Annotated in this window: 70 protein-coding genes, 1 tRNA gene and 2 CRISPR repeat arrays (2 of these 73 cut by a window edge); of the genes, 39 read left to right on the plus strand and 32 right to left on the minus strand. The window is 45.9% G+C overall.

Translation table 11 applies throughout. The features are described 5' to 3' along the window. From SGRA_RS16485 to SGRA_RS16515, 7 genes are all read right to left on the minus strand, one after another. Positions 1-323 carry the beginning of a CdaR family protein gene (locus tag SGRA_RS16485; RefSeq protein ID WP_245538571.1) on the minus strand. The gene continues 658 nt to the left of window position 1, outside the view, so 323 of the gene's 981 nt are visible here — the first part of the coding sequence; the start codon lies at positions 321-323; its stop codon lies beyond the left edge, outside the window. After that, a complete protein-coding gene (yajC, locus tag SGRA_RS16490) occupies positions 313-657 on the minus strand; it encodes a preprotein translocase subunit YajC (RefSeq protein WP_015693930.1) in 345 nt (114 codons plus the stop codon). Before yajC ends, SGRA_RS16485 begins: the two co-directional genes overlap by 11 nt. A gap of 20 nt (positions 658-677) precedes the next feature. Next, a complete protein-coding gene (locus SGRA_RS16495) occupies positions 678-1,151 on the minus strand; it encodes a DUF1573 domain-containing protein (protein ID WP_015693931.1) in 474 nt (157 codons plus the stop codon). Between the two features lie 60 nt (positions 1,152-1,211). Then, positions 1,212-2,468, minus strand: coding sequence for an OmpA family protein (locus SGRA_RS16500; protein WP_015693932.1), 1,257 nt, complete (start codon positions 2,466-2,468; stop codon positions 1,212-1,214). A gap of 17 nt (positions 2,469-2,485) precedes the next feature. Continuing rightward, positions 2,486-3,421: a transcription antitermination factor NusB gene (nusB, locus tag SGRA_RS16505; RefSeq protein ID WP_015693933.1), complete on the minus strand. Its 936-nt coding sequence runs from the start codon at positions 3,419-3,421 to the stop codon at positions 2,486-2,488. A gap of 372 nt (positions 3,422-3,793) precedes the next feature. Then, a complete protein-coding gene (locus SGRA_RS16510) occupies positions 3,794-4,444 on the minus strand; it encodes a YceI family protein (protein ID WP_015693934.1) in 651 nt (216 codons plus the stop codon). Between the two features lie 349 nt (positions 4,445-4,793). Next, complete coding sequence (locus SGRA_RS16515) at positions 4,794-5,489, minus strand: hypothetical protein (protein WP_015693936.1); 696 nt, start codon at positions 5,487-5,489, stop codon at positions 4,794-4,796. 375 nt (positions 5,490-5,864) lie between these two features. On the opposite strand from SGRA_RS16515, the gene SGRA_RS16520 reads away from it, so the two are divergent. The 5 genes from SGRA_RS16520 (at position 5,865) to SGRA_RS16540 (ending at position 12,192) form a co-directional block, all read left to right on the plus strand. Next, positions 5,865-6,854 (plus strand): hypothetical protein, encoded by a 990-nt coding sequence (locus tag SGRA_RS16520; protein WP_015693937.1) that lies wholly within the window; start codon positions 5,865-5,867, stop codon positions 6,852-6,854. Between the two features lie 146 nt (positions 6,855-7,000). Continuing rightward, complete coding sequence (locus SGRA_RS16525; protein ID WP_015693938.1) at positions 7,001-8,500, plus strand: carboxypeptidase M32; 1,500 nt, start codon at positions 7,001-7,003, stop codon at positions 8,498-8,500. Between the two features lie 3 nt (positions 8,501-8,503). Continuing rightward, a complete protein-coding gene (locus SGRA_RS16530) occupies positions 8,504-9,571 on the plus strand; it encodes an NAD(P)/FAD-dependent oxidoreductase (protein ID WP_015693939.1) in 1,068 nt (355 codons plus the stop codon). 212 nt (positions 9,572-9,783) lie between these two features. Continuing rightward, positions 9,784-10,935 carry a restriction endonuclease subunit S gene (locus SGRA_RS16535; RefSeq protein ID WP_015693941.1) on the plus strand — a complete coding sequence of 384 codons (1,152 nt, stop codon included), beginning with the start codon at positions 9,784-9,786 and terminating at the stop codon, positions 10,933-10,935. A 744-nt stretch (positions 10,936-11,679) separates the two neighbouring features. Further along, positions 11,680-12,192: a hypothetical protein gene (locus SGRA_RS16540; protein WP_015693942.1), complete on the plus strand. Its 513-nt coding sequence runs from the start codon at positions 11,680-11,682 to the stop codon at positions 12,190-12,192. A 592-nt stretch (positions 12,193-12,784) separates the two neighbouring features. Here SGRA_RS16540 and SGRA_RS16550 read toward each other — a convergent pair. Then, entirely contained in the window at positions 12,785-13,246 is a 462-nt protein-coding gene (locus SGRA_RS16550; RefSeq protein WP_015693944.1) for a CBS domain-containing protein, read from the minus strand. Positions 13,247-13,363: 117 nt separating this feature from the next. Beyond that, entirely contained in the window at positions 13,364-14,440 is a 1,077-nt protein-coding gene (locus tag SGRA_RS16555; protein WP_041329746.1) for a YncE family protein, read from the minus strand. Between the two features lie 74 nt (positions 14,441-14,514). Between SGRA_RS16555 and SGRA_RS16560 the strand changes: the two genes are divergently transcribed. Next, entirely contained in the window at positions 14,515-16,425 is a 1,911-nt protein-coding gene (locus SGRA_RS16560) for a RecQ family ATP-dependent DNA helicase (RefSeq protein ID WP_041329971.1), read from the plus strand. Between the two features lie 26 nt (positions 16,426-16,451). Here SGRA_RS16560 and SGRA_RS16565 read toward each other — a convergent pair whose 3' ends face one another. The 5 genes from SGRA_RS16565 to SGRA_RS16585 all read right to left on the minus strand — a co-directional run bounded on the left by SGRA_RS16565 (position 16,452) and on the right by SGRA_RS16585 (position 18,475). After that, positions 16,452-16,832, minus strand: coding sequence for a DUF7793 family protein (locus tag SGRA_RS16565; RefSeq protein ID WP_015693947.1), 381 nt, complete (start codon positions 16,830-16,832; stop codon positions 16,452-16,454). Between the two features lie 65 nt (positions 16,833-16,897). Next, positions 16,898-17,281: a DUF7793 family protein gene (locus tag SGRA_RS16570; protein ID WP_015693948.1), complete on the minus strand. Its 384-nt coding sequence runs from the start codon at positions 17,279-17,281 to the stop codon at positions 16,898-16,900. Between the two features lie 15 nt (positions 17,282-17,296). Continuing rightward, entirely contained in the window at positions 17,297-17,668 is a 372-nt protein-coding gene (locus SGRA_RS16575) for a DUF7793 family protein (RefSeq protein ID WP_015693949.1), read from the minus strand. 1 nt (position 17,669) lies between these two features. Next, on the minus strand, positions 17,670-18,086 hold the full coding sequence (locus SGRA_RS16580; RefSeq protein ID WP_015693950.1) for a DUF7793 family protein: 417 nt from the start codon (positions 18,084-18,086) through the stop codon (positions 17,670-17,672). Between the two features lie 8 nt (positions 18,087-18,094). Further along, positions 18,095-18,475 carry a DUF7793 family protein gene (locus SGRA_RS16585; protein WP_015693951.1) on the minus strand — a complete coding sequence of 127 codons (381 nt, stop codon included), beginning with the start codon at positions 18,473-18,475 and terminating at the stop codon, positions 18,095-18,097. 308 nt (positions 18,476-18,783) lie between these two features. Here SGRA_RS16585 and SGRA_RS16590 point away from each other — a divergent pair, with 308 nt between their 5' ends. After that, positions 18,784-20,961 carry a S9 family peptidase gene (locus tag SGRA_RS16590; protein ID WP_245538572.1) on the plus strand — a complete coding sequence of 726 codons (2,178 nt, stop codon included), beginning with the start codon at positions 18,784-18,786 and terminating at the stop codon, positions 20,959-20,961. Positions 20,962-21,024: 63 nt separating this feature from the next. Here SGRA_RS16590 and SGRA_RS16595 read toward each other — a convergent pair whose 3' ends face one another. Next, a complete protein-coding gene (locus tag SGRA_RS16595; RefSeq protein WP_015693953.1) occupies positions 21,025-22,581 on the minus strand; it encodes a YifB family Mg chelatase-like AAA ATPase in 1,557 nt (518 codons plus the stop codon). 1,281 nt (positions 22,582-23,862) lie between these two features. On the opposite strand from SGRA_RS16595, the gene SGRA_RS16600 reads away from it, so the two are divergent. The 6 genes from SGRA_RS16600 to SGRA_RS16635 all read left to right on the plus strand — a co-directional run bounded on the left by SGRA_RS16600 (position 23,863) and on the right by SGRA_RS16635 (position 43,280). Then, complete coding sequence (locus SGRA_RS16600; protein ID WP_015693954.1) at positions 23,863-24,951, plus strand: endonuclease; 1,089 nt, start codon at positions 23,863-23,865, stop codon at positions 24,949-24,951. Between the two features lie 435 nt (positions 24,952-25,386). Beyond that, a CRISPR array of direct repeats spans positions 25,387-35,932; the repeat unit is 36 nt; unit sequence ATACTAAACCCATTGCAGGCAAAGCAGCATTGAAAC. 1,206 nt (positions 35,933-37,138) lie between these two features. Next, on the plus strand, positions 37,139-38,104 hold the full coding sequence (locus tag SGRA_RS16605) for a tetratricopeptide repeat protein (protein ID WP_245538573.1): 966 nt from the start codon (positions 37,139-37,141) through the stop codon (positions 38,102-38,104). 1,119 nt (positions 38,105-39,223) lie between these two features. Further along, a complete protein-coding gene (locus tag SGRA_RS16620) occupies positions 39,224-40,039 on the plus strand; it encodes a UbiA family prenyltransferase (RefSeq protein WP_015693959.1) in 816 nt (271 codons plus the stop codon). Then, complete coding sequence (locus SGRA_RS16625; RefSeq protein WP_015693960.1) at positions 40,039-41,328, plus strand: anthranilate synthase component I family protein; 1,290 nt, start codon at positions 40,039-40,041, stop codon at positions 41,326-41,328. Before SGRA_RS16620 ends, SGRA_RS16625 begins: the two co-directional genes overlap by 1 nt. 141 nt (positions 41,329-41,469) lie before the next feature. Further along, entirely contained in the window at positions 41,470-42,330 is an 861-nt protein-coding gene (locus SGRA_RS16630) for an STAS domain-containing protein (protein ID WP_015693961.1), read from the plus strand. An 80-nt stretch (positions 42,331-42,410) separates the two neighbouring features. Beyond that, positions 42,411-43,280, plus strand: a complete 870-nt coding sequence (locus SGRA_RS16635) for an STAS domain-containing protein (RefSeq protein WP_015693962.1) — start codon at positions 42,411-42,413, stop codon at positions 43,278-43,280. 41 nt (positions 43,281-43,321) lie between these two features. On the opposite strand, the gene SGRA_RS16640 is transcribed toward SGRA_RS16635, so the two are convergent. From SGRA_RS16640 to SGRA_RS16680, 7 genes are all read right to left on the minus strand, one after another. Further along, positions 43,322-43,906 carry a nuclear transport factor 2 family protein gene (locus SGRA_RS16640; protein ID WP_015693963.1) on the minus strand — a complete coding sequence of 195 codons (585 nt, stop codon included), beginning with the start codon at positions 43,904-43,906 and terminating at the stop codon, positions 43,322-43,324. A gap of 184 nt (positions 43,907-44,090) precedes the next feature. Further along, positions 44,091-44,615, minus strand: a complete 525-nt coding sequence (gene purE, locus SGRA_RS16650; RefSeq protein ID WP_015693964.1) for a 5-(carboxyamino)imidazole ribonucleotide mutase — start codon at positions 44,613-44,615, stop codon at positions 44,091-44,093. 12 nt (positions 44,616-44,627) lie between these two features. Then, on the minus strand, positions 44,628-45,764 hold the full coding sequence (locus SGRA_RS16655; protein WP_015693965.1) for a 5-(carboxyamino)imidazole ribonucleotide synthase: 1,137 nt from the start codon (positions 45,762-45,764) through the stop codon (positions 44,628-44,630). 230 nt (positions 45,765-45,994) lie between these two features. After that, positions 45,995-46,789 carry a hypothetical protein gene (locus SGRA_RS16660; protein ID WP_015693967.1) on the minus strand — a complete coding sequence of 265 codons (795 nt, stop codon included), beginning with the start codon at positions 46,787-46,789 and terminating at the stop codon, positions 45,995-45,997. An 80-nt stretch (positions 46,790-46,869) separates the two neighbouring features. Further along, the gene (locus SGRA_RS16665; protein ID WP_015693968.1) at positions 46,870-48,087 is read right to left on the minus strand and encodes a glycosyltransferase family 4 protein; all 1,218 of its coding nucleotides are present in this window, start codon (positions 48,085-48,087) and stop codon (positions 46,870-46,872) included. Between the two features lie 39 nt (positions 48,088-48,126). Next, positions 48,127-48,879 (minus strand): peroxide stress protein YaaA, encoded by a 753-nt coding sequence (yaaA, locus tag SGRA_RS16670; RefSeq protein WP_015693969.1) that lies wholly within the window; start codon positions 48,877-48,879, stop codon positions 48,127-48,129. Positions 48,880-49,110: 231 nt separating this feature from the next. After that, positions 49,111-50,097, minus strand: coding sequence for a LemA family protein (locus tag SGRA_RS16680; RefSeq protein ID WP_015693971.1), 987 nt, complete (start codon positions 50,095-50,097; stop codon positions 49,111-49,113). 343 nt (positions 50,098-50,440) lie between these two features. Here SGRA_RS16680 and SGRA_RS16685 point away from each other — a divergent pair, with 343 nt between their 5' ends. From SGRA_RS16685 to SGRA_RS16725, 7 genes are all read left to right on the plus strand, one after another. Further along, complete coding sequence (locus SGRA_RS16685; RefSeq protein ID WP_015693972.1) at positions 50,441-51,259, plus strand: YARHG domain-containing protein; 819 nt, start codon at positions 50,441-50,443, stop codon at positions 51,257-51,259. A 20-nt stretch (positions 51,260-51,279) separates the two neighbouring features. Further along, positions 51,280-52,116: a YARHG domain-containing protein gene (locus tag SGRA_RS16690; RefSeq protein WP_015693973.1), complete on the plus strand. Its 837-nt coding sequence runs from the start codon at positions 51,280-51,282 to the stop codon at positions 52,114-52,116. Positions 52,117-52,120: 4 nt separating this feature from the next. Next, the gene (locus SGRA_RS16695) at positions 52,121-52,933 is read left to right on the plus strand and encodes a YARHG domain-containing protein (RefSeq protein WP_015693974.1); all 813 of its coding nucleotides are present in this window, start codon (positions 52,121-52,123) and stop codon (positions 52,931-52,933) included. A 108-nt stretch (positions 52,934-53,041) separates the two neighbouring features. Then, complete coding sequence (locus SGRA_RS16700; protein ID WP_015693975.1) at positions 53,042-55,294, plus strand: patatin-like phospholipase family protein; 2,253 nt, start codon at positions 53,042-53,044, stop codon at positions 55,292-55,294. Positions 55,295-57,380: 2,086 nt separating this feature from the next. Beyond that, complete coding sequence (locus SGRA_RS16710; protein ID WP_015693977.1) at positions 57,381-59,660, plus strand: aconitate hydratase; 2,280 nt, start codon at positions 57,381-57,383, stop codon at positions 59,658-59,660. A gap of 329 nt (positions 59,661-59,989) precedes the next feature. Next, on the plus strand, positions 59,990-60,961 hold the full coding sequence (locus tag SGRA_RS16720; protein WP_015693979.1) for a DUF3137 domain-containing protein: 972 nt from the start codon (positions 59,990-59,992) through the stop codon (positions 60,959-60,961). A gap of 236 nt (positions 60,962-61,197) precedes the next feature. Continuing rightward, positions 61,198-64,011, plus strand: a complete 2,814-nt coding sequence (locus tag SGRA_RS16725) for a T9SS C-terminal target domain-containing protein (RefSeq protein WP_015693980.1) — start codon at positions 61,198-61,200, stop codon at positions 64,009-64,011. A 521-nt stretch (positions 64,012-64,532) separates the two neighbouring features. On the opposite strand, the gene SGRA_RS16730 is transcribed toward SGRA_RS16725, so the two are convergent. The 3 genes from SGRA_RS16730 to SGRA_RS16740 all read right to left on the minus strand — a co-directional run bounded on the left by SGRA_RS16730 (position 64,533) and on the right by SGRA_RS16740 (position 70,500). Next, a complete protein-coding gene (locus tag SGRA_RS16730; protein ID WP_041329975.1) occupies positions 64,533-67,760 on the minus strand; it encodes an efflux RND transporter permease subunit in 3,228 nt (1,075 codons plus the stop codon). A 189-nt stretch (positions 67,761-67,949) separates the two neighbouring features. Next, the gene (locus SGRA_RS16735) at positions 67,950-69,071 is read right to left on the minus strand and encodes an efflux RND transporter periplasmic adaptor subunit (protein ID WP_015693983.1); all 1,122 of its coding nucleotides are present in this window, start codon (positions 69,069-69,071) and stop codon (positions 67,950-67,952) included. 334 nt (positions 69,072-69,405) lie between these two features. Further along, a complete protein-coding gene (locus SGRA_RS16740; RefSeq protein WP_015693984.1) occupies positions 69,406-70,500 on the minus strand; it encodes a tetratricopeptide repeat protein in 1,095 nt (364 codons plus the stop codon). Positions 70,501-72,048: 1,548 nt separating this feature from the next. Between SGRA_RS16740 and SGRA_RS16760 the strand changes: the two genes are divergently transcribed. From SGRA_RS16760 to SGRA_RS16790, 7 genes are all read left to right on the plus strand, one after another. Then, the gene (locus tag SGRA_RS16760; protein WP_015693989.1) at positions 72,049-73,905 is read left to right on the plus strand and encodes a coiled-coil domain-containing protein; all 1,857 of its coding nucleotides are present in this window, start codon (positions 72,049-72,051) and stop codon (positions 73,903-73,905) included. A gap of 45 nt (positions 73,906-73,950) precedes the next feature. Then, entirely contained in the window at positions 73,951-75,792 is a 1,842-nt protein-coding gene (locus SGRA_RS16765) for a CHAT domain-containing protein (protein ID WP_015693990.1), read from the plus strand. Between the two features lie 57 nt (positions 75,793-75,849). Further along, on the plus strand, positions 75,850-76,917 hold the full coding sequence (locus tag SGRA_RS16770) for an ATP-binding protein (RefSeq protein WP_015693991.1): 1,068 nt from the start codon (positions 75,850-75,852) through the stop codon (positions 76,915-76,917). Positions 76,918-76,929: 12 nt separating this feature from the next. Then, entirely contained in the window at positions 76,930-77,688 is a 759-nt protein-coding gene (locus tag SGRA_RS16775) for a carboxypeptidase-like regulatory domain-containing protein (RefSeq protein ID WP_015693992.1), read from the plus strand. A gap of 242 nt (positions 77,689-77,930) precedes the next feature. Beyond that, positions 77,931-78,569, plus strand: coding sequence for a hypothetical protein (locus SGRA_RS16780; RefSeq protein WP_015693993.1), 639 nt, complete (start codon positions 77,931-77,933; stop codon positions 78,567-78,569). A 32-nt stretch (positions 78,570-78,601) separates the two neighbouring features. Then, positions 78,602-79,555, plus strand: coding sequence for a hypothetical protein (locus tag SGRA_RS16785; RefSeq protein ID WP_015693994.1), 954 nt, complete (start codon positions 78,602-78,604; stop codon positions 79,553-79,555). 179 nt (positions 79,556-79,734) lie between these two features. Further along, on the plus strand, positions 79,735-82,668 hold the full coding sequence (locus tag SGRA_RS16790) for a caspase family protein (protein WP_015693995.1): 2,934 nt from the start codon (positions 79,735-79,737) through the stop codon (positions 82,666-82,668). A 208-nt stretch (positions 82,669-82,876) separates the two neighbouring features. Here the strand turns inward: SGRA_RS16790 and SGRA_RS16795 are convergent, their stop codons facing one another. Further along, positions 82,877-83,443, minus strand: a complete 567-nt coding sequence (locus SGRA_RS16795) for a hypothetical protein (protein ID WP_015693997.1) — start codon at positions 83,441-83,443, stop codon at positions 82,877-82,879. A 215-nt stretch (positions 83,444-83,658) separates the two neighbouring features. Here SGRA_RS16795 and sucC point away from each other — a divergent pair, with 215 nt between their 5' ends. Both sucC and SGRA_RS16805 read left to right on the plus strand, forming a co-directional pair. Then, on the plus strand, positions 83,659-84,876 hold the full coding sequence (sucC, locus tag SGRA_RS16800; protein WP_015693998.1) for an ADP-forming succinate--CoA ligase subunit beta: 1,218 nt from the start codon (positions 83,659-83,661) through the stop codon (positions 84,874-84,876). 163 nt (positions 84,877-85,039) lie between these two features. After that, on the plus strand, positions 85,040-85,600 hold the full coding sequence (locus SGRA_RS16805; protein WP_015693999.1) for a hypothetical protein: 561 nt from the start codon (positions 85,040-85,042) through the stop codon (positions 85,598-85,600). Positions 85,601-85,681: 81 nt separating this feature from the next. Here the strand turns inward: SGRA_RS16805 and SGRA_RS23865 are convergent, their stop codons facing one another. Further along, positions 85,682-85,909 (minus strand): hypothetical protein, encoded by a 228-nt coding sequence (locus tag SGRA_RS23865; protein ID WP_015694000.1) that lies wholly within the window; start codon positions 85,907-85,909, stop codon positions 85,682-85,684. Here SGRA_RS23865 and SGRA_RS16815 point away from each other — a divergent pair. The 9 genes from SGRA_RS16815 to SGRA_RS16860 all read left to right on the plus strand — a co-directional run bounded on the left by SGRA_RS16815 (position 85,890) and on the right by SGRA_RS16860 (position 97,457). Further along, complete coding sequence (locus SGRA_RS16815; protein WP_015694001.1) at positions 85,890-88,988, plus strand: CHAT domain-containing protein; 3,099 nt, start codon at positions 85,890-85,892, stop codon at positions 88,986-88,988. The two genes, SGRA_RS23865 and SGRA_RS16815, sit on opposite strands and share 20 nt — an antisense overlap. Before the next feature lies 1 nt (position 88,989). Then, positions 88,990-89,352: a hypothetical protein gene (locus tag SGRA_RS16820; RefSeq protein WP_015694002.1), complete on the plus strand. Its 363-nt coding sequence runs from the start codon at positions 88,990-88,992 to the stop codon at positions 89,350-89,352. A gap of 210 nt (positions 89,353-89,562) precedes the next feature. Continuing rightward, positions 89,563-90,759 (plus strand): DUF819 family protein, encoded by a 1,197-nt coding sequence (locus SGRA_RS16825; RefSeq protein WP_245538574.1) that lies wholly within the window; start codon positions 89,563-89,565, stop codon positions 90,757-90,759. A 262-nt stretch (positions 90,760-91,021) separates the two neighbouring features. Next, entirely contained in the window at positions 91,022-91,579 is a 558-nt protein-coding gene (locus SGRA_RS16830; protein WP_015694004.1) for a DUF4178 domain-containing protein, read from the plus strand. A 20-nt stretch (positions 91,580-91,599) separates the two neighbouring features. After that, complete coding sequence (locus SGRA_RS16835) at positions 91,600-92,475, plus strand: hypothetical protein (RefSeq protein WP_015694005.1); 876 nt, start codon at positions 91,600-91,602, stop codon at positions 92,473-92,475. A gap of 87 nt (positions 92,476-92,562) precedes the next feature. Then, positions 92,563-92,820, plus strand: a complete 258-nt coding sequence (locus SGRA_RS16840; RefSeq protein WP_015694006.1) for a hypothetical protein — start codon at positions 92,563-92,565, stop codon at positions 92,818-92,820. Positions 92,821-93,006: 186 nt separating this feature from the next. Then, complete coding sequence (locus SGRA_RS16845) at positions 93,007-94,938, plus strand: OmpA family protein (RefSeq protein WP_015694007.1); 1,932 nt, start codon at positions 93,007-93,009, stop codon at positions 94,936-94,938. Positions 94,939-95,042: 104 nt separating this feature from the next. Further along, entirely contained in the window at positions 95,043-95,864 is an 822-nt protein-coding gene (cas6, locus tag SGRA_RS16850) for a CRISPR-associated endoribonuclease Cas6 (RefSeq protein WP_015694008.1), read from the plus strand. A 267-nt stretch (positions 95,865-96,131) separates the two neighbouring features. Next, positions 96,132-97,457: a dihydrolipoamide acetyltransferase family protein gene (locus SGRA_RS16860; protein ID WP_015694010.1), complete on the plus strand. Its 1,326-nt coding sequence runs from the start codon at positions 96,132-96,134 to the stop codon at positions 97,455-97,457. Between the two features lie 225 nt (positions 97,458-97,682). On the opposite strand, the gene SGRA_RS16865 is transcribed toward SGRA_RS16860, so the two are convergent. From SGRA_RS16865 to SGRA_RS16875, 3 genes are all read right to left on the minus strand, one after another. Next, positions 97,683-98,399 carry a DUF2306 domain-containing protein gene (locus SGRA_RS16865; protein ID WP_015694013.1) on the minus strand — a complete coding sequence of 239 codons (717 nt, stop codon included), beginning with the start codon at positions 98,397-98,399 and terminating at the stop codon, positions 97,683-97,685. Between the two features lie 5 nt (positions 98,400-98,404). Beyond that, the gene (recD2, locus tag SGRA_RS16870; RefSeq protein ID WP_015694014.1) at positions 98,405-100,693 is read right to left on the minus strand and encodes an SF1B family DNA helicase RecD2; all 2,289 of its coding nucleotides are present in this window, start codon (positions 100,691-100,693) and stop codon (positions 98,405-98,407) included. A gap of 276 nt (positions 100,694-100,969) precedes the next feature. Further along, a complete protein-coding gene (locus SGRA_RS16875) occupies positions 100,970-102,415 on the minus strand; it encodes an IS4 family transposase (protein ID WP_015693772.1) in 1,446 nt (481 codons plus the stop codon). A gap of 317 nt (positions 102,416-102,732) precedes the next feature. Between SGRA_RS16875 and SGRA_RS16880 the strand changes: the two genes are divergently transcribed. Beyond that, positions 102,733-102,806 (plus strand) — tRNA-Asp (locus SGRA_RS16880). A 92-nt stretch (positions 102,807-102,898) separates the two neighbouring features. Next, positions 102,899-111,154: a CRISPR direct-repeat array (repeat unit 36 nt; unit sequence GTTTCAATGCTGCTTCGCCTGCAAAGGGTTTAGTAT). Positions 111,155-111,423: 269 nt separating this feature from the next. Here SGRA_RS16880 and SGRA_RS16885 read toward each other — a convergent pair. Together SGRA_RS16885 and SGRA_RS16895 are read right to left on the minus strand one after the other, a co-directional pair. Continuing rightward, entirely contained in the window at positions 111,424-111,822 is a 399-nt protein-coding gene (locus SGRA_RS16885; RefSeq protein WP_015694015.1) for a DUF7793 family protein, read from the minus strand. 529 nt (positions 111,823-112,351) lie between these two features. Beyond that, positions 112,352-115,343, minus strand: partial view of a T9SS type A sorting domain-containing protein gene (locus SGRA_RS16895; RefSeq protein WP_148268380.1) — the 3' portion only. The gene runs 311 nt beyond the window's last position; only the last 2,992 of its 3,303 coding nucleotides appear in the window; its start codon lies off the right edge, out of view; its stop codon occupies positions 112,352-112,354.

Below are 115,343 nucleotides of genomic sequence, written 5' to 3' on the forward strand. Positions count from 1 at the left end.
ATTCGACTTTTGATATTCATCGCATTGAGCGTCTGGGGATTATCATCATGGATGTTGAGGTCGAGCACAAACTCTCCTCTAGAGAACCAGCGTCCGAGCAGATCCCAGCCGCTAGCCTCCACATCAATATCGATATTATCGGGTGGGGGCAAACTGAGGACCTTATCTTCGGGCAGTTTGTATTCTAGGGCAAAGTTGAGGGTGCTTCGATAATTGTAGGAAAGTTTGGTAAAGAGCCAAAAGATGAAGGCAATACCAATGCAAATCATCAGTATTGCCCGATCGGTCTTCAAGAAGGCCTTAATCTCTTGCCTATTTGGCATCTTTGGCATCTTCATCGCCATAAACAGCTTGTGTCATATCTTTAGAAACGGCTTCTCTTTGGATGGTAATCATTGTTTTGGGAGCAATGATCAGCTCAATAGTATTTTCGGTAATATTGGCAATGCTACCATGTACACCACCCATAGTGACCACTTTTTGGCCTTTTTTAAGTGAGCCGAAGAAGCTTTTTTGTTTTTTGCGCTCTTGCTGTTGAGGGCGGATCATCAAGAAATAGATGATGATAATGGCCCCAAAAATGAAGAGAAAATTGCTTATCCAGCCTACATTGCCAGAATCGGCAGCCTGCCAAAGGAATAAAGAGAACTTTTGCATAATATTAGCTTAATAAAAAATTAGTTAGCCACATTGGCTCGTATTTTCAAAACAGTTTTGTTGGGGATGGTATTGGCGGTAATATACACATCTTTTTCTTGGATGCCTTTTTTCCCTGTAGAATTAAATACTACCCGAATTTCGCCGGCTTCGCCGGGGGCCAAAGGCTCTTTGGGCCATTGCGGGACGGTACAGCCGCAGTTGCCTCTAGCATTGGTAATATTGAGTGGCGATTTGCCCGTATTCTTAAACTTGAAGACATGTTCTACAGATTCGCCCTCTTTGATTTCGCCAAAATCAAAGGCCATTTCTTCAAAGACCATTTTGGCCGCCTCATTGGGGTCCAAGGGCTTATCGGCTGAAATAGGGTTGTGGTAGAGTTGTGTTTTGCCCAAAGGTTTGCTGTCCTGCACATCCTGTGCAGAGGGCATATCTGCCGAGGGAGTTTGGCAGGCGCCCAAAAGCAGCAGTAAGGGAAATAGCAGTTTTTTCATAGTCTATAGATCTTTGGTCCAGTGATTTGAGGACGAGGCCGGAGCCTCGCCCCCAAGATTCTATTTAAAGAGAATAAATTCTACACGTCGGTTTTGAGCACGGCCTTCTTTAGTATCATTAGAGACCAAAGGCTGGGTCTCGCCAAACCCTTTGTGAGAAAGTCGACTAGCCGAAATTCCTTCTTGGATCAGGAAGTCATAGCAAGCCTTGGCGCGTTCTCTAGACAAAAGCAGGTTATTGCTCGTTCCGCCCAAGTTGTCGGTATGTCCCTGAATCTTGAGCTGATGCTCGGGATAGCGCTTGAGCAAGTCGGCCATCTCTTTGAGTATTTCTTTAGAGCTAGGCAACAAAACGGCATTGCCCGTCTCAAAGTGTACCTCTTTCATGGCCCGATCCAAGATGTCTTGATCGGCTTTTTTGATTTCGGGACAACCTTGGTTTTCTTTGGGACCAGCTTCTTCGGGGCAGTTATCTTCCTTATCTGGAATCCCATCGCCATCGCTATCTGGGCAGCCCTTGAATTCGGCTAAGCCAGCTTGTTCTGGACAATCATCTTCCTTGTCTGGAATCCCGTCGCCATCGGTATCGGGACAGCCATTAAACTCGGCCAAGCCCGCTGTTTGGGGACAATCATCCTGCTCATCCGTAATGCCATCTCCATCGCTGTCTTTGGGGGGAGGGGGAGGCGGAATCGCCTTCTCTTCCTTTTTGCCCAATTGGAATACAGCACCCAGCCCTAGGGCAAAGTTTGACTTTTGCGTAATCAAGGAAGCTCGGTATTCGGCTTGCAGCTCTAGGCTGATCTTATCGTTTAGAGGAACTTTTGCTCCCAAGCCCAAAGGAATTTGCAGGTCCAGGGGATTATCTTCTCGCTCTGTCATATAAACAGGGGCAAGTCCCGCCAAAATATAAGGTTGTACAGCCGCCTTTTCAGAAAGGATATAGCCATTGGCAAACTTATAATGGCCCTGCAAATCTAAGCCAATCCCTAACTCATTGGGATGGCTGCGCTCTTCGCAAGGGGTCGTGACACATAAAATTCGACTATCCTCATGGTAGGCATCAATAGCGCCCAAACGCAAGCCCGCCGATAAATTAAAGGAGGGATTCAAGTAATAGCGATAAGCCAACTCCCCCCCAAAGGTCCAATCTTGAGGGGCCAAAAACCGATCTGTACGCATTTTATGCGACTCATCTAAAGAGACATAGTCATGGGCCAATACTTTGGCCGAAATAGCATGCCGCTGCTCGGCAGATTGGGCAAAAAGCCCAGCATTAGCCAAGAGCGCAAAAAATAAAACAGCGATTTTTTTCATAAGGGGAAGTGCTTTGATTATTTATCTAAAAGACCTCGACCTTCCTTATTGATGCGGCCCTCTTTCTGTAGTTCCTGCATCAGGCGGTCAAGAATGCCATTAATAAAGCGTTTACTTTTGTCAGTACTATAAGTTTTGGCCAAATTAACATATTCGTTAATAGTCACCTTGGTCGGAATAGAAGGGAAATAAAGGAACTCGCAAAGGCCCATCTTCATCAAGGTCATATCAATAACGGCAACCCGATCTTCCTGCCAGTTGTTCAAACGGCTGGCAATCAATTCTGTCAATTGCTCTTCTTTGCGCAATACCAAATAAAGTAGTTCCTTGCCCAAATCCTCCACAAACTCAGGGTTGGGCTTTTGGCTCAAGAAAAACTCCTTATTATCGGGCAAAGCACGCAAAGAACGCTTAATGGCCCCATAAATAAGCGATTCATCATCGGGCCAAGTCGGAAAATAATCCGTCATCTGCTCCATAAAGACCTCATCCTCTCGCATGCACATATACAAACGAACCAAGGCATACTGATGCTCCCGAATTGGCGTATTCTCCATTTCGCGGTAGCTCTCGTAATATTCTTCTGCAGTAAATTTCTTAAACAAACGACGAACAGTGTCCTGGTCTACCATCTGCAAAATGCCTTCTTTCTTAATGAGCTTCTGAAAAGCCTCATTTTCTCTGATCGCAGCAATGACCGGATTCTCATATAGTTTTCTAGACGCTTTTTTGTCTAGCTCTGTAGGGACAAATTTGTTGCTCTTGATTTCATAGTCCTTGCGGCTAAAAAATGCAATCTGCGTAATATAATGTACGCTGAGCAAATACAGCCGATAACTCTCCTGTACGGCTTTCAAAAAATTGCGCTCGGCAACTGCGGTGTTGTCTTCTTTTACAGACTGCGCATAAAGGGTCTGCAATACCTTAATCCGGATGTTGTTTCTACTTAGCATTATTGTGTTTTGCCAAAGATGATGGTAAGAACTTTAAGACGAAAGCCCCGCTTGATGTCAGGACCTCCTAATTTTTCCGCTAAGGTACAAAATCTATCTAAAAGAAGAGGAGATTTTAAGGCCGAGCTAACTATAGGCCCCAAAAAAAAGGTGCTAAGCAATCTTTGCTTAACACCTTAGACCTAACTTAACTAACTTTGTAAGAACTTTTTCAGGAGGTATAAAAAGAAGCTTTTTGTGCTTCTTGTACCTTTATGACTCTATTCCCGTTTTTGTTACCCTCCAAAGGCAAGTTTTTTTAAAAAAAATAAAAAAAAAGCCGCTAAGCGGTTGGGCTTAGCGGCTTAAGTAGTTGGAAATTAGCAAATTGGCTTATTTTGCAGCCAAGCTAATTTTTAGCCCCATTTCGTCAGCAATGAGGTCGTCTTTCTTTCCTTCAAAGTCAATACCCCATACAGAACGCTTGATTGTGAACTGAGGAGTGCTCGCTTTCAAACCAGCATCGTCTAGGCTAACATTGGCCGGAATAGTTACGCTCTTCTCAATGTCGCGCATTTTTAGGTTGCCCTCAATGCGGTGAGTTACGCCCTCTTCCCCTTCTACGGCTTCTACCGAAGTAATGGTGAATGTAGCAGTAGGAAATTTCTCTACCTCAAAGAAATCATTGTTCTTCAAGTGGCCTTCTAGGTCCTCTTTACCAGAACCAGCCTCCAAATCCAATACATTGATGCTGGCCATATCCAACACAAAGCTACCGCCAATAAGCTGACCCTCTTTTAGCTGCAATTCTCCAGACTGCAATTTCATGTCGCCATTGTGGCTGCCCGATACTTTGTTTCCTACCCACTCTACTTTAGAGCTGGCCAGATCTACAGCCAATGTCTTGGCCTCGGCAGCTTTTTCGGTATCTACAGCTTTGGCCTCATTAGCCTCTACTTTCTCCCCTTCAGGAGCCTCTACGCAAGAGGTTACTACAAATCCAAGGGCCATCATCAAAAATAAGCTGCGAAATAGTGTTTTCATAAGTCTTCTAAATTTGAATTGTTTTGCTAGAATTAACGAACTTGACAAACAGCAGGCCGAGCAAATAGTTTTATATCCCTCGACTTTATTTGTTGCCTATTGCAAATATAAGCATTGTTTTGACAATTGATGTATAGACATCTAATTTTCTCAAAAAAATTATTTTCCTCAGCCAAAAGGGGAGGACTTGCTGTAGTGGATTGATTTTTTGGGGCTGCCCCGGCCTTTGGCCGGGTCGGGCTGTGCGGGGGCTCGCTGCTCGCTCGGCCCATCGCTTTTTTTCGCTTTGCTCAAAAAAGCTCGGTCTGGCCTGCGGCCACCCCCTACCATCCCTCAGCCAAGGCCCGCGCTAATCTTCTTTTTGGCTCTTGCGCTTCTCTTCCCGTATAAAGGAGCTTTCATAGGTGCAGTAGCGCTCATATTTGGCGGTATTGACGCCCTGCCAAATATCTTTGCCTACCTGGCCCATTTTGAGCATCTGCTCATAGAGGCGGTTGCCCAAAATTACCCGATTTTCTACAGAAATATCCCGCTCCGATACCCGATCGGCTTTTATATGTAGGGCCAGCTCAAAGGCTTGGTTGGCCCGATGCAGCTCATCGAGCTGCGGCTGATTGAGGCCCACATCTTCCAAATGGGCCAGACTCTGTTGCCCCACCCGAATGACTCTTTTGGCACATAAGTATAGCTTGGGGTCACTCATATCACTGAGCTTGCTGGTCCCAAACTTACGGTAACGGCCCGATTTGCTATGGTACTTTTGGCCCACTCGATTCATAATCCCCCGAATCAAACGGCGCACTTCTGCCGCAGCATCTTGCTTCTTTTCTGTGGCCACCATTTGCTCGCCCATCAATTCCTCATCAGTGGGAATATCAGAGAAGTCTTTGACCAATTGCTCAAAGGCCGCTATATGCCCCGATAAAATGCCATATTGGGCAAACTCTTTTTGGTCCTCCTTGAGCTGAATGAGGAGCTCCATGGCCTGCTCAAATAATTGAGCATCCGAATAATTATAGGCTCTAAAAACAGATTGTTTTTTCATCGCTTTTTTTGTTTAGACGCCTAAATATAAACGTTTTAAATAAATTGTAGAAATTGGTCCGTTGGAAATATCTTGTTTGATGGTTTTTTGCCCCAAAACTTCCTGCTAAAGGCCACAGCCAATATGGCCGAAGGCCAAACGGCCTAGCGATGCGAAAGGGGGCGGCGCAGCCGCAGACCAAGGCCGTTAGGCCGCAGGGCCGAGCAGACCTGCGAGCCCTGACAACAAGGACTTTAGTCCGCAGTTCGACGACCAAAGGGAGTAACCGTAGCGCCGCAAGGCGAAGCCGCAGCGGAGGCCCCAAATTATTCTGATTTACTTCCTAATGATTAGACAATTTGCTTAATTGAGCCCTAAACCTTTAGAAACATACCCATGAATAAATTACTTTTGCCCCTGCTGCTCTGTTTTTCTTTCCTTGCTGCAGCCCAAGAAACTGACCATTTAGCAAGCACTGTTTTATTGAAGAATAGTCTGCGGCTAAATGCATATTGTTCGACTATTTTGGCGCAGGATACAGCCGCTCATCAGGCTTTGAAACTAGAACTGCTAGACTACTTGGGGGATACGACTAAACAGTATGTTTTGTATCGGAATAGGGAGGGGCAGAGCAAATATTTTGTGCAAACAGAAAGGCAGCTTGTGGCCATTTATCTCCTTTCGGTACTTCATCGTGGAAATGATACCTTTGCTGATGAATTAAGTATTTATGACTATAGAAACAAGCAGGAGTTGAGGAGCAATACTCCTGCTTTTGAGCTTCTTGTAGAGGAGATGAAAGCCTGGGCCAAGGGTGAGCAGAAGCAGTTTCCCTTAGCGGAAGGAGAGTTGTATTGGGGGCTTGATAGCTGTCCCTGCAGGAATCTTCGAGATATACAAGCAAAAGAAGACTACCATTTAGATAGCTTGATCTTATTGAAGGAGTATAATTGGCTATATACGCTTGCTGCCTGTGATACAGCCGCCCATCAGGCTTTGAAACTGCAGCTACTTCAGCACTTAGGCGATACCGCAAGGCAAATCTCTTTTTTGCATTATGAAAATAGCAAGGATGAATCCTTTGTAGAGCTCAATACAGTGACTGTTCGCAAGAAAATAGAAAGGCGGTTAGCCGCTATGTATATTCTTTCGGCCCTTCATTATCGAACGAATAGATTTAGTCGGCAATTTTGTATTTATGATGATAAAAATAAGCGAGAACTGAAGCCTAGCGATCCCGCTTTTGAGCTTCTTGTAGAGGAGATGAAAGCCTGGGCCAAGGGGGAGCAGAAGCAGTTTCCCCTAGAAAAAGGAGGGTTTTCTTGGGGGCTGCCAGAGATGAGTTCTGAAAAGGTATTGAAGGCACTTAGAGGAGGAGCAAAATAACAGGTTTTATCTTAGCTCCATGTAAAGCCCATGCTTGCAGCTCTATGCAAAGAGCGGGCTGAAGCCCCCAATTTCCCCCCAAAGTTCATCTCCTCTTTTAAAGCCGCTCATAAAACTGTACTTTTGTTGCAAAATTTACAAGAACTATGAGCTACCAAAAATATAAGGCCGCCTTGCAAGAAATCAAGGACCTACAAGCTGCCCAAGCCGTTTTGCATTGGGATATGGAAACCTTTATGCCCGCTAAGGGCCTGCAACAACGCAGCCGACAATTAGCCAGCCTTGGCCGCTTGGCCCAAGAAAAAGCCCAAGCCCCCGAATTAGGCGAACTCCTACAAAATTTATTGGCCCAAAAAGAACAGTTTAGCCCCGCAGAACAGCGGAATCTAGAGCTCTCTTGGGAGGATTATCAAGAGGCGCAGAAATTAAGCCCCCAATTTGTCGAGCAACTCTCTTTGCTGACCTCTAAGGCCCAAGCCGCCTGGCAAAAGGCCCGCCAAGCCAAGGATTTTTCTCTCTTTGCCCAACCCCTGAGCGAACTGCTGGCCGCCAAAAGAGAAGAGGCCAAAATCCGCGCAAAAGCAGGCCAAGGCCATCTCTATGATAGCCTTTTGCGCAGCTATGAAAAGGAAGCGACCGTAGCCCGCTTAGATCCCATTTTTGAGCAGCTAAGCAGCGGTATCCGACAGCTTTTGGCCAAGATTGCCGCCCAGGGAACCCCTCCCAAAAAAGAGTTTCTCAACCACCGCTTTCCCGCCGACCAACAATGGGCCTTTAGCCTCGAATTGCTCGAGCAGATGGGCTACGATTTTGAAGCAGGCCGACAAGATGCCTCTACCCACCCTTTTACCACTTCTTTCGGGGCCGAGGATGTCCGCATTACTAGCCGCATTGATGAGGAGGACCTGATGTCTTGCCTCGGCAGCTCGATCCATGAAGGCGGCCACGCCCTCTATGAACAAGGCCTACTGAGCTCGGAATATGGCCTGCCCCTAGGCGAAGCCGTTTCCCTCTCTATTCACGAGTCGCAATCTCGCCTTTGGGAGCAAAATGTGGCAGGCTCCGAGGCCTATTGGCAACATAATTTTGATCGCCTGCAAAGCTTATTTCCCTCCCAATTGTCTGGGGTAAAGGCCCAAGATTTTTATCGAGCAATCAATTATCTGGCCCCCAATTTTATCCGCACCGAGGCCGATGAGGTCCACTATCATTTGCATGTGGGCATCCGCTACCAACTGGAAAAACAACTGATTGGCGGAGAACTAGAGGTGGACCAATTAGAGGCCGCCTGGAATGAGGCCTACGAACGAGAGCTGGGCATCCGTCCCGATAATCCTCAATTGGGCGTTTTGCAAGATATTCATTGGTCGGCTGGACTCTGGGGCTATTTTCCCACCTATAGCCTCGGCAGCCTTTATGCCAGCCAGTTTTTTGCCGCCGCTAAAAAGGCCCTGCCCGAGCTGCAAAGCCAGATTGCCCAAGGCGAATTGCTGCCCCTACGCAATTGGTTGCGCAAAGAAATTCATGAAAAGGGCCGCCACTATAGCTCCGAAACCCTTTGCCAGCAGCTCACGGGCCAAGGCCTTTCGGTCGAGTTTTTCTTGGCTTATCTAGAAGAGAAGTACCGCAAAATTTACAATTTTTAAGCTATGCCTCAGCTAGATTATTTGATTCTGGGCCAAGGCTTGGCGGGTAGCCTTTTGGCGGACCGCCTTTGGCAGGCTGGCCAAAAAGTGGCCCTAATTGATGCGGGACATCAACAGGCTTCTTCGCAGTTGGCGGCGGGCATTATTAACCCTATTACGGGCCGTTGGTTTACCAAAAGCTGGCAGATGGAGAGGCTTTTGCCCATCGCTTTTGCCTATTATCGGCAGCTGGAGCAGCGGCTGGGCTGCCCCTTGCTAGACGAAAAAGAGGTGGCTATGTTGTTCCGATTTCCAGAGGTGGCCAATAATTGGATGGCCCGCTCTACCGACCCGAATTTGCAGCCTTTTGTCTCGCCCAATTTTGATCAAAACGCCTATGAACACAGCTTTGGGGCCTTGGCTGGGGGCGTGGAGTTTTCGCCTGCGGGCCGCCTCAATCTGCCTTTGCTCATTGCCCGATACAGGGCGTATTGGCAGGAGCAGGGCCAGCTTTTGCTAGAAGAAGCCTTTGATTTTGAGGCTTTAGAGTTGCTCGAAAATGGGGTTGCTTATAAGTCCCTACAGGCCAAGGCCATCATTTTCTGCGAGGGGGCCAAGGCGCAGCAAAATCCCTATTTCAAGGCCCTGCCGTTTTATCCCGCCAAGGGGGAGGTCCTCTTTGTCGAAATTCCCGATTATCCCTTTGATAATAAGATGGTTAAGGATGGAATTTTCATTATTCCCTTGGGGCAGCAGCGCTATTGGGTGGGCAGTTCTTACCAGCATCATTATGATTCTTTGGCCCCTACGCAGGCCGAGCGCTACCGCCTTTTGGGGCAGTTGGAGCAGTTGCTGGAGGGGCATTCTTTTAAGGTCTTGGACCATCAGGCGGCGGCCCGCCCAATTCAGCGTAAGCGCCGCCCTATTTTGGGGGCACATCCGCAGCATCCGCAGTTGTATATCTTTAATGGTTTGGGCGCCAAGGGCAGCTATTTGGCCCCTTATTGCTCGGCGCAGTTGTCGGCCCATTTGCTGCAGCAAAAAGCTTTGGATGAAGAACTAGATATTGCCAATTATCTAGATTATTTTTAGGGTTTGGGGCCCGCGGCCGCCCTTCAATTTGGGGCGGCCGCCGCTATGCTGCGGGGCTCACAGGTCTGTTCGGCCCTGCGGCGGCTTCGCCGCCTGGGTCTGGCCTAACGGCCACCCGCTCCGCAGCGCTGGGCCAATGGCCCTGACGGGCCCAAGGGGGCTGCGCCCCCTTGCCGCTGAGGCCCAATTGTTTAGCCAAATAAATCAAAGAAATGAAGAATAAAGATTGGAAAAAGGTAAAGCTGGGGGAGGTTGTTATGACGCTAGAGTCTGGTAAAAGAGAAAAAGGAGGAAGTATAGATTCTGGAGTATTTAGCTTAGGAGCAGAGCATTTAGATAGTCTAGGAGGTTTTAAGCTAGATAAAGGTAAGTTTGTCTCAGAAAGCTTTTATAATCAGATGCAGAAAGGCAAAATATCTATAGATGATATTCTTATTGTAAAAGATGGTGCAACTACTGGAAAGGTCTCATATGTAAATGCTAGTTTCCCACTAAAGAAATCTGCTATAAATGAACATGTTTTTAAACTTGTAGTTAACGAGGCTGAAGCACTACCTAAGTACGTATTTTATTTTCTTTATTCGCCAATTGGGCAACTTGAAATGATGAGAGATTTTAGGGGTGCAACTGTTGGAGGAATAACAAAACAGTTTGTAGATAATGTTCAAATCCCCCTTCCCCCCATATCAGAGCAAAAGGCCATAGCGGTCCAGCTCGATCGGGCGGATAAGCTACGGCAAGCCTTGGCCCAAAGCCTAGCAGATTATGATCGTTTGCTGGCGGCCAGCTTTCTGGATATGTTTGGGGATCCCGTGCTCAATCCTAAGGGCTGGGAGCTCGTGAAGCTGGGGGAGGTAGCTATCAGTGAAAATAATAAAAGGGTTCCAATAAAGTCAGGAGATCGGAATAATCGTCAAGGAAAATATCCTTACTATGGAGCCTCTGGTATAATCGACTCAATAGATGATTATACTCACGAAGGTACTCGATTATTAGTGGGAGAAGATGGCGCTAATCTATTATCGAGAAATACACCTATTGGTTTTTTGGCGAGCGGACAATATTGGGTTAATAATCATGCTCATGTATTAAAGAATACAGATAAGACAGAGTTAGCGTATTTACTTTATTTTATCAATTGTATTGATTTAGAAGTCTATGTTACAGGGTCTGCACAACCGAAGTTAAATAAGAAAAATTTAGATAGAATACCCATTCCCCTCCCTCCACTTCCTTTACAGCAGCAATTTGCGCAATTGGTGGAGCGGATAGAGCGGCAAAAGGCGCTGATTCAGTCGGCCCAGCAATCGGCGGAGGATTTATTTGGGGCCTTATTGCAGGCCTACTTTTATGAGGGAAAATAGGATAGACATGCAGGAGGTCCAAACCGAGGGGTTTGGGCCTTTTTTGTTGCCTGCGGCCCTGCTCTTCCTGCGCCTAGGGACAAGCCCCTAGGCTAGCTTTTTCAGACAGCCCTCTAAAGAGGGCCTTTGGATAAGGTTCTTCTCTGCTATAATCATTTAGCAAGGCCTTTTATATCAATAGTTGAGGCCCTCACAGAGGGCTGACTCCATTGGATTAGCCTAGGGGCTTGTCCCTAGGCTACTATTGGCGGGCTTGCTCTTCCTGCAGCCCCCTTCCTGCGCCTAGGGACAAGCCCCTAGGCTAGCTTTTTCAGACAGCCCTCTAAAGAGGGCCTTTGGATGAGGTTTTTCTTTGCTATAATCATTTATCAAGAGCTTGTATATCAATAGTTGAGGCCCTTTAGGGCTGACTCCATTAGATTAGCCTAGGGGCTTGTCCCTAGGCTACTATTGGCGGGCTTGCTCTTCCTGCAGCCCCCTTCCTGCGCCTAGGGACAAGCCCCTAGGCTAGCTTTTTCAGACAGCCCTCTAAAGAGGGCCTTTGGATGAGGTTTTTCTTTGCTATAATCATTTATCAAGAGCTTGTATATCAATAGTTGAGGCCCTTTAGGGCTGACTCCATTAGATTAGCCTAGGGGCTTGTCCCTAGGCGATGAATAGCTGAGTCCTAAGCAGCTAAAGGCCAAAATTTTATTCTAATACACAAAATCCTGAACAGTCTCCCTGAAGCAGTTCGGTCTGGAGGTGAAGCAGTTCGGTCTGGAGGTGAAGCAGTTCGGTCTGGAGGTGAAGCAGTTCGGTCTGGAGGTGAAGCAGTTCGGTCTGGAGGTGAAGCAGTTCGGTCTGGAGGTGAACCAGTTTGGTCTGGAGGTGAAGCAGTTCGGTCTGGAGGTGAAGCAGTTCGGTCTGGAGGTGAAGCAGTTCGGTCTGGAGGTGAAGCAGTTCGGTCTGGAGGTGAAGCAGTTCGGTCTGGAGGTGAAGCAGTTTGGTCTGGAGGTGAACCAGTTCGGTCTGGGGGTGAACCAGTTTGGTCTGGAGGTGAAGCAGTTCGGTCTGGAGGTGAACCATTTCGGTCTGGGGGTGAACCAGTTCGGTCTGGAGGTGAACCAGTTTGGTCTGGAGGTGAACCAGTTCGGTCTGGGGGTGAACCAGTTTGGTCTGGAGGTGAAGCAGTTCGGTCTGGAGGTGAACCATTTCGGTCTGGGGGTGAACCAGTTCGGTCTGGAGGTGAACCAGTTTGGTCTGGAGGTGAACTAGTTCGGTATTTTACCGAACTTTTGCCCTTTTTGATTTTGTTACATTATTTCCGTTTTTAACAATTTCCTAACAATTGGGGGCTAAAATCCCTGTTTCTGCAGCCTAAAGGCCGCAGATTCTAGAGCTGTAGGTTGAAACCTACAGCCAATTAACGAATGCATTTTAATATAGTATGGAGGGTTAAAACCCTCCATAAATAAACATCTTTTGGGCTGTTAAAAGCTGTGAAGATGATCAGGGCGTATAGACCAGAATGGGAATCAGTTAACTGTATGAGGGTTTCAACCCTCATACATATATCATTGCGGAGCAATACCAAAGGTTGTCTGGCTGTAGGTTTCAACCTACAGGCCCATATAGCAGGCGGCGAAGCCGCCGCAAAGGAGCGAAGCGACTGGCCTAGCGATGCGGCGGGGTGGCCGTCAGGCCAGACCAAGGAGCCGAAGGCGACGCAGGGCCGAGCAGACCTGCGAGCCCCAAAGCGTAGCGCCGCAAGGCGAAGCCGCAGCGGAGGCCCCTAAAAAACAAAAAAAGAACCTTCCCCAAAGCTAAGGGAAAGGTTCTTATGTATAGGCGGAAAAGGGTGTTCGGCCTAAATATCTTCAGAGGGGTAAGCTTTTTTGTAGACGGCCTTGAGGACATCATGAGAGCTAACGATTCCTACTAGATCGCCCTCTTCAGAGACGATGGGAAGGGCGTGAAAATAGTTGATGAGGAGGAGTTCGGCGGCTACGCCAATTTTGGCATCGGGGGCGATATGCACCACCTTAGTGGTCATGAGATCGGCAACAGTATACTTGGCCAAAAGTGCTTTGTTATCGGCTTCGGCTTGGGCTTCGCCATGAAGGCGGGCGCCATGGATGGCCTTTTCAAAATCGCTATGGCTGATGATACCGACCAACTCCTTGTAGCGGACCACGGGAATGTGGTGGATATTACTATTTTCGAAAAGCTCCTTTACTTTTTCGAGGCTATCAGTAGGGATAAGCGCTTTGATTTTGGTCGTCATGATGTCGCTGACCGGGCGGTTCATAAAGTCAGATAGGTTGCTCATAATACTTTACTTTTGATAAGGTAGGGTTTAAATCTTTCTACTATAAAAAGGCAGAACGGAGGGGAAAAGTTCTACTTTCTAAGGTAGTTTAAAGAACACGATTTTTTTATAAAAAACCTACTGAAAATGAAAATCATTGGCAAAAATTCCAGCTCTAAAGGAATCTTGCAGGATAAAATTGGGGGAACTTAGGCGATCGACCCAAGCGGATTCTGTGCCCATATAGCGAGCGGCATAAAGTATATTGTTTTCATTATCAAAGCCAAGGCCGTAATAATGGCCAGATTTAATTTCACGGATCGTTTGCAGATTGGGGTCGAGTTGGTAGATGGCATTTTTGTGGATAAAAAAGAGCTGGCTACCGTCGGCATTGCGGATAAGCTGTTTGGCGCCCTGGCCTTTGGCTAAATTTAGGCGATGCACAACTTGCTTTGTATTGGGATTGATAGCGATCAGGCTGCCCATTGTGCTGTTGGCGGTATCGATTTGGGGGTAATTGCTATAGACGGCTTTGCCCGAGCAGGCGACCCAAAGCAGGCCGTTTTGGTCTAGTTGCAAGCTATTGGGGGCATCATCGACTGTAATATACTGATCGATTTGATGAGTTTGGCTATTGATGACGGCTAGGCGTTGGTCGCTATCGAGTCCGCCGACCAGACAGACAAAGACCATATTATTGTAGGGCAGCAGGCGTTCGGGCCCCTTGCCGAGGCCATCAATTTGGCCAACTTGCTCGCCTTTTTGGTAATTAAAAATGGCGATACTGCCCGAGAGCAGATCGTTGCCCCATTGGCTAATATAGGCGAGGCTATCATTGATGGGGCTGATATATCGGGGTTGTTGGAGGTTGAGGAGTTGGCCTTCTTCGGCAAAGGTTTGTGGATTGACCCATTCGATTTTATTGGAATTATTGACCACAATATAAGTATGCTCGCCAAAGCGGTTGAGAGATTGGACCACATTGCCTAGGTCTCTTTGGTTGGCCGTTTTAAAAATGCGATTTTGGACCAACTGCTGTTCGGGATCATAATGGCTGATTGTTCCGGAGGTTTGGTTGTATAAGCCCTCATTAGTGATCAGAATACCTTGGGCAAAACCCTTGTTGGTTTGGCTGGGCTCTTCTTTTTTGCAGGCGGTGAATAGAAGGCCGAAAAAAAATATATACAAGAGTGATGTCTGCCTAGTCAACTTCATAGAAAAAATGATTAGATTTGTTGAAAGGGGCCAAGCTGGCCCTTAGAAAACTCAAAAATAAGGAAGAAAAAAGGATGTCAGTAGCGGCAAGAGAAATATTGAAGAAGTATTGGGGCTATCCGAGCTTTCGGCCCTTGCAGGAAGATATTGTAGATGCGGTTTTGGCGGGGCAAGATTGTTTGGCCCTTTTGCCGACGGGTGGGGGCAAATCGGTTTGTTTTCAGGTGCCGGCCCTTTGTTTGGGGGGGCTTTGTCTGGTGGTTTCTCCCTTGATTGCCTTGATGAAGGATCAGGTGGAGCAGCTCAAGCGGCGGGGCATTTCGGCCGAGGCCATTTATACGGGCATGCGTCGCTCGGATATTGATCGGATATTGGAATTGGCCGTACATGGGCATATTTCCTTTTTGTATGTTTCTCCAGAGCGTTTAGGGACCGAGATGTTGCAAATGCGTTTGGACCGTTTGCCCATTCGTTTGTTGGCGGTAGATGAGGCGCATTGTATTTCTCAGTGGGGCTATGATTTTCGGCCGGCCTACCTCAAAATTGCGGAGATTCGGCCTGCTTTGCCCAAGGTGCCCGTCATTGCCCTAACGGCCACGGCCACCGAGCAGGTAGTGGCCGATATACAAGAGAAATTGGCCTTTAGAGAAGAGGCCAAGGCGGTATTTAGAAAGAGCTTTGGGCGAGACAATTTGGCCTATGTAGTTTTGGAAGAAGAGAACAAACTGGCCAAGCTGCTCGATATGCTACAAAAAGTGCCGGGAACGGCTGTGGTTTATGTGCTCAACCGCCGTGCTTGTCGAGAAATCGCCAGCTACTTACAAAAGAATAATATTTCGGCAGACTACTATCATGCGGGCCGCTCGGTAGAGCAGCGTTCGCAGATTCAGCAGGCTTGGATTGCCAATGAGATTCGGGTCATTGTGGCCACCAATGCTTTTGGGATGGGGATCGACAAGCCCGATGTGCGTTTGGTGGTGCATTTGACTTTGCCCGATAATCTGGAGGCTTATTTTCAGGAAGCGGGCCGAGCGGGCCGGGATGGAAAAAAGGCCTATGCGGTATTGTTGTACAACAGCACCGACAAAGCCCGTTTATTGCAGCAATATGAGCAGAGCTATCCGACCTTAGACCTTGTTCGGCAGGTATATCAGGCCTTGGGGAGTTTTTTCCAGTTGGCCATTGGTGGGGGAGAGGGGCAGAGCTTTGATTTTCCTTTGGGCGGCTTTTGCCAGCACTATAAAATGAACCCCATCTTGGTCCTTTCGGCCTTGCGGATTTTGATGCAAAATGAGTATTTGATCTTATCGGAGTCCCTATTTTTTCCCGCCAGCATTCAGTTTCGGCTCAACAATCGGCAGGTCTATGACTTTGCTTTGCGCTACAAGCCCTACGAGCGTTTGGTCCAGTTTATCTTGCGGACCTATCAGGGGGCCTTTCAGCAATCGGTTAATATTCGAGAAGAGAAAATTGCCAAGGGGACCAAGTCCACTATTTCCGAAGTGAAAAAGCAATTGGGCCAATTGCAGCAGGCGGGTTTGCTCTATTATCATCCACAAAAAGAGAATCCTTATATCTATTACCTCAAGCCGCGTTTGGCCAAGGGCGATCTGCTCTTTGATGGGGCCAGTTATCGCTTTTTGAAAGAGCGTCAAGAAAAGCGGATGCAGGCGGCCTTGGCTTATGCAGAGGAAAAGCGCTGTCGCTCGCAAATGCTCTTGGCCTATTTTAATGAATTGGATGCGCCCGCCTGCGGGCAATGCGATGTCTGTCTGGGCCGACATGATAGTCGCCCCAGCCCAGAGGAGTATAAAAAAATGCGGAGCTATATGCTGGCGCAAGTGGGCAAAGAATCGCTGTCGGTCAGGGTCTTAATTGGGCGCTTTCCCTCCAATTTAGAAAATAAAGCCCTGGCGGTTTTGCAGCAACTTCTAGACAATGAAGAGCTGGTTGAACAGGCCAACGGCCAACTGAAGTTAAACTAAAAAAGCGCCCATTAGGGCGCTTTTTGTTATTGATCCAAAGCCTGTTGTTCCTTAATCCAAGCCAGGGCTTTTTCTTCGCTAGTAAATAGCTTGCTGGCAAAGTTAGGCTGGTTGAATTTGAGGAAAATATTGCCAACAATGGTAGAAAAACCACTGCTCACAATGACCGCGCTGGCCTTGGCCACCGAATGATGGGCCAGATGCTTTCTAGATTGCTGACAAACGGATTTCAGTTGCCGAATATCGGAAATATAGTAGCCTGCAGGGCCAAAAGCTTGGCGAGAGGCCTCGATATGAGCTTCTAAATCTTTTAAATTGACCTTGACGGCATGATAAACTTCATGAATGATCCCATCTTCTCGCTGCCTTGTGGTGGCTAGCGGGCTGCTAATTTTTACTTCGCGCATGAACTGTAGAGCTAATTTGTTCTGCCGCAAAGATAATTAAATAGCTGTTCAATCAATAAAGGAAATTATACTTTTTTAGCTAGCTCTATTTGTTCTCTGATCCAGAGCAGGGCTTTTTCTCTATCGGTAAATAGCTTAGTGGGAAAGTCGGGTTTATTGAACTTGAGAAATAGGTTACCCACCATTTTAGAAATGGGGCTATTGGTCAGAATAGCCGCCCCTGCGGCAATAGAGTTTTGGGCCAGATAGTCTCTGGCCTCTCGTTTTGTAGATTTGAGCAGGCTAATATCTGAAAGGTACCAGCAGCCTCGGCCATAGGCTTGCAAAGAGTCTTCAATATGGCTTTTAATCATGGCTAAGTCGATGGTTACGGGCTTATATACTTCTTCTACAATTTGCTCTTCCAGCAAAAAGGTGCGGGCTACTTCATTGTCGGTTTGGGGGGGCATCTTAATTATGGGGGATTAGTTTTGTTTATTCAGCCAATTTAGGGCTTTTTCTTCTTGGGTAAACAATTTAGCGGGGAAAGGAGGGCCATCAAAGCGCAAAAAAAAGTTGCCAATAATTGCGGAGGGGCCATTGTTTACAATAATGGCCGCGGCGGCGGTCACATCATTATTTTTGGCAATATGTCGCCGTGCCTTGGCATTGGCCGAGCGCACCTGCCGAATATCTACGAGCATATAGAGTTCTTTGCCAAAATGCTCGGTCAAAAGCGCAAAATGAGCATCAATTTTTTCGATTTCGGTCACTACGGGCAGGTATTCTACCCTTAATAATTTAGGGCCCAACTGCCAAAGTTTGGCAATAGGGGTAATCATCAGTTCTTTTTCCATTCTAAGGAGTTTTTCGCTGCCATTCGGCCAACCACTGCAGGGCTTTTTCTTTATTGCTAAACAAACGAGTGGGAATGGGCGGTTTATTAAAGCCCACCAAAAAGTTGCCCAATATACGGCTAATTCCACTACCTACCAAAAGCGCACAGGCTCTAGATCTAGGATTAACAGCCTTGGCAAAGTATTTCCGGGCATCCGCCGAAATACCGCCAATAGTTGATACATCGATATAAATGAAGATGTTTTTTCCCTGAGCTTCCGCCATTTTACACAGACTCTCATAGTAGTCTTGGGCTTGCTCCAAACTCATCTTTAATTTTTGCTCAAAATACAGCTCTAATACGCCTTCTGCTTCTGCAGACCACTGCAATTTTGCTTGGGGAAATTCAATTTTTGGGGCAGAATAATCTCTTTTCAAACCTTATTTTATTTAACTACTTGCTCCTTCAGCCACTCAATCGCCTTCTCCTCATCGGTAAAGATACGAGTTGTAATCTTAGGTTTGCTAAATTTTAGAAAAAGGTTCCCAATAATTTTAGATAGGCCATTGCCCATAATCACCGCGGCACCTACGGCCACAATTTTTCCCGAACTCAGGGCCGAGCGCACTTCCTGATTCGTTTTTTTCATCTGCCGCAAATCAGAAAGCAACCAAAGCCCCTCCCCAAATGTCTGCCGCAACTGATCAATATGCGCATGCACATCATCCGGATTAGTAATTACCTCATCATAAACGACCCGAATAATTCCAGGCGCAATAGGCCAAGCTTTAGCAATGGGAGTCTTAATGTAATTTTGCTTTTCCATAGTGCTCCTATTTCTTTAGTGTAATATCAAAGCTAAAAAAATTCAACTCTTTTTTTAATCTGAAAGGGCTTTATTTTCCTGTTTTTTTGGGGCCTGCCGCCTGCGGCGGCCGGGCTGTGTCGTGGCTCGCTATTCGCTCGGCCCTGCGGCGCAAAGCGCCTTGGTCTGCGGCTGCGCCGCCCCACTTTCCATCCCTAGGCCAGATGTAATCGCGCTGCTTGGGGCATTGTTTGCTATGAATTTTTGGCTAGGCCAGCTATTTTTTGAGGACATAGCCTGCGGCGGCTTTGCCGCCTGTACCCTCCAAAATGCCCAAACGCAATTTGCAAGATGCCAAAAGAAAAGCTATTTTGAGCCTCCCTAAACAGCACACAATTTTAAAGGAGTTTTCTAAAAATATAGACGATATGCTAAATGCACCCAAGGCCAATAAACGGCCATATAAAATAAGCCAACATGGCGAGGAACGCATCGATAATTATCACTGGATGCGCCTTAGCGATGCCCAAAAAATGGCCGAAACCCCAGATGCCCAAACCCAAGAGGTTTTAGCTTATCTCCAAGCCGAAAATGAATATACGGCCCAAAAAATGGCCCCTTTTAAAGACCTCCAAGAGGAGATTTATCAAGAAATGATTGGCCGCCTGCCCCAAAGAGAAGAATCGGTTCCCTACCAAATGGGCGGCTATACTTATGGCCAACGCTATGAAGAGGGCCAAGAATATCCTATTTATTACCGCATTAAGGCGGGCCAAACAGAAGAGGAAATCCTTTTGGACCTCAATGCCCTAGCGGCCGATAAAGCCTTTTTCCAACTCGCTAGCTTTAAGGTAAGCCCCAATGGCCAAAAACTAGCCTACACTTTTGATGATAGCGGCCGCCGTATCTATAAAATGGCCTTTGTCGATCTGCAAAGCAAAACGACTAGCCCCATTGTCCTCCAAGGCTGTAGCGGCGATATTGCCTGGGCCAGCGATAATGAACATCTCTTTTTTACGGCCCGCAATCCCGAAACCCTACTCTCCGAGAAGGTGTATCGCTACCGCCTCGGCCAAAAGCAAGAGGAAGCCGTTTTGGTCTATGAAGAAGAAGATAAAAGTTTTTATACAGGCGTCTACCGAAGCCGCTGCCAAGAATACATTATTATCTGGAATAGCAGCACCCTCAGTAGCGATTACCAACTACTAGAGGCCGATCAGCCGCTGGGCCAGTTTTGGAACTTCATGCCCCGCCAAGCCAATCATGAGTATAGTATTGGCCCAGATGGCCAAGGTGGCTTTTATATCCTTTCCAATCAAGAGGCCCCCAACTTTAAGCTCTTGCACAGCAGCAAGGAAAATACGGCCCAACAAGCCAGTTGGAGCCTCATTTTACCCCATCGTCCCACCGTCTTTTTAGAGGACCTAACGGTCTTTAAAGATTTTTATGTACTGCAGGAACGCAAGGAAGGTCAAACGCATCTGCGCCTAATCACTGCCGATAAAGACGAATACCTCCCCTTTGAGGAAGAGGTGTATATGGTTGCTATGGGCCAAAACCATCATTTTGAAGAGCGAAATTTCCGCTATATCTATGGCTCAATGACCACGCCCAATAGCGTCTATGCCTATCATTTGGAGGATGGGCGCAAAGAATTGCTCAAGCAGCAAGAGGTGGTCGGTGGCCATACTCCCGCCGATTACCAAACGGAGCGCCTTTGGGTAGAAGCTAGAGATGGGGCCAAGGTACCCGTTTCACTGGTCTACAAAAAAGGCTTTAAAAAAGATGGCAAGAACGCCCTTTTGCTCTATGCTTATGGCGCTTATGGGCATACCGTCGACCCTTATTTTAGTGCTGCTCGCCTCAGCCTTTTGGACCGAGGATTTGCCTTTGCCATTGCGCATGTTCGGGGTGGGCAGGCTTTGGGCCGAGATTGGTTTGAGCAGGGCCGTGTATTTAATAAAAAGAATAGCTTCTACGACTTTATTGATGTGGCCCAAAGCCTTTGTCTACAACAATATAGCTCTGCCGAAAAGCTCTTTGGTATGGGCGGTAGCGCCGGTGGCCTGCTGATGGGCGCCGTGGCCAATATGGCCCCTACGGCTTTTCGGGGTCTAGTAGCGGCTGTCCCTTTTGTGGATGTCCTCAACACGATGTCAGATGCTAGCATTCCCCTAACCACCAATGAATATGACCAATGGGGCAATCCCGAAGAAGAGGAGGCCTACCGCTATATTTTGTCCTACTCGCCCTACGAAAATGTACAAGCGCAATATTATTGCGCCATCTTGGTCACTACGGGCTATCACGATTCTCAGGTGCAATATTGGGAGCCCGCCAAATGGGTAGCCGAATTAAGAGACAAAAAGTTGGACCAAAATACGCTTTTGCTACATACCAATTTAGAAGCTGGTCATGGAGGTGCTTCTGGCCGCTTCCAAGCCTATAAGGAGCTCGCTTTAGAGTATGCCTTTTTGTTTGCTTGCCTTGCAGAGGATGAGGCTTAACTCCCCCCCCAAAACACCAAAGGCCCGCAAGGAATTTTCCTTGCGGGCCTTTGGCTTTGGTCCTTATTGGACCCAGTTTTCTTTGTCTAAGTTGCGGTAGTCTACGGCCTCGGCTATGTGTTCTAGCTGAATGCGAGCCGAGCCGGCCAAATCGGCTACGCTGCGGGCGACTTTGAGGATGCGGTCATAGGCGCGGGCAGAAAGCTGCCGGACCTGCATGGCCTGCTTGAGCAATTTACTGCCCGCTTGGTCCAATTGGCAATACTCTCGGATGAGGCGGCTGTTCATTTGGGCATTGCAATGAATGCCGGGATAACTGGCAAAACGCTCTTCCTGTATTTTTCTGGCCCGATTCACTCGCTCTCGGATGGAGGCGCTACTTTCGCCTTTGAGCTGAGAAGAACTGATGGTCTCAAAATCTACAGGCTCTACTTCTACATGAATGTCGATGCGGTCCAATAGCGGTCCAGAAATTTTGTTGAGGTAGCGATGCACGGCCTGGGGCGCACAAACGCAATCTTTAGTGGGGTGGGTGTAGTAGCCGCAGGGACAGGGATTCATGGCGGCCAAGAGCATGAAATTGGCTGGATAATCTACGGTGAACCTAGAGCGAGAGATGGTAATTTGGCGGCTTTCCATGGGTTGGCGCAAGACCTCCAAAACGGTCCGTTTGAACTCGGGCAGCTCGTCCATAAAGAGGACGCCATTATGGGCCAAGGAGATTTCTCCGGGTTTGGGGTGGACCCCGCCGCCCACTAGGGCCACATCACTAATAGTGTGGTGAGGACTGCGAAAAGAGCGCTTAGAAATTAGGGAGGCATTTTCGGGCATGAGGCCCACTACCGAATGAATTTTGGTCGTTTCTAGGGCTTCTTTGAGCGAAAGCGGGGGGAGAATGGTCGGTAGGCGCTTGGCCAACATACTTTTGCCTGCGCCGGGTGGGCCGATCAGGATGGCATTATGGCCCCCCGCTGCGGCCACTTCTAAGGCTCTTTTGACCTGTTCTTGGCCCTTTACATCCATAAAATCGACGAGGAGGTGAGGGGCTTGTTGTTCAAATTCTTTGCGGGTATCGACAAAGACGGCTTCTGGCTTTTCGCCTCCATCCAAAAAGGCGACCACCTCGGCTAGGTGGCTGAGCCCAAAGACTTCGAGCTGGTTGACGATGGCCCCCTCTCTTGCATTGACTTTGGGGAGAATCAGGCCCTCAAAACCCTCTTTGCGGGCTTGGATGGCAATGGGTAAAGCGCCTTTGATCGGGCGGATGCTACCATCTAAGGAGAGTTCTCCCATGAGGATGTATTTTTCGAGTAAATCGCTTTGGATCTGGCCTGTGGCGGCCAAAATGCCCAAGGCTAGGGGCAAATCATAATGCGAGCCCTCCTTTCTGAGATCCGCTGGGGCCATATTGACCACAATGCGAATGCGAGGAATGCGATAACCAATCGCTTTAATGGCGCTTTCTACCCGCCAATAACTTTCTCGAACGGCATTGTCGGGCAAACCGACTAGAGAATAACCCGGTTTTCCTTGGGCCAAGGGGCCGCCTGTATCTACTTCTATAGTAATAGTTTGTGCGTCTACGCCATGAACAGCGCTTGCAAAGGCTTTTATGAGCATATCTTTTATTTTTTGTACTTGAATAAAGATATAACCTTTGTTTGTAAACTGCAAATTATTGTTGGGCTTTTCCTTTTTTGGGTAGAGCTAGCTGATGTAATCGCCCCCTAGCTTGTAAAATTATCGACCTATAACTGCGGGTTGAAACCCGCAGCCAATTTCGGGACAGATTAGCTGACATTTAGCCGCCCTTTGGCCTGCAGCTTAAAAGCCGCAGGACCTGAAAAATCGAATAGCTCTTTTGCCTAAGCAAAGCAGGGGCTTTTAAGCCGCTGCGGCGAGAAAAATGATGGCCCAGGCAAATTGGCTGCGGCCTTTAGGCTGCAGAAACAGGGATTTTGAGTCTGTTTAAAATTTTGTGTTTCTCCTTTTTGCTGCCTAGGGACAAGCCCCTAGGCTAGCTTTTTCAGACAGCCCTCTAAAGAGGGCCTTTGGATGAGGTTCTTCTTTGAAATAACTACTTAGCAAGGCCGTGTATATCAGCCTTTGAGGCCCTTTAGGGCTGACTCCATTGGATTAGCCTAGGGGCTTGTCCCTAGGCGACTATTGGCCAAATCCTAACAAGCTAAAGGCCCAAATTTTATTCTAATACACAAAATTCTGAACAGTCCCGGGATTTTGGACTCCAATTGTTAGGGAGTTGTTAAAAATGAAAATAATGTAACAAAATCAAAAAAGGCAAAAGTTCGGTTTGGCGGTGAACTAGTTCGGTCTGGCGGTGAACTAGTTCGGTCTGGCGGTGAACTGGTTCGGTCTGGCGGTGAACTAGTTCGGTCTGGCGGTGAACTGGTTCGGTCTGGCGGTGAACTAGTTCGGTCTGGCGGTGAACTGGTTCGGTCTGGCGGTGAACTAGTTCGGTCTGGCGGTGAACTGGTTCGGTCTGGCGGTGAACTAGTTCGGTCTGGCGGTGAACTGGTTCGGTCTGGCGGTGAACTGGTTCGGTCTGGCGGTGAACTGGTTCGGTCTGGCGGTGAACTGGTTCGGTCTGGCGGTGAACTAGTTCGGTCTGGCGGTGAACTAGTTCGTTACAGGCCCATATAGAAGGAGCGAATCGACTGGCCTAGCGATGCGGCGGGGTGGCCGTCAGGCCAGACCGAGCCAGCTTGCTGGCGAAGGGCCGAGCGAATAGCGAGCCCCAAAGCGTAGCGCCGCAAGGCGAAGCCGCAGCGGAGGCCCCAAAAAAACAGCAGAAAAATTAAATCAACTTTAATTTATAAATTGGGGCTGCGAGAGGGCTAAAAAAGCGGTAAATTGGGCTTTATTGACCAATAAAAAAAAGCGATGAAACGATTAATTTACTGCATGATTTTTCTGGGGGCGGGACCTATTTTATGGGGGCAGCATCAGGATGTATTTCCGGGTTTGAGCACGGCAGATTTGTTGGATTCTGTGCAATTGCATTATCGGCCCGATACGGTTTTGGCTTGGAATAATGCCAAGGATACCTTATTTAAAGTTATTGATAATCATAACGATACAGTGACTTGTGTGTATACGGGTTTGCAAAAATGGTTGGATCCGACGCAGGATCCGGACAGCTATATGTCGGACAATAATGCGCCCAATGGGATGAATGTGGAGCATAGTTATCCGCAGAGTCGGGGGGCGGCCAATGGCAATGCGCGCAGTGATTTGCATCATCTTTTTGCATGTCGAAATGAGACCAACAATATGCGGGGCAATTTGCCTTTTGCGGAGCTGGCGGATACGGCTGTAACTAACTGGTTTTATTTGACTTATAATGCGCAGGGCGTGCCTGTTTTTGATCGGGATAAGTACAGTGAATTGGTCATGAATCAGGCATTTGAGCCCCGGGAGGATTTCAAGGGGAATCTGGCGCGGGCCATGTTTTATTTTTACACGATTTACCGCAATGAGGCGCAGGGCAGCGATCCCAATTTTTTTGGGCCGCAGCAGGCGGTGCTTTGTGATTGGCATGAATTGGACCCTGTGGATCAGGCGGAATGGGACCGCAGCCAGTTGATTGCGACTTATCAGGATGGCAAGGCGAATCCCTTTGTTTTGGATTGCAGTTTGGCCAAGCGTTTATATTGTCCGAATCAGGCGGCGGGCTGTGCGCCTTCTGCTTTGGCGGTTTTGGGGAGCAGTTTTGGGGAGGCTAAATTGTGGCCTAATCCCTTGTCGGGCAGTCAGTTAAATTTGTCTATTGACTTATTGGAGGCCCAGCCGATCGAGCTAGAACTATTGGATGTTTTGGGTCGTTCTTTGGGCATTTTGGAGACTGCTAATTTGTCGGCTGGCGATTATCAGTGGCAATTTGATTTGCCTGCGGATTTGGCCAAGGGCGTATATTTGTTGCGGATTCGGGCTGGGGGAAGCCAGCAGAGTTTAAAATTTGTCCGACAGTAAGGGCTGAAAAAATGCGAAAATAGGGGAGCTAGGAGAGGAGCTTTCCTATTTTTTTGTCTGTTGGGAGGGGGGATTTGGGGCTGCCCCTCGCTTTGCTCGGGTCGCTCCACTTCGCAGCTCGCAGGTCTGCTCGGCCCTGCGTCGCTTTGCTCCTTGGTCTGCCGCTTGCGCGGCCCTGCTACGGCAGCTCAGCCTGCGGCGGCTTTGCCGCCTGTAGGGCGCGGAAAGGGGGATGAAATTAAATTAGGAAGTATAGGGGAGAAGTTTTATATTGTGGCAGAAATTAGCGCTAAGAGGAGGAGAAATCTAAATCTTAAAACTTTCTTAAAATGAAAAAAAGGTGTTTGGAGGCTTTGCGGTATATTTTGGAGTTAGATAGCTCTAGTGTCGATCTTAGCTTTCTTATGGCTTTTTAAATTATATGATAGTTTTGCTATACTAAACCCATTGCAGGCAAAGCAGCATTGAAACGATAGCCAATTCGAGAACGTCAAAAAGAACGAAGATACTAAACCCATTGCAGGCAAAGCAGCATTGAAACGGGACCAAGCTGTAAATAGTCATACCCTCTTCTACTATACTAAACCCATTGCAGGCAAAGCAGCATTGAAACTATTACCCCCTACTCTAAGGAACATAAGCGTTTTGATACTAAACCCATTGCAGGCAAAGCAGCATTGAAACGGCCTTGACTCGATTTGACGCTGAAACGGACGCTAATACTAAACCCATTGCAGGCAAAGCAGCATTGAAACCATTTCAACATCCCTAGCCCCATAGGTTATTTGATACTAAACCCATTGCAGGCAAAGCAGCATTGAAACATCTAAAGAAAGACAGTACAGGACAATATCCCGATGATACTAAACCCATTGCAGGCAAAGCAGCATTGAAACAAAACTAATTGCTTCAAATATTTTGCTATTCTTTTAATACTAAACCCATTGCAGGCAAAGCAGCATTGAAACACCTTCTTATTTCCATCCTTTTTATCATCGTAGTTTATACTAAACCCATTGCAGGCAAAGCAGCATTGAAACGACATAATAAAACAGTTAATAAGATTAATAAATAAATACTAAACCCATTGCAGGCAAAGCAGCATTGAAACTCTTTAACAAAAGTTCTCCACTTAGAAAAGTACTTATACTAAACCCATTGCAGGCAAAGCAGCATTGAAACTTTGCTAATTTCATCAAGCTTGCTAGAAATCTCTTATACTAAACCCATTGCAGGCAAAGCAGCATTGAAACCCCACTGAAGCTCGTTACTGGTGTGCCTTATCATATACTAAACCCATTGCAGGCAAAGCAGCATTGAAACCTTTTAGTAGAACGTCTTTTTGATACTTGTGAAAAATACTAAACCCATTGCAGGCAAAGCAGCATTGAAACTATTTTCCAAAATTTTATATTCGAATTTTATCACGATACTAAACCCATTGCAGGCAAAGCAGCATTGAAACTATATTTTACAAATGTAAAGTATAGACTTTTTTAAATACTAAACCCATTGCAGGCAAAGCAGCATTGAAACGTTCTGGCATTAGTTGCTTTGCCGCAGCAAGCACAATACTAAACCCATTGCAGGCAAAGCAGCATTGAAACTAGTCATAATATATAAGTTTTTTAATAAATTAAAGAGAATACTAAACCCATTGCAGGCAAAGCAGCATTGAAACAGAAATGTATATGCTCAAGATAGTTTAGATGTAAATACTAAACCCATTGCAGGCAAAGCAGCATTGAAACAAGGTAGGGCCGCAACTGTCCGTCCGTTACCAAATACTAAACCCATTGCAGGCAAAGCAGCATTGAAACCTATCCCAGTGGTCCCATGTCTGTATTGTTTCAGGTATACTAAACCCATTGCAGGCAAAGCAGCATTGAAACCTCAGGACACAAAGGGTAGTTGTCAAGTATTATATATACTAAACCCATTGCAGGCAAAGCAGCATTGAAACTCTACCGTCATGGGTAGAATATTCATAGTGCATACATACTAAACCCATTGCAGGCAAAGCAGCATTGAAACTAGAATCTCTTCAAGGAGTTTGGAAACATCTGTTATACTAAACCCATTGCAGGCAAAGCAGCATTGAAACCTTCTTCCCTAGTTTTTTTGATTAGGGCTAAGGAAATACTAAACCCATTGCAGGCAAAGCAGCATTGAAACGTAAACACGCTGGACTTAAAATCCAGTGCACTGTATACTAAACCCATTGCAGGCAAAGCAGCATTGAAACTTTTATTCCGTTTGATAAGTCGCTCTAGGCTCTTTTTCATACTAAACCCATTGCAGGCAAAGCAGCATTGAAACATTAGAATTGGCTCTGAAAAGACTTCAGGATTAAAATACTAAACCCATTGCAGGCAAAGCAGCATTGAAACCTCTGTAGATAGTGGACTAATACTAGTAGACTAATGAATACTAAACCCATTGCAGGCAAAGCAGCATTGAAACTTAAAAGTTTCTTTTTAAATTCTTCAGTTTCTTTATACTAAACCCATTGCAGGCAAAGCAGCATTGAAACGGAAATACGTATTCCCAAGAATACTTGGTTATCATAATACTAAACCCATTGCAGGCAAAGCAGCATTGAAACATCCATACATAAGATATTACCTCTAGAGTGTATTATACTAAACCCATTGCAGGCAAAGCAGCATTGAAACATTTCTCTTCTCCTAGCTTAACCAAAGTTTCTAAGTTATACTAAACCCATTGCAGGCAAAGCAGCATTGAAACTATAACACATAGATATATATATTCCGTTAAAAACTCATACTAAACCCATTGCAGGCAAAGCAGCATTGAAACTGTAGACTGCTTTCTACTACAATAGGGCTGTTGAAGTCCAATACTAAACCCATTGCAGGCAAAGCAGCATTGAAACTGTTTCTTTAGAGGAGTTCTCCATCCTCAATAAAAAATTATACTAAACCCATTGCAGGCAAAGCAGCATTGAAACTAAAGGGTCTTTGATTAAATAAACCTCTTCATTTATACTAAACCCATTGCAGGCAAAGCAGCATTGAAACCGTTGCCGTCAAAGCTAAGGGGCAACTAAATCACAAATACTAAACCCATTGCAGGCAAAGCAGCATTGAAACTGTAGCAGACAACAACTTCTGATCCAAATGAGCCTAATACTAAACCCATTGCAGGCAAAGCAGCATTGAAACATTTTACACCGAAATAAATAAAGCTAAAGATTTAATACTAAACCCATTGCAGGCAAAGCAGCATTGAAACTTCTGCCCGCCGCCTAACGTCTTGGCGGTTACCCTAATACTAAACCCATTGCAGGCAAAGCAGCATTGAAACCTTTTTGCCTCTTCATTTGTTATGAATCCCTTTTCATACTAAACCCATTGCAGGCAAAGCAGCATTGAAACGTCATTTCCGAGGGACTGCCTTTTGGTTTTTTGTATACTAAACCCATTGCAGGCAAAGCAGCATTGAAACTGTCAAACTCCATCACAACTTGCTTGTTTGTCCCGAATACTAAACCCATTGCAGGCAAAGCAGCATTGAAACGAGCCTGATTCCAGTCATATTTCTCAAACATACCAATACTAAACCCATTGCAGGCAAAGCAGCATTGAAACGCAATTTAGGCACGAGAAGCCATTTGTCCAGCAGGATACTAAACCCATTGCAGGCAAAGCAGCATTGAAACTGCTTGGGTGATTCGATAGATTGAGGAACATACTATACTAAACCCATTGCAGGCAAAGCAGCATTGAAACACTTTCTAATACATTATTGAAATATCTATTATATATACTAAACCCATTGCAGGCAAAGCAGCATTGAAACTTCCTGCTCAAAGTGCCGAGTTGTCGGCTGAGCAATACTAAACCCATTGCAGGCAAAGCAGCATTGAAACGGTTTGCAGCGGTTGAAAATTGAGCTTGAGGAAATACTAAACCCATTGCAGGCAAAGCAGCATTGAAACAGTGTTAAATTATCCTCAATGCTATCTACTTCAAAATACTAAACCCATTGCAGGCAAAGCAGCATTGAAACTGCACAAAATAGCAGAAGCGGCAAACCTAAACTAATACTAAACCCATTGCAGGCAAAGCAGCATTGAAACGACAGCGAGGGTAATAAACCGCATATCCAAGTTAAATACTAAACCCATTGCAGGCAAAGCAGCATTGAAACTTCTTTTTTGAGTTAGCAGATTGCTTCTACTGTGAATACTAAACCCATTGCAGGCAAAGCAGCATTGAAACCTTCTATATCTTCACCAGATTTCTCCCAAATCTTATACTAAACCCATTGCAGGCAAAGCAGCATTGAAACATAAGGATCTGAACCTACATAAGGCATCACTAATTTATACTAAACCCATTGCAGGCAAAGCAGCATTGAAACGCGCATCATCTTCAAAAACAATATTCAGCTCAATGATACTAAACCCATTGCAGGCAAAGCAGCATTGAAACCCCTTTGGGTTGGGGCTTCTTTTTTAGCCTTAGCTATACTAAACCCATTGCAGGCAAAGCAGCATTGAAACTGTCATCGGTATTTTTTGGAGACATTATTAATCTTATACTAAACCCATTGCAGGCAAAGCAGCATTGAAACAGCATTGAAACCCTAGTAGCCTCTGGGGTTTCAAATACTAAACCCATTGCAGGCAAAGCAGCATTGAAACTACGATGTAACATTTGAGGACGGCACTATGGCTACATACTAAACCCATTGCAGGCAAAGCAGCATTGAAACTAATGGAAAAAGTAGATCTTTCTGAATTTGAACTATACTAAACCCATTGCAGGCAAAGCAGCATTGAAACTTAATGTTGGTTGGTTTGAACATAGCTCTTGCACCAAATACTAAACCCATTGCAGGCAAAGCAGCATTGAAACTCACATACTAAGTAAAGAGTACAAAGAACTAGTAAATACTAAACCCATTGCAGGCAAAGCAGCATTGAAACGGGCTTGGCAGCTTCTCTTGCTGCGTCTGCTTCAATACTAAACCCATTGCAGGCAAAGCAGCATTGAAACTGGAAGTTGAAGTTGAATCTGAGGCTGCTAAGCAATACTAAACCCATTGCAGGCAAAGCAGCATTGAAACTGGTTAAAGGGAAGGTATGCTTCCCCTCCCTTTGTAATACTAAACCCATTGCAGGCAAAGCAGCATTGAAACAGCTTCCATAGAAACTCTAAGATTATGTAAATACTATACTAAACCCATTGCAGGCAAAGCAGCATTGAAACCTTTAACAGAAGAAGCTTCTCTTGAATTTGAAATAGATACTAAACCCATTGCAGGCAAAGCAGCATTGAAACAAAGTGTGAAGAAAAAGCGTCTTTGTGTTTAATTGATACTAAACCCATTGCAGGCAAAGCAGCATTGAAACTACAATTGTACCGATTCCAGATCCAAGTGCGTCCGATACTAAACCCATTGCAGGCAAAGCAGCATTGAAACAAAAGCAGTTAGGAGCAATGGGCACGAACAACGGATACTAAACCCATTGCAGGCAAAGCAGCATTGAAACGATGAGGGCAAGGCTCGCTTCGAAGAGCTGTGGGGCATACTAAACCCATTGCAGGCAAAGCAGCATTGAAACAACTATAAATACACCTTCCTAGCAGAACTGGCTTATACTAAACCCATTGCAGGCAAAGCAGCATTGAAACAATGATGCAATTCCGCACACCCTGCGCCTTAGCGCGAATACTAAACCCATTGCAGGCAAAGCAGCATTGAAACCCTCGCCTGCAATTGCTGCAGAATCGCCTGCAGCTATACTAAACCCATTGCAGGCAAAGCAGCATTGAAACAGTTAATTATATAACATTTTATTCAACCTATTTAAATACTAAACCCATTGCAGGCAAAGCAGCATTGAAACTAAGTAGTTACCTTCGCCAATAGGGCCCCGCTGCATACTAAACCCATTGCAGGCAAAGCAGCATTGAAACTAAGTAGTTACCTTCGCCAATAGGGCCCCGCTGCATACTAAACCCATTGCAGGCAAAGCAGCATTGAAACGTTGCCTTTCTAGGATAAATACCTAGCAGGTGTAGAATACTAAACCCATTGCAGGCAAAGCAGCATTGAAACGCTACACACCTCTTCATTTATTTGCAAACCTTTCATACTAAACCCATTGCAGGCAAAGCAGCATTGAAACCACCCACAAGAAAATTCTTGCGGGTGAAAGAAATTGAATACTAAACCCATTGCAGGCAAAGCAGCATTGAAACCCCTTAGTTTGTCGTATTTGCGCAGAATATAAAATACTAAACCCATTGCAGGCAAAGCAGCATTGAAACACCGCCGCCGATTTGGGCAAAGTAGAAGAAACATACTAAACCCATTGCAGGCAAAGCAGCATTGAAACCGATGATCTGCCCATGTTCATTGCGAAATGCTTTCATACTAAACCCATTGCAGGCAAAGCAGCATTGAAACCCTGGCTGAACGGCCTGAGGCTCTTCGCCGTACTTTATACTAAACCCATTGCAGGCAAAGCAGCATTGAAACAACCTCGGTGGTCTTATGATCCTTCGTTTATTGTAATACTAAACCCATTGCAGGCAAAGCAGCATTGAAACCGATGATCTGCCCATGTTCATTGCGAAATGCTTTCATACTAAACCCATTGCAGGCAAAGCAGCATTGAAACTGGGTTGTCTAACTCTTTCAAGCTGCTCGCCATCGATACTAAACCCATTGCAGGCAAAGCAGCATTGAAACTATAAATGAGCATTTAACGGAAGCAAACCGTTTGTATACTAAACCCATTGCAGGCAAAGCAGCATTGAAACTATAAATGAGCATTTAACGGAAGCAAACCGTTTGTATACTAAACCCATTGCAGGCAAAGCAGCATTGAAACTCTGGCTTTTTGGGGCGTCTACTTTGCCGTTTTTAATACTAAACCCATTGCAGGCAAAGCAGCATTGAAACTCAGTTGAAACGCCTTTTCAAATTGAGCAGGCATTTATACTAAACCCATTGCAGGCAAAGCAGCATTGAAACAATCAATCTTGACCCAAAAAAAAGGGGCTCAAGTATACTAAACCCATTGCAGGCAAAGCAGCATTGAAACAGTCATCTTTTCAGAAAACATCTTATCTGTTACATACTAAACCCATTGCAGGCAAAGCAGCATTGAAACCTTCGGATTGGAGACAGAACTTCGTTTCTAATGCTATACTAAACCCATTGCAGGCAAAGCAGCATTGAAACTAGCCGCTCTTTTAGCTTACTCGTCTTATCCATTAATACTAAACCCATTGCAGGCAAAGCAGCATTGAAACCAGCGGTACAGCCAGAAGTAGTGCAGCGGGTTCTATACTAAACCCATTGCAGGCAAAGCAGCATTGAAACTGCTGGCGGGCCCAAGGGCTGAAGCTAAGACTTGCCGATACTAAACCCATTGCAGGCAAAGCAGCATTGAAACCTTTTTAGTCGTTGAGACTTTAACGAAGCAGGCCCCATACTAAACCCATTGCAGGCAAAGCAGCATTGAAACACAATCCTACATTTTGCAAAGGAGGCCCTTTAAATACTAAACCCATTGCAGGCAAAGCAGCATTGAAACTCCAAGAGTGGAGCGGCCCATTGACTACGAGGCTGATACTAAACCCATTGCAGGCAAAGCAGCATTGAAACAGTCAAAAACAAGCAATTGAAAAAATTGAATCTTATACTAAACCCATTGCAGGCAAAGCAGCATTGAAACAGTTAAGCTTTGTCATTGAAATTCCCAATCATTTTATACTAAACCCATTGCAGGCAAAGCAGCATTGAAACTTGTCAGCCCATTGTCTGACTTCTTCTTTAGCTCATACTAAACCCATTGCAGGCAAAGCAGCATTGAAACTTGCGCTATTGATTTGGAATTGGATAGCACTCAGATACTAAACCCATTGCAGGCAAAGCAGCATTGAAACAAGCTGTGAAAGAGGGTATCATTACACTTTGGAGTAATACTAAACCCATTGCAGGCAAAGCAGCATTGAAACAACTCTGAGACAAGAAGCATTTGAGGCCAAGCACAAATACTAAACCCATTGCAGGCAAAGCAGCATTGAAACCACCTTGGTTCATTTTATCCAAGAAACTACTAACAATACTAAACCCATTGCAGGCAAAGCAGCATTGAAACCCCGTTTCTTTGTCTACAGCAGGTAGGTGATATGGGATACTAAACCCATTGCAGGCAAAGCAGCATTGAAACTGAATATTGGCCAACCATATTGGCGGCCGCTAAAATACTAAACCCATTGCAGGCAAAGCAGCATTGAAACTTTCATCTTTTGCTCCAAAAAGTAAAGAGCAAAATACTAAACCCATTGCAGGCAAAGCAGCATTGAAACCTGGAAATAACATTAGCATTAGCTAATGCTGTTTATACTAAACCCATTGCAGGCAAAGCAGCATTGAAACTAGCATTCTTCCATTCTGGACTTTCGGGTTCAAAATACTAAACCCATTGCAGGCAAAGCAGCATTGAAACTTTACTTTATGCAAGTTAAATTGAGTACATTTCTATACTAAACCCATTGCAGGCAAAGCAGCATTGAAACACTGATCCTGACCAGTAAAACCACCGTCCTCTTCATACTAAACCCATTGCAGGCAAAGCAGCATTGAAACTACGGGGGTTTTTAGATTAAGCGTCGACTACCCCTATACTAAACCCATTGCAGGCAAAGCAGCATTGAAACAACCATCGTCAGGACAGAGAGTGGAAATTTGAAGCTCATACTAAACCCATTGCAGGCAAAGCAGCATTGAAACCTTTCACTTTAGCGGTAAGAATGCCATTATTGGATACTAAACCCATTGCAGGCAAAGCAGCATTGAAACTATATAATCGGCCTGCCAAACTGGAAAGCTGGTTTTATACTAAACCCATTGCAGGCGAAGCAGCATTGAAACCTTTTTGGAAGCTTAAGAAATTACATTAACTAAATACTAAACCCATTGCAGGCGAAGCAGCATTGAAACTTCCTCTTTTTCAAGAGGAAGAATGACATCATTTAAATACTAAACCCATTGCAGGCGAAGCAGCATTGAAACGACTTATTACGTAGATGTACTACACAACGAGATAATACTAAACCCATTGCAGGCGAAGCAGCATTGAAACCTTGCAAATCCTTTTACTGCTAGTTTCAATTGCTATACTAAACCCATTGCAGGCGAAGCAGCATTGAAACTATTTATGGCCCGAACTGCCATTGCATTGAAGATTATACTAAACCCATTGCAGGCGAAGCAGCATTGAAACGTTACTCACGTCATTTTAGACGCAGCCTTGACCCAATACTAAACCCATTGCAGGCGAAGCAGCATTGAAACATCTTTATCGGATTGTAATATCGGATGTAGATAAATACTAAACCCATTGCAGGCGAAGCAGCATTGAAACCAATTTACCACCGAAGACGGTAAGCGTTGGACTAATACTAAACCCATTGCAGGCGAAGCAGCATTGAAACTGTGAGAAGCTCGTAAGTCCTGACAATTTCACAAAATACTAAACCCATTGCAGGCGAAGCAGCATTGAAACTTGGCAACAAGGCGGTTCTTGCCAGAAATAAGAAACCCTAATACTAAACCCATTGCAGGCGAAGCAGCATTGAAACTGCTGGCTTTGAGGCGACTTTGCTCGCCCCATACATACTAAACCCATTGCAGGCGAAGCAGCATTGAAACGATTTCATAAAGCGTACGAAATCTCTGTTTTTGTGAATACTAAACCCATTGCAGGCGAAGCAGCATTGAAACTATATAATCGGCCTGCCAAACTGGAAAGCTGGTTTTATACTAAACCCATTGCAGGCGAAGCAGCATTGAAACCTTTTTGGAAGCTTAAGAAATTACATTAACTAAATACTAAACCCATTGCAGGCGAAGCAGCATTGAAACTTCCTCTTTTTCAAGAGGAAGAATGACATCATTTAAATACTAAACCCATTGCAGGCGAAGCAGCATTGAAACCAATTTACCACCGAAGACGGTAAGCGTTGGACTAATACTAAACCCATTGCAGGCGAAGCAGCATTGAAACTGTGAGAAGCTCGTAAGTCCTGACAATTTCACAAAATACTAAACCCATTGCAGGCGAAGCAGCATTGAAACTTGGCAACAAGGCGGTTCTTGCCAGAAATAAGAAACCCTAATACTAAACCCATTGCAGGCGAAGCAGCATTGAAACTGCTGGCTTTGAGGCGACTTTGCTCGCCCCATACATACTAAACCCATTGCAGGCGAAGCAGCATTGAAACGATTTCATAAAGCGTACGAAATCTCTGTTTTTGTGAATACTAAACCCATTGCAGGCGAAGCAGCATTGAAACTATATAATCGGCCTGCCAAACTGGAAAGCTGGTTTTATACTAAACCCATTGCAGGCGAAGCAGCATTGAAACCTTTTTGGAAGCTTAAGAAATTACATTAACTAAATACTAAACCCATTGCAGGCGAAGCAGCATTGAAACTTCCTCTTTTTCAAGAGGAAGAATGACATCATTTAAATACTAAACCCATTGCAGGCGAAGCAGCATTGAAACGACTTATTACGTAGATGTACTACACAACGAGATAATACTAAACCCATTGCAGGCGAAGCAGCATTGAAACCTTGCAAATCCTTTTACTGCTAGTTTCAATTGCTATACTAAACCCATTGCAGGCGAAGCAGCATTGAAACTATTTATGGCCCGAACTGCCATTGCATTGAAGATTATACTAAACCCATTGCAGGCGAAGCAGCATTGAAACGTTACTCACGTCATTTTAGACGCAGCCTTGACCCAATACTAAACCCATTGCAGGCGAAGCAGCATTGAAACAACAAGTCTGACCATAGAATCCTATTGGCAAAATTGTATACTAAACCCATTGCAGGCGAAGCAGCATTGAAACCCCTTCATTATTTCCATTCGAATAGGGTGGTATAATACTAAACCCTTTGCAGGCGAAGCAGCAGCCAATAATCGCCCAGGGACAAGCCCCTAGGCTAATTCAATGGAGTCAGCCCTAAAGGGCCTCAAATTGTGATGTAGGGTTTTGCTCTGTTGTTATTGCAGAGAAGGACCATATCCAAAGGCCCTCTTTAGAGGGCTGTCTGAAAAAAGCTAGCCTAGGGGCTTGTCCCTAGGTAGCAGAGCAGGCAGATAGCTTTATTAGTCCCTCAACTTTTTCTGTGGAGAGAAGGGAGGGTAAAGTAAATAAAGCGTCTTTTAACGGCTGGGCGGTTTTGGGTCCATGGGCTGAAGCCCATGCTTGTGGGACTATGCAAACTAGCGGGCTAAAGCCCTTGTTTGCTGTTTATTAGAACTCATTATGGGCCGATGGTTTTAACCCATCGGCTCATTTTATTGCGCTTAGTATAGCCTCTTTTGTAGCAGTGGGTTTTAACCCACTGGTTTTCTTATTATATAATCGCTTAGGGGCTTGTCCCTAGGTAGCGGAGCAGGAGGTCGTATGGAGATAGCTTTTATTAGTCCCTCAATTTTTTCTTGGGAATTTTGAGGGAGGGGGAAGAGAGAATAGGGAAGAAGCCTCTTAGATGAAAAGGAGCTATTTTGTTTTCAGGTCCTGCGGCTTTTAAGCTGCAGGCCAGTTGTTGGTCAGGAGTGGGCTCTGCTGTACCTAAATTGGCTGCTGCTTTTAAGCTGCCGCCACAGCTAGCAGGCGGCGAAGCCGCCGCAAAGGAGCGAAGCGACTTGGCCTAGGGGCCTGAAAGGGGGCCGCGCAGCGGCAGACCCAGCCGCTGAAAGCGGCGCAGGGCCGAGCAGACCTGCGAGCCCTGCAAGGGCCCGGCCGCCGTAGGCGGCAGGCCCCAAAAAAAGAATATAGTCCTAACTGATTGGTAATCAGTTGTAAGTGAGGATTTTGATAGCTTGTTTTTCAAATCAAATCCAACTAATTTTAGAGCTAAATAGCTGTTTAGTTTATGGCAAAAATGCAGTTCGCCTAAAATTTTTTAAAAAAAACTTAAAAATAAAGTTCACAAAATGGGCTTAGGTGACATTAAAGCATAAGTCGCTGTTTTAGTAGATGACCGACTTTAATAAAATGTTTTAACAGCTATGCCAAGAGTGGAGGCGCAAGTTGAAAATGGTTTTAATTGGAGGGCGTAGTTTTCCCAAAAGATTTTTTCCCAAACTCATGCTTTAGCATGGGGCAAAAAGACAGCATGAAAAAAAATGAGACCTTATTAACCGAACTATTTGAGCTAGATGAGCTGACGGCTTGTCAGGAATTAGCCGAAAAATTAATGGCTGAAGGAGCAAAAAGCTCGGCGCCATATTATTATTGGGTGAAGGTGGAATTAGAAAAAGAATCACCTAACTATTTGAATTCCAAGCGTTGTTTGCAGCTGGGCCAAAAGCGTTCTGCCGAAAAAGGGCGGCTGTATTTTTTATTTGGCCAATTGATGGAAGAAGAGGGGCGCTATGATTTGGCGCTTCATTATTATGAGCAGGGGCAGGGCGATGAACAGGCCGATTTGGCCCAAGCCAAGTTACTTTTTTTGTTGGAAGAAGATCTGCCCAAGGCCAAAATTTTACTCGAGAATTTGGCGATCCCCACCGCAGAAAGCTGCTATTTTTTGGCGGCCATTGCCTTGGAAGAAGGCGAATATCTGCAGGGAATTTCCCTCTTGGCGCCGATTTGTAACACCGAATTTGAGGAGGACTGTTTTGAGCTGCTTTGCCGCTTGTATATTGCTTTTGGAGAGGGCGAAAAAGCGCTTCCCTATTTAAAAACCTTGACCGAAAAGGCGGCAGATCCGATCGGCTATATGTCGGAATATGCGCAGCTTTTGCAGGACCTAAAACAAGATTTGGCGGCGGCCCAGGCTTGGTGCAGCTACCACAATAGCTTGCAGTTGCCTCAGATGAGCCAAGACCGAATTTTTCTGGAGAAGGCCCAAGATTTTTATGCTTTGGGTTTGCATGAGGGGGCGCTCTTTTTTTGCGAGCAAGCCAATCGCCATCAGTTGAGCGTAGAAGGCCTGCGGATGCAGACAAAATTGTATAAAGTGACTGGCGCTCTGGACAAAGTAGAAGATTGTCTGCAGGAGATGGCGCAATTTTATCCGGGAATGGATATCGCGGCTTTTAGCAGCAGTATGGAAAAAAATAATCCAGAGGATGAGTAGCCTAAATAACTAGACATAAAGCTAACCAAACTAAACAACCTAATTTTTTAACAAAAACACAATTTCTATGAAAAATTACACTGAAGATCCTGATCCAGATCAGGACACCCCACCCAATCCCCCTGCGCAATAAGCGGGCGGAAGAGGAGAAGAAGCTTGGCTTTTTCTCCTTTTTTTGGGGGCCTCCGCCTCGCTGCGCTCGTCGGCGCTACGTTCGGCAGCTCGCTGTTACTTGCTTTGCTGCGTCGGCTCCCGTTGGTCGGGTCGCTCGGCCCTGCGCAAAAAACAAGTTTTTGCTTGGTCTGCGGCTTTGCCGCACTGCCTACCATCGGTTACTCCCGTTGGTCGTCGAAGACGCCCTAAAGGGCTTGTTGTGGCCGTTTGGCCTTCGGCCATAGCGGCTTCGCCGCCTGCTATTCATCGCCTAGGGACAAGCCCCCAGGCTAACCTAATGGAGTCAGCCCTAAAGGGCCTCAACTGCTTATATAGCTGGCCTTGTTCATCTGCTTTTGCAAAGAAGTGCTATATCCAAAGGCCCTCGCAGAGGGCTGTCTGAAAAGCTAGCCTAGGGGCTTGTCCCTAGGCAGCAGAGCAGGCAGATAGCTTTATTAGTCCCTCAACTTTTTCTTGTAAGGTTGAAAGGGAGGGGAGAGAGAATAGAGAATAAGCCTTTTAAGAACTAGTTGGTTTTGGGTCCATGGGCTGAAGCCCATGCTTGTGGGGCTATGCAAACTGGCGGGCTAAAGCCCTTGTTTGCTATAAAAATGGAAAAGGTTCGCTCCTCAAAAACAACAACCGTCCAACCACAACCGCAAAGAAAAATCCCCTCGAATGAGGGGATGACAATTTTTTCAATAGCCTAGGGCCTTGGCCCTAGGGATGGCCGAAGGCCAAACGGCCTAGGGGCCTGAAAGGGTGGCCGCAGGCCAGACCCAGCCGCTGAAAGCGGCGCAGGGCCGAGCAGACCTGCGAGCCCTGCAAGGGCCCGGCCGCCAAAGGCGGCAGGCCCCAAAAAAAGAAAAAATAAAGAATAGAATATTTTGTGGGAAGGACTGGGGCTAGGCGGTGAACTCCCTGCAAAAATGACTATTTTAGGGCCTGATTTTCTAAATACTACCCATGCGCGGCCTGCTTTCTTTCTCTGTTTATACTCATCTGCATATTGCCCTGGGGGCTGCCCTGCTGACCGCTAGTAGTTTTTGGCAATGGGGACGGCCTGTAGAGGGCTGGAGTTTGTCGCTGGCCTTTTTTGCCTGTTGGTGGATTTATGCCCTGCACCGAATTTACTCGAACCGCTCGGATAAGATGAAGGCGGAGCGGCAAGCCATTTTGCAAAAATACCGTGCTTGGAATTGGGGATTGCTGCTTTTGCTGCCTGGGGTCCTGTTGTATTTGGCCAGCCAACTGCCTTTTGCCCTGCTCAAATGGCTATTTTTGCCGGCCCTGCTTTCTTTGGCCTATGTACTGCCCATTTATAAGGGCTGGCGACTGCGAGATATTCCCTGGCTGAAAATTTTTCTGATTGCTGGAGTCTGGTCTTTTGTGGCTACGGTGCTGCCCGCTTTAGAATTGGGACGGCCCATTTCTCCTTACTTATTTTTTGAGCGGGCCCTCTTTATTTTATTGATTACCTTGCCCTTTGATTTGCGAGATTTGGAACAAGAAGCCAAGGCTGGAGTGCCCACTCTGGTTTCTAGTTTGGGCGAAAAAAGAAGTCGCTATCTCATTGCTGCCCTAGCCCTAGTTTGGTGGGGAATACAGGCCTATACGGCCCCTTTTTTTATGCTATTGGCCAGTAGCATTTGTTTGCTGCTTATCTTTGTCCTGCTTTCTAGAACCCATGCGCAACAAAATGATTTCTTCTTTTCTTTTTATTGGGATGGCCTCTTAATTTTGTATCCTTTGCTCATCTATTTGTTCAAAAATTTGCACTAATGACTATTGCTCATTTTTCTTTGCCCCAGGGACTTTCTTTGGCCCAATTTAAGGCGCAAGCCCTAAGCGTTTTTCAAGATGATCAGCCCCTCTTGGTCCTTGATAACAATGAATTTAAGGAGGATGCTTTTCATGAAGTGGAATGGCTGCTGGGCGCTGCTGCTCGTCGTAGCATTCGGGCCGATTGTTTTGCCCCTCTAGAGGCCGCCATGCAAGCTGATCCCAAAGCTTGGTGGTTGGGCTATTTTTCCTATGAGCTCAAAAACGATTTGGAGGAGCTGAGCTCGGAGAATATCGATCCCTTGGGCTTTCCAAAATTGGCTTTTTTTCAGCCAGCAGTTCGGATTTTGATTCGGCCAAATGGAGCGATTGAAATAGAGGCAGAAGATCCTCAGGCGGTTTGGGAAAACTGTTTGGAGGCATCGGCTTTACAAGGAGAAAAGCCCCTGGCTTTGCCAGAATTGCAAGCTCGGATTACTAAGGCCGACTATATGGCGACCATTGCCGCCCTTAAAGAACATATTCTGGCGGGAGACATTTATGAGGTCAATTTTTGCCAAGAGTTTTTTATGGAAGGGGCCAAAATTGCCCCTTTGCCTCTTTATTGGCGACTAATGAAATTGAGCCCCAGCCCCTTTTCAGCCTACTATCAATGGGGAAATGAGCATTTAATCTCGGCTAGTCCAGAGCGCTTTTTGGCCCAAAGAGGAAGTCGACTGATCGCTCAACCAATTAAGGGAACCATCGGCCGAGGAAAAAATGAAGCCGAAGACCAAGCCCTGGCCCAGAGCCTGAGACATAGCGAAAAAGATTTGGCGGAGCATGTCATGATTGTGGACCTGCTGCGCAACGATTTGGCCCAATCCGCAGCGCCCGCTACCGTAGAAGTGAGTGAGCTGTTTGGCATTTACGCTTTTCCCCAATTGCAACAGATGATTTCTACCGTAGAAGCCGAACGACGAGCCGATTGTAGCCCCCTGCAGGCCCTAAAAAAGGCTTTCCCGATGGGCTCAATGACTGGCGCACCTAAAATTATGAGCATGAAAATTATTGAGCGCTACGAACAGCAACAAAGAGGTTTGTATTCTGGCGCAGTAGGCTATTTTTCGCCAGAGGGAAATTCCGATTTTAATGTGGTCATCAGAAGCTTAGTCTATCAACAAGAAAAAAAGTACCTCTCTTTTCAGGTGGGGGGGGCCATTGTCTATGACTCAATTGCCGAAGCCGAATATGAAGAATGCCTGCTCAAGGCTAAGGGCCTACTCTTGGCCCTAGGGAAAAAGCTGTAACTTTTTGGTTTAAAGAAAAATTAACCAATTGTTTAGTCTTTTAGAGCTAAATAGTTATAAGTTTAGTAACTTATGAGATGCTTATCTTGATAAGCAGAGGAATCTGTATCTTATGATGATCTATGTTTAAATATGTTGAATATGAGCCTTAAATACAAAGAGCTTTATGAGCACTATAAAAGAACTTACTTCCTGACTGAAGAAGATCTTAAACTACTCAAAGAGGCTGGAAGTCAGTTTTCTATAGAAGATAAAGAAGCTGTTTTTCAAGAAACTATAGACTGGATGAAAAAGCGCGAGCTTTTTCCAGAAGCTGTTGTGGCTGCTCTATTAGCCCAGAAAGATAATATCATAGCGGATCTGGTGGAAGCTAGGTTTTCTCCTGAATATATTGAACGCTATTCAGAGATTCGACGAAACTTTTTAGAAACAGGAGTTAGCCTCGATATTTTTGTAGAGCTTTTAGCCAGCTTTCATGAAGGAGTGCTTAATTTATTCATTAAATATAATCCTACCGCAGTTAATTTGATTTCAGCCTACAAGAAATTTAATCAAATTGATTTAGACATTGTAGCCAAGGAATATCGACGGAAAATACAACAAGACCTCGAAAAACAAAACGAAGCCCTGCGCGAACTCTCAACGCCCGTGGCCCAAATTTGGGAAAATATCCTGCTGCTTCCACTGGTCGGATTTATCGATTCTAAACGCTCTAAGGATGTGATGGAGGCTATGCTAGACAATATCGCCGACAAACAAGCTAAGTTTTTTATCCTCGATATTTCTGGGGTGGCTATTGTCGATACCGCCGTGGCCAATCACCTTATCAAAATGACTAAAGCCGCCCGCCTGATGGGCGCCAAATGTATCATCTCGGGCATTTCAGGCACTATCGCCCAAACTATTGTCGAACTCGGTATCGTTATTGACGAAATCGAAACCACGGGCAGCATGAAGGACGCCCTAAAATGGGCAATCAAGGAAAGCGGAAGCCAACTCTAAAAGGCCTAACTAACTTTTAATTAGTAGGACATTTAAATAAAATAGAACTACTGCTTAACTTAAGACGAAACACAATAATTATGCAACCTAGCAGCTCTACTTACGAACAACTGTATCATTATTACAAAACGACTTACTTCCTGACAGAAGAAGAACTAGAGGCATTACAATTAGCTGCGGATAAAATTCCTTATAAAGAAAAGGAAGTTGTTTTTCAAGGCATAATTGATTGGATGGAGGTATCCAACCTTTTTCCCGAAATTACAATTACGGCTTCAGTTGCCCATAAAGAGGCTATCTTAACCGATTTGGTCGGAGCTCGTTTGTCCGCCAATTATATTGAACGACACACAGAAATTAGACGCAATTTTTTAGCAGCAGGCGTCAGCCTAGAGTCTTTTACTCAGCTTTTGGTCCGCTTCCATGAAGGCATTACTCAGCTTTTTATTAAGCATAATGAAAATGCCCTAAACCTAGTTTTGGCCTACAAAAAGTTTAGCCAAATTGATCTCGATATTCTAACCAAGGAGTATCGAGAGAAAATGACTCGAGATCTCGAAAAACAAAACGAAGCCCTGCGCGAACTCTCTACTCCCGTGGCCCAAATCTGGGAAAATATCCTGCTGCTTCCACTAGTCGGCTTTATCGATTCTAAACGCTCTAAGGATGTGATGGAGGCTATGCTAGACAATATCGCCGACAAACAAGCTAAGTTTTTTATCCTCGATATTTCTGGAGTGGCTATTGTCGATACCGCCGTGGCCAATCATCTCATCAAAATGACTAAAGCCGCCCGCCTGATGGGCGCAAAATGTGTCATCTCGGGCATTTCGGGCACTATCGCCCAAACGATTGTCGAACTCGGTATCGCCATTGACGAAATCGAAACCACAGGCAGCATGAAGGACGCCCTAAAATGGGCCATCAAGGAAAGCGGAAGCCAACTCTAAAACGCAAAAAGGCGATTGGAAATCCTCCAATCGCCTTTTCTTTATTTTTCTTGCTTCGCCATGTATTTATCCAACATTCCATTGGTCGTTTGCTGCATTTTCTTTCGGAAAAAACCCGACCAACCCAGCAAATGCCCCGTAGTTCCCAAGGCTTGCTTGCTCCAACGCCAAAGGTTAAATTGATCCCGATGCTCAATGATTAAACCATCCTTAAAGCGAAATTGGGCCTGAACAATGTTATGAACGGGCCGCCTTTTGTCGCCATATTTATAATCCGCAACCCATTTGGCCTGCCCCTTTTCCGCATCAGCCGATAGCTCGCTATGCCGAATCAAAATGCTGTCTTTGCTCTGCGTTAACAACATTTCCCACATTTTTTTGGCCCGCTCGCCTTGCAAGCGACCAAAAGCAGGATCTTCAAAAACAACCTCAGGATGATAACAGCTGGCCATCGTCTCATAATCAGCCGCAGCAAAGGCCTTGTAAAACTTGTCAATTAAGGCTTTATTTTCCATATTCTCTTCTTTTAGGGATAAACTGAGCTCCTTTGAAGAGCGACAGCTCGACAAAAAAAGGAGGCCAAACAAAACTACACAAATAGCTGCTAGGGGGATTCTTCTGTTCATCCCTTAAGATATCAATTTTTTTTGTTTTTTGGGGCCTCCGCCTCCCTTCGGTCGTCGGCGCTACGTTGCGCAGCTCGCTCTTCGCTCGGCCCTGCGCAAAAAAACAAGTTTTTTGCTGGGTCTGCGGCTTCGCCGCACTGCTGCACATCGCTAGGCCAGCCAGCCCTTGGCCTGTTTAGCTCCCCTAAGGCCGAAGTTTTGGCGCCTCATGTCTGTCGGCCTGTTCTTCATCCAAACGCTGGACCTTGGCCATGACTTGCTCACTCATCTCCAGCTTAAACGCATCTAGCTTTTGAGCAATTTTTACATCATTAACGCTCAGAATTTGGGCCGCCAAAATGCCCGCATTCTTGGCCCCATTCAAGGCCACAGTGGCCACAGGCACCCCATTGGGCATTTGCAAAATAGACAAAACAGAATCCCAGCCATCAATAGAATTACTCGACTTAATCGGCACGCCAATAACAGGCAAGCTAGTCAAAGAGGCAAGCATCCCAGGCAAATGGGCAGCCCCGCCAGCCCCCGCAATGATTACCCCATAACCCTTTTCTCTCGCCTTGGGGGTAAACTCAAATAAACGTTGGGGCGTACGATGCGCCGAAATAATACTCATCTCATAAGGCAAACCCAATTGGTCCAAAAAATGGGCGGCGGCTTGCATGACGGGCAAATCAGAATCACTGCCCATCAAAATGGCTACTTTTTTCATTTTTATCTCGTTTTAGATGCGGTGCAAGCCGCGGATTTTTAATGTGTTTTTTACAAAGCGCGCCTTCTCCATTAAGCGCTCTAAGTTTTGGTCGGTTACCGTAATATGGCCCATTTTCCGAAAGGGCTTGCAGTCTTCTTTACCATACAAATGCAAGTGCACCCCCGAAATGGCCAATACCTCTTTTAATCCCTCTAGTTTGGCCGGACCATGAAAGCCCTCTTCACCCAATAAGTTGAGGAGAATAGAAGGAGTCTGTATTTGACTATCGCCCAAAGGCCAATCATAAATGGCCCGCAAATGCTGCTCAAACTGAGAACAAACATTGCCCTCTATGCTTTGGTGCCCACTATTATGCGGACGAGGGGCCACCTCATTAACCAATAAATTCCCAGCCCGATCAATAAAGAATTCTACAGCCAATAAACCCACCATGCCCAGCTTTTCTATTAAGTCTTTAGCCATCTGATCGGCTTTTTGGGCCATATTTTCCTCAATTCTGGCGGGGCTAAATAGATATTCTACCAAATTGGCCTCTGGATGAAAAATCATCTCTACCGCAGGATAGGTCCGTATTTCTCCAGATGCAGAACGAGCCACAATGACCGCTATCTCTTGCTGAATATCCACCAGTTTTTCTAGGACCGAAGGGGCCTCAAAGGCCTTTCCCAAATCACTTTCTTGCCGCAAAACTTGGACCCCCTTGCCATCATAGCCATCTCTGCGGAGCTTTTGGACCGCTGGCAAAAAGTCTGTTTGCGCCAAAAGCTCTTCCTTATTGGCGAGCAATAAAAAATCGGCCGTAGGAAAGCCCTGCGCCCGATAGAATTCTTTTTGTTTGCCTTTGTCCTGAATCAGCTCAATAATAGCCGCCTGCGGATAAACTTTCTTGCCCTCGGCCTCCAATCGCTTGAGGGCCGCTGTATTGACTTTCTCGATTTCTATAGAAATTAAGTCGTAATCTTGCCCAAAAGCATATACCGTTTCCTCATCCAATAAATCGCCTTGGACAAAATGCTTGGCCAAAGAAGAAGCTGGCGCCTCAAGCTGGCTATCCAAAATACCCATCTGAATATTAAAATCTGTGGCCGACTGAATGAGCATGCGCCCCAATTGTCCGCCCCCTAAAATGCCTAATTTTTTTTGCATGGCCTTTTCTTTTTTTTACAAAGGTAAAGGCCCAACAAAGAAGTTGCTATTTGCGGCTGTAAAATTACTATTAAGAAAAAAAACGGCAGTGGAGCGGCCTAGTGATGCGGCGGGGTGGCCGCAGGCCAGACCGAGTTTTTTGAGCGTAGCGAAAAAACGAAGGGCCGAGCAGACCTGCGAGCCCCAAAGCGTAACGCCGACGAGCGTAGCGAGGCGGAGGCCCCAAATCATTAGCCCACTAAAAACCACCAAAGGCCCAAAAAACAGATAACATCTAGGGCCAAAAAGACAAACATCAGGATGCGCAAAGGCATGAGCGTAACCCAGGCGGCAGCGGTATACACTTTCTCCGATTTACTTTTGAATAGCTGAATGCGGCCCTTCATTTTATCGCAATAAACATCTAGGCGGTCGGGGGTGTAATCGGGGCTATCACGGACCTCTGGGGGCATGGCCGACAAGCTGCGGTCGGTACTGCCACCCAAAATCTTAACGGCCAAATTGCCTATCCAGTCGCCAATGGGCCAGCCCAATTTGGCCCGAATGACCTCTCGGATCGTGGGGACAAAGAGCCCCAGCCGAACCACCTGCACCCATTCTTTGAAAGTAGGGTAGTGGCGTTGGTGAGGAGGCAATTGGACCTGTCGGTCGCGCATGTCATCAATAATGACCTCTAGGGTGTCGGCGGTGGCCTCATAGAGGTTTTTGGTATGGTCCATCAGGTTCCAAGCCACAAAAAAAGCGGCGGTAATCAGGCTACTAACTCCCCCCAGCAAAATGGCCAAGAGCAGCCAAACAATACCCAAAATATAGCTAATTGGCCAAACGTAGGCAATGCCCAAATAGCCCAAAAGACCAATGGTCAAAACGGGCCAAAGGATGAGGTGGACCATAATCGTGAAAGGGGCATCGATGTAGCCAATGACGCTATCGGCAATGACATCGGTGCGGTAGCGCTCCAAATCAATATGATAGCGCTCTTTGAGGGAATTCTTAATCAGTTTGTGTTGGGGAGGGACCGCCATATGCTATTTTTTGTTGAGCTATGAAGATATGAAAAAAGCCAAGCTTTTTAGCTTGGCTTTTTGAAAATAAACCGTTCTTTTTAGTCGACCGGCTGCGGTTGTAGTCGCTCGTAGGCCTCGAGAACGCCTCGGGCGATCCGCAATTTATCATAATTTTGATGAATAAACTGCCGGCCCTTGGCGGCCAATTCTGATAACTTATAGGGTTGCTGATAAATGCTTTTCATTTGCTGCAAAAAGGCCGTAGCATCATCGGCAATGAGGACCTCTTGGCCATCTTGGGCATGTATGCCCTCTAGGCCAATGCTAGTACTGAGGACCAGGCGGCCCATGCCCATAGCTTCCAGGATCTTTACTCGCATTCCGCTGCCCGATTTTAGGGGCACCAGCATAATTTCATATTTTTGAATAAAGGCCTGGGCAGAAGGCACCTCGCCATGTACTTTTAGGCCTTTTAGGCGCAGATTATTTAGCCAATCGGGGCTGTTTCGGCCTGCAACATGAAATTCGGCCTCGGGATGTTGGGCCACAAACTGCGGCCAGACCTCATCGAGTAGCCAGCGCAGGCCCTCAATGTTGGGCATCCAATCTAAAGAACCAATAAAGCTAAAGCGAATTTTTTTGGGTGCAGCAGGCAGGGGCCGCTCGGGGTATTTGCTGAGGTCCAGACCAATAGGCACCACCTGCGCAGCTGTTTTTAGGCCTAAATCCCGAAAGCGCTGCAGGTCTCTGGCCGTAATGGCCAAAAAGAGATCGTAATTATTGAGTTGCTTGAGCTCATAGTCCGCTAAACGCTTGCTCAGCAGCTGCAAATACCATTTTTTGGGCCCAAAAGAGCAGTTGTCTCGAATCCGCTCCCAGATTTCATGCTCTACATTATGCGAGCGCATGACCACTTTGGCCTTAGAATACTGCCGAATCACGGGAATATAAGGGGCCAAATAAAGGGTTTCTAATTGCACCACATCATAGTCTTTGGCCTGCAAAAGCGCTTTTAGGGCTGCGGCATAATGGGCCGATTCAAAGCGCTCTATATGGTAAGACTTATTAGAAAAAAGGTTGAGCAAAGCCGCCTTAGGATCTAGACGATTATCAATATCCACCAGTTTTATTTTGCCATAATGCCTAAAATCTTTGGGCAGTTCTTTGATGTCAAAATAATGTTTGCTCGTATTCATACTCAACAAATCTACCTCTGCCCCTAGCTCATGAAGAGCCTGGGCCATATAGGTAATGGCCAAGGATTCGCCATCTTTTAGCGGATAAGGAAACTTTTTGCTGAGCTGTAAAATCTTCATAGACAATGCTTTTTGATAGGGAAGCGGGGAGGGGCGGTGTTAACGACTAAAGACCCAGTGAAACTCGCTAGAGCGCTCTTCATCAAAGGCGTAATTTGCTTCGGCAAAGCCCTTGAGGTCTTCTATTTTTTCTAATTGCTCTTGAATAATATAACGGGCCATCAGTCCTCTCGCTTTTTTGGCATGCACGGCAATAATTCGAGCCTTGCCCTCTGCATTAACCTCCTTAAAATCAATTTGATAAAGGGGCTGTTCTAGGGCCTTGGGCTGTAGGGCCGAAAAATATTCTTTAGAGGCCAGATTGACAATAGGGCCCTGAGCACGCTCATTAACGGCCTTGGTGAGTTGCTCGCCCCAAAAAGCATAAAGGTTTTTTCCTTTGGGGTTGGGCAATTTGGTCTTCATCTCTAGGCGGTAAGGCAAAATGAGGTCCAAGGGACGCAGCAAGCCATAGAGGCCCGACAAAATACCCAGATGTTCCTGAGCAAAAGCCAGTTCTTCTGCCCCAAAATCATCGGCCTGCAAGCCTTTGTATACATCGCCCCGAAAGGCCAAAAGGGCCTGTTTGCCAGGGGGTAGCTCCTTGGGCGGCTGCCAATCGGCAAAGCGCTGATGATTAAGCTCGGCCAGTTTATCGCTAATTTTCATCAAATGAGCAATATCTTCTGGCCCATAATCAGCCAAAATGTCAATCAGTTCAGCCGATTGGGTTAAAAAATCGGCTTCCGTAAACTGAGAAATAGCCGTAGGCGAGAAGTCCAGCGTTTTGGCCGGAGAAAGCAAGAGGTACATGCTGTGCTATTGTTTTTTTCTTCTGACGATATGAATTTTCTGAAGGTTGGAAGGGGATGTTTTTGGGGCTGCCCCTCGCCTTTGGCTCGGGTCGGGCTATATCGCAGCTCGCAGTTCTGCTCGGCCCTGCGTTTTTTTTCGCTTTGCTCAAAAAAACTGGGTCTGGCCTTCGGCCACTGCTTTCTATCCCTCAGCCTGCGGGCGCTTTGCGCCCTGTCCGCCGCAGTTTGTTTAGTGGATGAGCTGGGCATCTTTGCCCGCCGCTGAAGTCTGGTAGTAGGCTTTGGGAGTATAGCCCATGAGGTTGTAGGGAAACTGAATAATAAACTGATTGTACTGGCCAACTTTTTCGTTGTACTTACGCTTTTCTACCGAAATTCTATTTTCGGCCCCTTCAATTTGGATTTGGATATCTCGGTAGAGCTGACCTTTTTGTTCTATTCCTTGAAGCAGCTCATTGATTTTTTTGCTCAGCTCGGCTTGTTGCTGGGCATATTGGTCCAAATCTGTTTGTTTGAGTTGGCGTTCTAGGGCTTGGATTTCGGCCAATTTGGCTTGGCTGGCGCTTTCTTCCTGAGACAAAAGCTGCCCTAATTTAGGGACCAAATCTAAGCGCCGCTGATAGACATTTTCGACCTGGGCCCATTGTTTTTGTAGCTTTTGTTCTTCTTGCAAAACAGCCTGTCGGCTACTAAAATAATAGAAGTTGAGGCCTAGGCCCAAAAGCATAAAAATGCCCACAAAAACGCCCAAGCGCAGCCATTTTCCTTTTTTCTGCTTTTGCTCACTATCCTTAATCGTTTTCATCAGCTCGATGCTAGCGCTATCGAGTTGGGGGTTACTATTGAGCAGCACCCTTTGGGCATATTCTTGGGCGGCCAAAAGGTTTTCTTTTTTGCCCGTTTGGGCAAACTGCAATTGATGAGCTTGGGCCAAATAAAAAAGGGCCTGTTCGGCTAGGGGGTTAATATTGACGGCTAGCTGCAGGGCCTGAATGGCTGCGGGAAAATTGGCCACCGCAATATGTTGCTGCCCAATTTTGGTCTGTTGGCGCACCGTATTTTGGGCCTCCTGCCAATCTGATTCAGAAAGGCCAATGCTCTCGGCAATTTCCTTGAGCTCGGCAAGATTGAGGGGGGCTTCTTGTTTTTTGGCTTGCAGGGCAAGCAGTTGCTCTACGTATTTTTCGAGCAGAACAGATTGTTGTTCCTTGGCCATAGCGTGATTGTTTTTTGCAAGATATGGATTTTTTAGCTTTTGAAGGGGAGCCCTAGGCCCAAAAAGGACCAAAGGCGGGCAAGGCCCGCCTAGGCGCGCAGCGCCCGGCTGAGGGATGGGCAGCAGGGCCGCGAAGCGGCAGACCCAGCCGCCAAAGGCGGCGCAGGGCCGAGCAGACTTGCGAGCTGCGACAACCAGCCCCTATAGGGGCGCCAGTTCGATGACCAACGGGAATAAACAGCCCGACCCGCCTTTAGGCGGGGCAGCCCCAAAAAATCAAAAAGCTTTGCAATCTTAAGATATTTATAATAACTTTAGATAGTTAACTAAAACCAATATTCCCATGTACAAAAAGATGATTCCCCTGGCCTTTTTGGGCCTATTTTTAGTGAGCTGCGCTGGCGAGGCCGAAAAAGCGGCAGCAAGCAGTGAAAACCCGATGAAAACAGAAACAGCCGCCGATCCTTATGCCGATTTGGAGGCGCCAAAACCCCCACAAACAGAACAAAGGCCTAAGGTGCAACATAAGGCGGTGGGCCAGCATTATTCGGTGGCCTATGCTTCTACCGAAGACAATTACTACTTTTTTGATGATGGCCGCTTTGTTTATGCGAGCAGCTCGGAGTATAGCCCCTCTATACTGACTGGCGATTGGACCGCCGAAGGCCCTAAAATTAGCTTTAAGAATGTGGTCCATTATTATGGCAAACCGACCGGGAAGATGATTCCGCCCTGTGGCTCTGTCTGCACCTATGATGATTATGGCATGCGTGTAGAAAAATACAGCCAAGACATTGACCCTATAGACATTGATATGGGCCTAGGCGATGAATTTCCCTTTAATGTGTCTCCACATGGCCTAAAAAGCTCTGATATTCACGCTTTTTTGCGAGCCGCAGACAGCAAGCGAAGCTACCTAGAGGTTTCTGAGCGGCCCTTGCAGCCCTCAGAATTGAAGGATAAAACCGCGGAGGAGCTGCGTTTGATGCGCAATGAGGTCTTTGCAGCCTATGGCTATAAGTTTAAGGATGAGGCCCTAAAAAAACATTTTCGCAACCAAGGATTTTATGGACATTCATCTGATGTAAATGCCTTTTTGAGTCCCTTAGAAAAGGATAATATTGCCTTGATTAAGAAGGTGGAAGCCATTAAAAAGAAATAAGCTAAAAATTTAGATAAAAGATGTACAAAAAGATGATCCCCCTGGCCTTTTTAGGCCTGTTTTTGGCCGCCTGTGCTGGCGAAGCCGAAACAACCACTACCTCAACAAGCAGCGAAAGCGCTGTACAAACAGAAACAGCCGCCGATCCTTATGCCCATTTGAAGGCCCCCGAATTGCCCAAAAAAGAAGCAGGGCCAAAGGTAGAGCATGAGGTAGTGGGCAAACATTATGCAATGGCCTATGCCTCTACCTTTGAGAGCTACTACTTTTTTGATGATGGCCGTTTTATGTATACCGTAAATTCGGATTATGTTCCTTCTGTCATGACTGGTGAGTGGAGCGCCCAAGGCAATAAAATTAGCTTTAAACCAGATGCTCATTATTATGGTAAGCCCAATGGACCAGTAATTCCGCCCTGCGGCTCCAGCTGTACCCATGCAGATTACATTATGGAAATGAAGAGCTACAGCAGGGCTATAGACCCCATCGATATTAAAGAGGGACAGGGCGAGGAACTACCCTTTGAGGTCTATGAGCATGGGCTGAAAAGTTCTGATATTCATACCTTTTTGCGTGCAAAGGATAGCAAGCGAAGTTCTGCAGAGGTCTCTAATCGGCCCTTGCAGCCCTCGGAGCTTAAGAACAAAAGCTTGGAAGAGCTGCGTTTGATGCGCAATGAGGTTTTTGCGGCCTATAGCTATAAGTTTAAGGATAAGGCCTTGGCTGCGCATTTTAAAGCGCAGGGCTTTAAAAGCCACTCCTCTGATGTAACCGCCTTTTTGAGTCCCTTAGAAAAGGATAATATTGCTTTGATTAAGCAGGTGGAAACGATTAAAAAGGAACAAACTAAACATTAAACTCATGTATAAAAAGACTATTCTAGGGGCCCTATTGCTCCTACTACTTGCCGCCTGTGCGGGAGAAAACACGGCAACTAGCGTTTTGGAGACAGAAGGCGAGGCCCAAGAAGAGCTAAGCGGTCCTTATGCCGATTTGAAAGCCCCCGAATTGCCCAAAGAAGAGCAAAGGGCCAAGCGAGATCATCCGGTAGCGGGCAAGTATTATGCGCGCGACCATTATATGAAAATTTTTGAGTACTACTACTTACTAGATGATGGCCGCTTTATTTATAGCCTTAGCCCAGACGAATATAAGCCTTCTTTATATACTGGCGAATGGGAAGTAAAAGGGGATAAGATTCATTTTAAGACCCAACGCCACTATTATGGTAAGCCCAATGGCAAAGAAATCCCCACTGATGTTGGTCCTTCTTCTTATGAGGATTATGTCATGCGGGTAGAGAACTCTAGCGAAGAGATGGAGCCTATCGTCGTTGAGCATGTAGTTAATTTAGGCGTCCCACTTAGTAATTCAAGGCAAGATATTCATTTCAGGTTGCAATATATAGCCAATCCAGAGCGCAAAGAGATGGCTATTTCCACTCGGCCCTTGCAGCCCTCGGAGCTCAAGGATAAAAGCTTGGAAGAACTGAGCTTGATGCGCAATGAGGTTTTTGCGGCCTATGGCTATAAGTTTAAGGATGAGCGCTTGAAGGCTCATTTTAAAGCGCAGGGCTATCAGGCTTTGGCCTCTGATGTGACCGCCTTTTTGAGTCCTTTAGAAAAGGATAATATTGCTTTGATTAAAAAAGTAGAGGCGATTAAGGCAAAATAAACGCTTATTTCAGAGATATGCTTATTTTTGGGCTGGTCTGCTTCTTGCGGGCTAGCCTTTTTTTATTGACCCTAGTAGATCCAAATTTATCTAGATCTAATGCCGAAGATGCAAGCCTTTTTTCGCAAGTACCTCAGCCTCTTGATGTACAGCTTTCCTGTTCAGCTCCTGCTCCTGCACTTTAAAAGCCAGTTGCTCTTTTTGTTGCTTTGGCTCTTTTTATTTGGGGTATTAGCCGGGCAATTTGGGAGCAGTATGGGCTTTCGTTATTTTATGCTAGACCCCGAATATATGGGGGCTGTAAGCTTTTGGAGCTTTTTTATTATTGGGCTAACACTGGGTATGTTTTATATGGCCTGGAACAGCACGACTTATATATTATATAGTCCTAAGTTTCCCTTTTTGGCCTCTTTGTCTCGCCCCTTTGCCAAGTTTAGCCTCAATAATTTTACTTTGCCGGGCCTGTTTATCCTTTATTATTTGGGCAGCCTAATTCATTTTCAGTGGTATAATGAGTTTGCCGATGAGTACAGCCTGATTTACTACTGTTTGGGCCTTATTTTGGGCTTTTCGAGCCTGATTTTTTTGAGCCTCTTGTATTTTCGCTGGACCAATAGCGAACTGTATTTTTTGCAGCAAAAACAACAGCTGAAACTTTCGGCTCCGCTCAAAGCGCTCATTTTGCGCAAAAATGAGCGCATGCTGGCCGAGGCCAAGGCCAATCCCTACGTTAATGCTTTGAGAACCGATTATTATTTGACGGAGCGCCTGCATTTTCGCCCAACTCGCTCGGTAAAGCATTATGATTTTAAGCTATTGGAGCAAATCTTTAAGCAAAATCACGCCAATGCCCTGCTTATCCAAAGCCTGAGCATTACGGCCCTTATTCTCATGAGTGCCTTTGTGGATGTTCCCTATTTTCGGATTCCCACGGCGGCTAGTGTGCTCATTTTGCTTTCGGTGCTGACGACCTTTTTGGGGGCGCTGAGCTATTGGCTAAATGCTTGGCGCAGCCCGGTTTTGGTCATTTTGCTCTTGCTGACCAATTCTTTGCTCAAAGATGGCTGGCTGAGCTATGAAAATGCCGCCTATGGTATGGATTACAGCAAAAAGGCCCGCTACAATTATGCGGTTTTAGATAGCCTTGCCCGGCCCGAGCAAATGATTGCAGATAAAAAACATCAGTTGCAGATTTTAGAAAATTGGCGCAAGCAGTTTCCTAAGGGCCGCTTTTTGCGCAAGCCCAAACTCATCTGTGTGGCCGTGAGCGGAGGCGGACAACGGGCGGCACTTTGGAGTATGCATGTGCTCCGCGAAATTGAAAAGCGCCTAGAGGGCAAGCTCATGCCGCATACGGTCCTGATGACGGGCGCTTCTGGGGGCATGTGGGGCTCGGCCTATTTCCGAGAGCTCTATTACCAAAAACAGTTGGGCCGAGAGCTTAATCCCTTAGATAGTAGCTATTTGGTCAATGTGGGCAAAGACCTTTCTAATGCGCCCATGTTTACCTTTTTGGTCAATGATGCCTTTGTGCCTTGGGTCAAGCGAAAGGTAAATGGCTATACCTACAAACAAGACCGAGGCTATAGCTGGGAGCAACAGTTTATAGAAAATACAGAGGGCCTAATGAACCGCAACCTCCAAGATTATATGGAGCCCGAGTTTAATGGCCAAATTCCCATGATGATTATTAGCCCCATTATTATCAATGATGGCCGCTACCTCTATATCTCGCCCCAACCCCTGAGCTATATGATGCGGCCCGCCTTTGCCAAAGATTATGCAGAGGTGGATGCCGTAGATTTTGGGGCCCTTTTTCAAGAACAAAACCCCTATAATCTGCGCTTTTGCTCGGCCCTGCGGATGAGCTCGACCTTTCCCGTGATTTTCCCCAATGTCCAACTGCCCTCTACCCCCGTTTTAGAGGCCATGGATGCCGGCTTTAGAGATAATTATGGGGTAGAAACGGCCCTGCGCTTTTCGGCCAATTTTAAAGAGTGGATCAAGAAGAATACCTCTGGGGTCCTCATTATTTCAATCCGAGGAAACGAAAAGGTGGAGCCCATTGAGCAGGCCGAGCGCCCCGGCCTAGGCAGTACTATTTTTAGCCCGCTTTCTGCCGTCTTCGATGTGGGCAACCTCCAAGATTATCAGCAGGATGCTATGCTGGGCCAATTGCAGGCCCAAATGGGGGAGGAGCAACTGGATATCGTCCGCTTTGTGTATCGCCCCACCACCCTAGAACAAAAGGCTTCTTTGAGTTTGCACCTAACAGCCAGAGAAAAACTAGATATCCTCTCGGCAATCCTCCTGCCCGCCAATCAAGCCGCCCTCGACCGCCTAGAAGAATTAGTGAAGTAGGTAGCCCTTTAGGTAAATAACTTATTTTTAGGCATTAGGTAATCTAAAGAGAAAACCACCGCATCACTGCCCTATCTTTGTCATAGACAAGACGGAAATACCTTGTCATCCAATTAAGTTTGGGGTAAATCATGGGGATTAACATTTGAACTCATTAGAGTTCTATAGCAAGTAGCTTGGGGAAGCTGCTTGCTTTTTTTTTGGGGCTGCCCCTTCCGCCGGGTTGAAAGCCAGCGCAAAGCGGTATCGCTTTGCGAAGCTATACAAAATGAGGGGCAAACCCCTCATGAATTATCGGGCGGGTCGGGCTGTGCCGTGGCTCGCAGGTCTGCTCGGCCCTGCGCGGGCTTCGCCCGCTGGGTCTGCGGCTTCGCCGCACCACTTTCCATCCCTCAGCCGGCGGCTTCGCCGCCTCTAGACGCAGAATAAGGACCGCTTTCAGGCTTATATGTTAGGGTTTTGTTAAAAACTGAAAAAACGTAACAAAATGAAAAAAGGCAAAAGTTAGGTCTGGCGGTAAACTAGTTATGTCTGGAAGTAAACTAGTTATGTCTGGCGGTAAACTAGTTAGGTCTGGCGGTAAACTAGTTATGTCTGGGGGTAAACTAGTTATGTCTGGAGGTAAACTAGCTTAGGCTAATAGTCGCCTAGGCGCAGGATGTTAGTCCCTCAACTTTTTCTTGTGCCTTTAGAGGGGGGAGTAACCTCTTTAGAATTAGTTGGTTTTCTGGCCATGGGCTGAAGCCCATGGTTGTGGGCTATGCAAACTGGCGGGCTGAAGCCCTTGTTTGCTGTTTATTAGAACTGATTATGGGCCAATGGTTTTAACCTAGAGGTCTTCACATTATATAGTCGCCTAGGGACAAGCCCCCAGGCTAATCCACTGGAGTCAGCCCTAAAGGGCCTCAAATTGTGATTTACGGCCTTGCTCAATTGTTATATGTAGAAAAGGAGCTAATCCCAAGGCCCTCTTTAGAGGGCTGTCTGAAAAAGCTAGCCTAGGGGCTTGTCCCTAGGCAGCAAAAAGGAGAAACACAAAATTTTAAACAGACTCTAATAGTCGCCTAGGCGCAGGATATTAGTCCTTCAACTTTTTCTTGGAGGAAGAGGGGGACGAGAATAGAGCAGCATTTTTTACTGGCAATAAAGCCCTATATTAGAATATATTATGGGCCGATGGTTTTAACCTAGAGGTCTTCACATTATATAGTCGCCTAGGGACAAGCCCCCAGGCTAATCCACTGGAGTCAGCCCTAAAGGGCCTCAAATTGTGATTTACGGCCTTGCTCAATTGTTATATGTAGAAAAGGAGCGAATCCCAAGGCCCTCTTTAGAGGGCTGTCTGAAAAAGCTAGCCTAGGGGCTTGTCCCTAGGCAGCAAAAAGGAGAAACACAAAATTTTAAACAGACTCTAATAGTCGCCTAGGCGCAGGATGTTAGTCCCTCAACTTTTTCTTGTGCCTTTAGAGAGGGGGGAGTAACCTCTTTAGAATTAGTTGGTTTTCTGGCCATGGGCTGAAGCAGAGGCTGTCCATTTGGCCTTTGCCTGCGGCGGCTTCGCCGCCTGCTAGCTGTGGCTGCAGGTTGAAACCAGCAGCCAATTTAGGTACAGCAGAGCTAGCTCCTCAGCAACAATTGGCCTGCAGCTTGAAAGCCGCAGGACCTGAAAACCAAATATATCCTTTCTACAACCAAAGCAGGGGCTTTTAAGCCGCTGCGGCAAGAAAGACCAAGGCCCAAGAAGAATGGCTGCGGCCTTTAGGCTGCAGACAAACGGCCTAGCGATGTGCAGCAGTGGCCGAAGGCCAGACCGAGCCAGCTTGCTGGCGAAGGGCCGAGCGAGTAGCGAGCTGCGCAACGTAGCGCCCGCCGCAGGCGGGAGGCCCCAAAAAAAGCAGCAGCAGCAGAAAAGCAAAAACTATATCTAAAAAAATAGATTAAGGAAAACGAAAAAAAAGATTTGGCGCTGAAAAATGACTAAAAAAATGTATTTTCGCAACGACTAGAATAGGGAACCTCAGGCGAACATTATTTGGTCTGGGGTTCTGAACACCTTTTTTTTCATTGCAAAAATTTAGCGTATCCTATGGCATTCGACATTGATATGATCAAAGCGGTTTATGCTGCTTTACCCAAAAAAATTGAGGCTGTGCGCGAACGTTTGGGCCGTCCGCTCACGCTAACCGAAAAAATTCTTTACACTCACTTGGATCAAGCTTCTCCTTTGGAGAATTATGGCCGGGCCAAGGATTATGTATTCTTCTCTCCCGATCGAGTGGCGATGCAAGATGCTACTGCCCAAATGGCGCTTTTGCAGTTTATGATGGCGGGCCGCGACAAGGTGGCTGTACCTTCTACTGTACACTGTGATCACTTGATTCAGGCTAAGGTGGGTGCGGACAAAGATTTGGAAGTAGCCAACGACAAGAACGAAGAAGTTTATGACTTCCTTAGCTCTGTCTCTAATAAATATGGTATTGGTTTCTGGAAGCCAGGAGCGGGTATCATTCACCAGATTGTTTTGGAAAACTACGCCTTCCCCGGTGGTATGATGATCGGTACCGATTCTCATACTGTAAATGCTGGTGGTTTGGGTATGGTCGCTATTGGTATTGGTGGTGCCGATGCCGTAGACGTAATGGCTGGCCTCCCTTGGGAGCTTAAAATGCCCAAATTGATTGGGGTAAAATTGACAGGTAAATTGGGTGGTTGGACCTCGCCCAAGGATGTTATCCTCAAAGTAGCAGGTATTATTGGTGCCAAAGGCGGTACAGGTTATATCGTAGAGTACTTTGGCGAAGGTGCCGAAAGCATGTCTTGTACAGGTAAAGGAACCATCTGTAACATGGGGGCTGAAATTGGAGCTACTACCTCTACTTTTGGTTATGATGCTTCTATGAAGCGTTATCTAGAGGCTACTGGCCGTGCCGATGTAGCTGAATTGGCCGAGGGCGTAAAAGAGCATCTCACTGGTGATGCTGCTGTTTATGCAGATCCTAGCCAATACTTTGATCAAGTGATTGAAATCAACTTGACTGAGTTGGAGCCCCACCTCAATGGTCCTTTCACTCCCGACCGTGCTTGGCCTATTTCTGAGTTTGCCAAAGCGGTAAAAGAAAATGACTTCCCTTCAGTATTGTCTGTAGGTCTGATTGGTTCTTGTACCAACTCTTCTTATGAAGATTTGAGCCGTGCGGCCTCTGTGGCTCGTCAGGCTGCTGCCAAAAACCTTAAAGCTAAGGCGGAGTTTACGATCACTCCTGGTTCAGAATTGGTTCGTTATACTGCTGAGCGCGATGGTTTGCTAGACAATTTTGAGGAAATCGGAGGTATGGTTTTGGCCAATGCTTGTGGTCCTTGTATTGGTATGTGGGACCGTGTTGGTGCCGAGAAAAAAGAGAAGAATGCCATCATTCACTCTTTCAACCGTAACTTTGCCAAGCGTGCCGATGGTAACCCCAACACCCAAGCTTTTGTAGCTTCTCCTGAGTTGGTAACGGCCATGACGATCTCTGGCGATATGTGCTTCAACCCCCTCACAGACAAATTGACCAATGAGAATGGCGAAGAAGTCATGCTCGATCCTCCCACAGGTGTGGAGCTTCCTCCCAAAGGTTTTGATGTAGAAGATGCGGGCTATGTTGCTCCTGCCGAAGACGGTTCTGGAATCAATGTAACGGTAAATCCCGAATCTGACCGCCTACAATTGCTTACGCCCTTTACGCCCATCCAAAAAGAGGAAGTAACTGGCATGCGCTTGTTGATCAAAGCCAAAGGGAAGTGTACTACCGACCATATCTCTATGGCTGGTCCTTGGTTGACTTACCGCGGTCACCTAGAGAATATCTCTGGTAACTGCTATATCGGTGCGGTAAACTTCTTCAATGAAGAAACCAACAATGTAGCTAACTACGCTGAAGGCGCAGAAGCTAACTACATGGCCGTTCCCGATTCAGCCAAAACTTATCAGAAAAAAGGTATCGGCACCATCGTTTTCGGTGAAGATAACCTAGGTGAAGGTTCTTCTCGTGAGCATGCGGCTATGGAGCCCCGTTTCTTGGGCGTTAAGGCCGTTGTGGTAAAATCTTTTGCCCGTATCCACGAAACTAACCTGAAGAAGCAAGGGATGTTGGCCCTCACTTTTGTGAATCCTGCCGACTATGACTTGGTTCGCCAAGATGACCTCGTGAGCATCACTAACTTTGAGACTTTTGCTCCCGGCAAAACCCTCAATATCGAGCTCAAGCATGCAGATGGTACCGTTGATAACATCGAGGTACAACATTCTTACAATGCACAGCAAATCGAATGGGTGAAGGCTGGTTCTGCCCTCAATAAAATCCGTGAAGAAATTGCTAATGCCTAGGCATTAAGTCAGTTTTAGGAACATAAAAAAGCAACTGCTCCTCTTGAGGGGTAGTTGCTTTTTGTTTTTTTTGGGGCCCGCGGCCAGCAAGCTGGCCGCCGCTATGCTTCGGGGCTCGCAGGTCTGCTCGGCCCTGCGGGCTCCACTTCGTTTCGCCCTGGGTCTGGCCTTCGGCCACCCGCTCCGCAGCGCTGGGCCGAGGGGCGGCTTCGCTCTGGGCAAAGCAAGAGAAGATTAAGGGAATTTTAAAAAAGCTAGGGCCATCATTTTAGGGAAAAAACAAAGGGAAAAGTTATATTTGCGATTCGTATTATCATAAGACCTGATTGATGAAAAACCTTGAACAGTTAAAATCCTCTATGCAAGAGGTCATCGAGCGCTTAGAAGCAGAGCGGAAACGACAATTAGCAGCCTTTAAGCTCATTCAAAAGCTCCTTGTTATTCCTATTATATTATTTGTTGCTGCCGCAGCAAGTATGCTCATTATTCCTCAGTTTTGGTATTTGGCCATTGCCCTAATGGTAGGGGCCTCGGCACTCTTGGGCTGGATGTATGTCCAACAACTCCAAAAACCCAAACAGCTGTATAGAGAACAGTTCAAATCACAGTTCTTTAAAGAAATGGTGGCCAATTTCTACCCTAGCATGCACTATCAGCCCAATAACTATGTGCCCAAGGTAGATTTCTACAAAAGCCACCTTTTTCATGGCAAAGCCAATGAAGGCTACACTGGAGAAGACTATTTTTCTGGGGTAGTAGCAGGCATGAATATGCGCTTTTCAGAGGTAAATGCTCAGCAGCTAGTGGGCAAAAATGAAGTAACCCTCTTTAATGGGATCTTCATGGTCTTAGATATTCAAACCCAACTAAAAGGGGCCACTTTTATCGTTCCAGATAACTACGAACAGTGGTTGGGCCAACTAGCCGTTAAAATTCAGGACCAACTGGATGTACTCCGAGAGGGCGATTTGCTGCATCTTGACAATGCCCCCGATTTTGAGAATAAGTTTGCTATCTATTCTACCAATACTCCAGAAGCCAAGATGATTCTTACTCAAGAACTCATCGATTCAGTGCTTTGGATCCGAGAAACCTTTGAAAGCCAAATTTCTTTGGCCTTCCAAGATCAACAACTCTATATTGCTATCCCCTTGGGCCATGAACGCCTCTTTGAGCCAGAACTAAACAAAAGCCTTACCGCCGATAATGAAATGCTGCAACGCATCTTTGCCGAGCTCAAAAGCTGCTTTGACCTAATTCATAAGCTGCCCCTAGACCAACTCCGAAAAACAAAGAATTAAGGGCTTGCCCTTAAAATAAGGCCTCGGCCTAACTACTTGTCCCACATGGTACGTTAAACCTATGTGGGACAATTTTTGTTGAATCCCTAGCCAAAGGCTATCAGCTGTTCGTTTTCTATTAGCCACTTCTTTCTATAATATGGCTATAGCCAATAAATGGCTAAACTTGTCAGTCTGGTCACTAAAAAAAGAAAACTTTTTCCCTAGCTTGACCTTAAACGCTCTAACTATTATCTATGAAGCAGCTTTTCTTATCATCGCTTTTTCTCCTCGCCAATTTGTCTATGCTCTGGGCTACTCATAACCGTGCAGGAGAAATTACTTACCGCCAAACTGGTCCACTCAGTATCGAGGCCACTATTGTTACCTATACAAAGATTAGTGGACAATCTGTTCATGCCGACCGCACTGAGCTCGACCTGAGTTGGGGCGATGGGACCTCCTCTACGGTGTCCAGAGATTATTTTGTTATGCTACACCAAGATATTCGTATGAATGTCTACACCGCTACGCATAGCTACCCCGGCCCCAACCCTGGCGGCCAACCTTATGTGATGGGCATGCAAGACCCTAACCGAAATGCCGATATTCTTAATGTAAATAATGGGAACTCGGTCAATGTAGCCTTCTATGTGCAAACAGAGGTTTTCCTTTTTCCCACTTCTATTTATGGCAATAACAACTCGCCCATCTTACTCGAACCCCCAATCGATTTTGGGGTGGTGGGCCAAGTATTTCAACATACGCCCAATGGCTATGACCCGGATGGAGATAGTGTGGCCTACGAATTAGTGACCTGCCTTAGCGATCTGAATAATCCAGTTCCCGGCTTTTTACCCGTAAACGCTATTGGCCCAGGCGCTAATAATACTTATACCTTTGACCAACAAACAGGGCTCTTTACTTGGAATACCCCGCAGGTGGCTGGAGAGTACAATATCGCTATCCTCGTCAAGTCTTACCGAAATGGAGCCTACCTAGGCGGAATTATCCGAGATATCCAAATCGAAATTAGAAATGCCCAAAATACCCCCCCCGAACTACAAGTACCCGAGGAAATTTGTGTGGAGGCTGGCGAACTCATCGATTTTGATGCCATCGCCCTAGATAGCGATATCCCCGTTCAACCCATTACGCTTACGGCTACAGGTGGCCCTCTAGAATTGACCAATGGGGCCGCTACCTTTAGTAATACTACTGGTTTTACACCCGTTTCTAGCCGCTTCCGCTGGCAAACCAACTGCGACCACATCCAACAGCAGGCTTGGCAGGTGGTATTTAAAGCTAGAGATTCTTTGATGACCAATAATGGCCTAGATGCTTCTTTGGCCACCTTTAAGGTGCTGCGCATTAAGGTGGTGGCCCCTGCGGTCCAAAACTTACAGTCTACGGTTAGTCCCGGCCAAGTGGACCTTAGCTGGGATGCCCCCTATCTTTGCGAGAGTTCTGCAGGCTTTTTGGGCTTTTCGGTCTGGCGAAAATCTAGCTGCGATAATACCGAACTAGATTCTTGTACCGTTGGATTGCCCGGCCTGGGCTATACCCAAATTAACTTTGGGGCCTTAGTCACTACGGTTGGCGCTTCAGGAAACTATGAGTTTGTCGACCCCAATGTGCAGTCTGGCGGGATTTATAGTTATCGGGTTTTGCCCGAATTTGCGACCCCCGTTCCTGGAACCAATAACTTTTTAGGACCTGTCTCTGGCCGTAGCTCTGCCGAGCTTTGTGTGCAAATGGCCCAAGACCTTCCCCTAATGACAAATGCAGATGTAGAAAGTACCGATTTGGCCAATGGCGATATCTTGGTCCGTTGGGCCAAACCTAGAGCCACCGAACTAGATACTAACTTTACGGTGCCGCCTTATCGCTACGAGCTCTTCCGCTCAGAAGGACAAAATGGCGCTAATTTTCTCTCTACACCCATCTTTAGCTCCACTAACTTTAATAGCTACTCGGCCCTAGCCGATACCCTTAGCTTTTTGGATACAGGACTGAATACTGAGGAAAATGCCTACTCTTATCGGGTCGCTTTTTATGCCAATGGGGATACAGTTGGCGCCACTAGTCTGGCCTCTTCTATCTATCTAACGGTCAATGCTACTGACCAAACCAATGAGCTGGTCTGGACCGAAAATGTGCCTTGGACCAACACCCAATATGTCGTTTTCTTAGAAACCCCCACAGGCAGCAATAGCTACACGGTTCTCGATACCGTGAGCAGCCCCACTTATGTGCATGAAGAGCTAGAAAATGGAGAAACCTACTGCTATTATGTAGAAAGTATCGGTAGCTACGGTATTCCCGATGTCTTTTCGCCTTTGCTCAATAAATCGCAGCGGGCCTGTGGCTCTCCGCTAGATACCTTGGCCCCTTGCCCCCCTATTGCGGTGGCGGCGCTTTCTGGTTGCGAGGCTTTTGATGATGATTCTGATAAGGAAAATCGCGGACTTTGCGAGGGCTTTATCCGAGAACAAACCGATATGGCCAATACGATTAGCTGGCAGCGACCTACAGATAGTTGCGGGCTCGATATTGCTGCTTATCGCCTCTATTTTGCGCCCTATTGTGATAGCACGGCCTATGAATTGGTGGCCGAAATTACGGATCTTAGCGATACCTTCTTTATCCACCAACCTGCCAATTACAATTTAGCGGGCTGCTATTATGTAACTACTGTAGATTCTGTAGAGGCCAATGGGGGTGGCAATGAGAGTGTGCCCAGTACAGTGGTCCAAAGCGATAACTGTCCCTTCTATGAGCTGCCCAATGTCTTTACGCCCAATAATGACAACGCCAACGACTTCTTTGGTCCTTGTTTGCCTAGTCGCTATATCGAGGCCGTAGATTTCCGGGTCTTTAACCGCTGGGGCCAGGAGGTTTTCCGCACAGAAGATCCCGCCATCAATTGGGATGGAAAGGATCAGCAGACGGGCCAAGACCTAGCCGAAGATGTGTATTATTATACTTGCAAATTGCAAATCAATTGTATGGATTGCGATAAGGTGGCCCCACTTAAGGGCGTAATTCACCTGATCCGCAATGCCCGATAGCCTAAGAGCATTTACTTAGCTTTTTATAGCCCTAGCGAAAGTTAGGGCTATTTTTTTGTCTTTTTTTTGGGGCCTGCCGCCTTTGGCGGCCGGGCCCTTGCAGGGCTCGCAGGTCTGCTCGGCCCTGCGGGCTTCGCCCTGGGTCTGCCGCTGCGCGGCCCCCTTTCAGCCCCCTAGGCCGTTTGGCCTTCGGCCAGCCCTAGGGCCAAGGCCCTAGGCTATCGAAAAAATCGCCATCCCCTCATTCGAGGGGATTTTCTGTTCCACTAGGCTCCATCAGCAAAGAAGGGCTAAAATGTTTATTTATGGAGGGTTTCAACCTACAGGCCCATATAGCAGGCCCCTAGGGCCGCAGGCCTAGCGATGTGCAGCAGTGGCCGAAGGCCAGACCCAGCCGCCTTTGGCGGCGCAGGGCCGAGCAGACCTGCGAGCTGCGAAACGTAGCGCCGCAAGGCGAAGCCGCAGCGGAGGCCCCAAAAACAAAAAAAGCCCCAGCAAAAGCTGAGGCTGCTATAATAGATTTAGAATAAATTCTTAATCAGGACTAAGAAAGCGATGATCACCACTAGGCCAAAAAGCCAAAGGAAAAAGTGGTTTCTTCGGCCTTTGTGGGCGGCTTCCACCTCGATGGGCGAAAACTGCTCTCCGGTCCAGAACTGGGCCAGCAACCATTTGTAGCGGTTGGCCAAGAGCAGACAGGCGGGCAAAAGCAAGAGCGTAACCACCGTGGCCACCAACAAACCAAAGGCCACCGAAATAGCCATCGGAATGAGGAACTGCGCTTGGAAACTAGTTTCTAGCATCAGTGGGCCGAGGCCCAAAACCGTCGTTAGGGTGGTCAGTACAATCGCCCGGAAGCGAGAGCGGCCCGCTTCAAAGGCGGCCTGCATAGGTTCTAAGCCCTCTTTGATAAAGCCATTGTAGGCCGAAACGAGGACTAGGGCATCATTGACCATAATTCCGATCAGGGCGATAATTCCGAGCACCGAGAAAAAGCTAATTGGCGCATCCAAAAACCAGTGTCCCCAAACCACACCAATTAGTCCAAAGGGAATCATGGCAAAGACAATCACCGCTTGGCCGATAGAGTTGAAGGTAAGGGCCACGATGATAAACATCAGGATGAGGATAATGGGCAAGACCTGTTGGATAGAGTTGGCGCTCTTCATTTGCTCCTTATTTTGGCCTTCAAAAGAGAACTCTACAGAGGGGAACTGTGCCTCTAGGCGGGGGGCAATTTCCTCCTTAATTTCTGTCGTGATATCAGAAACCGAGACCTTTTTATTGGCAATATCGGCTTCTACCTTCACCTCTCTTTTTCCGTCGAGGTGCTTAATACTCACCACCCCGCGTTCTACCTTAAAGTTGGCAATTTCGGAGAGGGGGAATTCGCGGCCATCGGCAAAGCGGATGCGCATATTCTCTAGCTGACCGATATTAGAGCGGTCTTCTGTTTTGTAGCGCACCCAAACGCGGACCTCATCTCGGCCTCTTTGTAGGCGTTGGGCTTCGGCACCAAAGAAACCGCCACGGACCTGGGCCAGCACCTCTTGTAGATTAAGGCCTAGTTGGCGGCCTTTATCATTGAGAGAAACATTGATTTCTCGGAGGCCGGGCTGGTTGTCATCCAAAACATCCTTGAGCCCCTCGATAGCGTCAAGCTCCTTTTTGAGGGCCTCTACGGCTAGGTCCAGGTCCTTAAGATTATCGCCTAAAACCGCCACCGAAACGGGCTTACCAAAGACCGAACTACTTCCATAAGAGAGGCTTTCGGGCCCCATGAGTTGCCCTACTTTTTTGCGGATGGCATCTTGAATCTCGAGGACGGGGGTAGCGCGTTGCTCGCCATCCATCAGCGTAATGGCCAGTTTACCATTATAGCTAGCGGGACCTAGACTGCGTTCAATTTTCTCAATAATATCTTTGCCATCTTCTCTTTGGGCCTTATAATCTTCATTGACCTCCCAGGCTTTTTTCTCGATATAAGTAAGGAGTTCATTGGTCGTTTGTTCTCGAGTTCCCGCAGGCATGGTCAGCGTCACATCTACATTATCGCGCTCAATGAATGGGAAAAAGGTGGTTTTGACCAAGCCCCCACGGACCGCCGCAATAGATAGAATCATCAGGCCAAGCAAAACGGCCACGGGCAAACTTCTTTGTAGGCCCGTTAGGCAAAGCCGAAGAACAGGAGAGAAAAGACGGTCTCTCATCCAGCCCATCAGGGCATCCATACCCCCAATTAGGCGGTCAAAAAACTGCTCGAAAAGCGTCTTTTTGGCCTCTCTGGCCATGGCTCTAGAGTGCGCCAAGTGTCCTGGTAAAATGAGCATGCCCTCCACCAAAGAAAAGATGAGCGTCATGATCACCACAAAGGCCATATTGCCAAAGATATCTCCAATTCGGCCCTCAATAAAGAAGAACATAGAGAAGGCAACCACCGTCGTTAGAATGGCAGAAATTACAGCGGGCAAAACCTCCATGGTCCCTTCTAAGGCCGCTTGGTTTCGGTCCATCCCTTGCTCATATTTGGCATAAATATTTTCGCCAATTACAATTCCATCATCTACCAGAATACCAATCACGAGAATCATCCCAAAGAGCGAGACGACGTTAATGGTCAAATCGGCAGAGCTACCAATAATAAACATACCGGCAAAGGAAATGGGAATAGCCGCAGCCACCCAAAAGGCAATACTCCAGTGCAAAAAGAAGCCTAGGGCCAAAAGGACCAAAATGAAGCCGATCACCCCATTTTCTACCAAGAGGTCAATCCGTTGCTGCAAGGTCACCGAGCCATCTCGGATCGTCGTGGCTCGAATAGGGCCTGCTTGTTGGTTGTATTCATCGACATAATTGCGCATGTAGTCGGCAATAGTCAAAAGGTCCTCTTCATCGGTGTTTTGAATGGTGATCACCACCGATGTCTCCCCATTCATAAAGCTGCGCTCGGGGTCATCGGCCCATTTATCCTCAATATCGGCCAACTGATAAAGGTAAATAATCCCTCCATCGGCTGTATTTCGGACCGGAATATTCTTCAGCTCTTCAGCATAATAGCCTTTGTTTCGGGCCCGCACCAAAAGCTCTTCTTCTTGGCCCTTAATGCTTCCCCCAGTAATCTCTAGGTTGCTGGCTTGTACTGCTGCGGCCGCCTGCTGAAAGCTAATGCCGTAACGAATGAGGTCCTCTTCTCGAAAAGCCACTTCAATTTCTTCTTCTGGAAAGCCAGAAAGAGTCACTTTAGACATAATTGGGGTGGCTCTGAGCTCATCCTCAATCTGCCGAGCTTCCATTTTCAGGGTTTTCAGGGGCACATTCCCACTCAGCGCAAAGCTAAAGGTAAAGTTTTTATTCTCTTCCTTATATATGCGCAAAGATTCCATACCGGCCGGAAAAGAGCTAATCTGATTCACGGCATTTTCCACATCCTGTTTCACCAGATCAATATCAAAGCTACTATTGATTTCAACGGTAACGGAGGCGGCATTTTCAGAAGAGACCGAATTGACCTGTTCAATACCTGTCAAGCCTTTGAGGTTCTCCTCAATTTTTAATACAATCCCTTGCTCAATTTCTTCGGGAGAGGCCCCGGGCAAAACGGCTTGTATGTTAATAAATTTCTCGGGGGCAGGCGGAAAAAAGGTCGATTTCATATTCTTCAGGCCAAAAAAACCAAAGAGTAAAATCACGACCATCAGGATATTGCCCGCAATCGAGTTTTTAATAAAAAATGATACTATAGATTTCATAATGAGCTTATCGTTAGAATATGTTTTTGGGGCTGCCCTGGCCTTTGGCCAGGTCGGGCTGTGCATGGGCTCGCTATTCGCTCGGCCCATCGCTTTTTTCGCTTTGCTCAAAAAGCTCGGTCTGGCCTTCGGCCACCCATTACCATCCCTCAGCCGTAGGCCCTTCGGGCCTGAGGCGGCTGCGCCGCCTTATTGGGCCAATTCTACTTTCATGCCTTCATAGGCTGCCGGAAAAGGCTCGGCCAATAGCGCTTGGCCATCTTCTAAGCCTCTAACAAGGGCCGTTTGCTCCGAGATTTTTACCGTCTGAACAGCAGCCAAGGCTAAGCTTTTTTCTTTACCGCCTTGAATAACAAAAACGGCCGTATCTCCACGCAAAAGCTTACGGGGAATCTCGACCACATTGGCTAGGCGGCTGGCGGCCACCTCTCCAGTCAAAAACATATTTTCTTTGAGTTTTGGACCAGCCACTCGGATAAAGATTTTTACGGTTTGGCTGCTCGCATCAATGGTACTAGAAATTCGGCTGATGCTGCCATTCCATTGCCCAGCAATATCTTCCGATTGCAATTGGACCTTATCGCCCAAGTTAATGTACTTCAGATCGACCAAAGGAACAGAAGCCTGCAACTCATAGGCATTGATGTTCATCAAGCTACCAATCTTTTGGCCTGCCCGAATCAAAGAACCCGTATTGATCAGGGCCTCTGTGAGCTCCCCAGAAAAAGGCGCCCGCAATTCATATTTACTCAATCGCTCTTCGGCACTCTTAATACTATAATATTGATTATAGATGTTCTTTAGGGCCAAAAAGTCTTTCTCCCGCTCCGATTTAGGCTCGGGCAAATCGGCAATAGAACTTTTGGGGTTGAGCTGGCTGCGATAGCTCTCCCATTGCTCCAAACTCTCCGGAAAATCAATCTTGATATCGGGCAACATACTGGTAATCGTACTCAATAGCTGAGCACGCTGGGCACTCAAGTTGAGCTCGGCCTCCTTTTGGTCCACCTTAATGAGCAGTTCGCCCTTGGCAAAGCGAGTCCCTACTCTAAAGGGCTTGGAGCTAGCTAGTAAACGACCGCCCACCTCAGAAAAAAGCTCGGTCTTTTCAAAGGGAATAAGGCGACCGTACAACTGTACCTCGGTCTGTATCTCTTGGTTCTCTACCGGAATGGCCTGAACCTTTTTCAAAATAGCGGCTGTCTCAGCCTTTTTTGGCGTTTCTGCACGCTTAGATAGTCCTCCTGCCATAATGAAGGAAAGAACTAAGATAAGCACTGCTACTGCAGCAATAATAATTTGGCGAAGCATATAAAGGGTGTTTCAAACATCATTTTGGTTATCAATAGCGCAAAGCTAACAGTTTTCGCTTTTTTTTTGTTGTGCATACATCCATTTGCAAAACTTTATGATTTCTTAAGTTTTAGCCCTTTTAAATTGATAGACAGCAAGTTGTGGCCTTTAACTAAGGTTTTAGGCCGCTAAAAAATAGATGAGTCCCTTTATTTTATAGATGTTTGATACAAATGCTAGCTAGGCACAATGGTTAGTCAATTTTAATTAGTTAAATTAACACCCTAATTCTATTCGATAATAGCTGAACGAGAAATGGCCGCTAGACTTCTATCTAGCGGCCATTTCTCTCTTAATCTTGCCCTCGTTCTTCTTCTATTTTCTGAATGATAACCCGCAGCTCGGTATCATTGAGCATATTGTCTTTTCCTTCTTCGGTACCCGAAAAAATATAGTAGGAGTAGAGTTTTTTCCGTCCTTCTTTTTCAAATTCCTTAAAAAAGGGCTGATAGACCTCGCTGTACAGTTCTTTTTCCTCTTCTTGCAAGAGGCTGCCCTCTGATAAGAGGATATCCCAGGCCGTCTCGGTTAATACTGCCAATTGCTCAAAATGATTTTTTGCACAGATGTTAATTTCATCATTGCTCAATAGGACTGCTCGACTAAGCGGCATCATAAATTCTAAGGAGTTGGGGTTAAAATCTTCTCCCTCCGATAGAGGAGGAAGTGTGATATTCATTTGCGGAGCTCGTTTTTCTTCTTTGGCCTTTAGCAGTTCTTGGCAATCTTTTTCCCAACTCTTACCAAAAAGGTATTGCTCTAAAAAACTGATGGCCACATCGGCCTTGCTGTTTTCTGGGTCCAAAAAAAGACCGAAGGTCATGGCCATAAGGGCTGCATCCATATGGGCCAACTTATTTTCTACTATACCCAATAAAACAAAATCGCGGCCGACCGCATCGCCGCTTAGGCAGATCTTTTTCAGCCATTTTTGACTTTCTTCAAACTGATCTGCTCTTAGCTCAAGAAAAGCGTAGTTGCGCAAAAAAATGACCCGTTCGCCATGCTTTTTAATGGCTTTTTTGGTCAGCTTGCGTAGCTTTTTATACTCTTTCTGCACCAAATAGTTATTGGATATACGCTGAAAGGCATAGTTATAAAGCCGGTCGCTACTCTTTAGTACCTTAAAGGCATACTTATTCGATTGATCGAGCTCATTTTTCAGGTTATAACTAAAGGACAATTCGCTGTAAAATAGGTCTTTGTTTTCTTTGCTACAAAACTTTAGCCCTTCTAGGTAGAGCTCAATAGCTTTGTCATAATTCCCCGCATCATGTCGCTCTAGCCCTTTCTCATAAAGGTCTCGGACTTTATCGGAAGAAAATTCAATTTGGGCAAAAATAGGGAGGCTCCATCCAAGGAAGAGGAGCGCAATAAATGTTCTCATGTTTTTAGTTTTTAATGTTCTCAATACTTCTTTAATACTCCTCTAGATGTTAAGATACATTTTTTTGGTGTTTTTGGGGCCTCCGCCTCGCTTCGCTCGTCGGCGCTACGTTCGGCAGCTCGCTGCTCGCTCGGCCCTGCGCGGGCAATGCCCGCTTGGTCTGCGGCTTTGCCGCACTGCCTACCATCGCTAGGCCAGTCGCTTCGCTCCTTTGCGGCGGCTTTGCCGCCTGCTGTTCATCGCCTAGGGGCTTGTCCCTAGGCGGTAAAAAGGGGCGCATACAATATTTTAATATTAGTCACTCAACTTTTTCTTGGGCGTTTTGAAAAAAGGGGGGAAGAAAGCGTCTTTTAGCGGTTGGGCAGTTTTGGGCCCATGGGCTGAAGCCCATGGTTGCGGGGCTATGCAAAGAGCGGGCTAAAGCCCTTGTTTGCTGGAAAATGGAAAAAATTTAGCTCCAAGAAAAAAAACTTTCAAATAGCGGCTTTCAATTAGCAATGGGGTTAAAAACAATAGAATTTTTTCTTCGGTGAAAAAACTGCGGTGGTCTGTAGGTTGAAACCTACAGCCAGGCAACAAAAAGGCATTTCATTTTAAATGGAGGTTTAAAAACCACCATAAAAAAACAGGGATGAAAATTTTTTTTGGGAAAAAACTGGCCGAATGGCGATGAATAATTTCTATTCCATTTTTTTATGGGTCGATGGTTTTAAACTAGATCGCTATAGCATATTATATTGACCCTAGGGCCAAGGCCCTAGGCTAAAATAGAGTCACCCCCTCCTTCGAGGGGGCTTTTTTGTGGGATCGCCAATCACTGTTTCAAATAACGGCTTTCAATTAGGCTCAAGCCTAAAAACAACAAAATAAAAAGAGGCCCTCTTTAGAGGGCTGATAAAAAAACTTAGCCTGGGGGCTTGTCCCTAGGCGATGAATGGATTTTTTCCTCGACGAAAAAACTAATGGATCCAAAACCACTAAGAAAAAAACAACCACCAAACCACAACCGCAAAGAAAAATCCCCTCGAATGAGGGGATGATAATTGGTCCCTATGAAATTTATGGGGCAGAAATAATGGCAATTGTTTTTATTCCTGAATTTTTTTGTGGAGTTATTTTACGGCCATGGGCTAAAGCCCTTGTTTGCAGGGAAATGAGAAAGGATTAGCTCTAAGAAAAAAAACAGCAAAACCGCCGAAGAAAAAAGCTCCAAGAAAAAAAATAGATGAGCGGCCTAGCGATGCGAAAGGGGGCGGCGAAGCCGCAGACCAAGGCCGTTAGGCCGCAGGGCCGAGCAGACCTGCGAGCCCTGAAGCGTAGCGCCCGCCGCAGGCGGGAGGCCCAAAAAAATAAAATAACAAAAAGGGATACTATATATAAGGTATAAAAAAGAGAGAGGCCCTAAAAAATTGGGGGGCAGAGAAAAAGCGGCTGAAAATAAAAGGCATCTGTTTATTGGGGCAAAAGGAGATGAAAAAAAACAGTGTTTTTCTAAGAAAACTTTATATTTTAGGGTTTCTCCATTGGACAACCATTGAATTGAACTAAATGACTTTTCAAGAAGCCCTCAACAACCTTTTTAGCTTTGACAGCTCTAGTCAAGGCCTAGCCTTTGGCTTTATTTTATTGCTCAGCTTTTTGTTGGGCCTATTCTTTTGGTGGCTGATTGTGCAGCGACCGCAGAGAAAGCGTTATGAACGCAAATTGGCGCAATTGAATGAAGAATTGCTCAAGCAGCGCAAAGAACAGGAAGAAGCAGAAGACAAGCTACAGGTTTTGTCTGCCGAATTGCGTCAGTTGCAAGTAGAAGAGCGCAAAAGAGAGAAAGCGCTGGCGATACAGACAAAAATGGCGCAGGATTTAAGTGCGCAAGAAAAATCGTTGAAGCAAGCCAAGGCGGCTGCAGAACAGGCCAAAAAAGCGGCCGAACAAGAATTGGCCGAGTTAAAACAGCTCTATAAACATGCGCAGCGCGAAAGTTTGGGGGCCAAAGAAGCCGAAGCATTGGCGGAAGAGATTCAGGCCAAGGCGCAAAAAGAAATTGATAGCTCAAAAGCCTTGATGAAACAGATTGAGGAAGAAAGAGAAGCACTTTTGCGCCAGTATGAAGAGCAAAAATCGGCCTTGCATTGGGCGGAAGAAGAGTTGGAAATGCGCAAAAGCGAAATTGAAGACTTGCAAACGGAATTGGGTCAGGCTTTGAATGAATTGGCGGCTCAGGCCGAGCAGCCCAATATTTTGGCAGAAGAAAACGAACAGCTCAAAGAAGCTTTTGAGGAATTGGAGAGCCAGCTCAAGCAATTGGACCAATTTCAGGAAGAAACTTTGCCCGAAGACCCCGAATTGGACCAAAGAATTGAGGAGCTGCTTGAATTTGCCCAAAGCGCCATGGCCGAAGCGCATTTCTATGAAGAAATTCCAGAAGCTGATTTAGTAGAAGATGAAGAACTACTGAATGAAAAACTGGCTAAAATTTCATTGGACAAAGCAGAAGAGGAAGCTGAATTTGCAGAAGAATTGGAGGCCGAAGAAGCGGTAGCCCTAGAAGAAGCTTTGGCTCAGGCCGAAAGCAGCATGCAACTAGCTGGATTTTTTGAGGCCTTTGATGAAGCTGTCATTTTAGAAGCCGAAAATAGCGAAACGCTTTCGGAAGAAGAACAAATGCAAGCGGCTTTAGAATTGGCAGCGGCCAATATGGAAATAGAACAGGAAGAAACTGATTTTATTGAAGATATGGCCAAATTGGAAGAACAATTGGCCCAGGTTCCGGAAGAAGAGCCTCAAACAAGAGCATTAGCAGAGAATATCGAAATTTCTGAAGAAGAAGCGGCGCAGATGGAAGCCGCCCTTAGTCGAGCCAGCGAAAGCATGCAGGCCGAAGGATTTTTTGCGCCCATGCAAGAAGCGGTAATTTTAGGCGAAGAAGAATTATCTATAGAAGAAAAAGCCGAAGAAGCTTTATTGATGGCCCAAGATAATGCCGCCTTAGAACAAGCCGAAGAAGAAGTGGTAGAAGATATGGCCAAGTTGGAAGAACAGCTGGCACTTTTGCCCGAAGAAGAACCCGCCGCCAGAGGTTTGGCCCCAAAAGAAGAAGAAATTTTGGTGGATGAAGGCCAAGCACTAGAAATGCAATCGGCTTTGCAATTGGCCGAAAAAGCCTTGAATCAAGAAGGTTTTTACGGCAGCATTCCAGAAGATGAACTTTTGGGAGAAGAACAAAAAGATGATTTATCTAAAATAGAAGGTATGAGTCCCGCTTGGCAGGCCAAATTGGAAAAAGCGGGAGTACATAGCTATCAGGAAATAGTACATTTGAGTTATCAGGCGGTGGCTCAGGAGCTCAACATTCCGCAAGACTTGTTGGACCAATGGGCGGCAAGTGCAAAAAAGTTACTCGCCTAATAAACGCCTTTAATTGTACGAATTTCTAGTACTCTACAGACTATCATGAACGAACGTCCAGTTATTTTACTCAACTTTGCCAATCAGCAAGATGCGCATTTGGATCTACTCAAAGAAGAGAGTAGCCGCCTCAATGATATCTTGAGCATCGCTCATGATCAGGGCAGCATAGAACTCTATAGAGAGGAGAGCGTTAATGTGGATCAGTTGATCAAGGCCCTCAATCGTTTTAAGGAGCGCATTATTGTTTTTCATTATGCGGGCCATGCCGATGGCAACAGCCTACATTTTGATGGAGATACTGCCGAAGCGGTGGGCTTGGCCGAGTTGTTGGGCCAATTGCCCAATCTTAAATTTGTATTTCTCAATGGCTGCTCTACGCAAGCCCAGGTAGATTATTTGTTGGAAAAAGGGGTGAAGGCCGTGATTGCTACTTCTGTGGCCATTGCAGACGATAAAGCTTTGCTTTTTTCCGAAACCTTTTATCGCGCCCTAGCCAATCGATCGACTATCGATTCGGCTTTTCAATTTGCTGTAGGCGCTTTGCGCACCCATTTTGGCAATAGTTTTACGGCCCGAATATTTATTCAGGGCGAGGAATTTGACCGTTCTGCGGCTATGCCTTGGGGTTTATTCTTAAATAAAGAAGCCAGAGCTGTTTTAGATTGGAGTTTGCCTACTTCTGTAACGCAAATCGACAATATCAAGCCGCCAGTTAATCCAGACTATACCGTAAATAGCTATATGCTGGATGTTTTTGATGAGATGTGTCATTATGACCCTAAGCTTAAACCTTTGGCGGAAGATTCTTTTAGTGGCGAATTGGATGAGCGTTTGGCCTTGGCCCTAATCATCGAGCATTTTCCTTGGCCCATTGGGGTACAAGTGCGTTTGTTGCTCTCTAAAGAATCGGCCATAGATGAATTATCGATGGAGCGCTTAGAGCAGTTGCTGAGCACTTATGTCTATACCACCCAATTTCTCTATTACATTGCGCTCTCTCAGCTTTGGGACGAAAAAAGGAAGAGCAACATCAGTGTGCGGCCTTATCTCATGGACCTTTTGCATCATGATGCCCGAACTTATCAGCACTTTGATTATCTCAAGCATTTTATCTCTATTGTGCAGCTGTTGCAAAAAGAAAATAAAGCCCTTTTTGTAGAGGAATTTGCAGAGATGCAACAAGCTTTTGAAGATAAAAATGAGTTTTATGATGCCTACCTCTATTTAGAGTCGCTACGAGCGAAAATTCGTCAGCAAACGCCCGAGCAATTGGCGGCAGAACTGCCGCAGCTTTGTGCCGATGGCGAATACTTTTTGTCGGCTATTTTGATTAAATCGGCATTTTTGGTCAATTATGATTTACTGACCATCCGAGATATTCGAGTCATTAGCTATCGCTATCAAGATCCTAAGTTTGACCACTATATCGCTCGCCTCAATGCCAAAGTAAATGATTTGGCCGTGAGCAAGGCCCTACAAGCTCGCTCCTATAAGGATTACGCCAATAATGCTTCGGTCATTTTGAGCCGAAATATGCAAGATCCTAAAGATTTTCTCAATCTTTCTCCCTTTATCATTGATAAAAATGCTTTTGGCGAAGGGATGACAGAAGATCGAGCCACAGAACAGCAGCTGTTTACCTACGCCTACCGAGAAGGAGAAGAGTTTCGCTATTTTAGTACCGTCTACTCCATTTATCGGGTGCATGAACGGCCCAAAGACCAACTCACGACCGCCAGCGAACAGCCCAGAGCGGCTAGAGGCGGCCGAGATCGCCGAAGAAGATCTTCCAGAAACCGAAGAAGAAACGAAGAGGAACCACAAAGCCCATTGGATATCCTCAAAGAATTGTTCTCTCTCTTTGAAGAAGACCTGAGCCGATAACCCCAAACCTAATTCCATTCATCGCCCACGCAGTTTTCTAAATATAGATGTAGCCCTATGGTGAAGCAGATAAAAAGTCCGTTTAAATTTCTAGATGCCTACGATCAATCTGATCGAGATATCTTCTTTGGCCGTGAACAAGAAACGCAAGAGCTCTATGACCGCCTCTTTGAAACCAATGTGGTCCTCTTATATGGAGCTTCTGGAACTGGAAAAACCAGCCTGATTAACTGTGGTCTAGGAAATGAATTTAGAGCCAGCGATTGGTTCCCCATTTTTATCCGACGCCGTGATAATATTATGCAGTCGATTAAACAAGAATTACATCGACATGCCGTAAGAAAATTACCCGAAGAAAGCAATTCTATCCACCTTTTGCATTCTTTGTACCTCGATTATTATAAACCCATCTACCTGATCTTTGATCAGTTTGAAGAGATTTTTATTCTGGGCAGCCGCCAAGAACAAGAGGATTTCTTCGAGTTATTGTATCAAATTGAAGAGCGGGATCTCAATGTGAAGATCATTATCTCGATGCGGGAGGAGTATATCGCTCAACTCTCCGAATTTGAGAATATTTATCCCAGCCTTTGGGATAACCGCCTGCGCATTGAACGCATGAGCCTCAAAAATTTGCAGGGAGTTATTCTCAATACCCTCAAAGCCTTTAAAATTGAGGTGAAAAATGAAGAGGAGTTGGTCAATAAAATCGTCGAAAAGGTTCGAGGTAAAGATAAACAGGTCGATTTGGCCACCCTGCAAGTCTATTTGGACCGACTCTACCGCCTAGATGTTGAAAGAAGAGGAGAGGAGGATCGCCCGATCCGCTTTGATCTGGAGTTACTCGGAAAAAGCGGCAATCTCGAAAATGTGATGGCCTTTTTCCTTGAAGAACAATTGAGCGAACTAGAAAAAGAGCTGCAAAATGAAATGGGCGTCTCGGAAGAGGGCATCCCCATGGATATTCTCTTTACCATGGTCACAGATAATGGGACCAAACAGGCGGTGGAACTCGATAATGTCAAAAAAGAGTTGAAAAGAGCAAAGAACATTGACCCCAAGGTGGTCGATTTTTGCATCTCTCGTTTTAAAGAGATGCGCATTCTTCGCGAATTGAACGAATAAAATTCCCCCAATATGAAAGTAGAAATTGTACACGATAGCCTCGCCCTCATTATTTATGAGAAAACCTCCGCCGAAGTGAAAACCCGGATGAAGGCCCTCAGTATGCTCCAAAATCGCTTTTTCTACTATAAAATGAATGAAAATATGGTCCTCGGCCAAGCCGAGCTCTCTTTCATTCGCCCCTTTCTTGAAGAGCTAAATCTTCGGACCGAAGAACGAGCCTTTATTAGCAAAAGCCAAGCAATTCTAGACCGCCAAGAGCGCCAAAATAGGATGCGCAAAAATGCGATTATTCTAATGGGCGCCACCCTCATCATGACTCCCTTTGCTGTTTGGGGCTGGTATAATGCCTCTTTGGCCCAAACTGAAGCCGCTATGGCACACAAAAAAGCCGAAGAAGTAAAAAAAGAAAATGAGGTCTTTCGTAAAGCAATTACCAAAAGTGGCAACCTCAAAATTAAACCCCTGCCTCCCGAATCGGAAGGCGGCACCGCCCAACTCGAAATTGGCTACGCTAGCCTATTTATCGAGGGCCGAGTTAAAGACGAAAATGGCCAAGGCCTCTCTAATGCCCAAATTTTCTTTATGGGCGCCCAGGTCCGCAGCGACCCCAAAGGGTTTTTTAAATTCAATCTGGTCCTGCACCCCATAGACCTGACCAAGAAAAATATTGTCCTAGAAGTCAAACGAAAAGGCTATCTCCCCAAAGAACAAGCTATCAAAATTCAACCTAAATTGAAGTTAGATATCGCCCTAGAAAAAGTAGAATAATGATGTTTTGGGGCCTCCGCTGCGGCTTCGCCTTGCTGCGGTTATTCCCTTCGGTCATCGAACTGCGGACTAAAGTCCTTGTTGTCGTTTCGCAGCTCGCTATTCGCTCGGCCCTTCAGCCCTTCGGGCTTCGGTCTGGCCCTTCGGGCCACTGCTGCACATCGCTAGGCCTTCATCGGCATTGCTCGCCCCATTGTTAAAACGGCCTCCTTTAATGGCTTACCCAAAAAGAATATCTTGCTGTGAAATTTGAACTCTCTCATGATGCCCTTGCCAAAGTGATCTACGATCAGGCCTCTACGGCAGATAAAATGCGACTCAAAGTAGCTAACTTTATCAAAGGCCGCCATCAACACTTTAAAGACAATAGGAGTCTGCTCAGTAAAGAGGATTTAGAATACATTAAACGCTATTTGCCTCAACTAGATTTAGAAACAGAGGTCAAGCAGTTTATTCATAATAGCCAACTCGCTGCCGATAGAAAACAAAAGCTAAGAGCGGTCATTATAGTAGCCGTTGTTTTATTACTTTCTGGCAGTTCGGCTGTGGCCCTTTGGGGCTGGCATGAAGCCCAAGCGACACATGACAAACTACATAGAACACATGACAAACTTCGCCAAACTTTTGACAAACTCCGAAAGGCCCAAAAAGAAAAACTGGAACAGGAAGGCCTACTCAATATGAGCGAAGATGAAAAAAATGCCCTACTGCTCGAGCTACAGCGAACACAAGACTCTTTAAAAAAAGCCCTCAAAGCCAGTAACCAAGAGAAAAATGAACTGCGCTCTGAGGTAAAGAAAATAGAAGATGAGGCTAAAGCCTGGCGCAAAGAATTGGATGGCCTCAAAGGTGCTCCCATCCTTCGAAAACGCAAGAAATAATTTGCTACTACCATTATAAGCTAACAACTACCGTGAAATTTGAACTCTCGCATGATACCTTAGCCCGCGTAATTTATGATCGCAGTTCTACTGAAGATAAAATGCGGCTCAAAATCCTTGGATTTATCCGAGGACGACATCAGTATTATTTAGATAATAAAAATTTACTGACCAAAGAAGACCTGGCCTATATTCGTCCTTATTTGGCCAAATTAGAATTAAGCCCCGATGAAGATAACTTCATTAAACGGTCTCGACAAGCAGTTAAGCTACAATATTACTGGACCTTAGGCTCTACAATTTTTATTATTATTGTCTTAGGTGCTTTGTTTATTTGGGCCATGAGAGGCTGGGGCGCAGTAGAAAAAACAAGAGCCCATTTAGAGTTTTCTAATCAAGAAAAAAATAGAGCCCTAGATAGCCTACGGTCTGTACAAAGAAGAGTAGACTCTCTGGCCCAAAACCTAAAAGAAGGCGAAGGCCTGCTCCAAATTTCAGAAAAGGAAAAAGAAGACCTCATCAAACAGTTGGTGGCCTCTAGAGACTCTTTAGAACAAGCCTTAGAAACGGTAACCGAGGAAAATGTAAGCCTTAAAGCTAGAGCCCGAAGTCTAGAAGAAAAAAATAAACAAGACGGAAGTGATAAATTGCAAGAACAAATTGAAAAAAGAGAAAAAGAACTCAAAAATAGAGAGGTCTCTTTGGTCAAAAGCCAGTCTCGTATCCTTTCCTCTAAGGCACATTATGCTCTAGATAAAGATAAAAATCCAAAATTGGCCTTTCAGTTGGCGCGCGAAGCCTATGAAATGGACCCCACAAATACCGAAGCGACCACTGTGCTTAATCAAGTGGTCAATTCTAGAAATGATTATATTGGCCAAAGCAATAGCCCAAAACGAAGAGCCGACCAAATTATTCGGACCTATAAAGCCCGCTATGGCAAATTAACCGATGCCGCCAAAAAACGGGCCCTGGGAGGCAACTAAACTGCGTCTTGCAGGCCCGAAGGGCCGCAGGCCTAGCGATGTGGAGGGGTGGCCGTTAGGCCAGACCAAGCCAGCAAAGCTGGCGAAGGGCCGAGCGAATAGCGAGCCCCAGAACGTAGCGCCGACGAGCGTAGCGAGGCGGAGGCCCCAAAACAATAAATAAAAAATCTAAAATTCCTATGAGCCAAAAGTTCCATGCCCTTTTTATAGGTATCGATGCCTATAATCCTGCCGTGACCTCCCTAAATGGTTGCGTGAATGATGCCCTGTCTATGTTTAAGTATTTGTCTAGAAATCTGGACCGCAATAAATATCAATTTGAGCCCCAGCTTTTGTTGAGCCCCTCGGAAAGTAAAAAGGAGGGCATTGCTGCCGATTTGCAAAAATATCAATACGATTTTGCTCAGGTTAAGGCTCCAGATCGAAATATTATTTTGTCTAGCATCAAAAGCTATGTACAAAAAGTACAGCCAGGCGATACTTTTTTTCTTTTTTACGCAGGCCATGGTTCTACCGAAAAAGCACATCCTTATTTTGAGGAGTCTCCAGGGCAGTTGCAGACCTTAGTGGCGGCGGATTCTCGTTCTATTAAAGGTGGCAAAAAGGTGAAGGATGTCTTGGACAAGGAAATTCGCTTTTTGATTCGCCAAATTTGGGTGGCGGGCCAGGAGCAAGTTGATATTGTTTTTGTGCAAGATAGTTGCCATTCGGCGGGAGCGACTCGTAGCGATTTGGAAAAGAAAATGAAGGAGCTTTCTGGCGTAATGAGCGGGGAAGAGCCAGGGAATACGGCAGAAATGAGCTTTGAAGAAACGCCCGAGGCCCCCGAGCTTGCTACTGAAGATGGGGGCATGGACTTTTTGAGCGAACTTCAGGAAGAAGGGCCAGAGCCTACAGAAAATAGCGGCGAGGAATTGCTGGTCCAAGCTCGCATGCTCCCCGCCGAGCCCGAGCAATTGGGCCAATATCGCAAGGCGGAAGAAATGGATTTCTTTGATGAAGAGGCCCGTTCGGCCATGAAAGAAGCCGAAGAAACAGCCCGTACAAGCCGAAGCGCTGGCAGAGGAAGCAGCCGCTCGGCAGCCCCAAGCGCTAGAGGCTCAAAAAAGCCCCCTTTTGAAGTAGCTTATCCCGAAGGCAACCAAATTCATATGTCGGCCTGTGGAAAAGAAGAGTATGCCTATGAAATTCGGCATGCCGATGGCCAAAAAGGAGGGGTGTTTACCAATACAATTATCAAAATTCTCTCAAAATATCAGGGAGAGATCTCTTATCATGATTTGTTTAACCAAGCAAAACTGAGCATTGATGGCGCCTTTGAGCAATCGCCCAGTTTATATGTAAAAGGTCCTGCTGGTCGGCGTTACGAGCGCTTTTTGGGTGGACAAATGAGCAAAAAAGAGGGAGAAGTTAACCTCATTTATAAAAAAGAGAGTCAGCAATGGCGAATTGATATGGGCGCCTTTTTGGGCCTGCCCGTTTTGCGTCAAGGGCAATTTATTCCCTTAAAAGCTTATGATCCTGCCCGCCCCAATTTGGTTTTTGATGGCCGCATCACTTATGTGATGGCCGAGGCTTCTGTGGTGGAGTTTGAGCAGGCGCCTCCCAGTTCAACCACTGGATTAAAAGCCTTTGTGGACCAAAAATACAGCAGCCAACAGCTTCCGCTGCATTTGCCCAAGAGCAACCGCTATGAGGTGATGGTGAGTGATAGTTTGCGTCCACATTTGACCGAAAATCAGGCGGAGGCCAGCTATACTATTGAGCTAAAAAATGGAAATTTCCGTTTTTATCCTAAGGGGCAAGCCGAGGCTTTTGTTGAGTTTGTCTATTACAAAAAGCCGGCTTTTCGCAGCCTAAACTTAGGTGATTATATCCAGCCGCAGGAAAATGGGCCCAATCAGGACAGTCTTTGGAGCAGATTGCATACGGCTTGGAAAGACAATAAAGCTAAACCCCGATCTAGCGGACAGGCCTTCTTCAAAATCAATTTGGGATCGGGCAATGGCTTTTTCCTCAATGAATCTGGAGACAGCATCAAAGTGGCCGAGCAACTCGATCTAGAAGACCTTTGGGTGCCTGATGCCATGCAGGCGCAGCAACAAATTGCGCTTATGCTTTGGACGCTGGGGGAAAAGGCCTATTTGGAGCCTGAAGCTGGTTTTGACAACCCTTTTAAGCAGCAGATTGAGGCGAGTCCCGCGGCCAATTACTATCGTAAATTTATCGATTGGAATGCTGGGCCAGAAGCGCCTTATCAGCTCCGTATCGATGATGGTCGCTATTATATTTGTGACGGCAAAAATCCCGAAATTGTACTGCTTAGAGGAACGGATAACACCTCAGAGGAGTCCGCCTTTAGCGTTTTGGCCCAATTGCGGAGCATTAGTCGTTGGGAGCAGCTCAAAAGGCTAGAAAACCCCCATCCGGGAGTCAAAAATATGTTGGCTGATTATCAGTTTAGTTTGAGCTTTAAGTTGCAAAATAACTGGCATACTTTATATATCCGTACGCAAGATCAATCGCCTTTTTACTATTGGGAAGATGCCGAGGGCCGCAAAGTAGAAAGCCTGAAATTGAGCTACTTATTAGCAGAAGGAGGCTATGAAAAAGAGTTTATGAGCAGCATGATTTTGCGCCAACAATCTTCTTCTTCGGCCAGTCCAATTTTTGCTTCTACGCTCTTTTTGGGCTATGATTATTCGATCATTTGCAAAACGCCCTTGGGCAGTACTGAATTTGCGGCCTACGATGCCCAAACGGCCAAAAATAATCAGTTGAAAGTAGATATTGGAGAGCTGAAAAAATATCCACCTATTTTTGACAGCCGACATATTGCTGTGACACACAAAAAGGCCCAAGTAGTCTATAAGTTTTTAGTGGCCTACAAGCGTTTTGATCCCTCGAATTGGCTGCAAGAAGGCCTGCCTTTGCCCAAGGAGAAGGACTATGCGGCGAGCAGCTCACAACACAGAGCGGTATTGTCTCGCAAAAAAGGCGATGGGGCCGCAGATCATCTCGTACTTAGTCTGCCGATTGAGCTCATGGCCCAAAGCGACCTGCTCAAAGAGCCCATAGACCGACCATTTGATGATCCCCGAAACCGATTCTAAAAAATAACAGAAGGGCTGCCGATGATTTGGCTAGCCCTTCTTTTTTTGATGGATGTTTTTTGGGGCCTCCCGCCTTCGGCGGGCGCTACGTTTCGCAGCTCGCTGTTCGCTCGGCCCTGCACAAAAAAACAAGTTTTTTGCTTGGTCTGCGGCTTTGCCGCACTGCTGCACATCGCTAGGCCTGCGGGCCTTCGGCCCTCTACGCTCCTTATTTTTTCTCTTGAAAGCCTTCTTTGCCGCCAAAAAGGAAATGGCTATTGCGTTCTTGCAAAATGGTTTTTTCTTCTGTATCTAGATTTTCTTCATAAGACTGAAATTCATAAACTAGGCCAGCAGAACTCAAATTTAGTTGAGCTTGGCTACGGATAATGCTGCTTGGGGCATCTCTATCGCTATATTCGCCAATATAGAGTAGGAGAGGAGGGCCGAGGGGCTGTCCGGCTTCATCTTGCAGTTGAAAATGTAGCAACTCTGAGATTCCGCCTGGCTGAAACTCTGTTTGATAGCGAATAACTACCGATTGTTCTGCAGTTGTCCAAACTACCGTTTCGCCTTCTTTACTGGGCCAGCCATTTTCGCTAAGTACTTTAGTTTCTTGTTCGCCCGACTTATAGGCATTAAGGCTTAGGCTTTTGCTTGGGGCGGCCTCTTCTTTGGAGGGGCTGGGCTCGGCTTGTTCCTTAGGGGGAGGGGCTTGTTCTACTTCTTTTTCTGGGCTTGGGCCTTGGCAGGCTAAAAATAGCAAGAGCAAGGCGGGGAATAAGATTTTTTTCATGGGTAAAAGCATTAAAAAGACAGAAAATATAGGCCCCTAAACTAGTGATTTAATTTGATTTAGGGCCAGAAAAGAAGGGCATTTTATATAGAGGAAATTAGATAAAAGCTGGAAATTAAAGTTATCCTTTCTTTGAAAAGCAGCCGAAATCTTTTAGTTTTGGGCAACAACAATTGTATCAGACTTCTATTGCTAACCTAATACAACCAATTGTAATGAATCTACATGAATATCAGGCAAAATTGCTCCTCAACCGCTATGGTGTGCCTATCCAAAGAGGGGTGCTGATTGAGCAAAAAGAAGATGCCGAAAAAGCTTTCGCTCAGCTCCAAGAAGAAACAGGAACCACTTGGGCTGTTGTTAAAGCACAAATTCACGCAGGTGGACGTGGCAAAGGCGGAGGAGTAAAATTGGCCAAAAACCTAGATGAGGTGAAGACGCATGTCGACAATATTCTAGGCATGATGCTAAAAACGCCTCAAACTCCAGGTGGCCTTGAGGGTCCTGGTAAATTGGTTCGTAAGGTACTACTAACAGAAGATGTGTATTACCCCGATCCTGAAACGGGTGAAATGGATACCAATGAATTCTATATGAGTATCCTAACTGACCGTGCCAAGGAGTGTAATGTGATCGTTTATTCTACAGAAGGTGGAATGGACATCGAGGAGGTAGCTGAAAAGACGCCTCATCTTGTACACAAAGAGTATGTACATCCTCATTTGGGCCTACAAGGTTTCCAAATGCGCCGCATCGCCTTTAACTTGGGCCTTAGTGGTGCTGCTTACAAGAGCATGACCAAATTTGTAAACAGCCTTTATGCTGCTTTCGTTGGTGCCGATGCTTCTTTGGTAGAAATCAACCCTTGTCTCAAAACTTCTGACAACAAAATCGTTGCGGCTGACTCTAAAGTATCTTTAGATGAGAATGCTTTGTATCGCCACAAAGATTTGGCAGAATGGAATGACGAAACAGAGGAAGATCCTACAGAAGTAGAAGCTAAAAAGTATGGCCTTAACTTCGTTAAACTAGACGGAAATGTAGGTTGTATGGTAAACGGTGCTGGTTTGGCCATGGCGACTATGGACATCATCAAGCTTTCTGGTGGAGAGCCTGCCAACTTCCTTGATGTTGGAGGTACTGCCGATGCTCAGCGTGTAGAAAATGCTTTCCGCATTATTTTGCGCGACCCAGCTATCAAAGCTATCTTGATCAATGTATTTGGAGGGATTGTTCGCTGTGAGCGCATTGCTCAGGGTGTAGTAGATGCCTATAAAAACATTGGAGACATCAATGTACCTATCGTGGTTCGCCTTCAAGGTAATGGCGCCGACAAAGCGAAAGGAATCATTGATGAGTCTGGCCTAGCTGTTCACTCTGCAGTAACGCTTCAAGAAGCGGCTGACCTTGTGAATAAGGTAGTAGCTGGCTAATTCAATTTAGCTGAAACGAATCTAAAAAAGACTGCTGCTTTATTGTAGCGGTCTTTTTTTATTAGAGTGCTTATTGGACAATACTGTTTGTGGGCAGAGAAAGACTTGGTCCTATCCTTGCAAATAGTTAATATTATCGAGAATACGCTAAACTTATCCTTCAATGAATTACCTAAAATTATCCCTGCTCTTTTTGGCGCTAAGCCTTCCTTTTTTGGCCTCGGCTGATCCTTGGGATTGTATGAGCAAAACAGAGGCGGAAGCCTTGAAAACCTATTTGGAAAAAAATCCTTTTATGCTTGATTATTGTGATTGCTGCGATGATGTGGCTAGAGAATACGACAATAAAAAGGTAAAGGGCTATTTAGTAGAAATTAAGTCCCTAGAAATTGTGCCCTGCTCTTGGGATGCCGAGCGCTATTCGGTGCAGGTAACCGAGCATAAGGTCTGGAGCTCGGGCTATGTAGAAAGAGGAACCTTTGAGCCAGATGCCAAGGTAGATCTAGCTGATTTTCCAGGCGCAGAGGGACCTTGGCCAGTAGCGGCCAATTATGCTTATACCTTACAAAAGGGAAAAGCAGTAACCTTATACAAAGTAAACGGCATGACCGATGAAAAAACGGATTGTCGAGCGCCTTATAGTTTTCCGGCGCCCAAAGCGATAAAGATGGGTTGCTGGAAGAAGCGGAAATATCGCCGTTTTTATAAAAAGCGCAGAAAATAAGTTGAATACTCAGTAGTTTTGTCTGCTGAGTATTTTTTTGGTCCAGCAGGGGCGAAGCCCCTTGGCCGTAGGCCAAACGGCCTAGCGATGTGCAGCAGTGGCCACAGGCCAGACCGAGCCAGCTTGCTGGCGAAGGGCCGAGCGAATAGCGAGCTGCGAAACGTAGCGCCTGCCGCAGGCAGGAGGCCCCAAAAAATCGAGAACAGTTAAAAAAATAACAGCTTTCATAAGCTTATTGGGAGAAAAGTCGTTAAAATAAATCTCCACAGCTTTACCATATTCAAAACAGATGAAACAGATTTTCCCCATTCTGGGCCTATTTTTTTTGGTCCTATTTAAATTGCAGGCGCAAGACAGCTTGCAGGTTTATCATTGGTCCGATTTGGCGGCAAAAGCCTTTTTGGCCCAACAGGCAGAAGATTATGCCTTGATGAAAGTCTATGCCGATGCGGCCTACCTAAAAGGAAAGGCGGTCTTGCCTGCAGGCGACAGCAGTTTGGCGCGTTTACTTTATTATAAAGCCTATGGAATAGACTATGTTTTGGAAGATGCAGAGGGGGCTTTAACCTTATATGAGCAGGCGGTAGATTGGCAGCTAGCTTCTGGGGCGCCCGCCTATGATTTGGCCATGACCTTAATGGCGATGGGCGATTGTTATGATGTGGCATTTGGAGCCCCTCAAAAGGCAAAAGCCTACTATTCGCAAGCTTTAGAGAGTTTGGAGACTGTGCGTGAAAAACATCTGGTTGACTATGCCTTATTGTTATTTTATTGTGGGAATGCAGAAGAGCAGTTGGGGCATTTGGCCAAGGCAAAAGCATTTTATAAAAGGGCATTGGGGTTTCAGAAGAATGGAAATCAGTTAGACTATAGCAGCACCTTAAATGGCTTGGCTAATTTAGCCAAAACAGAGGGGCGTTGGTTGGATGCCGAGGACTATTATTTAGAAAGTTTGGCTGTAGATGCGCGAGAATTGGGCAAAAAGCATCAGAATTACTCGGCTAGTTTGCTCAACTTGGCAGACCTTTATATGCGAATGCGGAGAATGGAGGAGGCAGAGCCCCTGCTTTTAGAGGCGGAGAAAATTGACCGAGAGGTATTGGGCCCCAAGGATTTGAACTATGGGGTGACCTTAATGGGCTTGGCTCGCTTTTATTCGACGATGGGAAAGTGGAGAAAGGGGAAGGAATATTATCAGCGGGCGCAGGCCATATTTATAGCGAATAATTGGACCGTAACGGCCCAGTATGCGGGTTTGCTGCTCTCTATGTCGGGAAATGCAGAAATTCAGGAAAATTATGCCGAAGCGATTAGCCTAAGTACTCAGGCGATAGCGATTTATCAGCAAATATACCCGGCTGATCATCATGTAATTACCAGCTGCATGATGCGAAAAGCCAATGTCTTGAGTAAACAAGGCGACTATCAAAAAGCACTGTCTATTTATGCTCAAGCGGAAGATCGTTATCGCCAAGCTTTGGGGCCAAAGCATTACTATCGTTTAGCGGCTTTAAATCGAGAAGCCAGTATGTTTATTGCGCTAGGACAGCCACAAAAAGCGGTTCCGGTTTTAAAAGAAGCCCTAGTGGCCAATAGTTCGATTTCTTGGTCTATGGAGGCGGGAGCGGATTATTTGGACCAAATGCGAGCTCATGCTTTTCCGGCTAATAACTACCTAGAAGAATATCTGGCTAGTTTGGCCGTTTGGATAGATCTTTTGGCCAGCAAAAAGGGGCAAAAACAACAACAATTAGCTATTGTTGATTTGGCCTTAGATCTACTAGAAAAAGAGCGGGCCAATACGACTCAGGCCAATAATCAGTTCTTTTTTTTGAGAGAGACTGCTAGCTGGGTAGAAAAAGGCCTTTCCTTATTAGCTGAAGAAGAAGTAGATCAGGCCATTGATTTGATAGAACGGACCAAGGCCGTTTTGCTTTTGCAGGCACAATCGGCTCCTGCTTTGCCCAAAGACTGGCAGCAGAGAAAAGATCAGTTGGAGCAAAAACAAGCCAATTTAAGGGGCGCCTATTTGAATGCCGGAGCGAAGCAGCAGGAAGCACTTTTGGCAGCCTTGAATCAAAGCAACCGAGAGCTGGATCAGTTTAGAAAAGAACTACAGAGCAATTATCCAGACTTAGCCGCTAGTTACTACCAAACAGCCACCCCCAAAATAAAGGATCTACAGGCCGCTTTGGGGCCAAAAATGGCCCTGCTCGATTACTTTATGGGGCAAGAAAAGCTCTACATTCTTTATCTAGACAAAGATAAGAGCCGCTTAATTAGTCGCTCTCTAAAAAATGGGCAGTTGACTAAAGAGCTGAACCAACTCTATAAGAATTTAAGCCATTATAAACCCCGTAAAAAAGAGGAGGCTCTAGCCCTAAAAACTAGCTATATGCAGCTGGCCCAAACATTAGGGGAGGAGCTGCTCGGTTTTCTTCCCGCAGAACTTGAGCAACTACTCATTTTGCCCGATGCCGAGCTCTCCTTTATTCCCTTTGGTCTGCTATTATCTGAACAACCGAAGACGGATAATTACAGTGATTTGCCTTACTACCTCAAGGATTTGGCGATAAGCTATAATTACTCGGCAGCACTTTGGTTAGAGAACAAAAATAGTAGCAAGCGAAAGAACAATGGGTTAATTTTAGGCCTTGCCGCTAGCTATGGAGGAGAAGCCGCGGAGCAAAGGGCGCCCAAAGCCCAAAATTGGCGGGCTGTTTTGCAAGATTTGCCCGCAGCCAAAGAAGAAATTAAGCGCTTAAGTGACTACTATCAAGGCGACTTTTTTATTGGAGAGTCGGCTACAGAATCACTATTTAAGGAAAAAGCAAGAGATTATGCCGTTTTGCATTTGGCCATGCACGGCCTATTAGACGAGCAAAACCCTAGTTTGTCGGCCCTGGCCTTTACCGAAGATAACGATAGCAGCGAAAATAACTTTTTGCAAGCTTACGAAATTGCTCAAATGGAACTGCAGGCCGATTTGGTGGTCCTTTCTGCCTGTCAAACAGGGCAAGGACGCTTTGAGCGAGGCAATGGAACAGCCTCTTTGGCCAGAGCATTTATGTATGCGGGTAGTCCCGCCTTGTTGGTCTCGCTTTGGCAGGTCAATGATCAATCAACAGCCTATATTATGCATCAATTTTATGCTCAGTTGGCCCAAGGAGCGAATAAGGCCGAAGCCCTACAACAGGCCAAACTTGCTTATCTTAAGGAACAAACCGAGGAGTTGGCCAAACACCCTAATCTCTGGTCGGCCTTTATTTTATTAGGGGATGAAAAAAGCTTGCTCATCAAGGAGAAAGAGAGCTCTTGGAATTATATTTTATTGGCCCTACCGCTCTTCCTTTTTGCCCTATTTGTATTATTAAGAAAACGAAAATAAGATGCTCAAAAAAATGCTACTTATTGGCCTCAGCTTAACGGCTCTAGCTTGCCACCCCCCCAAACAAACACAGCAAACAAATGTAAATGAGCCTCAAGCCATTGAGCTAGAAGGGCAGTACCGCAACCGCACTGGCGTAAAGTCAAAAATTAGTTGCTATTGCTTTCAAGCGGGCGAATTAGTGGACCAAAAAGGAGAAAAAACCTACCTCTGCTGGGAAGGCGAGGAAGAAGCGCCTCGCTCTTGCGAAAATATCCGCGTTTGGGGCGAGTATACAAGCAAAACTCGGGAAGAAGACCCCAATTCGCCTTGCCCCCCTGGCGAAATGCGCTATTTTTCGGTCCAGAAGTATGAGTGTTATTAGGGGTAGGGGCCTCCGCCTCGCTTCGCTCCTCGGCGCTACGCTTCAGGGCTCGCAGGTCTGCTCGGCCCTGCGGCCTGACGGCCTTGGTCTGCGGCTTCGCCGCCCCCTTTCGCATCGCTAGGCCTGCGGGCCTTCGGCCCTGCAAGACGCAAAAAAACGCTTAACTTTAGCGTCAGTTCTTTTTAGCGCTGGCGCTTTTTTTAGGCAAAAATGATTAGCTTTAAAATTGAACAATTGTTTAGTTTTATGGACCTCTTATTTCTTTTGGCGCAATTGCTTTTGTTTTTTGCGCTTCCCTACCTTTTGGCCCAAATCAACGCCTTTTTGGGCCTTCAAAAATACCTGAGTAATATTATTATTTGCTATGCTTTGGGGATGCTGCTGGGCAATGCGCAGCCCCTACTCCTTGGCGAAAGTCTGGGCGCCCAAAGCGCAGAAACCGCCAAATTAATCGCTTTTGTATCGGTGCTTTTGGCTTTGCCGCTTTTACTCATGACTTCAGACCTGCGCTCATGGCTGCGCTATTTGGGCCATTTGGGAAAAGTATTCTTTATCATGCTGGGCTCTACCCTAATGTTGGCCCTGGCTTTTGCCTACGCCCTAGCCGATGGTCCCTATGAAGAGCTGCCCACTATTTTGGGGATGTTTACGGGCGTCTATATTGGCGGCACACCCAATATGGTGGCTGTTTCGCAGGCTTTGGAGGCCGAAGATGGACTTTTTGTGCTATTAAATGCAACAGATGTACTTTGTTCGGGCCTTTATTTTTTATTGCTGCTCAGTTTGGGCAATAGCCTTTTGGGCCGTTTGCTGCCTAAATTTAAGTCGAAAGGAGAGGGGGAAGAAGAAGAACCCACTATAAGCGCAGAGCAATATGATATTAAACAAATTATTTGGGCCCTAGGGCTAGCCCTTGTCATTTTGGGCCTTTCTGCCTTGCCTGCACTTTATTGGCCCAATGCTCAGGGAGAAATCAATAGCAGTATTTTGTTGTTGGCGATCACAACAGGCAGTATCTTGCTGTCGGTTTTTGGACCAACCAAAAACTGGCAGGGCGTTTATCCCTTTGCCGATTATTTACTCCTGGTTTTTGGCCTAGGCGCAGGTTATTTGGCCAATTTTTCAGAATTAGCCCAAGATGGCGCTAGCTATTTGCTGCTCAATGCTAGCTTTTTGGGCCTTTTACTACTGCTGCAGCTCTTTTGGGCCTATATTTTCCGAATCGATCGAGATAGCTTTATGATTTGCTCTACCGCTACGGTCATGGGCCCGCCTTTTGTGGCCCAGATCTCTAGTAGCCTGAAAAATAGGAGCTTACTAGCGCCCGCTATTGCTTTTTCACTTTTGGGCCTCGCCCTAGCGAACTATTTAGGGGTTTTGGTGGCTTATCTAGCAGAATTATTCTAATTTAAAGGCGAACTTTGGGGCTCGGAGCGAAGAAGGCCCAATTGGCGACAAGAAGCCCTTTAGGGCGTAGCCCTTGGCCGAAGGCCAAAGCGGCCTAGCGATGTGGCGGGGTGGCCCGAAGGGCCAGACCAAAGTTTTTTGAGCGCAGCGAAAAAAACTGCAGGGCCGAGCAGACCTGCGAGCCCCAAAACGTAGCGCCCGCCGAAGGTGGGAGGCCCCAAAAAATTGCTTAAAATAAATAGAACATCAACTACAGTATACTATGTTTGGATTCTTTAGAAGAAAGAAAAAAAAGGAAGAACCGCATTATGATCCCACAAATTTGCGGATCACCGACCTGCGCAAAGGTTGGTTTGTCGATTATGATTTTCAGACCTGGGAGGCCATTGAGGAATATGAATATGACTGGGGAAACCAGGACTTTTCCTATGAATTTTTGTTAGACAATGGCAGCGGCCAACAACTCTTTTTGTCTATTGAGGAAGATGATGGACTGAATTGCGTTATTTTTGAAAAAATGCGCTTTTCAACCCTACCACAGGCCGATGAAATTGAGGCCGCCGTAAAAAGCAATGGCAAGCCCCCCCGCCAACTACAAGTGAATGGCATTCGCTACTATTTTGATGGCGAATATCCAGGCTTTTGGCGGAATATTAAGGCCTCCAAATCTCAGGAATTTATGCTTTGGGATTATTGGGATGATAGCGATGAAAAATGCCTAAATATTGAACAATGGGACGATAATACTTTTGAGGCCGCTTTGGGAACTTGGAAGCCCGAACATGCCTTTAGTAATTTGACACCTAGAGAACAAGCCTAAAACACTACTAAATTTTAACAATGAAAACAACAATATTTTCTTTTTCGGCCTTTCTATTTTTGGCCCTAGCCCTAAGTATGAGCAGTTGCGGGAGCTCTGCTGACGAAAAATACATGGCTTTTCCCGCCGATAAGATTGCCCAATCTATGGATTCGGTTAAGAACTTTTCCATCATCTTGTATGATATGGATGTGAAGGACAAAAAATACTATCATAAGTATAAAGTCATTCAACAAACTGCCGAAATTCCAGCCGCCACTAGCCTAGATAGCACGGCTCTAGCAGATAGCACCACCAGTCCCGCCGATTTGGGTATTGTAGAAAAAATTACCGATTGGAAAGAGGTTAGCCCTTCTGATTTTGACTACCACTCTAGCAATATGGGCATGGAAATCATGTCGAAAAAAGAAGGCGATTTGAGCAAGGTGGCCGCCCCTCCCGGCTACAGCCAATATGTGGGCAATTCTCGCTACGGACAATGGAAAACCAACCCCAGCACAGGAGATTCTTTCTGGGCATTTTATGGCCGCTATATGTTCCTCAATACGATGTTCAACTTGATGAGCCCCGTTCGTTATGGCGGATATAGCAGCTATTATGGAGGCTATTATGGCCGCCGCCCTTATTATGGTTCCGTAAATTCTTCTGGAAAATATAGCTACGGAACGGGTTCTGCCCATGCCGCCAAAAGCAACCCTAGTTTTGCTCAACGAATGAATAGCAACTCTGCCCTAAAAAGCCGAGTAAACAATAGCATTAGCCGAAGCAGCGCTCGGGCCACAGGAGGCAAACGCAGTAGCGTAAGTAGCTCTTCTTCTAAACGCTCTCGTTCTTCTTCTCGCTATAGCAGCGGCTCTTCTTCTCGCTCTCGCTCTTCTAGCCGAGGCGGCAAGTAATTTGCGTGCTCAAAATATTCTGTTTAAGGGGCCGAAAACATTTTTGTTTTCGGCTTTTTTTTTGTGTTTTTGAAAAAAAATAAAACTATGCGATTTCTCATTTTTCTGGGCCTGCTGTTCAATATTTTTGCCTGCACTCCGGGCACTCAAGGCTATAGCTGCGTGGGCGGCAACTGCATTCCCATTGCCGATAATGCACAGTATAGCAGCTACGAACTTTGTATGCAACTGGGCTGTATCCCCGACAGCATTGGCTATGTTTGCGATGGCCAAAGTTGCTTGCAAGTGGCCCTAGATAGCGCCCAATATGGCAGTTTAGAAGCCTGTGAACGAGCCTGCAGATAACTGTTTTTTTGGGCCTCCGCTGCGGCTTCGCCTTGCGGCGCTACGTTTTGGGGCTCGCAGGTCTGCTCGGCCCTGCGGCGGCTTTGCCGCCTAGGTCTGGCCCTTCGGGCCACCCCGCCACATCGCTAGGCCGGGCTCGCTGCGCTCGCCTCTACATCCATTTAGATGATTCCTTAATACTAATTTATGCGATACTTCCTTTTTTTGATGATATTCTTGACCTCCACTTCGCTTTGGGCGCAAAAAGACTATCAGACCACCCAAGATATTTCTAAGAAAATCAAGAAGAAGTACCGAGAGGCCTTCTCTAGCTATAATGCCTTTAAATATAAGGAGGCCATAAAGCAGCTGGACAAGATTCAGAAAAAGGCCCCTCGTTTTGTCAATGCCTATTTATTGGAGGCCGATTGCTATTTGTTGCTCAAAGAGTGGGACAAGGCCAAGGCTTGTTTTGAGCAGGCCCTAGAAATTGCACCAGATTATAAGCCGATTTCGCATTATCGTTTGGGCCAATTGGCCATGCAATCGGCCACTTATGTAGAGGCAGGGCAGCAGCTGAGCTTGTTTTTAGAAAAAGCCCCAAAAAACAGCAAATTGCGGCCCGCAGCAGAACGCCTTTTGGCCGATGCCCGCTTTCGGCCCCAAGCCATGGCCAATCCCGTCCCTTTTCAACCTCAAAATATGGGACCCAATATCAATAGCCACCAAAGAGAGTATTTTCCTAGCGTAACCGCCAACGAAAAAAAGATTGTCTTTAATGTGCTCATTGGCGAAGGCCGTCAGGCCCAAGAGGACCTCTATCAAAGCTTTAAAGTCAATGGAGAATGGACTCCCGCCAAGCCCTTGCCCGAAGTAAATACCCCCGAAAATGAAGGAGCCCAAAGCATCTCCGCCGATGGCCAATATCTGGTCTTTACAGTCTGCAACCGCCCCGGCGATTATGGAAGCTGCGATTTATATTATTGCGTTTGGGAGGGCCAAGGATGGAGCCGCCCCCAAAATATGGGGCCCAATATCAATACGGGAAATTGGGAGTCGCAACCCTCTCTTTCTGCTAATGCACAAGCCCTCTACTTTACTCGTGGGGGCGCCCGCAACCAAGGCGATAAGGACCTTTGGATGAGCTACCGAAATTTGGACGGCAGTTGGGGAACGCCTCAGCCATTATCCGAACTCAATACCGATTATGATGAAACCGCCCCCTGTATCCATCCCGATGGCCAAACCCTCTATTTTAGCTCTGAGGGTTATCCCGGTATGGGCAAAAAGGACCTCTTCATTAGCCGAAAAGGCGAAGATGGCAAATGGGGAGCCCCTGTCAATTTAGGCTATCCCATCAATACCGAAGGCATTGAGGAAGCCATTGTGGTGGGCCTTTCTGGAGAACTGGCCTATCTGGCTGCCGAAAGAGCTGGAGGTTATGGCTCTTTGGACCTATACAGCTTTGAACTGCCCGAAGCCCTGCGGCCCAAAGCCGTTACTTATTTAGAGGCCCATGTTTTTGATGCAGAAACAAAGGCCAATTTAGATCAAGCACTGGTCTATTTGATTGATTTGCAGGCTCAGGATACTGTTTGCGCCATTCGGACCAATGCAGAAGGAAAGTTTTTGCTTTGCCTGCCCCTAGGCCAAGATTATGCCCTACACGTTAAGGAAAAAGGCTACCTCTTTGCCTCCGAACATTTTGAGCTCTCGGCAGCGAATAGCCGCCAAACGCCCTATCAGCTACCAATGCCTTTGCAGGCCCTAAAAACCAACCCCAGTAAAACAGATTCTGTGGCGCCCATTTTACTGAAAAATGTCTTTTTTGCTACAAATTCGGCTAGTTTGCAGCCCAGCTCCAGAGCAGAGCTAGAACAGCTAAGAAGCCTCTTAATAGAACAACCTAAAATGCGCATCCGCTTGCAGGGCCATACCGACAATGAAGGAGAGCAGGCCGATAACCTAGCGCTCTCTCAACGTCGAGCAGAGGCCGTCCGCCAATACCTTATTGAGCGAGGCATTGCCGCCGATCGCCTAGAAGCTCAGGGCTTTGGAGAAAGCCGACCTATTGCCGATAATAATACGGCAGAGGGGCGACAAGCCAACCGCCGAACCGAATTCTTGCCCTTAAATTAAGTGGACCAGCGACTAAAAAAAATAGGGGAGCCCTTGAACATCTAAATATTATTACCTACCTTAGAATAAACTTAATATTTAGAGTAGTTAAAAACCCAAATTAAATGCGAATTGAACTCACTTTTAAGGTCCTGCGACCGGGACAAAAGCTCCCCTTTTCCTACCAATACAATTTGGCGGAATGGATTTACTACTGCCTGAGCCGAGGCAAGCGCAACTTTTCTAAGTTTTTGTATTATGGGGCTTTTCGTCGCTCCAAGCATAACTTTAAGCTGATGAGCTTCTCTCGCTTGTCTATTCCACAAGAGGGACGGAAGGTCTTTAAGCGCTACTTGGAAGTTTGGGCCGAGGAGGTCAAACTAGAACTGCGCTTTTTGGTCCGAGAAGAGGAAAAGGAAAATATCATGATGGCCTTTGAGCAGCGCCGCCTCCGCCTTGGCGATGGCCGCATGGGCATTGAGCTAGAAGTGATTAAGGTGGAAGAGCTCCAAATGCCCAATATTGAAGATGGGGCGGCGCCTATGCGCACCCAAACCCCTATGATTTTGAGCCGTATGGAGGAACATAAGGGCAAAATGGTGCCGCAGTATCTGCATCCAATGGACCAAGGTTATCATAAGATTTTGCTCGATCGTCTGATTGATAATTATCAATTGGCTTCTCCGCATGGGCTGCTCGCCCCGGCTCAAGAGCTCATCAATGGTCCAGAATTAAACTTTAAGCTGCTTTCTAAAAAAGAAGATATTAGCCGAAAAGGGACCGACCTGCAACCGCATAACCCCCGATTTGCAGAACGGGTAATTGGCTATCTCTTTGATTTTGAGCTACAAGGACCAGCAGAAATTTTGCGTTTAGCTTATTTAGGTGGCCTAGGCGCTAAAAATGCAATGGGTTTTGGCTGCGTCCGTTTTAATTATAAAGAGTAATTGGGAATTATATTTAGATTTTTAGATGTTCGGCCAAAGATAAATTGGTCGAACATTTTTTATTTATGGCTGTTCCAAATAAAAATAAAGAGGCCTACTCTATTAAAAAAAAGAGAAGCCTACTATAAGATTTTTAATAACAGAGGAGATTTTTTAACTTTGGGCGCCCAAGCAGCTTTTGGGCAGAAGAAAAAATAAGTTAGCAACCACTGAACCGCCTTGTGCAGCCCGCTGCTCAAAGTTGTTCAACATAAACAGAAATCAGCAATGGCAAAAGTTGAGTTAATCATGCCCAAATTGGGAGAAAGTATCATTGAGGCCACTATCTTATCTTGGGAAAAAGAGGTAGGCGAAAGCGTAGAGCTAGACGAAAACGTCTTAACGATTGCCACCGATAAGGTGGATACAGAAGTGCCTTCTCCTGTAGAAGGGGTCTTGCTGGAAATTCTGCATCCCGATGGCGCCACAGTGGCCGTGGGAGCCCCAATTGCTATTATTGAAACAGAAGCGGAGGGCGTTGAAGCTTCTCCTGCTGTGGCGGAAGCGCCTCAGGCCAAAGAAGAAAGCAGTGCAGCTCCTCAGCCAGAGACGGCGGCTGTTGTGGCTACAGATTTTAGCCAATCGGATCGTTTTTACTCTCCTTTGGTGAAAAGCATTGCTAAGGAAGAAGGTATTGCCTTAGAAGAATTGGACAACATTAGCGGAACGGGCCAAAATGGCCGAGTGACGAAGCATGATGTTTTGGCCTATTTGGAAAATCGCAAAAAAGCGCCTCAAGCGGCGGCTCCTGTGAAAAAAGAGGCTCCCAAAGCGGTAGCTCCTGCCAATAATGGGCAACAAATGGCGGTACAGCAGTTCAATTTGCCCCCAGTAGACACTTCTGGAAATGTAGAAATTATTGAGATGGACCGCATGCGCAAGCTCATTGCGGATCATATGGTCATGTCTAAGCATGTTTCTCCGCATGTGACTTCTTTTGTAGAAGTAGATGTAACCAATATCGTACAATGGCGCAAAAAGGCCAAGGCCGTTTATGCCGAAAAATATGGCGAGAAAATTACCTTTACGCCCATTTTTGTAGAAGCCGTAACCAAGGCCCTACAAGATTACCCCATGGTGAATATAGCCGTAAAAGGGAACCAAATTGTTCGCTATAAAGATATCAATATTGGTATGGCGGCAGCTTTGCCCACTGGCAACCTCATTGTGCCCGTGATTAAGAATGCCGATATGCTCAATTTGGTGGGCTTGACCAAAAAGGTAAATGATTTGGCTAATCGCGCTAGAGGAAATAAACTCAAGCCCGAAGAAATTAAAGGCGGTACCTTTACTTTGACCAATGTCGGTACTTTTGGTAATGTAATGGGCACCCCCATTATTAACCAACCTCAGGTGGCTATTTTGGCCGTGGGCGCAATTCGCAAAAAGCCCGCAGTAATTGAAACCCCTACTGGAGATACCATTGGTATTCGCCACATGATGTTCCTCTCGCTATCTTATGACCACCGAGTGGTGGATGGTATGCTTGGCGGTTCTTTCCTTCGTCGTGTAGGAGATTATCTAGAAGCTTTTGACCTCAATAGAGATATCTAGTTTGATAGAGGATGAAAAAAACAGCCCGCTCTGCAAAGAGCGGGCTGTTTTGCTTTGGGGCCGAAGCCAAAAGACCAAAAGTGAAAATAGCTGTTGTGCGGACTAGCGATGTGAAGCAGTGGCCGCAGGCCAGACCGAGCCAGCTTGCTGGCGAAGGGCCGAGCGAATAGCGAGCTGCGCAACGTAGCGCCCGCCGCAGGCGGGAGGCCCCAAAAAATAAAAAACTCAATTCATTTTTGGACCAAGATAGAGGCGAATGAGTCCTTTGGCGATTAGAATTTCGGCAATGAGGGCATTGAAGAGCCAGCTGCCCCAGGCCTCGAAAACGTAAATTTGGGGAAAACAGAGGTAGGGAAAGCTCTCGGAAGGGCAGGGAATATCGTATTGGTAGCGCAGATAACTGATGAGGTAGCTGAAGAGGCGCAGGCTGATGGCCGAGAGGCTGAAGGCATAGGAGCGGATCATGAAAGCGGCATGGCCCCGAAAATTTTTGGCCAAGGCGAGTCGAAACGCTTGGGCCGTGAGGGCCCACCAAAGCAAGGCCTGGCAAACAAAAGCAACTTTGGCCCATATTCCGCCACTGCCCGAAAACGCCATAATGAGTCCAGAAGGAGCGGCCAAAAAAAGCAGTAAATAGCTATAATAACGGCCCAAACGGCGGTGCCAAAGCGGAAATTTCTGCAAAAAATAGGGCCAAAAAAGGGGGAGTCCCAAGGCCAAAACCAGGCAACTGCTAGTAATATGGGTATAAAAAGCCGACATATAAAAGGCATCTTGGGTCAGATAATCCTCTTTATTGGCCAAAAAATCGATATCGGTAGGGAAGGGAGGCAGCAGATAAGGCAGGGCAATATTGAGCATGATGAGCACAAAAAAGCTGCCCAATAAAAGCAGAAAAAGCGCGGTAAACTGAGCTAACTTTTTGGGGAGTAGATTAGACATAGGCCTTAGACTTCATCGGGAAAATGCCGCTCTAACCAGTCGGGATATTCGGGACTATTGGGCAGGGGGGCAATTTGAATAGCAGGTAGTTTTTTTTCGCTAGGGTCTTGCAACAACCAAAGCAAGCCCGAATAGCGTTTGCGCATTCTTTGGTTGCGCACGGCAATATGCAGGGCTTTTTTGCTGCCGATAAGGACCACCAACCGCTTGCCACGGGTGATTGCGGTATAAACCAAATTGCGGAAAAGCAGGCTATATTGAGACTCATGTATGGGCATCAGGATGCAGGGCGCCTCGCTCCCTTGGTACTTATGTACACTAACGGCATAGGCGAGGTCCATATTTTGGAGGTCCTGATATTGGTATTCAATCATGGTTTTTCCATCCATTTCGACCATAAACGTCTTTTCGGCGGGAGTAATTTTGCGGATATAGCCAATATCGCCATTATAAACGCCTTTTTCGTAGTCATTTTTTAGCTGCATGACCTTATCGCCCAGATAAAAAACCTGTTCGCCCCTTTCAATTTTGTCCTTTTTGGGCCCATTGGGATTGAGGGCTTTTTGCAGGCTTTTATTAAGAGCTCGGGTGCCTAGCTCGCCTTTATGGATAGGGCAGAGGAGCTGAATATCCTTTTTTGCATCAAAACTATAGCGTTTGGGCAGTCGTTTGGCCATAAGTTCCGGAATCATCTGGGCGGCCTCTGCGGCATTGGCTTTAGGGATGAAAAAAAAGTCGGCATCGGCTTCGGTCTGAATATCGGGAAAAATACCTTGATTGATTTTGTGCGCATTGCGTACAATTTTCGAGTTAGCCGCTTGTCGAAAAATTTCTTTGAGGCGGGTCACGGCTAGTTTATCCGAGCCCATCAAATCATCTAAAACATTGCCGGGCCCCACGCTAGGGAGCTGGTCCACATCGCCCACCAAAATGAGTTTGGCATGATGCGGCAGGGCATGCAGCAAAATCGCCATCAGGGTAGTATCAATCATACTGGCCTCATCCACAATCAGTACGTCACAATCCAGCTCTTCCATATTGCGAATATGCTGGTTGTAGTAGGCGCCAATTCCAATCGAAAGCAGAGAATGGATCGTGCTAGCCTCCTGACCGGTCACTTCGGCCAGGCGTTTTGCGGCTCGGCCGGTGGGCGCGGCCAAGCAGATCGTATCGCTATGTCGGCTAAGAATATTGAGGATAATTTTGGTAATTGTACTTTTGCCCGTCCCGGGTCCCCCCGTGATAATATGTAACTTATGGCTCAGGCTTCGGCGGACGGCCTCTAGTTGTTCGGGGGCTAGGTCAATGGCCGTATTTTTTTGGGCCAATTCCAGTTCTGACTCAATATCAATGTCTTCGGCCCAAGTTTGGGGGTATTTATTCAGGCGATCGAGCTGCTCAATAATATCTTTTTCTTGATAATAGAGGCTTTTGCTCCAAATCAGGCGTTCATCCTGTCCCTTACTTTCATCCCAAAATCTTTCGACAAAAACCTCCTTTTTATCTTTGAGTTGGGCCAAGGGCCCCTGCAATTGCTCTTGTCCTAGGGCCAGCATTTGGCCGCCTTCTTGCAAAAAACTTTGAAGTGGATAGCAGCTATGTCCTTGGCCGGCTAGCTCTTGCAAAAGGTAGAGCAAAGCGGCCGAAACTCGTTTGGGGTCCTCTTGTTGCAGGCCCATTTTCTTTGCTATTTCATCTGCTTTTGTAAAGCCGATCCCTTCAATATCATTGGCGAGGCAATAAGGATTTTGCTTAATTTTAGCAATGCTTTCCGAGCCGTATTTTTTGTATATTTTTTGGGCAAAAGCTGGAGAAATTCCATTCTTCTGCAAGAAAATAATGAGGCTACGGGCCTTTTGTTGCTCCTGCCAAGAGCTAATAATGAGGTCCAGTTTATTTTGGCTAATCCCTCGAACATCCAGCAGTTTTTCTGGCGAATTTTCGATAACATCAAGGGTTTCCTTACCAAATTTGGCCACAATTCGCTTGGCAAAAGTTGGGCCGACGCCTCGAATTTGGCCCGAGCTCAAATAGCGCTCAATATCTTCGGGACTTTGGGGCAGTTGTTGTTCAAATTGCTCTACCTGAAACTGTTTGCCATGCCGTTTATTATTGGTCCAATAGCCCTGACAAATTAGTTTTTCGCCTTTTTCTACCCCCAAAAGACTACCGACCACCACCGTTTGTTTTCCGCCATCATCTGGCTGAAAACGAGCTACTGTATAGCCATTTTCCTCATTTCGGTAGATAATATGTGTCAGTTGCCCTTTTAGGCGCTGGCTGATCGCATCCATATTTTAGTCTTTAGTTTTTGTAGAACAATAGCGTTCCTAAAGTACAACCTTTTATGAATATTGTCAAATAATAGCTGTTGCTGCGCTTTATTTTTTGTTTAAACTAATAGTTTTAGGCGGTACTTTTGTTTTAATCTGTTCATTATGAGTTTTTTATGTTTGTTTTGGGGCCCGCGGCCAGTTCGGCCTTTGGCCTCCCTTGGCCGCCGCTATGCTCCGCAGCTCGCAGGTCTGCTCGGCCCTTCGGCTTGGGTTGACCCACTTTTTATAGCGGTGTCAATTTAGGGATCGATATCCATCATACATAAATATGAATCTCTCTAATCCTAGTCCTATTTTTTTGACGGATACGGCATGCCTAGTTTTCTTCACTGCGCCATTAAATCCGCCCAACCTCGCTATGATCCAATAGGCCCAAGCTATTGATTTAGAGGTGAATGGATTGCGCAAAGAAGGGCTTTGGCTTTCGCCTTTTAGATATTGTTTAAATATAAGATCTAAGACTTCTACTTCATCTTCTGTGAAAATAGAGGTTGCTGGAGTCTCATTATCTTGGTTAAGTCCAGCTTCTTTAAGCTTAAGGACCTTGTCAGATGCACTGATTGCCATAAGTATCATTTTGCGGATAGCTTTACCTGTTTTTAAACATATGTTTTCAATATCAAAGCCATCTGATTTTAAATATTTAAAGTATGTTTCAATTAACCACCTCTTGCGGTAGCAAAGAACAAGCTCTAAGAGCTCTTCTTCGCTGTTGATTTCTTCATTTGTGAGTAAGCGCCAACTGATGGTTTCATCATCATGATCTTTTTTTGTTCGGCTTCTTTTTCTAGCGGCAGATTTTGAAAAACCTTTGCCCTTTTCAAAGACCTCAATAACATTGATTGTCATTGGTTTAGGCCTTGGTTCGCCAAGAACATACTTACAAGATTTGGGAACGGCAAAAGTCACTTTTTTAGATCGAATAACTAGCTTCTTCCCGTTAAGTTTTTTACGGCTACTCTTGACCGTTTCTGTCGTCTCAAAGTCTGCTGGATAATGTTCAAAGACATCACATAATGGAATCTTTTTGCCATCCTCCCAAATCGTTGCTCGTCTATCTGTTCGAGACCGAATCAAGAACTTAATATGCTGTCTGAAAAAACTTTCCATCATAGGATAAACATCTCCTTCTCGATCACAAACATGTAAAATATCAATTAGGTCGTTAATTATTTTTAACGCAGATTCTGTCTCTTCTACATTTATTTTCCACCTCGTAATTTCACCTCTAAAATGACCCGTATTTCTATTTTCAGCCTCCTTACAAGTTACTCTATTTTTATATCGATTATAAAGCTGAATACCTCCTAAGCCATGATAATGAAAGCTTTCTCGACCATATAGTAGAGCCATGTGAAGAAATACAGACAAATTTGTTTCCCGACCTCCAGGGCCTAAACCCTCTTTGTCGGTTAGTCTATTTCTTTGCTTGTTCAGTACAACTTCAGAGGTGTCGTGAAAGGCCAGAAGCTTTTCTTCAACCACCTTCATAGACTCCCTACTTTTGCCAATAAACTCAAATTGAATGTATTCCTCAGTAAGATTTTTGTTTGATAACAACCTCATGAAAGCCTTACGGTCTGCATCAGTTTTTGCTACATTTGTTAAATGTGGGTTAGGATTATTTTTTAGACTCTCTACTAATCTATAACATACTCTTACTGATTGCTTATTTAACATAAATGAAGATACATTTGTACTGTCCATATAAATCTTGATTTAGAGCTAATTTAAGCTTATTTTTAAAAGTGGGTCAACCCAAGGCCCTTCGGCCTGCGGCCTCGGTCTGCCGCTTCGCGGCACTGCTGCGCAGCGCTGGGCCGCACAACTTATTTTTTCAGTTTTGGCAGTTATCTTCGGCCCGAAAAAAAATAAAAAAATAGTTTGCTCAAAATCAGCAGGTTATTCTTATATTTAAGCTGTTGTTAAAAAATAGGTTTGGAAAAGCCAAAAGGAGCGCCTATATTTGTGTCGTTCCCAGAGGGAATAACCAATTTGGTCTGGTAGTTCAGTTGGTTAGAATACCTGCCTGTCACGCAGGGGGTCGCGGGTTCGAGTCCCGTCCAGACCGCTAAGCACGCATCTTGCGTGCTTTTTTTTTGCCCCTAGGGGAGGGGTTCGGGCCAAAAAAAGGGGCAGCGAATAATCATTCGCTGCCCCTTTTGGGTTTTGCTGCTTCGCCTGCAAAGGGTTTAGTATGAAGAAGTCGAATATAATTATAATAATTATATCGGTTTCAATGCTGCTTCGCCTGCAAAGGGTTTAGTATAAATAGAATGGGCTGAAGGCGAAAAGCTAAAGGCGTTTCAATGCTGCTTCGCCTGCAAAGGGTTTAGTATCTCGCACATGACAACAGCAGTTCCTCCCTCAGAGTTTCAATGCTGCTTCGCCTGCAAAGGGTTTAGTATCTGTTTATACTCGCCCAATCGAGTAAACTAATTATGTTTCAATGCTGCTTCGCCTGCAAAGGGTTTAGTATAGCATGTCAAAAAAGTATATTACACACAAACAGACGTTTCAATGCTGCTTCGCCTGCAAAGGGTTTAGTATAGGTTTGAGCGAATTAGCCCAATTGAGACTGGAGTTTCAATGCTGCTTCGCCTGCAAAGGGTTTAGTATAGCATGTCAAAAAAGTATATTACACACAAACAGACGTTTCAATGCTGCTTCGCCTGCAAAGGGTTTAGTATAGGTTTGAGCGAATTAGCCCAATTGAGACTGGAGTTTCAATGCTGCTTCGCCTGCAAAGGGTTTAGTATGGACGAAGAAGGATATGGAGATATCCTTCTAAAAGGTTTCAATGCTGCTTCGCCTGCAAAGGGTTTAGTATATGTGAGTATTTTGTGTCTCTCCAGACATACGTAGTTTCAATGCTGCTTCGCCTGCAAAGGGTTTAGTATGTAATGACAAATCGGCCTTACCCGACCTAAATTCTGTTTCAATGCTGCTTCGCCTGCAAAGGGTTTAGTATCCAAGTTTATGTGTGCTTTACACAGGAGATACTTGTTTCAATGCTGCTTCGCCTGCAAAGGGTTTAGTATGAAAGGAAAAGTAGTATATGCTAAGTTCTACGAAGTTTCAATGCTGCTTCGCCTGCAAAGGGTTTAGTATTTCCAGTCCCATGCAGGAAACTCCTGCAGGACTGAAGTTTCAATGCTGCTTCGCCTGCAAAGGGTTTAGTATCTCTTCAGGAAGAGTGGTTTCATCGGCATCGGGAGTTTCAATGCTGCTTCGCCTGCAAAGGGTTTAGTATGTTAACCACCCACTCAGTACTAATCTCTTTCTCCAGTTTCAATGCTGCTTCGCCTGCAAAGGGTTTAGTATCTGTGGCAATCATCGTGTCCACTTCGCCAAATTGGGGTTTCAATGCTGCTTCGCCTGCAAAGGGTTTAGTATATAAAAACGAAATACAGGTATTAGTACAGTTGTTGTTTCAATGCTGCTTCGCCTGCAAAGGGTTTAGTATTAGAACTTCTGGAAAAGGAGGGGTTAGAGGTAACAGTTTCAATGCTGCTTCGCCTGCAAAGGGTTTAGTATATTTCGTATTTGTCCTTAGCCAAATAGAAGGCAATAAAGTTTCAATGCTGCTTCGCCTGCAAAGGGTTTAGTATTGAAAATATCCTAAACGCCCCCAACGGCTTAGATGTTTCAATGCTGCTTCGCCTGCAAAGGGTTTAGTATTGATATTACAAACACCTATCTATGATAGAGTATGTTTCAATGCTGCTTCGCCTGCAAAGGGTTTAGTATGCAGTGTTAGTAAATTTGTAGGAGCCACTAACAAAGTTTCAATGCTGCTTCGCCTGCAAAGGGTTTAGTATTCGTCCTCGCTTTGATGTTCGTAAATTCAAACCCGTTTCAATGCTGCTTCGCCTGCAAAGGGTTTAGTATCTCTAATAGTTAATAAGTGGAGACAAGGTTAAATAAAGTTTCAATGCTGCTTCGCCTGCAAAGGGTTTAGTATTTTCTACTCTCCTATCGAGAGCAGAAGAGCTGCGAAGTTTCAATGCTGCTTCGCCTGCAAAGGGTTTAGTATAATGTCAGATAAACCTTGTTTTGGGTCTTGGTATTGTTTCAATGCTGCTTCGCCTGCAAAGGGTTTAGTATGTTCCAATTTATATTGTTCTTCTGCTTCTTTAACCGTTTCAATGCTGCTTCGCCTGCAAAGGGTTTAGTATAGGGGAGGCTAACCCCACTCTCGCCCTTAAGCGGGCGTTTCAATGCTGCTTCGCCTGCAAAGGGTTTAGTATTGCCCTCCCAAGGCTGAGATTCAGCCTCAAAGAAGTTTCAATGCTGCTTCGCCTGCAAAGGGTTTAGTATAGGAGACCACTATACCAAGCGCTTTTATTCATGTGTTTCAATGCTGCTTCGCCTGCAAAGGGTTTAGTATTAAATATGGGTAAGCAGTATAAAGAATTTGAGACGGTTTCAATGCTGCTTCGCCTGCAAAGGGTTTAGTATATTTACGAGTTCGAGATCAAGGCGTCTTTTTCAGAGTTTCAATGCTGCTTCGCCTGCAAAGGGTTTAGTATTATCCATCCGTTTTCTTATAATTGTGTAAATGCACAGTTTCAATGCTGCTTCGCCTGCAAAGGGTTTAGTATCTCAAAGCCTTCAATTTGGGTTGGAAATGGATGTAGTTTCAATGCTGCTTCGCCTGCAAAGGGTTTAGTATCAGGAAGATTTTCGTGTACAAAAGCCTCTACACAGTTTCAATGCTGCTTCGCCTGCAAAGGGTTTAGTATTCTATATTGGAAGAGTTAGAAGAGTATGAGTACTGTTTCAATGCTGCTTCGCCTGCAAAGGGTTTAGTATATTCTTTGCTTTACTGTAATTCAGGGTTCGGTTGCAGTTTCAATGCTGCTTCGCCTGCAAAGGGTTTAGTATCCGTTTTTCGGTTCGCCAAACCCTAACAACGAAAGTTTCAATGCTGCTTCGCCTGCAAAGGGTTTAGTATTAAGAGAAATTGGTTTATCTACAAGAGCTTGGAACTGTTTCAATGCTGCTTCGCCTGCAAAGGGTTTAGTATAGAACCCAATCAAATCCATTCAGAGGGCACGTATATCGTTTCAATGCTGCTTCGCCTGCAAAGGGTTTAGTATCAGCTTCGTTTAGATATTAGAGAGACAGGTGCTGAAGTTTCAATGCTGCTTCGCCTGCAAAGGGTTTAGTATCAGGTACTTCGGAGCAAATACGCCGTCTTTTTGTTTCAATGCTGCTTCGCCTGCAAAGGGTTTAGTATTCGACTAGGTTGCGTTTGGCTGAAGAATAGAGAGGAGTTTCAATGCTGCTTCGCCTGCAAAGGGTTGAGTATAGGTCTTCGAACTTTGTTTCGAAATCGGCTGGGCGTTTCAATGCTGCTTCGCCTGCAAAGGGTTTAGTATTCATAAATTTGACCTTCATAACCTTTTACCTTTAAAAGTTTCAATGCTGCTTCGCCTGCAAAGGGTTTAGTATTACTCATGACTTTTGGTATTAATGATTAATAAATGTTTCAATGCTGCTTCGCCTGCAAAGGGTTTAGTATAGCGATAAACAAGAGCGTTTGCTATTAGAAGTAGAACAGTTTCAATGCTGCTTCGCCTGCAAAGGGTTTAGTATCATTGGCCCGAATGGAAGAATGTTATCCCATGCGTGTTTCAATGCTGCTTCGCCTGCAAAGGGTTTAGTATCCTCTAGCCAATGCAGACCAAGCAAAGAACGCCGGTTTCAATGCTGCTTCGCCTGCAAAGGGTTTAGTATCATTGGCCCGAATGGAAGAATGTTATCCCATGCGTGTTTCAATGCTGCTTCGCCTGCAAAGGGTTTAGTATCCTCTAGCCAATGCAGACCAAGCAAAGAACGCCGGTTTCAATGCTGCTTCGCCTGCAAAGGGTTTAGTATACATGCCATACTCCATTGCTAGAGCTACACGATTGTTTCAATGCTGCTTCGCCTGCAAAGGGTTTAGTATATCTTTGTAGATTATGAAAAAGAACTATATAACAAGTTTCAATGCTGCTTCGCCTGCAAAGGGTTTAGTATCCTCTAGCCAATGCAGACCAAGCAAAGAACGCCGGTTTCAATGCTGCTTCGCCTGCAAAGGGTTTAGTATCATTGGCCCGAATGGAAGAATGTTATCCCATGCGTGTTTCAATGCTGCTTCGCCTGCAAAGGGTTTAGTATCCTCTAGCCAATGCAGACCAAGCAAAGAACGCCGGTTTCAATGCTGCTTCGCCTGCAAAGGGTTTAGTATATATACTATGCAAGATCTATGCATCGTTAAATTGTTTCAATGCTGCTTCGCCTGCAAAGGGTTTAGTATAAAGTGGAGAAGAACGAGCATATTAGTAGCCATTAGCTGTTTCAATGCTGCTTCGCCTGCAAAGGGTTTAGTATGACTAAATACACATTTAAAAACGAGGATGGTAAAAGTTTCAATGCTGCTTCGCCTGCAAAGGGTTTAGTATCATCAAGCGCTCTTTCCTTGAGCGTTACGGGGTAGAGTTTCAATGCTGCTTCGCCTGCAAAGGGTTTAGTATACATGCCATACTCCATTGCTAGAGCTACACGATTGTTTCAATGCTGCTTCGCCTGCAAAGGGTTTAGTATATCTTTGTAGATTATGAAAAAGAACTATATAACAAGTTTCAATGCTGCTTCGCCTGCAAAGGGTTTAGTATAAGGCTAAGGCTCGGGCGGCTAAGGCCGATATTGAGTTTCAATGCTGCTTCGCCTGCAAAGGGTTTAGTATACATTCGTTACTCATTTGGCTGTTGGTTTTGCGGTGTTTCAATGCTGCTTCGCCTGCAAAGGGTTTAGTATACATCCCCCCCGTCCTTAGCCGTTTCACCCCCAAGTTTCAATGCTGCTTCGCCTGCAAAGGGTTTAGTATCCTTTAGGGTCACATGCATGTCCATAGCGAAGGTTGTTTCAATGCTGCTTCGCCTGCAAAGGGTTTAGTATAGGATATGGAGATATCCTTCTGGAAGATTACTTGAGTTTCAATGCTGCTTCGCCTGCAAAGGGTTTAGTATATATCTAAGGTAGGCTTAGCCATTGGTGGGGAGCATAGTTTCAATGCTGCTTCGCCTGCAAAGGGTTTAGTATTGGTTCGAATTTGGAGAACATGGTATATCTGGTAAGGTAGTTTCAATGCTGCTTCGCCTGCAAAGGGTTTAGTATGCTTTCCGTTTCTTGAAAGCGGACGGCAAAACAGAAGTTTCAATGCTGCTTCGCCTGCAAAGGGTTTAGTATTTGATCCAGAAACAATTTTTAAGCCCCTACAACACTGTTTCAATGCTGCTTCGCCTGCAAAGGGTTTAGTATGGATATATTACGCTTGTAGATGGGGTGGACCTGGTTTCAATGCTGCTTCGCCTGCAAAGGGTTTAGTATTAGATTTTTCAGCTTCTGATAATAGTTTATTAAAAGTTTCAATGCTGCTTCGCCTGCAAAGGGTTTAGTATAGAAGAGTTTAAGCAGCTTGTCTGCAAATGTAGACGTTTCAATGCTGCTTCGCCTGCAAAGGGTTTAGTATTGGTAAGTATTGTACTTTGGAAATCATTAGATTGTTTCAATGCTGCTTCGCCTGCAAAGGGTTTAGTATATGACTACCTGGATCGACGAAGATATGAAGAAAGGTGTTTCAATGCTGCTTCGCCTGCAAAGGGTTTAGTATCAAACGCAGGTCAAGAAGAACACTAAGAGCGGCGTGTTTCAATGCTGCTTCGCCTGCAAAGGGTTTAGTATATAGTAAAAGAAGGCAGGCCCTGCGTCACTTCCTTGTTTCAATGCTGCTTCGCCTGCAAAGGGTTTAGTATAAAGAGATCGTGGAGGATCCTATCAAGGCTGTTGCTGTTTCAATGCTGCTTCGCCTGCAAAGGGTTTAGTATTTGAGAGCTGATGATTCCAAAGCAAAAACTACAGTGTTTCAATGCTGCTTCGCCTGCAAAGGGTTTAGTATCTACCTATACGGTAACTAAGCACTAGCCTTTGTCTAGTTTCAATGCTGCTTCGCCTGCAAAGGGTTTAGTATAATACCTTAAAATTTAAGTATATCTATGAAAGTGGTTTCAATGCTGCTTCGCCTGCAAAGGGTTTAGTATTTAAAGCTGTCTAAGGCAGCTGAAAAAGGGTTGAAGTTTCAATGCTGCTTCGCCTGCAAAGGGTTTAGTATTTGTTACCCGGCCTCCAAACAAGGTCAGCACCAGGTTTCAATGCTGCTTCGCCTGCAAAGGGTTTAGTATTTAGGCTTAATGTAGTCAAAAAACTCCTTTTCTGTGTTTCAATGCTGCTTCGCCTGCAAAGGGTTTAGTATTTAACGTAGTTTTCTAGAATGTTTAAAGATTCTACAGTTTCAATGCTGCTTCGCCTGCAAAGGGTTTAGTATAGCATTGGACCGAACCGTAAAAGTACGAGGAAAGTTTCAATGCTGCTTCGCCTGCAAAGGGTTTAGTATTTGCTATTGACCTTTTTGAGGGGGGCAAATTGCTGTTTCAATGCTGCTTCGCCTGCAAAGGGTTTAGTATCTAAGGTCCGCTGTATAGTTGGAGTTTATATAGGGTTTCAATGCTGCTTCGCCTGCAAAGGGTTTAGTATCTGTAACTCTTCCATCATCAGGATTAGTTATTCAGTTTCAATGCTGCTTCGCCTGCAAAGGGTTTAGTATGTAAGGAACGGGCACTAAAGCTTCGATCGTTGAGCGTTTCAATGCTGCTTCGCCTGCAAAGGGTTTAGTATCAAGCACCACCGAGAGAATCGTTTTAGAGGAAGATGTTTCAATGCTGCTTCGCCTGCAAAGGGTTTAGTATTTGAGAGGTTATTCGTACTCTCTCAAGACATCTTGTTTCAATGCTGCTTCGCCTGCAAAGGGTTTAGTATTTAAAACATTCTAAGGCCGATTAAAGCCTTTAATGTTTCAATGCTGCTTCGCCTGCAAAGGGTTTAGTATAAGCAGCATCAGGTTTTCATGTAGGTTGCGATGATTGTTTCAATGCTGCTTCGCCTGCAAAGGGTTTAGTATGGGACCATTCCAGCATGAGTGCGCCCACCGATACAGTTTCAATGCTGCTTCGCCTGCAAAGGGTTTAGTATTAAACCTCGAAGAAACATTGAGCATGTTATTTTTGTTTCAATGCTGCTTCGCCTGCAAAGGGTTTAGTATTCTTAAAAATATAATTTATGATGAAACTTCAGTGTTTCAATGCTGCTTCGCCTGCAAAGGGTTTAGTATAAAGAAGAAATTATCTATGTTGAAAAAAATAAGAAGTTTCAATGCTGCTTCGCCTGCAAAGGGTTTAGTATAAATTTAAAGAAAATTCTCCTGATTGTATATATAGTTTCAATGCTGCTTCGCCTGCAAAGGGTTTAGTATCCCCCGCAAAACAGAGCGAAGCGACGGCGAAGCCGAAGTTTCAATGCTGCTTCGCCTGCAAAGGGTTTAGTATAGATGCTACATCTGACATAATTGATATGGTAATAGTTTCAATGCTGCTTCGCCTGCAAAGGGTTTAGTATAAAAAAGGCTTTCAAAAAAGACTAAAAAAAGGGGTTTCAATGCTGCTTCGCCTGCAAAGGGTTTAGTATTTTTTCTGGAAGATTGATAATATCTCCAAATACAACGTTTCAATGCTGCTTCGCCTGCAAAGGGTTTAGTATGTATTGATAGTGGGTTTAACTTTAAAAACTAAAAAGTTTCAATGCTGCTTCGCCTGCAAAGGGTTTAGTATTCATTATCGATTTTGTAATCAAAAAGACCTTGAGGTTTCAATGCTGCTTCGCCTGCAAAGGGTTTAGTATACCCAGCAGAATGAGGAGACCTTTTATTTTATACTAGTTTCAATGCTGCTTCGCCTGCAAAGGGTTTAGTATTTACACAGCTACAATGTATTCTCTTCAGTTTATGCAGTTTCAATGCTGCTTCGCCTGCAAAGGGTTTAGTATGATAATTGCGGAATCTTTTATAAGGCCGATACAGAAGTTTCAATGCTGCTTCGCCTGCAAAGGGTTTAGTATAAATCCCTTCTCAGTTCACAAAAGAACAATGGAATGTTTCAATGCTGCTTCGCCTGCAAAGGGTTTAGTATACGATCAAACAATTGCGTTTCAGTTGTGGTCTCGTGTTTCAATGCTGCTTCGCCTGCAAAGGGTTTAGTATTTATTAAACTTCTTTTTAGAGAGGTATTTAATTGGTTTCAATGCTGCTTCGCCTGCAAAGGGTTTAGTATAGAAACAGGGGTAAGTAATCAAAAAGTCTATGCTTGTTTCAATGCTGCTTCGCCTGCAAAGGGTTTAGTATGTTTTCAAGGGGCATGTTTGGTACCCTGAACGAGTTTCAATGCTGCTTCGCCTGCAAAGGGTTTAGTATATAACCCTCTTAACGACAGTGGAAAAGGAGAAATCGTTTCAATGCTGCTTCGCCTGCAAAGGGTTTAGTATAGTAAAACTATCATATAATTTAAAAAGTCATAAGAACGCCACAACCTATATTAGAGTCATGTAACTCAAAAATATACCGCAAATCCTTTTGCTGCCCTTTTTTCATTTTAAGAAAGTTTTAAGATTCGTAAAAGCTAAGACCAAAACCAATATATGCTAGCCCAAAACTCCCGAACTACAGCCCAATATAGCCATTTCCCCCCAAAACAACAAACAAAAAAAAGAGCGAAATAGCCCCTACGCTATTCCACTCTCTTTCGCTAACTAGGCTAATGCCCGTTCTTTTTCTTGATCTCTAATAACCAATCTATCGCCTCTTGCTCATTGGTAAATAACCGAATCGGATGCGAGATTTTGTTCAAACTTAACATGAAGTTCCCCAGTATTTTAGAAGCCCCATTGTTAATCAATCCAGCCCCCGCAGCAATGTTCAATCGCGGGTCTTTTTCGCCAGATACTCGCCTAGCTTCCTTAGATTGCCCCCTCAATCCACGCATGTCCGCCAAAAAATATAATGGTTGACTCCCCCGAATCTGATAGGCGGCCTCTATCCACTCCAAAGAGTCCTCGGCCTCTAAATAAGCTCCCTGACCCACTCGCTGGACCAAAATCTCCGTCTGCTCATCCATATAAAGCAAACTCTTCTTTAATTGTATTTCTGTTCTCATAGTTTTTCCCAAAAGGGCTGTTTTGTAGTTTTGCCATTAAAGTAACAAAATAAGAAAGCTAGCCCAAAAAGCTGTAAGTATAAGTGTAGGTATTATACCTATCCGCACCCTAAACTAATGATCATAAGCTATTTAAGATGTCTGTTTTTTTATTGTCTCTACATCTTTTTTGGGGCTGCCCCAGCCTTCGGCTGGGTCGGGCCATTGCGCAGCTCGCTGCTCGCTCGGCCCTGCAGCGGCTGCGCCGCTTTGGTCTGCCGCCTGCGGCGGCCCTGCTACAGCCCCTCAGCCTGCTATCTGCAGACAAATCTACCGCAAATAGGGGAGCAGTTTAACATGATTCCCCCTAAATTTAAACGGCCAAAGCATCCCCCCAAGCCCCCCAACCCCCGATGAGCGGCCCAGCGCTGCGGAGGGGTGGCCGAAGGCCAGACCAAAGCCGCCAAAGGCGGCTGCAGGGCCGAACAGACCTGTGAGCCCCGCAGCATAGCGGCGGCCAGGCAAGGCGAAGCCTGCCGGCCGCGGGCCCCTAGGCCTTAATAAACTCAATCTCCCGCTTCTTCCTGTTGTTGTACCTGATTTCTAAAATATAAGCCCCAGCCTCCAAATCCGAAACATCCTCCAATATCAATAATTCATTAGAACTCAAACCCGCCTTTAACTCCAGTTTTACCCTCCGCTGCTGATCGTAAATCCGTATCCTGGCCGATTTCATCTTCTTGCCCAAACGACCAAAGCGCAAGTTCAATTCTTTTTGCACCGGATTAGGGTAAATGGCCAACTGCCCACCCTCTTTGCTCTTCCATCCCCGCACAAATACTACCTCCGAATAGGCCTCCTGCCCATGGTTAGACAATTGCCGAAACCGATAGTAGCTGTTCCCATCAAAAGCATTGACATCCGTAAACCGATAGTTGGTGGGCGCCTCGCTGTTGCCAAAACCCGGAATAAATCCCACCGCATGAAAGTCTTCACTGCCCGCCAAACGACGCTCCACCAAAAATCCCTTGTTCTCGGTCTCTCTAGGGGTGGTCCAACGCAACTCTACTTCCCTGATGTTTTTGCGCTTGGCCCGAAAAGCCACTAACTCCAGCTTCTGAAAGGCAAAGTTGAGGTATTTGAGCAGCAAGGCCGTAGATACCAAGCCTTTGTTCTCAAAAATCCGCTCGCCCTTGCTCGGATCAGCATCAAAACGAGACTCAAAAGAAGCCCCCAAGTAAATGCTGCTTTTGTTGCTGACCACCAGGGCTTTGGTCCGGTCGTTCCCACTGCCATCCAAGGCTTTGGCCCAACTCAAGCGCGCATCCTTGGCCGATACTTCCATCAAAAAGATATCTGATTTTAAGAGGTTGCTGGTCTTCAAAATGAGGCTATCCGAAACAGGCATTTCCCCCTGAAAATAACCCGTCAACAAAATTTGCTGACTGTCTACGGCCGCCATAGCCGTAATCCTCGTTTTCTGATCACTGCCCCAAGGCTTGACCCAGCGAAAATCTCCCGCCTTGCTGTAATGGACCAAAAAGGCATTGCGACTCCCCTTAGCACTATAGGTTCTTGGACCAAATGCGGCCGTCCCCTCAAAACTTCCGCCCAAATAAACCCCTAACTTAGGCAAATATAGGAGCTCACCCAGGCGCTCGTCCGAACGGCCGCCCAATAGCCGCGCCCATCGAAAATCGCCCCCCCGATCTAAAGCCAAAATGGCCAAGTCTTGCTCGCCAGCAGCCCGCAAAAGCTGGTTCTGCCGATGCCCCAACTTAAGCTGCTCCGAAAAGGATAAGCCCAAATAAATCTGTCCCTGCTCATCTAAGGCCAAACGCCCCCGATTCGGCGCCACACAATCAAAGGTTTTAAACCAGCCCAAGCGGCCAGAATCTACCGATAGCGATAAGAGCAAAAAACCCGATTTATCCAGTAAGGTCTGCCCCTCATACACTAAACGATCGCCCCGATGACTCAGCAAAACTAATAGCTCTCCATTGGGCTGCTGCTTGATAGCCAGCAAATCCACCTCCCCCAAACTTTTCCATTCTTTGGCCCAAAGGAGCTCACCCAAACTATCCAGCTTGAGCAAAAAGGCGTCTTGCTTGCCCTCCGCCTGCCAACAAAGACTGTCCGATAAACAGAAGTCGGCCCCATAACTTCCTCCCAAAAAACTTTCTGCCGCCTCGCTCTGATATAAGGCCTCGGCCTTGTCGGCCCCCAGGCCCCCAAATTGCCGAAACCAACGCAAACGCCCCAAAGAGTCGTACTGACTAATCAGGATGTCGCCCCAACGCCCCTTGCTCTTGAGCAAACTATCGGAATTGATGGAGAGGGCCCCTTCAAAATAAACCGCTGTCAGAATTTCTCCCGAAGCCCTAGGATAAAGGGCCTCTATTCTCGATAAAGAGGCATCGTAGCGATAACCCATGGCAAAGGCAAAGTCATAGGCCAAACTCTCGGCCTGATAATGGGCCACAAATAAGGTCTGTATGGCATTACTGTTCAATAAGGCCTGCTTGGGCGAAGGGTCAAAATCTGCCGCCCCCTCAAAACTACCCGTCAAAAAGACTTGCCCCTCTAAATTGAGCTTCATGGCCTGCACTTCCTCATACAAGGGGCCCCCAAAGGCTTGCATCCGCTTAAAGTCCCCCTCAAAACTGTATTGGGCAATAAAGAGGTCCGACTGCTCGCCCTGCGCCCGAATTTCTTGCTGGCCCTCCAAAATCTGCCCCGAAAAACGCCCAGCTATCCCCAAGAGCTTTCGCCCCACAATTTCTATACATTGCCCCCGATCATCTCCTGCTCCACCAAAACGCTTGATCCAATTCAACTGCCCCTTTCTGTGAAATTGGGCCAGAAAAATATCCGATTCGCCCCGACTCTTTAGCCCCTCTAGCTCTCCCCGAAAACTACCCGTCATAAAGGCTTCCCCCACCGAGTTGACTACAATGTCACTCAGCTCCATTCCCTCCGTGGCCGCTAGGGTTTCTTTCCAAATTAAATCGCCCAAAGGAGAGTACTTGAGCAAAAGGGCAGCCCCGCTCTCTGGCGCCTGCAAACTGTCCAGACTAAAGTCGTCATAGATAAAACTCCCCTTGGCCGTCCCCGCCAAATAAAGCTCCCCCAAACTGCTCAAGGAGAGAGCCGTACTCAAATCTGCCCCCTTACTCCCCAAGGTCCGCAACCAACGCCAATCCGAAAAGCCCTCAATCTGCCCCACAAAAATATCCGAGCCTCCAAAGGCCGGCCGCTTCTTCCCCAAAGCACTAAATTCTTCCCGATATTCTCCCGTAATATAAATGCTGTGGTTGTAGGCCTTGATGTCTAATCCCTGATCACTACCTTTGCCCCCAAAAGAAACCGCCTCCAAGGCCTCGCCCTCCTCCGAAATGCGCAGAATAAAGACGTCCTCTGCCCCCTCACTCAATAAATAGTCTTGCTCCGACCAATATAAGCTGTCCGAAAAATAACCGGTCACCAAGAGCTCCCCCTGCGCATTCAAATCAATGGCCTGAGCCGCATCATTGCCATAACTG

The sequence above is a fragment of the Saprospira grandis str. Lewin genome (genome assembly GCF_000250635.1).
GTDB lineage: Bacteria > Bacteroidota > Bacteroidia > Chitinophagales > Saprospiraceae > Saprospira > Saprospira grandis.

Coding starts and splice junctions, on each gene's coding strand:
- SGRA_RS16585 (WP_015693951.1), bottom strand. CDS start 18,475: ATGGAAAAGCAAAATTACATTAAGACTCCCATTGCTAAAGCTTGGCCT.
- sucC (WP_015693998.1), top strand. CDS start 83,659: ATGAATCTACATGAATATCAGGCAAAATTGCTCCTCAACCGCTATGGT.
- SGRA_RS16685 (WP_015693972.1), top strand. CDS start 50,441: ATGTACAAAAAGATGATTCCCCTGGCCTTTTTGGGCCTATTTTTAGTG.
- SGRA_RS16730 (WP_041329975.1), bottom strand. CDS start 67,760: ATGAAATCTATAGTATCATTTTTTATTAAAAACTCGATTGCGGGCAAT.
- purE (WP_015693964.1), bottom strand. CDS start 44,615: ATGAAAAAAGTAGCCATTTTGATGGGCAGTGATTCTGATTTGCCCGTC.
- SGRA_RS16620 (WP_015693959.1), top strand. CDS start 39,224: ATGCGCGGCCTGCTTTCTTTCTCTGTTTATACTCATCTGCATATTGCC.
- recD2 (WP_015694014.1), bottom strand. CDS start 100,693: ATGGATGCGATCAGCCAGCGCCTAAAAGGGCAACTGACACATATTATC.
- SGRA_RS16535 (WP_015693941.1), top strand. CDS start 9,784: ATGAAGAATAAAGATTGGAAAAAGGTAAAGCTGGGGGAGGTTGTTATG.
- SGRA_RS16805 (WP_015693999.1), top strand. CDS start 85,040: ATGAATTACCTAAAATTATCCCTGCTCTTTTTGGCGCTAAGCCTTCCT.
- SGRA_RS16820 (WP_015694002.1), top strand. CDS start 88,990: ATGCTCAAAAAAATGCTACTTATTGGCCTCAGCTTAACGGCTCTAGCT.
- SGRA_RS16680 (WP_015693971.1), bottom strand. CDS start 50,097: ATGGCCAAGGAACAACAATCTGTTCTGCTCGAAAAATACGTAGAGCAA.
- SGRA_RS16760 (WP_015693989.1), top strand. CDS start 72,049: ATGACTTTTCAAGAAGCCCTCAACAACCTTTTTAGCTTTGACAGCTCT.
- SGRA_RS16735 (WP_015693983.1), bottom strand. CDS start 69,071: ATGCTTCGCCAAATTATTATTGCTGCAGTAGCAGTGCTTATCTTAGTT.
- SGRA_RS16725 (WP_015693980.1), top strand. CDS start 61,198: ATGAAGCAGCTTTTCTTATCATCGCTTTTTCTCCTCGCCAATTTGTCT.
- SGRA_RS16840 (WP_015694006.1), top strand. CDS start 92,563: ATGCGATTTCTCATTTTTCTGGGCCTGCTGTTCAATATTTTTGCCTGC.
- SGRA_RS16560 (WP_041329971.1), top strand. CDS start 14,515: ATGTCAGTAGCGGCAAGAGAAATATTGAAGAAGTATTGGGGCTATCCG.
- SGRA_RS16720 (WP_015693979.1), top strand. CDS start 59,990: ATGAAAAACCTTGAACAGTTAAAATCCTCTATGCAAGAGGTCATCGAG.
- SGRA_RS16740 (WP_015693984.1), bottom strand. CDS start 70,500: ATGAGAACATTTATTGCGCTCCTCTTCCTTGGATGGAGCCTCCCTATT.
- SGRA_RS16500 (WP_015693932.1), bottom strand. CDS start 2,468: ATGAAAAAAATCGCTGTTTTATTTTTTGCGCTCTTGGCTAATGCTGGG.
- yajC (WP_015693930.1), bottom strand. CDS start 657: ATGCAAAAGTTCTCTTTATTCCTTTGGCAGGCTGCCGATTCTGGCAAT.
- SGRA_RS16600 (WP_015693954.1), top strand. CDS start 23,863: ATGAAACGATTAATTTACTGCATGATTTTTCTGGGGGCGGGACCTATT.
- SGRA_RS16865 (WP_015694013.1), bottom strand. CDS start 98,399: ATGTCTAATCTACTCCCCAAAAAGTTAGCTCAGTTTACCGCGCTTTTT.
- SGRA_RS16590 (WP_245538572.1), top strand. CDS start 18,784: ATGCCCAAACGCAATTTGCAAGATGCCAAAAGAAAAGCTATTTTGAGC.
- SGRA_RS16825 (WP_245538574.1), top strand. CDS start 89,563: ATGATTAGCTTTAAAATTGAACAATTGTTTAGTTTTATGGACCTCTTA.
- SGRA_RS16710 (WP_015693977.1), top strand. CDS start 57,381: ATGGCATTCGACATTGATATGATCAAAGCGGTTTATGCTGCTTTACCC.
- SGRA_RS16575 (WP_015693949.1), bottom strand. CDS start 17,668: ATGGAAAAAGAACTGATGATTACCCCTATTGCCAAACTTTGGCAGTTG.
- SGRA_RS16845 (WP_015694007.1), top strand. CDS start 93,007: ATGCGATACTTCCTTTTTTTGATGATATTCTTGACCTCCACTTCGCTT.
- SGRA_RS16835 (WP_015694005.1), top strand. CDS start 91,600: ATGAAAACAACAATATTTTCTTTTTCGGCCTTTCTATTTTTGGCCCTA.
- SGRA_RS16665 (WP_015693968.1), bottom strand. CDS start 48,087: ATGAAGATTTTACAGCTCAGCAAAAAGTTTCCTTATCCGCTAAAAGAT.
- SGRA_RS16595 (WP_015693953.1), bottom strand. CDS start 22,581: ATGCTCATAAAAGCCTTTGCAAGCGCTGTTCATGGCGTAGACGCACAA.
- SGRA_RS16550 (WP_015693944.1), bottom strand. CDS start 13,246: ATGAGCAACCTATCTGACTTTATGAACCGCCCGGTCAGCGACATCATG.
- SGRA_RS16635 (WP_015693962.1), top strand. CDS start 42,411: ATGCAACCTAGCAGCTCTACTTACGAACAACTGTATCATTATTACAAA.
- SGRA_RS16765 (WP_015693990.1), top strand. CDS start 73,951: ATGAACGAACGTCCAGTTATTTTACTCAACTTTGCCAATCAGCAAGAT.
- SGRA_RS16790 (WP_015693995.1), top strand. CDS start 79,735: ATGAGCCAAAAGTTCCATGCCCTTTTTATAGGTATCGATGCCTATAAT.
- SGRA_RS16630 (WP_015693961.1), top strand. CDS start 41,470: ATGAGCCTTAAATACAAAGAGCTTTATGAGCACTATAAAAGAACTTAC.
- SGRA_RS16885 (WP_015694015.1), bottom strand. CDS start 111,822: ATGAGAACAGAAATACAATTAAAGAAGAGTTTGCTTTATATGGATGAG.
- SGRA_RS16770 (WP_015693991.1), top strand. CDS start 75,850: ATGGTGAAGCAGATAAAAAGTCCGTTTAAATTTCTAGATGCCTACGAT.
- nusB (WP_015693933.1), bottom strand. CDS start 3,421: ATGCTAAGTAGAAACAACATCCGGATTAAGGTATTGCAGACCCTTTAT.
- SGRA_RS16570 (WP_015693948.1), bottom strand. CDS start 17,281: ATGCCCCCCCAAACCGACAATGAAGTAGCCCGCACCTTTTTGCTGGAA.
- SGRA_RS16565 (WP_015693947.1), bottom strand. CDS start 16,832: ATGCGCGAAGTAAAAATTAGCAGCCCGCTAGCCACCACAAGGCAGCGA.
- SGRA_RS16495 (WP_015693931.1), bottom strand. CDS start 1,151: ATGAAAAAACTGCTATTTCCCTTACTGCTGCTTTTGGGCGCCTGCCAA.
- SGRA_RS16605 (WP_245538573.1), top strand. CDS start 37,139: ATGAAAAAAAATGAGACCTTATTAACCGAACTATTTGAGCTAGATGAG.
- SGRA_RS16830 (WP_015694004.1), top strand. CDS start 91,022: ATGTTTGGATTCTTTAGAAGAAAGAAAAAAAAGGAAGAACCGCATTAT.
- SGRA_RS16795 (WP_015693997.1), bottom strand. CDS start 83,443: ATGAAAAAAATCTTATTCCCCGCCTTGCTCTTGCTATTTTTAGCCTGC.
- SGRA_RS16640 (WP_015693963.1), bottom strand. CDS start 43,906: ATGAACAGAAGAATCCCCCTAGCAGCTATTTGTGTAGTTTTGTTTGGC.
- SGRA_RS16510 (WP_015693934.1), bottom strand. CDS start 4,444: ATGAAAACACTATTTCGCAGCTTATTTTTGATGATGGCCCTTGGATTT.
- SGRA_RS16660 (WP_015693967.1), bottom strand. CDS start 46,789: ATGGCGGTCCCTCCCCAACACAAACTGATTAAGAATTCCCTCAAAGAG.
- SGRA_RS16515 (WP_015693936.1), bottom strand. CDS start 5,489: ATGAAAAAACAATCTGTTTTTAGAGCCTATAATTATTCGGATGCTCAA.
- SGRA_RS16555 (WP_041329746.1), bottom strand. CDS start 14,440: ATGAAGTTGACTAGGCAGACATCACTCTTGTATATATTTTTTTTCGGC.
- SGRA_RS16695 (WP_015693974.1), top strand. CDS start 52,121: ATGTATAAAAAGACTATTCTAGGGGCCCTATTGCTCCTACTACTTGCC.
- yaaA (WP_015693969.1), bottom strand. CDS start 48,879: ATGTACCTCTTGCTTTCTCCGGCCAAAACGCTGGACTTCTCGCCTACG.
- SGRA_RS16775 (WP_015693992.1), top strand. CDS start 76,930: ATGAAAGTAGAAATTGTACACGATAGCCTCGCCCTCATTATTTATGAG.
- SGRA_RS16530 (WP_015693939.1), top strand. CDS start 8,504: ATGCCTCAGCTAGATTATTTGATTCTGGGCCAAGGCTTGGCGGGTAGC.
- SGRA_RS16520 (WP_015693937.1), top strand. CDS start 5,865: ATGAATAAATTACTTTTGCCCCTGCTGCTCTGTTTTTCTTTCCTTGCT.
- SGRA_RS16700 (WP_015693975.1), top strand. CDS start 53,042: ATGCAAGCCTTTTTTCGCAAGTACCTCAGCCTCTTGATGTACAGCTTT.
- SGRA_RS16655 (WP_015693965.1), bottom strand. CDS start 45,764: ATGCAAAAAAAATTAGGCATTTTAGGGGGCGGACAATTGGGGCGCATG.
- SGRA_RS16815 (WP_015694001.1), top strand. CDS start 85,890: ATGAAACAGATTTTCCCCATTCTGGGCCTATTTTTTTTGGTCCTATTT.
- cas6 (WP_015694008.1), top strand. CDS start 95,043: ATGCGAATTGAACTCACTTTTAAGGTCCTGCGACCGGGACAAAAGCTC.
- SGRA_RS16860 (WP_015694010.1), top strand. CDS start 96,132: ATGGCAAAAGTTGAGTTAATCATGCCCAAATTGGGAGAAAGTATCATT.
- SGRA_RS16875 (WP_015693772.1), bottom strand. CDS start 102,415: ATGTTAAATAAGCAATCAGTAAGAGTATGTTATAGATTAGTAGAGAGT.
- SGRA_RS16625 (WP_015693960.1), top strand. CDS start 40,039: ATGACTATTGCTCATTTTTCTTTGCCCCAGGGACTTTCTTTGGCCCAA.
- SGRA_RS16690 (WP_015693973.1), top strand. CDS start 51,280: ATGTACAAAAAGATGATCCCCCTGGCCTTTTTAGGCCTGTTTTTGGCC.
- SGRA_RS16525 (WP_015693938.1), top strand. CDS start 7,001: ATGAGCTACCAAAAATATAAGGCCGCCTTGCAAGAAATCAAGGACCTA.
- SGRA_RS23865 (WP_015694000.1), bottom strand. CDS start 85,909: ATGGGGAAAATCTGTTTCATCTGTTTTGAATATGGTAAAGCTGTGGAG.